Consider the following 115,343-nt stretch of genomic DNA (forward strand, 5'->3'; position numbering starts at 1 on the left):
AGTAGAACTGCTTTGTCTGTATTTTTTAAGAAGTCTTGGAGCCATAGGATTGCATCTATGTCTAAGTGGTTGGTAGGCTCGTCTAAAACTAAAAAATTAGATTCGTCAGTCAAAGCTTGAGCGAGAGAAACCTTTTTGGCCATTCCGCCTGAAAGTTCTCCCATTTTCCGGGAAAGATCCGGTATATTCAATTCTCTTAATATATTTTTTAGTTTGGATTCCAGTTCCCAAGCCTGTTTAGAATCCATTTCTTCCATAGCGAGATGATATTCTTTTTCGGCCTCTTCTCCGCCCTTTTCTAATTCGATACACGCTTTTTCGTATCTTCTAACAGTATCTAAAAGAATTCCCGAACCTGAAAGTATATGTTCTAAAACTGTTTTATTGGGATCGAATTCAGGAAATTGGGATAAAAAAGAAATTTTGAGTTCTCTGTTTCGAACTACTTTACCTGAGTCGGGTTCTTCTATCCCGAGTAAGATCCTAAGTAAGGTGGACTTTCCCGATCCGTTGATCCCGAGTAATCCTGTTTTTTCTCCCTCGTCTATTCCAAAGCTTAAACCTTGGAATAGTAGTTTTTCGCCGATAGATTTACCGACCTTATCTATGGAGATTAGATTCATCGCTTCCAGCCTTTTTGAAACCAGATGGGAAGCAATTCTTTTAAAGATCTATTTAGGGATTGGGAGTTCTATTTTGTATCTGGTTCCTTTATCTACTGTTTCTAATCCCCATTTTGCTTTTAGTTTATCCAATAACATTCCTACCAATTGTAATCCCAATCCTTCAGAATTTCGGACATCCACCGTTTTAGGAAGTCCTACCCCATTGTCTCCGATAGAAATAGAAAGTCCATAGTCTGTCTTGGCGATAGATACAGATATCTCCCCTTTTTGATCTCCGGGAAATGCGTATTTTAAGGAATTTGAAACTAGTTCATTGAATACTAATGCAAGCGGAATGGCAAAATCCAAATTCAAACGTATATCTTGGGATTCGATTGAATATCCTACTCTCTTGTTTGCGCCGAATGATTGAACGAGTGCAACAAGTAAGTTGTTTAAATATTCTGTGAAGTCTGCATCCGCAATTGTATCATTTTGATATAATTCCTTGTGGACGAGAGCCATGGATTGGATCCTTCTTTCACATTCTTTTAAAATAGAAACGAGTTTTGGATCGTCAGTAAAATCAGTCTGCAAACTTAAAAGACTAGAAACCACCTGTAGATTATTTTTAACCCTATGATGAATCTCCTTTAACATCACTTCTTTTTCTTCCAAGGATTTTCTTAAGGTTTCTTCGTATTGGTATCTATCCGTCACATCTCGGATGATCTGAGTCGCACCTATCATATTATGACTTTCATCACGGATTGAGCTGTAATTGATCTCAAGAACGATTGAGTCTTTTATGAGTCCGGAAATTTTCCTTTCCATTTTAAAAACTTCACCGGTGAGAGCCCTACTCCAATTCCTGATAATCCTTTCTCGTTCTTCTGGATTATCAATTGCGATATCCCAGATTGTTTGGCCGACGGTAACTCTTTTCCCATACACTTTCCAAACCATGAGTTCGAAAGCGGTATTACAAGAGATGACCCTTAGGTCCATGTCCACAGCACAAATAGAATCTTTTACACCTTCTATAATTGCTTGTAGTCTATCATTTGTTTGTAAGATTTTTTTCCGGAGTTCACCTAACTCGAGTTCGGCTTTTTTTCTCTCAGTGATGTCTCTTACAATCACCTGCATGAGTTTCTGGCCCCTTTGTTCGAATGCAACTCCGGAAACTTCTACGGTGAATTCAGTTCCATCTTTACGAATGAATTTTTCCTCAATAGGTTCCAAAGGTTCCGACTTAAGCATCGCCTTGAGAACTCTTTCTGCTACAACCTGTCTAGAATCTGGATGGATAAATTCTATAATATCCTTTCCTTCTACTTCTTCTACAGAGTTATAACCCAACATTTTAAGACCAGTTTGGTTAATATAGATTACTTTTCCGTCCGCATGTAATCCGATCGCGTCTGGAGAAACTTCCACCAATTTTCTGTATTTTTCTTCGCTGGCAAGAAGTGCAGTCTCCCAAACCGTCCTAAGGGTCACGTCTTTTAGAAATATTACGACTTCCTTAATTGTTCCTTCTTTGGACAAGGGTGCAAAGGATACTTCCAGTTCTGAATTGGGTTGGACAGGGAAAAGTCTAGAGAAATGCCATTTAACTTTTGCTCCCGAAAAAGCCTTATTTAACTGTGCTTGAAAAATTTCCTTATGTGTCTCCGAGATTAAAGATAAAATTTTAGAATCAGGAAGTAATTCTATTCCGAATTGCCTTCTGACCTCTGATCTTCCGGATGAATTTACGTATTGTATCTTTCCAGCTTGGTTTACGCGGATCACCCATTCTTCCGTACTATCTAAAAGAATATTTGTATAGGAAAGTTGGTCCTGTAGGACTATTTCACTTTTTCTTAATGGAGTCAGGTCCTGGACGGAGCCATAGATCTGAGTTACTCTCTTTTTGACGGGATCCCAAATAGGATGAGCGTGGTCTCTCAACCATCTAATCTGTCCATCAGGGCCATACACTCTATATTCGTCAGCCCTGGGGGAACCCGATAATAAGGATCTTGTCCTTTGTTTAATTAAATCTTGATCATCAGGATGGAAATATTTTGGATCAGCCGCAGGCCATGGGTTATTTAGATCGTCTAAATTGATCCCGCAGAATTTTAAAAATCCCTCATTTGCCCAGCTTAATTGTAAATCACCATTATCTAATACATGTACTCTGTAAAGATAATCGTTAAATACTTCGGGCGCGAGGGCACGAATCTCTTTTTCTATTTTTTTTCGAAGATTCCGATTTTGAAACCATTTTAGAAGTTTGGCAAAAGCCATCGCAACTCCGAACAACTCCTAAAAAACCGAAGTTTTCTTAGAGCTTACTTTACTAAAAATTCTTTGTAAGTATTCGCTACTTCTTCGGGTCTTTCTAACATAGGAACATGACCCATATCTTTCAAGATCACCTTTTTAGATCCCTTGATGCCCTTCTCTAATACGCCAGCTCCAGAGACACTCAATACTCTATCGGTATCTCCCCATAGGATTAGAGTTCTTGCTTGGATCTTATTCATATTCTCCTGCAACGGAAAACCTGTAGATCGTATTTGTTTGAATATATATTTATTAAATTCAGAATTCTTAATCGCTTTTTCCGCAAAATATGAAGCGAGAAAAGAAGGAATCGGAGGAGGAGTTACGAAAATGAATTTCATCAATTCTTGAAATTCTTCTCCGTTAGTCGCAACCAAATTGTTTTTTCCTTTCTCCAAATTTTTGGACAATTCACTTTTTTCAGGACTGTTTACTCCGGAAGGTGCAAATAATCCTAACGATAATATCTTTTGAGGATATGTTGCAGCATATACGCCAGAGATTGCTCCTCCCATGGAGTTTCCAACGATATGGAATTTTTCCCAACCGAGCTTTGTAACAAACTCATCCAGTCGTTTTACTTGCTCTTTAATATTATAATCCTGATCCGCAATTCGCTCATTTTCCCCAAAACCAGGAAGGTCCACTGCTACTACTGTGTATGTAGGAGTAAGCCATTTGGAGAATCTAGTCCAATTGTCTTTGTCACCACCGAATCCATGGACCATCAGGATCTTTTCGCTACCTTGTCCACCTTCTAAATACACCCAATTCCAAGGTTCAAGCTTGGTTTGTTTTTTTTCGAGGCCGGCTTTCCATCTTTCATAGCCGATACCAGTTTTGACAAGTGTCTCGGAGCAATAAGTAAGCCCGAATAAAATTAGAAAAAGGTAGATTGGAAATAATTTACGGTTCATAGTCAGATCAAGAATAACGTTTCTTTAATTCTCTAGCATAAGCCAAGTCATGAGTCAAAAGCCTCATTCTTTTTACCAAATAGTTGGTAATACCTTTATAAAACTTAAGAGCAAGTTCCTTATCCGAATCCAGAATATGCTGAAGATGATCGAAAGGAATTTCTAAAAGTTCGCAACGTTCCATTGCCTCTACTGTTCCAGCTCTTTTTCCCTGATCCAAAAATGGGAATTCTCCGAAATGATCACCAGTGGCTATGGTAGTTACATTTACATCGTCACCCTTTTCGGTAGAGGTCAAAATTTTTAGGGTTCCGTACATTACCACATAGAACGCTTTTGCCTCATTCCCTTCTTGGTAAACCGCGTCCCCTTGTTCAAGCACCTTGTATTTTGTCTTCTCCGCTATTTTAGCCAATTCGTCCATGGAGAAGCTGGAAAATAAATAAATCTGGTGTAGGATTTCTTCTGTAGTGTGTTGCATGTGTTCCTTACCAAAGACCGAGTATTGAGCCTAGAAAAAAACCATCAAGCTACTTTCCTGGATTTCGGTCCGGAATTCTAAGACGAAAAACAACTCCATTTTCCGAAGTAAACTCAGACTGTGCCTTGAGTTGTCTGGACAAGATCTCTATCAGCTGGATGCCTATAGTCCCGGAGCCATTCAGATTTTCTTTTAGAAAGCCTACCCCATCGTCTGAGTACGAAAAGACGATATTTTGGTCTTCTTTAAAGAGACTGACTTGAATTTTGCCAGAGCTGTCCTCAGGAAATGCGTATTTTAAGGAGTTAGTGAGAAGTTCATTTAGGATCAGCCCGAGCGGAATGGCTCTTTCTATACTCACTTCCAAGGAACTTAGGTCCAATTGAAGTTTTATACGAGGGAGTCCTCCATAAACTCGGATCAAATTAGAAGAAACTGTGGTAAAATAATTTTCCAAATCTACTGCGGCAAAATTTTCTGATCTATACAATTCAGCATGAACGAATCCCATGGACTTGACTCTGTTCTCACATTCTTTCAAGATCCGCTTTAGGTTTGGATCTTCTGTATTCTCATACTGTAATCCTAAAAGACTTGAGATCACCTGCAGATTATTTTTGACCCGATGATGTATCTCTTGGAGCATAGATTCTTTTTCTTTTAAAGATTTCTCCAAGGTTCTGGTCATAGAATTTCTTTCAGTCACATCACGGACAATTCCCATATAACGGGACTCGTCTATTCGAACCGCATTTACTTCTGCTTCTATCATTCTTCCAGATTTGGCTTTGAACTTACGATCTAAGATTACAGGCTTCCCTATTTCTAAAGCGGGAATTCTACGCACAGCATCTTCAAAACTATCTTCACTCAGAATATTTTTTAAAGTAAATGTTTGGAGTTCTTCTTTACTATACTCCAAAAGTTCACACATTCTTCTATTCACCTCTAAAATATTGGTTTCAAAATTTATAATGATGATTGAGTCAGATGCGCTCTCAACTAAGGAACGATATCTTTTTTCACTTTCTTCTAACAATGAAGTCGCCTTCACTCTTTCCGTAATATCGTATAGAATAGAAAATAAAACTCTTTTGCCTCCGAACTGCAAGGGTCCGCTATAAACCTCCATTTCACAGATTTCTCCGCTTTTTAATTTATGTCTGAATCTAAAATATTGTCTGGATTCAAGTGCAGCCTGTTTCATCTCCTCGAAAATTTGTTCTTTCGTGAAAATATTAATATCAGTGACCTTCATTTTCAGAAGTTCTTCTTGGCTATATCCGTAGAATTGGATTGCAGACTGATTCGCGTATAAAATATCTCCGGAGTCAGGATCCAAGATCCATTTGATTGCTTGGTTGGTTTCAAAAATTTGTCGGAATGGTCTGTCGCTTGATAGAAATTCTTTCCAAAAAGAATTTTCTAAAAGAGAAGCTGAGTCCTCCTCCATTGGTTCCATCTTAATCCAAAACATCCCATGAGTGAGAGACCAACTTGCAAGAAGTCCAGTGCTCCCAGGAAATGAAAGTGGGCTTTTTCCAGGTAGCCAAGAAAGTATAGCGCTTCCCTTCTCCCCTTGGATCTGCTCTGTCCCAATCAAAAAATGAGAGAGCGGATTTTGCCTCCATAATTCCAGAGGAAGATTGGTCTCAAGGATCAATCCGGAAGGATCCATTAAAATACACCAATATGGAAAGAAGGAGGAATTCATATTTTAAACTGGAGAGGCCTATTTCTGCGATTTATTCGACTCTGAAAAATCTCTTTTCAAAACCCCAGACTCAGATCCGAAAAACGGATCGAAAAATAACTTGCAGTGCACTGGGTCGAAAAGGACTTTGCAATAGAACCGAATAGTATAGCGCACGCTACAGGAATTGAAAATATGGATCTGTCCTTCATCAGTCAAAACAAAGAATTGATCGGGATCATTATGATGCCTTTCACCTACGGATTCGTGGGTTGGTTTACCAATGTGGTAGCCTTAAAAATGACATTTTATCCACTAGAATTTGTAGGAATTCCGCCTTATTTAGGATGGCAAGGGATTGTTCCGAAGAAGGCGCAGAAATTGGCCTTAAAATCGGTAAATATCATGACCGAAAGGCTGATCAAGGTAGAGGACTTTTTCTCCAAAGTGGATCCAGATCAGTTAGAGACTGAATTCCAACCTGTTCTAAACGATCTAATCCCTTCTGCGACTCACGAGATCGTTCATCATATCAATCCAATTCTTAGAAAACATTTAGAGAACGGACACGGTGAAGAGATCGTAAGAGCTGTCCAAGAAAAATGCGCTCACACAGTGAAGAATATCATGACCCAGGTAAAGGAGAATGTATCTTCCGTTTTCAATTTCAGATCCCTGGTATTACGTAAACTCACTGGACCGAATGTAGAAAGAATCGTAAACATATTCGAAGAAGTCGGTTCTAAAGAATTCAAATTTATTGAACATTGTGGCTGGGCTCTTGGTGGAGCACTCGGGATCGCACAAGCATTCCTTTGGAATTATCTTCCGATCTGGTGGACTCTTCCAATCCAAGGGATCATAGTAGGATATATTACAAACTGGGTGGCACTCACAATGATCTTCCGTCCTCTTTATGAAAAAAGACTTGGACCGATCAAATACAGAGGACTATTCATTGCAAGACAGGAAGAAGTTTCTAAAAAATATTCTAACGTATTCGCAACCCAAGTTCTTACAGCAAGAAACGTATTAGAAGAGATCTTATACAAAAGAGCCGCAAGAACTCTTGTAGAAACCATCCAAACTGAAACAGAATCCGCCGCTTCTCGATTGAACTTAGCTGGGCAACTCGATGAGGAGAATAAAGGCGAAGATTCAGATTTCGAGAATACCAAAAAAGAAGTGATCCGCAAGGTAAGTGATTCCTTGGCAGGAAGTTCTACTAAACTCGAAACCTATATGGGAAGAGCGATGAGCATCGAGAACAATATGTTCAAACGTATGAAAGATCTCCCTCCTGAAGAATTCGAACCAATCTTAAGATCCGCTTTCCAAGAAGATGAATATGTTCTTATTCTAATAGGTTCCGTCTTAGGAGCTATTGTAGGTCTTGTGCAAGGGATCTATATGATCGCGGTATAATATGGATCTGATCAAAGTGAATGAATCTGATCCAGAATCATTCCTCCGGAGATTAACAAAAGCAATCTCCGGAGGAGAATTAGGTGCTATTACAAAATTCGATCTAAAAGAAGACGATTTTTGTATCAAATTTTCAGGACTCGGTGAATCCAGGATTTGGTTTAAATTACAAAGAGAAGGAGAAGGATTCTCCGCAGTCAAAAAAAGGGAAAAGATTGCTTTACTACATTTAGCATTCAGATCAGAAATGGAAAAAAATTTGGAGAATATTCTGATCCGACTAGGGGCAGAAGTTTCCTAAATATTACAGAATGTTACAATTCGGTTCGGATTCCAAAATAGCAACTCTACCCTCCGGAATCCGAATCGCCTATCGGATCTTTCCAGGCAAATCCAAAGTCCCACTTTTCTGTGTTCATGGACTTACAGGAAATCTAAAAAACTTCGAGCCAATTGCAAAGGGTCTCTCTAAAAAAGGGATCACGGTAATAGTATATGATTTACGTGGAAGAGGAAATTCAGACAAACCAAAAGAAGAATATTCCGCAAGAGTTCATGCGCAAGATCTAAAAGAACTATCCTCTGCATTAGGATATTCTAAAATATCCGTCCTCTCCCATTCATTAGGCGCCTGGATCACTCTTAGATTTGCGGAGAAGTATCCTAACTTATTAGAAAGAGCGGTCCTTATTGACGGAGGAGGAGAACTTTCCATCAAGCGTAAAATTTCGAATCTACTCATGATCCAAGGTTCTTTAGCTCGTTTGGGCAGAAGAATCCCAAGTAAGGAAATGTATCTGCAAGAGGCCAAAAAATCTCCGCTTCTTTCATCTTGGAATACGAATATTCAAAATTTCTTATTATATGAATTAGAACCTATCGGAACACTTTCCCCTTCCTTAATGCCTGGTGACACTTTTTACGGACCGGTTCTATGTTCTATTCCCCCGTTTGTGATCGATTCAGAACTGAAGAATATGGGTGGAGCAATGAAGCCTGGCGGTATTGTAGCAAGGCTTTTCAAAGATCCTAAAGAATTTATCAAAACTGTCCAAGAAAATAAAGTAATGCCGTATTCCACATTACGTTGTCCTGTGCTTGTAATCCGCGCTTTAAAACCGAATTTCAAACCGGGAGACGAACTTTTACCTTCTTCAGCTATTGAAAAAATGAAAGAGAAGATCTTAAACCTGAAGATTTATGAATTAGCGGATAAGAACCATTATGAATCAGTATTATTGGAAGATACAAAAAGAGATCAGGAAATATTTAAATTTTTGCAATCTTAAAGAGATTCGTCTTTATCTTCTTCTATAAATGAGTCTCTTTTAAAAAAAATATAAAGCAAAACTAAAATACCTATTAAAACTGCTGTAGCTAAACTAAGATCATATTCAGCTCTTTTAAATACTTTTCCCTCTCCAATTTCTGGAAGTTTTTTAGGCTGAATGCTAAATCCGTTTTTTGCAGCAAGTTCTTCTACCCGAACCAAATGAATAATTGGAATTCCTTCATTTGCGAAACGCCTCATGACTGAATCTTTTCCGTTTTTCACAATCGGATGTTTAAGATTCAAACCAGCAATAAATTCCCCAGCATTCTTTTTAGTTCCTACAGAAACTGTTCCACCACCCACATTGATATAGGCTTTGTATTTAGAAATAGGAATCACGGCGGAATACAAATTCATTCTTTCTTCCAAACTTTCCGAATAGTTTTTGGAATTTAGTATTGGTAGTGAGTTTTTAGAGGCGGAATTTTGCAAGATCTTCGACCCTTCTTTGGAGATCCCGAGCGCTTGGTCCTCTATCCCTCCCCAACTATAAGCTTTAGACTTATAAGAAAATATTCCTCTGTCATATAGCAGCCTCTCCATATCAGGCCATAAAAATTCGGGATCATTCGCCCCCCATTGTGAAGAAGTCATACTTGAGATAATTACAAGTTTTAGTTCTAAAACTTGAGCGGCGGAATAGACCGCAATATTTAATGCAGGAAAGGAGCCCGATAAGGAAACTGCAACAGTATCTCCGTTTTGAACTCCAACCTGTATTAAATATTCTAAGACCAAAGCCCCAAAATTTGGATTGATAGAATTCTGTTTTGCTTTAAGAGAACCTAAATTGCTAGTAACGGGTGTAAAAAATTCACCAATCAATCCTGAATTAGCAGGATCAAAATTCAGATTTATCTTTTTGCTTTTGGATTTTTTATATTTTTTAATCTCTTCGAATGCTTTTGCAGAGAGTTTGGCCGCATCCATTTTTTCGGTATAATGATCTTGAATTTTATCAATCCGAAAATATTCCACTGAATACATTCCAAAAATAGAAAATACTGCCAAAACAAGATAATAGGAAGCTGATTTGTTAGAAGATTTCCAATACATTCCCTTCAAGGCAATAACTCCTTTCCAAGAAATAAGATCAGGATCAAGCGAACTATTACTGAAGCAGTGAGTAAAGATGCCAAGGTTTCCAACCAACCTTGTCTATCCATCCAAACTGCAATTAGACCAGGAATAATATGACCTACTGCTTTTACTTCTGCTTCTACATGAATAACCTCGTTGAAAAACTTCGGAAATATCCACTCGTTACCGATAGCATCCAATATAAATCCAAGAAGAAGTAAAATTGCTGTCCTTCTCTTTCCATATAATATTACAAATTTTGAAATGAATTTTCCTAAACCAAAAACGCAAAGACTTACGGATAAGGTAATAAGGATACTGATTGGACTTTGGAGCTGCAAAGCAAAGTAGCCTGGTACCACAAGCCCACCAGCGATTCCGAAAAATTCCGAAAAAAATAAACTAATTCCGAGTCCTAGTCCAATGGAAATACTTAATAAATCCATATTAACCTTTTAGAATTTCCTTCTGTTTTAAATTTTCTAAAAGTTCTAAACCTAAACCGCCTATATTTCCAAGTCCGACCACCATAGAATTGGAAGGTAAGAAATTTTCAAAAAATTCAAAGATACCTTTTGCATCTTTCTTCTTCAGATCTTCTAATATCGAATTCCCTAAACCTAATTTCATACAGGTTTTTTTGAACACTCCGGTTTCCTCTCCGACAATCAAAATTAGATCTGGCTTATCTTTTTCCCAGGAAAGGATTTCCTTTGCCATTTGTTCCGATCTTTCCGGTCTGTCTTTCCTACAATTTACAAGAGCTACTTTATAACCATATTCATAAGGCTGGGAAGTCGCATTTTCCCAAATACTTGCTGCAGACTTTGGATCATTTGCAGCGAATCCATTTGCAAATATGATCTTTTTTTTGCCAAAATTGTATTCAGAAAGGAAACTCGCTCCCAAATCGGGAGAATGAGACCACATACCTTTTATCGCAATCTCTGGCTTTACTCCCAGCGATTCACATACTTCTAATGCCAAGATCACATTTTCTGGATGTTCATAATATGCAAAACCTTGCATATAGTTTAGATCAGAATATTTTTCAAAACGAGCTGGAATAATCTCAGTATTCTTTCTTTTACAAACTTCTCGAAAGAAAGGGAGAAATTCTTTCTCTGAAGTAAATAATACTTTGGATTCCGGAATAGAACCGCTTAAGGCAAATGCTATATCCTTCTTTTCTGGTCCCATAATTTCCAAATGATCTTCTCTTACATTTGTGATGACCGCATGTGTGGCCTTGATCAATTTTTCTTCGGAGACTTTTTGATTGAATGGAACAAGGGCCATACATTCCAAAACAATTGCATTCGCACCTTGTTTGAATGCCTCTTGGATCGCAAACTTCTGCTCTAAAATATTTGGAGTTCCGTATCTGATTATATTTTTTTCAGACCCATCAGGCAAGATAAGCCTTGGAATAGTTCCTGTTGTTTTAGCAAATACCTGAAATCCGCCTTCCCTTAAACCGGATGCGATCAATCTTGTGACGGAACTTTTTCCTCGAGTTCCGTTTACATGGATACGCACTGGGATCTGATTCCTTCTTGAAATATGTAGAATATATTCCGAAAGTCCGAATCCTAATAAAATTAAAAGTAATGGAAACAGTATAAAAAATTCGGACACGTAAAGAATGTCCTTCTAATTAAGCAAATAGGTCAACTTAGATTAGGTCAGGTTCAAAGAAATCAGAGTGATATCATCCTGGGGATCTTTTTCTCCCAGATGAGCTTTCATTTCTTTTATGATTTGAGAATGTAGTTCAAGCCCACTCAGTCCAGATTCTTTGTAAATTTTTTCGATCCTTTCTTCACCGAATGGATTTTGTTCTGAATCGAATTCCTCAAAGATCCCATCCGTCAACATCAGTATGGAATCTCCTTCAGAATATTCATATTCTTCTTCCAGATATTCCATTTTTGAATTCAGACCTAAAAGAGATCCAGTTCTCTCTAAAGGTTTAATCCCGGCTTTGGATTTCCATAATAATGCAGGATGACCTCCAGATGCAAATCGGATCTTTTTTTCTATCGTATCTATATCTAAGATAAAACAGGAAAAATACATCTGAAGATTTTTGAAATTTCTGCAATAGTCCGTGTTAATCCCTTTAATCAGCTCTAAAGGAGAATCGGCTAAATATTTTAGCGGTTCATAAACTCCTTTAATTGTCATTGTAACAAGTGCTGCCTGAACTCCATGACCTGTTGCGTCCGCAAGGATGACTCTAAGAACTCCAGGACGAAATTCGAATATATCAAACCAATCCCCACCCACTTCCATTACTGGGACGTAATTTACGAAAGTTTGAACTCCAGGGATAGAATAGTCGATTGGTGGAAGTAAACTGTTTTGTACTCGTTTAGCAAGATTCAATTCTTCTTTCATCAAACGATAGAATCTGGAAAGCTCTTTGGACCGGGACTCTACTTCCGCTTCCAGATTTTGTAGGAGGTCCAACCTCTCTCTGTCTACATTCTTTAGCTCTTCTACAGTTCCCCTTAACTTCTTTTGGATAGAGATCCTATCCGTGATATCTCTGAGTATAAGAGTATACCCCTTTCCGGAGGAGGTATTAACCTTGGAAACGGATGCTTCTAAAATAGGTTCAGTTCCATTCTTACGCCTGGCCCTAAAAGGACCGAAGATCCCTCTTTCAGGATTTTCTCCTATCTGAAACAATACATTGGAAATATATTTTCTGCGCCTTGAGGGAAGTAAAAACTCCAAGGATTTTCCAGTAACTTCCCAAGAAGAGTACCCAAACAACTTCTCTGCTGCCGGATTTAGCATTACTATTTCCATGGATTCATTCACAGAAAGAATACAATCCAGAGAAGTTCTTACAAGTTCAGAAAGTCTTTCTTCTGATTCTTTAAGTTTCACTTCTCCTTCTTTTCTAACAGTTACATCGCGAAGATACACTGCAATATCTTCAACAGAAGGAAAGATACGAACTTCGTACCAGATATTTTCCTTTGGATCTAAGATTTCCAAGTCTTTCGGAAGTCCGCTATGCATGGACTCTATCATTGCAGGAAATAAGCTAGTATAATTAAATTGGGGGAGTATCTCGGGCAATCTTTTGCCCACTAAGTTTTCCCGGATAATATCCAGAAGTTTTTCGGCCTCGAAGTTGGCGTATAAGATCCGAAGTTCCCTGTCCAGAGATAGAAATGCATCCGTGATTCTTTCTAAGATCCGAATGACATCTTTTCTAGAAGCGGACTGGAATGGTGCACGAGTTCCGGAAGTTTTTTCCTCTGCTTCTGACATAGGAGATCAAAAGTATCTCCTTGCCTAAAGCAAGGTCAAGAAATCTTTTCCGAAGCGGGGATCATGATATGAAATGTGGCAAACTCGTCTTCAGAGCTTTCTACCTCAATCTCCCCACCCAATTCCCTGATAATCTCATAGCTTACTGAAAGTCCAAGCCCTGTTCCGACCGTGGTTGGTTTTGTAGTGAAGAATGGATCAAAAATGCGATTTAAATTCTCCTCTCCTATCCCGAGTCCCCAGTCCTTAACTGTGATCCGGACAAATCGAGTAGATCCTCTATGAATGACTGATTGAGAAACCCGTATCTTCTTTAGATCTGTTTCGAAAGGATATTTTTCGTTCAACGAATCTCTTGCATTAGTGATCAAGTTTAGAAAAACCTGTTTTAGTTTTTGGGGCTCTCCGATCACAAGAGGGATCTCAGAGTCTGCATCCACCAAACCATCCAAACCTTCTATCTTGATCCCGTCTCGGATAAGGAAAGGAAGCAAAAGTTGGAAAGAAGAATATAAAATTTCCCCGGTAGAAACATGGGCTTTAATCCCTTCTTCTTTATGAGCAAAACCTAATAAACTTCTTACAATTCCCGAAATTCTTTCACTTTCTCTGATAATAACTTCCATGTTTTTAGAAAGTGATTCGTTCTCTTCTACTTGAGTACGAACTAGTTCCGCGTAATTTAAAATACCTGTAAGAGGATTATTGATCTCATGAGCCACACCCGCAGCTAAGGTTCCTAAAGCTTCCAATTTTTGGCGATGCCTTTGGGATTCCATCCTTCTCAAACGATCCGAATCAGATTCTTTTTGTTGAGTAGTATCAGAGATCGCAAGTAATATCGCGCTGATCTCTCCTTGTTTTGTCACAGGAGAAATTCTAATATAATAATGGCTTCTCTTTCCAGTAAAACTACTCCATTCTTCGAATGCTTCCGGCTTTCCAGTATTCAAAACTCTAGCGATAACTGACTGTAGTTTTAGTGCATCAGATGTTTTTAATACTTCGAAAAAGTTTTTACCTTGGATCTCATCTGCTGGAACACCAGTGAATGTTTTATTGATGAATAATACGTTTCCGTTCAAGTCCATGATAACTACGAAATCCATTCCTTCCATTAGAAAGGAACGCCAGCGATAATCGGAATCTTCTAACGAATAGTCTTTTAGTAGACCTTCCTCGTCCAACTCTTGTATTTGAACAAGCACTCTAGCTTCTTCCGTTGGAATCCTGTTTGCTCTTACATAAACTTTTTTGTATCCGCTCGTAGAAAGAAGTCTTGTTCTTGCAGAGAATACTTTCGGGACTTCTGGCCCAAATTTCTCTAGGAATGCATCTGTTAGGCTTTCCGTATCATCCGGATGAGCGAACTGAGTCCATTTCATTCTTCCTTCTATCTCCGATTTCTTCCTTCCGGAGATATCTTCGAATTTCTGGTTTACTAAAGCAATGGTCCCGTCTGCTTCTACTAAAAAAGCAGCCAATGGTTGGTGTTCGAATAGAGTACGGTATTGGGAAGAAGATGCAGTAGTTAATGTGTTTTCTTTATTCAAAACTTTCTTCCTCCCGATTTCTCTTTATAGTAAATGGGAAGAGTAGCCTTGTTTAAATATTACAAATTTTGAAAAAAAAGAAGAAGTCTTATGAGAGTGGATGAAGGATTGGCACGAATTGATGTGAAATCGTGATATTTTGCTACTGTTGCTTCCGTTCCATTAGGATAGAAGCAACAGAATTAACACAGAAATGTCAGTAAACTTTGAGCAATTCTACTTCAAAGATCAGGGTGGAATTTGGAGGGATAGTCCCCGCCCCGGAACTTCCGTAACCCATTTCAGGCGGGATAGTCAATTTACGGACCCCACCTTCTTTCATACCTTGGACTCCTTTGTCCCAACCACGAATCACTTGCCCAGCGCCTAAATCAAAACGGAACGGAGTCCCTCTATCTTTGGAGCTATCGAATTTTTTGCCGTTGGTAAGCCAGCCTGTATAATGAACGGTTACGTTAGACCCATTGAAGGCTTCTTTTCCAGTTCCTTTTTTGATGTCCTTAATCACCAGACCATTTTGAGCAAATACACCCAGGCTCAAAACGAATGCTGAGATTAAAATTGCGGTTAATATATAGATTCTTTTTAGATTCATTTTCCTCTACCTCCAGTACGTCTTACGGAACTTCCGAAACCTCCCGTTGTCTGGCTTCCATGCACCTTATTGTGACTTGGCCCGCCTTTCACGGTTTGTTTTTTATCGAATTCTTTTTTCCATTCGTCGGCGTCTACCACCGTTAAAACTTTTCCGGAAACCTCGTACTTGTTTAAAGCTTCCAGGGCTTTTTTTGCCGCCTCATCTTCCAGTTCCAAAGAACCGTACCCCAGAGAACGTCCCGTGAGTTTGTCCTTTTTAATGGAAATATGTTCGGCCTTTCCATATTTGGAGAATAATTTTTCCAAATCTTCTTCCTTCCATTCTTGAGGAAGATTGCCCACTGAAATCTTCATACCGCCTCCTTTTTTATTTCGCGACGATTGATAAGCCGGTCTATTCGCTTTCTAAGAAAACCGGTTAGATCACCCATTCTTTCAGGTCGGGGAGAAATCGAAAGCCCATTTCATAATCTAGTTTTTGAAAAAGAAACCAACGGAAATTTGAGTTGAGGCTCCTACTTTGCCTTAAATACTACCCAAATCACCCTCTCAGGGTGCTCTTCTCGTAATAATTCCAGGAAATAAGAATATGGATATTTTCTTAATCATAGTAGCAGTCATGGCTGTGCTCGGGGTAATGGACTTACTCGTCGGGGTTTCCAATGACGCAGTGAACTTTACGAATTCGGCAGTCGGCTCTAGAGCGGCTTCCAGAAAAGTTATACTGATTGTTTCTGCATTCGGTATCTTACTCGGAGCATTAAGCTCGAGTGGAATGATGGAAGTTGCTAGAAAAGGGATATTTCATCCCGAATTTTTCAGCCTGGCTGAGTTGATGTTCCTATTTTTAGCGGTGATGGTTTCAGATATCATCCTTCTCGACTTATACAATACTTTAGGACTTCCAACTTCTACCACTGTCTCCTTGGTTTTTGAATTACTGGGTGCCTCCTTGGTCATGGCGATCCTCAAAGCTGAAACATTAAATGAAGCATTTAAGATCATAAACTCAGAGTCCGCTTTAAAAATCATTTTTGGGATCGCACTCTCTGTAATACTCGCGTTCTTTGCGGGACTGATCTTAATGTTTTTCTTTAGATTGATCTTCAGTTTCCGTTTGGAAAAAACAATGAAATGGTTCGGAGGCCTTTTTTCAGGACTGGCAGTGACAGTTGTGATCTTCTTCATCCTACTTACTGCGATGAAAGGATCCACGTTCTTGAGTAAAGATACCCTCGCATGGATCCAAACCAATTTTAAGACCATTCTGGTTTTAAGTTTTATAGGATTTTCTATCCTGTTCCAGATTCTGATCTTATCCAAAATTAATGTTTTAAAGATCGTAGTGTTATTTGGAACAGCTGCACTTGCAATGGCATTCGCAAGTAATGACTTAGTGAACTTTATTGGAGTTCCAATCGCAAGTTTACAAACTCATGAACTGATCAAGGCTGCAAACTGGGATGCAAATACTATGGCATCCGGCTTAGGAAAGGAGGTCCTAACAGACAATAGACTTCTGATCGGTGCAGCGCTTATCATGATCGTTGCATTATTCAAATCCAAGAAGGCAGAAACAGTAACCAGAACAGAAGTAAGTTTAGGTTCTCAGGGCGAAACCGTAGAAGCTTATCAATCCAGTTTGGTTGCAAGAGTTTTCGTTCAGATTGCAGTTGGGATCTATTATCCGATCAAAAGATTTTTACCTTCAGTAATTCGCAATTGGGTCTCTTCTAGATTCAAACAAAGCGGAACCTTGGAATTAATTCGTTTGCATGAAAGCGATGCTTTTGACTTATTAAGAGCTTCTGTAAATATTCTCATCGCTTCTGCGTTGATTCTCATTGGAACTATCGAAAAACTTCCACTCTCTACAACATTCGTGACCTTCATGGTGGCAATGGGAACTTCTCTCGCAGATGGAGCTTGGCAGAAAGAAAATGCAGTTAATCGTGTAAGTGGAGTTTTAACAGTTGTAGGCGGATGGTTTATGACTGCGGTCTTTGCTTCCTTTACAGGTGGATTTGTTGCTGCTCTATTTTATTACTTCGGCTTTGCAGCGGTTGTAGTAGTTTTAATATTCACATTCTTCTTGGTACTTGCTTTCAATCGTATCCATAAGAAAAGAAAGGCAGAATATGATGATAATCTGGAAAAACTTCTTATACTTTCAAAACATCCAGAAAAAGCACTTTCTAAATCGCTTTCTTCCCTATTAGGAAATTTATTATTAGCGAAGAAGGCAATGAATACACTTTCTTCCGGTTATATTGGAGGGAAGAAGAAGGACTTTAAACAAGCTTCTAAGATCCTAAAAAACTTAAAGAAAAATTACGAATCTTCCATCTCCGGTTTTTTAAGTCTGGTCGATAGACATTTCGACGAGTCTGATTTCCAATCCATTCATCCATTCACAAATGCACTCGGCTATATAGATCGTATTGCAGAAAATCTTACAAATATCCATAGGAACACTTCTGAAAAGATAGATCGTTTCCAAACTGGACTCACCAAAGACGAAAGAGAAGATCTAAAAGAGCTTCGTAAACTCGCAGAAGATCTTTTCGAACTTTTGGCTCAATCCGACAAGGTCCCAGGCTTGGTAGAAAAGGCAAGATCCGGTAAAAAAGCAAAAGAACTTTCTGATATCAAAGTCCGTATTTACAAAAACCAGATGAAACGTATCCGCAAAGGAGATAGCAAATTAAAATCAAGCGTTGCCTACTTCTTAGTCGTAGAAGAACTTGTGGATATTAACGAAAACTTATTTGCTCTGGCAGAAGAACTGGTCTGGGTTTTACCTTGGACAGAAACTAAGAAGAAACAATTTGCAAAAGGAAACTATGGTCCTTCTAAAATAGAATTCCCAAAAACTAAAGATAAGAAGAAAAAAAAGAAGAAGTAAGGTTGCACAAGCGCTTTATTCCCACGCAGAGGTTTACCTAATCGCTTACGGTATTAGCTTTGGTCAGGGTTATAATATCCACGGCCACGGTCTTGGTGGGATTAACCCGATTGGTGGACAACTCTTCGGGGTCGCCGCTCGTGTGAACTGTGCTTGGATTGCTACGACTGGGTGAGAAACTTTCTTTCGAAACATGTTTGACGTTATGCATTTAGAATAGTTTATTTTGGAAACCGCTTGGGCTTCGATTTATTATGAAATTAAAAAAGTTTTTCGCCACAGAACTTCGTTGGATTTTCTTCCTTTTTATAACCCCCTTAATTATTTGGGGGGTATGTTCATTAGTTATATCTACATTCAATTTAGATGCTCATTCCTGTAAAGAAGGAGAGAGATTGACTTGGGAGCGAACCAATCTTCGATATTACTGTGAAAGAAATTTCCTAACACTTGAGGAAGAAGACGATAAACTTTTATCCAAATATGAAGTTGATCCAGGAAAAATCCGAACGCATAAGGAAGGAGACGCTTGGGATCGGGCTGAATTTAACGGGAAAAATTGGCGCAGAGAAGCTGACTCCCCAATAATACGAGAAGCGACTACCTTTCACGGAATCTTTTTCATTATTACCTTAATTTTGTATCCTATTTCTGCTCTAATCAGGGCCTTTGTTTGGGCTTTCAAGTTCAAAGAGTAGTTTTATAATTGTTCATAATAGTTACGATTTTAACGCTCATTCCAACCATGAGTAACGCTCACAGACAGTGGGACCTCCTACACTCAGTAACCATCTATAAAAAATCCTATGTAGGAGCTCCTACATAGGATTACTAAAAAACTCTGCGACTTCGCGACTCTGCGTGAGAAAAGAAAGCCCCCTGCGAACTCAGTGGTCTCTGTGCGAAACCACTCTATACTTTTCTATCCTGCGTATTTGGAATACAAGATCGGCCCGAAAGCAGTCACAAGCAAGGTGAGAGTCAAAACTATAATCGGAATCACGATATGTTCATGTCTTGCAAAGAAACTTTTTCCTTCTAAACTCTTATCCTCTACTAAAAGATCTCTCACAACGTGTTTGGTTAACAGATGGTTAAGAGCAACTGGAGGAGTCAAATAACCTAACTCGAAGGAAACAAGCGCAGTCATCCAGAAATTCAAAGGATGGATCCCATTTGCCTTAGCGATCGGATATAAGGTTACCGAAACTAAGATCACAGCGCCGTATGGATCCATAAGCATTCCGATGATCACAAGTGCAAATGTCAAAATAAACATCGCAGACATTGGAGATCCTAACTGAGTTGGGAATAGATTAATCACTTCCGATCTTTCGAAAACCCCACCCATACATGCAGATAATCCCATAAGAAGAAGAAGTGCCCCTAAATGTGAGCCAGCATCATAAGAAGTTCTGGAAAGTTCCACTTCTTCGGTATGCGTTTCTCCCTTCTCCAATTTTTCCTTTTTGGAAATTCGATAATCTATGAATAGAAGAGCAAGCATCGCGATTGGCAGAATATACGGTGCAGTTCTTTCATCGAAATGGGTTCCAAGTGCAAGAACAATCGTAAGAACGATAGCGATAGAGATCACCAAATAGACTGAGAAAGATTTGAATGCTAATAAAGATTTTTTGAATGCATCTTGTTCAGGCCTGATCTTCCAGGATTCGGTTCTACTAAACCAGCTAACGATCAAGAATAGAGTGGAAGAAAGTGCAAATACTCTCCAACCCCAGTGGAATAATTCGTCGGTAGTCACTTCTAAGTTTAAGGAAGCAACGATCACCACGAGTAAACATGGCGGCAAAACCACTCCTAAACTTCCAGACATTGCAGTAGCAGCAAGTGCTCTCTCTTGGCTTGCACCTGCTCTTCTCAATTCCTTGAAGATGGTTGCGCCCAATGCAAGAACTACGATCCCGGAGGCGCCACTATACGCGGTAGGAAGTGCTGCCACAACAACGATGATCACTGCCATTAGTTCGGAAGGGAATTTCCATGGGTTCAGAAGATCGAAGAACCTTCTTCCTAATGAAGTATCTCTTAGAAGAATTCCTGTCCAAACGTACAGACCGATCTGGATATAAAGCTGAGCATGTGCGGTCAATTTTTGTAAATAGATCGCAAGTCCGGCTGGGTGTTTCTCCAAAATGAAGAAGTATAATCCGCAGACAAGTGACATCCAAGCATATAAAGGAACGCATAATAATGCGTTGGAAAGTTTTGTATTCTGCTTCCCTTCTCCTTTTTTAAAAAGAGGATTTTTTAAATTATAAAAATTTAAACCGGCTAAAAGTATTAACCCTAAAACCCAAAGAACTTGGATTTGAGCTTCTACACCTTTCTGAAGAGGATACATGAACGCTGCGGAAACCATGATGATCGTATTGGCGATAATCTGGCTCCATTCTGTGATCTTTTCCTCTTTAGAATTTTCAGGGTTCCTAAGAGCGATATGATATCTTCTGGTAGTGGAAACGGTTCCTGCGACAATCAATAAGAATACCATTGTCATCGGAATATAATCGATCGCAGAGATAGTGAGCCAAGAAAGCCTGCGCTCAAATCCACAATACAATTTCTGCCCAGTAGTTAGAGAGCCCGCAAGCCTCTCTAACTCTAATTGAGTTTCAGTAGGTCCTGTAGGAGCCGTTGAACTCTTCCCACCGGAAGTATCTCCAAGACCAATATCATCCAATGCATCCATATCTGCTTGGCTGACTTCAGCTTTTGTATCGGCTTCCGCATTCGGATCAGCGACACAAACATTTCGGATCATTGCATAGTTAGGCCATATGCTGCCACCTAAACCTAGTAACCTAGCTTGTACTAGCTGGCTTCCACTTTGAACAAGGGGTACAAATAAAAAGAATAATACCGCCCAGGAAACGATTTTTCTCCACATAGAATATCCTCTGGAATCTGCGATTGATTGATATAAGAATAGCGGGAAAGATTTTTCCCGCCTTTTTTATGTTAGTTTTGGAAATTATTCCAGGTTATCCGCGCACTCAGTTGCTTCTTTATCAGCACTGCAACGGACCCTTTTCATTAATTTCAGAATGGTAGGATGATATACTTTTTTGTCTCTCAACCTGATCCTTACTTCTCTGAATTTTTCGAAATAATTCTTTTGAAGATCTTTTGGAACTTCGATCCAATACTTAGCCGGAATTTCCTGCTCTGCCTTTTTAGTCAAAGAAAGCATTGCATCAAATTGAGTAGCAGCCCATGCTCTGGAAGTATTCCCAAAACCTTCTGCAAAATCCTTATGACGAGCCACGATTTGGAAGGTCAATTGTCCGATGGGAAAACGAACGATTCCACCATTCGGAGAAATTCCTTTCATTAGTTCCAAAGGTTTTATCCCGATTGCTGGAGAGTAACAAGCATCTGCTCTTCCGTTATTGAAGATACCAGCAAATGTAGCGATCTCTGCAGGAACCATAGAAGCTCCTACGATATCCACCATAGTAGTTGCGGCTTGATCGTAAGTCAAAGTTGCGATTTTTCTACCAGCCAAGTCCTTGATATCTTTCAGGTTCTTGTCTCTTAGTAAAAGATAAACTGCTCCACCAGGGAACATAGCCATGGTCTCGTAGTCGCCGTCTGTATTTAGTTCTCTTACTTTAGGATTTGATAATGCTTCGATTGTTTTACGGAGAAGGTCATAACTTGGCAATGCACCGATCGCTTCGATGGATCCTGATTCATGCACATAACTTCTTACTCTAAGAGAAGTTAAGAATGCCATATTACATTTTCCAGCTTTGAAGTCGGAGTTTGCTACCACTTCGTCTGTGTAAGCTTTTAGGTCCAGACGGATTCCCCATGTTAAAGCTTGTGCTTGGTATCTTTGTGCCGCTTTAAACACGTCTCCGTGTGCGCCGGAAGGATCGAATACACACATGGATCGATCCACCGTCTCCGCTGCTCCCACACCTACGGACATCCAAGTCCCAAGAATGATTACCGATAGAATGAGAAACTTCTTCATATAGTTTTTTCTCCTTAAGGTCCCTTTTTTTTCGTTTTCCACCCAAGAACCCGCTCAAAGATCTTTTAACAGATCGTCTTCTTCTTTATTGTTTTTCTTTTTTCCCGGGAACGAGGAGAAGTTAATTGGTCCCCTATGTCCGGTTTCTTTCATCCAAATTTTATCGGATTCATGACGTGATAAATTTTCTGCAAATGCCTCTAAGAAACGATATTCTTTCTTAGCAGGGATTTGGCTTAGAACTTTAGAATGTTCTAATATAAGTTTTTTGATCTTCTCCACATCGCCTTTACCGGCAGCTGCTTGGATCTGGAATGCGCGAGCTAAACGAACACCTTCTTTGTCGCCAATCTTAACTGCTTCTTCCATTTGTTTAATAGGATCTTTGCCCTCAGGAGTTGCCCCTGGAACAGAAAGCCATACAACGGCCTCCAATGCTAAAGGAGTTCCCCACCATTTTTTAGGGTCCAAACATCTAGAAGCACCAGCTACTACACTCGGTACATCACGAGTGATCCCTGCATATCCTTGGGAAGCGAAATCGTGAAGGATCGCCAATAACCCAGAAGAAAGTCCTACTAAATAATATAACTCTTCGTCTTCGCTGATAGAAGGACATTTTCCATTCCATTCTCCAAAGTATTGAAGGAATCTAGTGTGGGCATCCCCGTATCTTTTTGCAGCAACCCCATGGTAACGGATCTGTCTAGCCTGGTGATCCAGTGCTTCTTCTCCCTTGCCCTTACGAACAGCTGCGATATATAAAAGTTCAGCTTCTTGTGCTTGTTTTTCTGCACACATCCCTGCTCCCATTTGAGCTACCATAGTAGCCAGCTCCACAGAAGCACCGGTTCTTTCAAAAGAAGCCACTAAAGGTCCAAGCGCAGTTCCTCCGGTGCAGATTGCATCCAAATCGTCGGAAGAAAGGTAATATGGGACCAAATGGTCTTGGGCATAAGAGTTTAAAGTTTTACCGGTAACTCTATATACGATGGAACAGTTTGCCAGGGTAATTGTAACAATCGTTACAAAAAAAAGGATTCGTTTATTCATTTTATTTCGGGGGTTATTTTTTACTTTGAATATGGGGGATTCTGGAAGAACGTACAGAAGGGATTTACTTCGTCCAATATTTTTTTTCTAATGAGCGTTTTATTTTATAGTGCAGTGTTCCTAAAACAATTAACTCACTGGAGAAGTAACTCGTATCTTTTCAACGAGTGAAACAGTCTCTTGGTCAGGTTCAACGCCTAATTCTTTTTTCAGGATCTTCTTCATATCTTCGAATTTACGTAGTGCTTCATTCTTACGATCCAAAGATTGTAAAGATTCGAAGTGGAATCTCCAGGCTCTTTCGTCCAAATCATCCAAACGGATCCAGCTTTCTGAATCGGAAAGTAGAGAATTTGCATCCCCTGCTTTCTGAGAATATTCACATAAAATTCTATAAATTTCGATCAGGTTCTTGCGTAGATATTCACGTTTTAGCTCTGATTCAGGGAAATACAGATCAAATTCGAAAAAGTCGCCAGTATATAACTCTTGTGCTTCTCTATACGATTGAAACGCTTCTTCTTCTTTTTTGTTTCTAAGTAACTTACCTGCAGTCTCAAATCTTTTTTCAAATTCCACAAAGTCTGCTTCTACTAAATCAGGATGGAAGAAGAGCCTATCCTCTGCGAATACAACCGCTTCCGGATTTCCTAATATTTTGCGAAGACGGAAAAGTAGTGCATGTAAACTATTTAGAGCATTTTTCTCTGACATTCCAGGCCAAAGATTTTCCAATAATTCTTCTTTGTGAACGCCCTTCCCGAAACGGACTAACAGTAGTTTAATGAGTTTAAGTAGTTTTTTCTTACTGGAATATTCAGCTGCCGGAATTTTCTTCCCATCCAAATCCAATTCCAATGGCCCAAGTGCTCTTACACTCAGTTTCTTAGGATTTCGGCCCTTCTCTTTATTATTTTTGGAATCAGAACCTTCTCCACTTGTGTCCTTTACTTGAGATCCAAAAGAAGTCGCCTCTGACTTGGTAAGCCATTTGGAAACCGACTCCTTGAATTCCATTCTGACTTCCCTTTCAGACTTATTTACCGTTAGGAAGCTATCCACACAGAACATTAGGATCAAAAAACTAAAATGAGAAGTATAAGGAATGCCCAGTATATCGCTTGCGACCAAAATATCTGCAATCAAACTCGCAAAGAATAATACCAATCCATAAAATAGGAAATGGTTCCTGAATCTGTTCTTTCTGAACTGATTCATTACCTTCATCACGGTCCATACAATCATCAAAATCCCGGAAAGGAAGATAAACTGCATGATAGTAGGTTGATCTGTTTCATAGATCACTATGCCTAAAGAAGGGAAATGTTTCGGATGAGCAACGCTCATTGTATAAGCGTTTGGATCCTGCAATAGTATCCCTACAAGGATCAGGTTCATGAATACGTAAAGAAGTATAAAATCCCTGCTAAAAAGTTTTTTATAATTATTTACGAATAATACGATAAACGTAGCGAATATCGCAGCCGTCGCATTCTCCATTCTTTCCCAGATCAAAGCTTTTTCAGGATTATCTACATTGATGGTTTGGATAAAACAGAATAGATAAGCACCGTACGCTACTTGCAATAATGCGAAGTAAAGTAGGTATGCTTGTTTCCGATTTCTAAAATATAAAACTAAATTATGAATCGTACGGTAGACTAATACAGTCACCACCAAGTAACATGAAAGCTGGTAATACGTCATATCCACTTTTCGTTTCCTATCTTATCCGGATTCCTGCAACCCATTTATGAAAACGGAACAAAAATTGTGACTAAATGCTCACTATTTTTAAATGCAAGTATTTGAATGAGTTTCCTTTTCATTTTTATAAAAATATATAGCACGTTCTAACGATCGTTATGAAATAATGAATACTGTTCGATAGAAAATCGAACGAAAACTTTTGCGAAACTGTAGCAAAAGAAAATCAAAATTACACAATCCTAATTGAGTGAAGACTCACTCATAAGTTTTTTCTAATTTAGTAATCCAAGAAACACCTTAAAAAAAAACCGAAAGGGTTTTTCCCTTTCGGTTATTTCGACATCTAGTTTTTCGAAATAGCTAGGAGTGTTTAAGGGCAGACAATCAGAGATGCAGGATCTGTTACAGCTTGTCCTACAAATCTCATTCCTCCTAACAGATACGGATCCGCAACTTGAGGAGAATTCAAGGTGAAGAATTGTACTTTATCACTCTTCGCACTGATCGCACAGGACGCCGTTCCTGCAGGGTTGATCAATTTAGGGAAAGTGATATCCGGAGGCATAGGGATCTCTTTCATAATACTGTTTACCATTGGAATTACCAAAGTAGTTACTAACGGAGAGATTACTGATTTAATACCGTCAGGATCCAAACCGAATGGATTGTAAGTTTGTCCTTCTAAAACTTCTACCGCATAATCCAAGTTATTAATTGGATCCAAGATCACCTGAAGCGCGTTTAGGTTCGTAAGCGCAGGGTTATTGGTCGGGTTAGAGAACATTTTAAAACGGAAGTCTGCATCCGCAGCAAAACTGATCCTAACCGTTCCCAAAGTCTGTTGGTAGCCGTTTGCTCTTGTATCTGCTTGGCAATCTGTAAGTTCTTCATCCACGAGGCCTGTGCAAGAAGTCGGCTTCTTCGCAATGATCTGTAATTGCATTTCTGTGAAATACAATCTCATCTTAGGCACACCTGCAGAAGTCATAGGTTTAAACTTCACGTTAGGCGCATGAATTGGAGACATCACCATATCGATATCATCGTAAGATTTTACAGGAGGTGCAATCGCGTTAGAGCCATTTAAACCTTGTAGTTTGTTTCTTCCTGGCACAAGGATTGTAACCAGAGGAGAAGCTTTTAAGAAAGAAGTGGTCAGCGCGAACAGTGGATCTGCACCAGCAAAAGCGTTCATTCCATCGATGAATGCTTTATTCAGAACAATATCCAATCCCCTTCTCTGCCATAAATGGAATGCAGCCTGAGAGATTGTATCAGTATGCATAGAGATCAAGAATCCGGGATTAGCAGCTGATTGGCTGAACTGATAAGTAGAAGGAGGTGGATTCGCAGCAGTCCAAGTCCTTGTGGTAACCATTCCCGTTTTTCCGGATTGGGTTCTAAGTCCACCCGCAGGATTATAACCGCTTGTGAATGCGAAGTCCAGAGAGGTCACAAGTCCTTTATTGGTTCCATCATGTTTGATCGCAGCATCCGTATTCAATTTAAACTTCACAGTTAATGGGAAGTTTCCAAGCGGAGCAGGAAGATAACTTGGTAAAGTGATAGTCACCCCTGTATCTCTTAAGTCAGCAATTACAGAGTTAAGAACGTTAGGAGCAATCCTTTGCACGATATCTCTAAGCATATACTGTGTGATGATCTGTTTCACTTGATCCACAGTCAAGTTCGCCATATTACTTAGCTCTGCTCTACCTACGAGAGCTTCGATGATGGTGTTGAAACCTTCACTACCATGAATATAAGTCATTGGCTCCGTATACATGAAGTCAGAAGTATCTTCTCCAGGATATAAACCTGATAAAGTCATATGCAATGGGTTTGCCCATGGACGAATGAAGAAGTTATTCGAATTCGAGAGTATCTGCGCAATGCTTGGATTATCAGGGAAGTAATCGTCATTTACTGTGAAAGGAGTCTTAACGGTCATATTGATTAAACCATCAGAAGTCACAGTCATATTATTACGAGTGCGAGCTAAAGCCAAACGAGGTTTGGATAATTGCACGTTATTCCAATCATAACCGGAAGGATTTAAGACACCTTCCACTGCAGGATCCCAGTTCAACTTAGCAGTTGTTCTGAATACGAGTAGTGCTCCTGGTCCGTTAAATGCTCCATACCAGTCTTCGAAACGGGACACTACAAGTAGATCCACTTCCGTATATCTGGACTTTAGATCCAAACCTAATCCCGGAGCAACCGCTCCCGAACCAGGGTTTACTTTTAAGTCTGCAACAACGTTTCCTAATTGGGTTCCGACTCCTGCTGCACAACCATGAGTTGCGTTATTGGATCCGCATTTAACGAACTTAGGAAGTCTCATGTCCGTAACGTATACGTCCAAAGTAATCGCTGCACTTCCATCCGCAATTCCACCGGAAGCTACATTTAAGATCGCGCTATATTTAGAGAATGGTCCCGGAGCGATTTTTTCAATATGATAAGAATCGAAGAAACATGCAGGGAATGCACAATCTAACAAATCTTCTCCCGCTGAACCAATATCCCCTTCTGGTCTACCGAATGGAGAGAATACTGTAGAAGTATAACCACCGTTCTTATAGGATTTTACGTCTGTAGGATAATGACAAAGACTCCAAGCTGCCTCACCCCAATGGAATAAGTTCTTACAAGCCTGAGGATAATTCGCGTTATTCTGGTTTTGACCACAATTATTGTTATTATAAGTAGTCCACCATTGGTCTCTATCTATACCATTTCTTTTCTTAGGATGATATGGAGGTCCGTTATCCGTAACACAATCAGGGTGTCTCACCCAACAATATCCTCTTCCTGCTCCGCCTGATTTTGCTCCGAATACGGGAATATAATCGAAATCTTTAAATGCAGCTTCGTTCGCGTTACCGGACATTTTACCATCTTGTCTCATACAAGCTTCGCCGATGGTCCATGCTCCATTCTCGTAGAATTTTTTCTTAGGAAAATCTGGCATTCCCAATAAGAATTCTTGGAAGGTACGAGGAGTTCCGGTTGCATCCTTTACTTTGAAAGCACCAGTAGTATATTTCTGGATCGCTTTTCCTAAGAATGGAAGCATTTGAGCTTCATCCATTACACCGTTTGCTACGTAAGGAAGAACACCGTTTGCATTCTCCAATCTACCGTAGTTAAAGCTGAAATATTTACGAAAAGTTTTTCCGTTCGTTGTAGCAATCTCGTAATAGTAGGTATTCCCACCAACTGTTGGAGGAACTTGAGAAGTGCTTAAGTTTAGAGAAATAGTAGCACTCATAGAACAAGGAGGAGTGGTACAAATATCTTGAGAAGCGCTAGCTCCTATCTTCTTCAAAAGAACCGATTGGATATAATTCTCTCCCACTACAGGATTCGAGTAGTTAGAAGCCAAGGTCAAAGCTGCGGACTGATCGAATGTCATATCATTCGTTCCGTTTAGAGTGTATTGACTACCTTGGGTAATTTTATTCGTTAGACTATAATCTAACCCGGTTCTGAATGTGATCGTATAATTTTCCAGAGCAACTCCACCTATAGTCGCTGCATCCGGAGTAATAGTAATCGTATATGATTCAGCTGGCTTTAATTCTCTGTAAGGATTGAAACGAAGTTTCTGACCACTCATCCAGTAAAATTCTCCACCTGGAGTCGGGCCTGAAAGATTTCCAGTAGTTCCAGAAATAGTAAAGTTTGCTTCTACAGTGGTCTTATTCATCGGGTGAGAAAAGCGGATTTCCAACTCTTTGTATCTATCCACGTTCTCAGTGGAATTGATGAATAAGGTTGCCTGAGGATTAGTAGAACCGAAATCTACAGGAAGAACTGCCGTATCGTTATCCACGCTGTTATACGGAGGTTGAAGATTCGGATTCGCGCCAAATATTCTTCCTCCTGAAAAGAATCCCAGGTCGAATACATCCGACATTGCAAATCCTTTCATTTTTTCAGGGCTACATCCTAAGATTCCTGCCCATAAAAGTGAAACGATCGCGAGTTTGATTCCCTTATCGACATTAGAAACTTTTATATTTTTCAGATTCATTTCCAGCCCTCGACTTATTTTTCCCAAAAAAATTCTCTTCATTATTCTCACCGGGTGAATACCGTAACAAACCTATCCCAATAGGTGTCTGAGTTTTCATCTTCGTTAAATCTGTCGTAGAATACGAATCCGTCCGGGAATTGTTTTTTTCCTGTAGAAGTAAGATCCGCAAAAATATCCATCAACACTCCCGCCGTATAGATCAGTGAGCTTTGATCTTTTCTTTCTGTTTGTATCATATCCGACACCAAAAGTCTTTTAGCGTCTTTGAATATGGATTTAAGTGAATACGGACTTCTCATATCCGCTTCTAAATAAGAGTAGAATTCTCCGGATTTAACTATACCCATCAACACTCCCACGGTACTTCTTCCGTAAGGAGAGGAGACTTGAGCAAGATCCGCAGTATCTACACTTAATAAATTCGTAATTAAATAATCCTGGGTGCTGGACTGGTCACGAGTAAGTCCTCCCAGAAGATCCACTACCGCAGTCAACTGAGCAGTCGTAGGAATATTATCTATGATCATATCCATGGAAAATTCCAAGGTGGGAAGAAGGCTATAAACAGATTCAGGATCGAAATAATCCCTTAGACGAACTGCCCAAATCCCTAATCTATCCCATTCAGGATCGTAAATATTTGCAACACGAGAGTCGGGAAATGCAGCGAGCATATCTCTAACTTCTCCCAAATATGCCTCCAAGTTAAATTGAACTGCTGTTGGACTTTCGTTATTGAGTTTTATCTCTCCGATCAGATCCGCAATGGATTGGAATGTTAAAAGTGCTCCACTTGCTCTTTCAGGTTTTCCCATCTCAGCAAGCATTTGTACGAATGTGGATAGAAGATCCGTTCTGGACATCAGATTTAATAGTCCGTCTTGGTATCTCCTTTCATTTTCAGCTAAGATAGAAAGTGGAGAACGTACTGGTTTGCTGGAAACTGGATCTAAATACCTGAAAAAATATTCCGATTCAGTTGCAGAGTTACTCCTTACGCTAGAATCAGAGTTTACGATCTTAACTACATCAATAGTTCTTCCACCACTATTAGGTTCAGGATCTGTAATCCTTGCAAGAAGTGGCCTTGTCAAAGCAGCACTGAGTCCAGTTAGTATCTGGAATGGATTTTTATTCAAGCTTGGATTTGCTTGGTCATCCAAGGTCCACGCAAGAGAAAGTATTAAAGGAAGAAGTCTATTTCTTTGTCCCCAAGCTTCTTCAACGGATTTCCCGTAAGACACATTCGCGCCAGAAGGAAGGACTTTATCCGGTGTTAAGAAAGAAAGTCTTTCCATCACGGCAAAGTTAGCTGCAATTACTTGAGGAATTACTCCGTAAGAATTTTCAGGATCAGGGTAGAAGATACTGTATACGGAAGCATCTCCTAAGCTGTTAAATGTTAACGAACTAGCACCGCTTGTTCCGTAATCCCAAGCTTCCAGATAGAACATACTATCGCCGGGAATATCAGAGTAATTTTCCTGTAGGATCGGAACTCCAGGTTGCCTGAAATTCGGTTGGGTGGAACTCGCACATCCCGGTTTTAAGAAAGTATTTTTGATTTTCCAGATCGCATTGATACGATCAGAGCATGTAGATCCATCTTGTAGAACAGGTCTTGCGTTCATTAGACCAGTCATACCGTTAGCAATCAGAGTTACATAAGCCGCCATTTTGTAAGGAACCCCAGCGCCCAAAGAAGCGCGAAGTGGGATAACAGCGACCATACGTTTTTCATGAAGAAGCCATTGGAAGTTCTTATAGAGAGCTTCCTCATCTGTATTTACAGCTCTTTCGGTAGTATTGTCTTTCGGAATTTCCCAAACAGGAATACTCCAACCTTTTGCTCCGGACGCATTTGCTCCGGCTGCAACTGGAGCAAAAGAGTTATTCGCAACAACCGCGTTTGTTTCTCTTCCTCCAGGACCTACCCATTTACAAATAGTACCACCGCTGCATGAGCCGCTTGCAGTGTTCGAAACTTTAATTCTGTATTCTGATGTATTCCAAGACTCTTTGTAGATTAGGTCTACTCCAGTTGAATCTCTATATATTTTCCCGTCGAGAGTGAGGACATTTCCACTGGAATCGACACGATTCTTATTATAATAAGGCCCGCCGCCGGAGACCAGAACTGTGCGGATCAATTTCATGATGAACGGAATTGTTTTAGTATAAACAGGATCGTTTGCTGCAGGGATAATAGCCGGATCTGGAGCTTCCAGCAAAGTTAAAGTTGGAGTGTTGATCCCGATAGAAAGCGCAGTCGGAGTGTTAGCATCTCCATTCTTAAAGACTGCAGCATCAGCGGAACTTTGGTTCATGAAAGCCTTAATACCGATATTACCGGTCATCGCAGATTTCATAGAATAGATACTGTCTCCTACAGTGAGAATACCACCAGTCATAGGACCGCCGTTTCCCGAACCGTTAGGCTCAAGTCTCATCATAGAAGTATCAGCAGGATTTTCCCAACGGAATCCGTAAGTATCGGATAAGGTCAGGATGAACATCAAGGATTCTAACGCAGTAATCGGGCTACTTGTTATATTCGCAGGATCGGCTCTATCCAAACCAGAAGCATCCATACGGATCAACTCTCTAAGAGAATTATCTACTCCGGTTATACCTGAAGAGAAATCGAATTTAGCAAAATTTTTAGCCATTTCCAATGAAAGAATAACGTTCGGATCAGAAGTGTAATTGCCTCCTCTTCCAAGCATTGGTCGCAGATAACGGAAAGATTCACTGAGTACAGTAGCAAACTCGGATGGATAAGTAGCGTCTCTATAATCAGCAAAAGCAGGATCAGAATAAACCGAACCACCTGCAGTATAAAATTTTTCTAAATTAACAACCAGGTTTTTTAGAACAGTCTCAGAAGACTTAGCGTCGCTAAATCCAGCTCTTTGGCGGAAAGATTTTCCTAAGGCACCAATCATTTGGATCAGCTTCTCTTTCATCACTCTGTCAGAGATAAGAGAAGGATCTACCATTCCCTGTAAGAGTCCGGCGATAGCCTGCTTAGCATTCGTATTCCGATTGATCGCCTTGTCTAATACGTCTTCCAATTCCACAAAAAGGATCCGAATTTCAGGATCTTTCAATACTGCGGAGACCTCTTTAAACTTTGTCTCCATAGTTTCTTTGGAATAATTTGTGTACATGTACTTCAAAGCAGTTTGGCTCAATGGTGCCAAATTACGAAGTACAGGTTTACGATAAGTACGTAAAGCTTCCAACCAGGGTTGGAGAACATCGAATGCGTTATTTGGAGCTTTCTCAATACGATCCAAAAGGGAGTGAACTCTGAGAAGTGACTGACGCACATGAGCTTCCGGTTTTAGAAGAAGATCTCCCGAAACTCTTAAGAATCCCACGATATCCTCTCTGTAAGGAATAGTCATGGAAGACTCTAATTTAAGATTAAAATGAATAGGTTCTAAACTTTGGAAACCTGATTTGATGGAAGGATAATCATCAAACAAATTGAAAAGGCGAATTCCTTTATAATCGATATTATCGTAAAAAGTATCCGCGCTTGTTTTCTCACCACCTGCCTGACAGCCCATCCCCAGAGCCAAACAAAGTGAGAAAAGAATGTGTGCTTTCTTTATATTCATATCTATTAGCTTATCCTAACAGTTTCTTTCCAAGTGTGGACAGCATAGCGATCGCTACATAAAGCAGGCTTATATCAGGCTTATATTTCCGGCGCATTTGAAAAAAAATAAGCGAGACTCTATAAAAAGTTTCCGGCTAATTTTGGGTTCTTTTTAAAATAACAATCGTTATTCAATATGGGACTTTTCGATTGGAGGTCTCAATCTATCTTTTGAGACTTCGATTTTGTCCATTCGAATTAAAACTATATTACAAAAAACGAAAGTATCCTTCCATCCCTTGGGAGATAGGCTAAAAATAACAAGTGGTTTATATAATTTATTCTAGATTTCGTTCTAACTTGTAGAGGTAACTGGAAAATTCAACTCGGCTCGAAAGACTCCAAATCACAAAGGGAATCCTTGACAACTTGCTCAGATTTTTTCATTCTCCCTGCCATGCCTCCAGACGGTATAGGAAGTCTTAGTTACTACAATTCAGGAATTTGGTTTCAAACACTTTGGGCAATCACCCAATTTGGGACAGCACTTGGAATCCTGATGTCTCTTGGCCAGCTTGTTATGGAGAATAAGTCTGCTCTAAACAGACTTTTGGCCCTGATTTTCCTGATTTTAGGCCTGATCCAAGGAAGCTTTCTACTCTTAGTTTCCGGTTTATACGTAGAATTTCCCAGGATTTCTCTTATCCAGTTCCCGCTTATCGCATCAGTCGGTCCCATCCTATTCGGAATCCATAACGTAAGCCAAGACAGAGACTCGGAAGAAATCTCCTATTTGGGACTTCCGAAAAAACATCTGATCCTGCCTGGTCTTGTTTGGATTGTATATTTCCTGGCAGTATTCCTTCTCCCTCAAAACTGGATTTTGGAAAAGATCTCCGTTTTTTTGAGAGAAACTGGTTGGAATGAGGGGGAAATCTTACTTTCTTCTCCCATACTCATACTGGTTTTTTACATCGTTCTGATCCTAAAAGGAAGTTCCGACCTCCTACGCTGGGAAGTTTTAAGCGAAGAATGGACAGCGAGAATTCTGGCATTCATGGTAATTTCTACATTCGTGAATCTTGGTTTCGGAGCAGTTTACTTGTCCAGTAAGTCTCCCATCTTTCTTCTCGCCTGCTCCTCAATGATGGGGATAAGTCTTTGTCTTGCCTATCTAATCGGGCACAAACGTCCCGCATTCTTCCAAGTTCTCCAAGAGGTAAGCCAAGCAACCAGACAAAAATATGCGCGCTCCTTACTCTCTGGAGTGAACAGGCATGCGCTCAGAGACAGTCTCACCCAGCTCATGGAAAAAGAAAAATTATATAGAGATGAGAAGTTGGGACTTGCAGATCTTGCAGATGAACTTGCACTTTCAACTCATCAGGTTTCCGAACTGATCAACCAAGAGCTTGGAAAAAATTTCTCCGCATTTGTAAACGATTATAGGATCAAAGAAGCATGTGAACTATTGCAGAAAGAACCGGATAGATCGATTCTGGACATTGCATTCGAAGTTGGGTTCGCGACCAAATCCTCATTTCATAGAGCATTCCAAAAACATACAGGTAAAACACCCTCTGAATTTAGAGGAAGCTAACCCATTTGATACCAAACTATCCTTCTCAAGTTAACCACAAAGGGTAAAAATTTATAGATTGGGACCAAATGTATGGTTGCATTCGATCAATTGAGACGACTGTTTCTCCAAATTACCGTAAGATATGGACAACCGAAAACAATTACGGAGGAAACCGATGATCGCCATTGCTGAAAGAGCGACCGCTCAGGTTCCAGCCAAACTTTATACAAGATTGTCCCAAAAGGAAAAAAGTAAGAAGATCATGAAATGGATCCGATTCAGGGACAGAAAACTTCGTAGTAAATTTGAATTTTTGAAACACCAAGATGGATTAGGCCTCGCGATTACATTAGGTTCCGCTGCGGGTATGATCTTATTTGCAGGGCTTTATATCGCAGGGATGATTCCTGCCTGGGCTTGCATTATTGCAAATGGAGTTCTTGCTTCCATTCTTCATGAAGTCGAACACGACTTAATTCATAATTTATATTTCAAGGATAATCTAAAGATCCAAAACTTCATGTTCTGGACGGTTTGGATCTTCCGAGGAAACACAGTCAGCCCTTGGTATAGAAGAATGATCCATACTCTTCATCATAAAGTATCCGGTCATAAAGAAGATATTGAAGAACGACTGATTGGAAATGGAATGAAATTCGGACTAAAACGTTTTATCACTATGATGGACGGGAATATGTCCTTCTTATTCCAATCTCATATTCTTCGCAGAGAAGCTCCTAAATTTAAAAGAAGTGAGATCACCAGATCCAGTTGGCCTTACCTTGTGATCTATTTTCATCTTTGGTATAATTTCCTATTCATCAATCTTTTCTATATCGGAAATGAACTATTAGGAAAACCTGTAGAAATTCCAGCTTGGTTAGATACCGTTCGTCATTTCTTGAATATTTCAGCAGTGGTTTACACAATTCCGAATTGGATCAGACAGACAAGTATCCAAATTGTATCTTCTAATATGCATTATTACGGGGATGTAAAAGGACTTCATGAGCAAACACAAGTACTGAACCGTTGGTTCTTATTCCCTCTTCATCTATTCTGTTTTAATTTTGGAAGCACTCACGGAATACATCACTTTGTTGTGAACCAACCTTTTTATCTCAGACAAGCGGTGGCTCCTTTCGTCCATCCTGCAATGAAACGTTACGGGATCAGATTTAATGATTTCGGAAGTATTTTCAGAGGAAATCGCCTGGGCAAAGAGGAAGTTTTAGTAGCGGCTTAATGCAGACTCCTTCGGTATGGGATCTGGGTGAAAATCCGGGTCCTTCTTCTTTTTAAAATTATTACAAATCATAGAAATCATCTATAGAGCAAAAGTAATTCCTTTCCGTTCCAAATAGGCATCTGAAATTAGTCCTGCCAGATGCAGGAAGACAGACTTAGAACCTATCTTGAATTCCAAGCTTCCCAGATTTTAATCAGTGGAAACGTACTATTCGCTCAGGTCCTTTCTTATTCCCCTTCTCTAATTACATGGGGAAGAACATTATTCGCAGCAAGTCTATTGGGCTTCGTTCTTTGGTTTCGGAAAAGACCATTCTTATTCCCGAGTAAAAAAGAAAATTGGATCTCATTTTCTTTAGGAGTACTACTCGCATTTCACTGGGTAACTTTCTTTGCATCAGCACAAGAAGCGACTATTGCGGTCGCAGTTCTTACTCTTTTCACTCATCCAGTCTGGACAGTATTATTAGAACCTTTATTTTTTCCTTCTAAGATCAGAAGCCTGGATCTCGGGCTTGCTATACTTGTTCTATTCGGAATGTGGATACTCGTACCAAGTTTTGATTTAGAAAATAAATATCTTTTGGGAGTGGGACTCGGACTCGCATCTTCCTGGGCGATGGCTTTTAGAAATATTCTCACTAAAAAATATCTTTCTGGTCATGGATCCACACAAGTAATGTTCCACCAGACCGCTATTACTTGTCTTGTTTTAAGCCCTGTTTTATTCTTTGAAGATCTATTCACCACCTCTCAAGATTGGGGACTGATCGTTTTATTAGGAGTATTCTTCACTGCAGTAGGACACACATTCTATATCAAATCTGTATTTAAGATGAAGGTCAAAACCGCTGGGTTATTATCTACCGTGCAACCTGTATATTCAGCTATCCTTGCCTGGGCGATCTTACATGAGGTTCCCAGAAAAGAAGAGTTTATAGGAGGAGCAATGATCTTATTTGCTGCCGCCCTCGAATCATTTAGATACAGAAAAAAAACGGAATAGAAGAATGCTTTCTCTCGTAGACGGATCGGCTCCCTTCTTTCTGGAATCCAAAGAAAGGCATCAGAATTGGTCCAAGGCACCTTTGGCTCATTTGGAGAAGTTTTCTCTTCCCTCTAAGAAAAAACATAGAAGAGTCAGAGAATCTTTTTACAGATATACCAAAAGAATTTCTAATCTAGGATTTAATGCAGTCAGTCTGGATGAACTTTGTTATCTTTCCCAAAGAGATTTTTATCCGGAAGAACTAAAACGAAAGATCTCATCTTATCGTAAAAAGTATAAAAAACTTTTTAAGATCGCCTCTTCCCAAGATCTGAAAGTATTTATTACTACGGATTTTTTCTCCGTTAATGAATCTATTTTAGAACATACAAGCGGGAACCTGGACAAGATCAGCCAACTTTTTAAAGAATCATTAGAAGATCTTTTTTCCAGTTTTACAGAAATTTCAGGGATAGTTCTTAGGATCGGTGAATCGGATGGGGTGGATGTTACTGGGGATTTCAGAAGTAAACTCCTACTCAAAACACCTAAGCAGGCAAACTCATTCCTGAGAGAAATTTTACCTATTTTTGAAAAATATAATAAAACATTAATATTCAGGACCTGGACTTTAGGGGCCTATGAGATTGGTGATCTGATCTGGAATCCAAAAACATACTATAAGGTATTCCAAAATATACAAAGTAATTCACTAATCATTTCTTTAAAATACGGAGAAGGTGACTTCTTTAGATATCTCCCGATCAATCCACTATTCTTCGAAGACGATAGACCTAAACTTTTAGAATTGCAGGCAAGAAGAGAATACGAAGGTTTTGGGGAATATCCAAGCTTTGTAGGTTGGCAATATGAAAAATATAGATCTGAACTTTTAGGAAAAGCGAATATTGCAGGGATAAGCGTTTGGACTCAAACCGGAGGCTGGTCTTCCTTCAAAAATATAACTTTTTTAAAACGTTCTTCCTATTGGAATGAACTGAATACATTTGTTTCCGTTCAATTATTTACAAGGCCGGAAAGAAGTTTAGAAGAGATACTTCTCAAATTTTACGGCAGAAAGAATTTAGATTTATTTATAGAATTTCTAAAATTGAGCGAAGAATTGATCCTGAATCTTTTATACGATCCTGAATTTGCCAGACAAAGTTTTTATCTACATCGCGTTCGGATCCCACCAATCCTTCATATTACCTGGGATAAAATCACTGTTTCAGATCCTTTCCGATCCTTATATTCTCTCTTAAATCCTAATCCAAAAGAGTCTTTGAGATCGGGTGAAGAAGCTTTCTCTCATTTATCGAGAATGAAAAAGATCTCAGAAAAACTGGATCTCCCATATGATTTTCAATTCCAAAAAAGAACGTTTCGGCTTATTTTAAACGCAAGAAAACTACTCTATTTTGAAAACCCAGCGCTATTAGCCGAATCCAAAAGGCTCGCAAAAGAATATAATAAGAAATATCCCAAAACTTTCCGCTTCCAATTCCAGGCATCGAAGTCCAAACCTTCCTGGTTTTTAGGATTTATTCTGAAATTATTTCTAAGAAATAGAAGCAGTTATCGTCTAGTCGATAAAATCCTATTCCATCCGATTTTGCGTAAGATCTATTATTTGGTATTTTTAGGGATTAGAAACAGGCTCCCGGATTTTATCAACCGCCAAGGGATGCCGGTTAGAGAATTATTACAATGAAATCGGATTGACGAATCTAAGTTTAGGGTCAAAAATTTTCCCATGGCTCGAATTTTCACAGTTATCTGTTCTGTTTTCGCATTTTTTATAATATTCAACTGCTCTTCTACGGAAACCAAGGATTCTTCTGAATCTTCGAATAATACAAGCACAAGTGCATCCAGATCAGAAAGTACAAACTCTGCTTCCAACAGATCCATCAATCCAGACCAAGAAACCGAAGATGGCCGATGCGAATCTGGCAACTGTGAAAATGGCACAGGCACCTATGTATATTCCACAGGAGATATATATACCGGTGGATTCAGTAGCGGAATGAGAGAAGGTAAAGGTAAGTTTGTTTATAAGAACGGAGACAAGTTCGAAGGAATTTATGTAAACGATCTGAAAGAAGGAGATGGAATGTATTTCTGGTCCAACGGAACTGTGATCCGAGGAAATTTCGCAAAAGGGATCATTAAAGGTTCCGGCAAAGTTACATTCACTGACGGCAGTGTTTTAGTGACTGAGTTCACGGACTCAAGCAATTCAAATCCAGGCCCTTATACAAAGAAAGACGGAACAGAAACTGAATGTTATCTGGAAAATAAAGTTTTAGTTTGTGTAAAACCAGATCCGGCTGCCACACCTCAAACTCAGCAATAGACATTCTCATTCATCTGAATGAGAATGTGTTCCCGAATTGCTCCATTCTTTCGCCTGGCTTGGATCTACTCTCACTAAAGTATGAGTGATCTGAAATGGATCGCTTGCCCAGTTAGGCATTGTACGAATTTCCACAATTCTATACCAAACGGAACCGGGCCCTACTTGGAATAGATGATTTACACAAAGACATTTGAACTTAAAACCAAAACCGAATTCAGGTGGATTGACTGAGTGAGGTGCTGCAAAGAAGTATAAGGTTTCCTTTGTTTCATTCTTATACACTAACGCAAATTTTCTAGTTTCTCCAGAACCCAAAACTAATTTTGAATCTTCTATCAGATTAGACACTGGGGCCTTACTTAGATCGGAAACCGTATTCGTATCCCAAAGTTGAAGCGGCCTTTGAGATGCCAGTTCGTAAATTTGCATCTCTCCCGGAAGACCTTTATATATCCATTCGATTCGAACTGAAACTCCCCCTTTTTTCCCAGATAGATTCAGGGAAAAAGAAGGATCAGAAGTTTTTTCCTTTTCGCAAGAAATCAAAAACGCATTCAAGACCAAAAAGAGAAGGGTAATTTTTCTAAACAAAAAATTATTCCTGAACTAATTCTAAAGTAGAGAATTGGAAAACTTTTCCAGGATTTTCATTCTTTATAAAAAGTTTATTTCCAGATTTACGAAGAAGTATCTGTTCTTGAAAAATTTTCTCTCCATTTTCTGAATCCTGGCTATTATTACAGTCTCTTCCACAACCATTGCAGTCCCCGCCATAATAATCTTCGTTATATTCTCTCTGACTCATTTTTCGAACAAGGCCGAATATACGAAGTTTTAAACCATCCGGTTTCGCTTCCTTTACTTCATAATTTCCTAATGCAAAGAAACTTTTATTAATTTGTCCATCTCCATCCGCTTCAGCCGTATTTCCTTCAAAAAAAAGGCTTCCGTCGGATCTCAAACGTAATGTCCAGTTCGAAGAAATAAGCCCGGCTTCAGGAGCCTGCTCTTCTCCTGTGGATCCCTCTGCAGTTGCCTCACTAACCCCCGCTGGTTGTTCTACGTTTGTGTTTGTAGAAGTAGGAGCATTTCCTGTATATTCTCCTCCTACATAACTCCAGTTCAGAACATTTTCTATATTAGCCGCAGAGAATTGGAAAAAGTTATTTTTTGCGATCTTCTTCACTTGTTCCATTGGATTCGGTAAAATCCAATCATCTCCGTCTGAAAAACGGATTTCACTAATAACCAGTCCTTTATAATCTTTTCCTGTATAAATAGAATCTACTTTAAGTTTTAATTTTTTACCTTCGAAAGTTTTGGAGAATTGGATGGTCTGAGGTCCCATGATGTCCCCCACTTCTATCTTTTCTTCAAAACCATTATCGCCGGTAAGAGTTGCTACTTTTAATCTTCCATTTGTCTGGCAATGTCTGTCAGATCTTTGGTAACCATTCCAGATCTTGATAGATTTTATTTTTTGTGTTTCCTTAAAGTCAAAATCTAAGGTCACTCCAGGACCTTTTTTATCGGAAGCCCAAGCATATTCGTATCTTGAATCGAATAAGTTCATCACATCATAAGAAAGATTCGGCTTAGCAGTTTCAGATGCTGTCACAGAAGCTTCTACAACTTTCGGCCCCTTCCATTTCATTTTGGAACCTTTGTCGTCGTAAAAGTTTACCTTTTGGACACATAAATTCGCGTTTCTATGAAAGTTAAAAGTCACAGAACGGGTACTTTTAGGAGCATCAAAGGTAACAGCAGCAGTAGAGCCTGTGGATAATTCCTGACTATATTCATCAAAGTTAATATATGCAGTGATAGGATCTGAGAAGTCTCCATTGCAAGATTCAACTTCTATCTTTGATAATAAGAAGGTCTCATCGGGATAAAAATGAAGTTTAACAAATTTGGCTCCTTCTTCCGGCCTCCATTTTTTCCCATCCAGGATCTCGAACGGAAGCCCGCTTTCCATAGAAGTAGCAGTGATCATGGAAACTGGCAATTTTTTACCACAGTGAAAAAAGAACAATGCCCCTATTAATAGAGTCGAATACTTAGCGAACATTGGATTGCCTCCGAGAAATTGCAGAAATCAGAAATATATTTCTTAAACCAGGGGAAAACGAAAAAATAGACTCAAATTTGTTTTTTATTCCCTTCCCGGAGAGTTCCTAACTATTTTAGCCGTCTGAAAATATGATTGGCGAATCGGAAAGATTGTCCAATATCAACTAAGGAGGAAAGATGTCGATTCCAAGCAGGTATTCTATAGCTATCCATATTCTTTCCTTGATAGATAAGGATGGGGAAGAAGCCAGTTCTTCTCAAATTATGGCCGATAGCATTGGGACTAACCCAGTAGTAGTCAGAAACCTATTGGGAAAATTAAAGAAGGCAGGTCTAGTGGTTTCAAAACAAGGAGTAGCTGGTGCCAAACTCGCTAAATCTCCCGAAGAGATCCAACTTTTACAGATATATAAGGCAGTGGAAACTGAGGGCCCGTTATTCTCTATCCATGACAAGCCTAACCCTAAATGCCCAGTTGGTAAAAAAATACAAACCACTTTGACTGGCATTTTTCAAGAGGCTCAATCAGCTCTTGAGGCAAAACTAGGTGAATTTCATCTTTCAGATGTGCTTTTCCAACTGGATTCTGAAAAGAAAAAACGGGCTTAAGCTGTTAGCTAAAGAAGAACCCGGTCTAAATCCGCAGATTTCTTCCAACAAAAATCCTTGCCTCAAAATAAAGGGTTCCTAATATCCTTTTCGTTGCTCATTTCAATCCGCAATATAATTGGAGAGAAGGATGAAAAAAATATTCAAACGGGTTTCGATTGGCCTAGGTGCTGCGCTTATCGCCTATTTGGGGATCTATTACGCCACATTTCCCAAATACGAATTCCATCCAAAGGCGGACTTAACTCAAAGTTTTGATTCGTTCTATAAATCTAAATTAGATGAGACAAAATCACTTAACGGTAGAGCTGGCTCAGAAGAAAGGCTGATCCGCTATTCTCCAGGCAAAACAGAATATGCGATTCTTTATATTCATGGCTTCGGCGCGTCCCGCGCAGAAGGAGAAGAAACTGTAGATAAGATCTCTGCCTCACTCAAGGCAAATACATACTATTTACGACTTCCTGGTCATGGAACTAATAACGAAGATCATAGAGACACTCCATTCACTGAATATCTACGGGTCGCCGAAGAAAGTTTATTAATGATGGATAAATTAGGAAATCAAACTATACTTATGGGAACCAGCATGGGCGGTTTGATATCTGTATATCTGGCTGGAAAATATCCAGATAAGATCAAGGATCTAGTATTATTCTCCCCTTTCTTCGATTTTGCAGTTCCCTTGGCTAAAATATTCTTTTATCCAGGCGGAATGACTTTTGGAGAAACAGTCCAAGGAAAGATCAGAAAATCTCCTCCTAAAACATCCGATGATGGAATCGGAGAACATTATTATGAGCATTGGTATAAGGACCAGTATTTATCTGCCATACAACATGTAAGTAACGCAACTAAATTCGTTCTTAGCCAGCAAAGTATAGAGAAGATCAAAGTCCCTACTCTATTAGTATATTATTATAAGGACAAGGATCATCAAGATAAAACCGCAAGCGTAGATGCAATGTTAAAAGCCTTCGATAAAATAGGTGGAGACTCTCCGAATCCTCTCAACACAAAGGCACGAATAGAAGAAGGAAGCCACGTTCTAACTTCTAAACATGTATTCTCTGATAAGGAAAAGGTTCAAAAAGAAGTTATAGACTTCTTGCATAAAACCGGAGTAAAATAAGATTTGTCCCCTTCTTCCTTTCAAAGGGAAGAAGGGATTCTCCGAGCTTCCCATTCTTTCGCGGCTCTTAAAATTTCCTCAGCAAGTAGCGCGAGTCCTGGTCCGGATTTTTTGCGATAACAAAGATAAAACTTCCTTTCAGTATTCCATTCTTCGAATTTTATTTTTTTAAGTTTTGAACTGATAGAATACTCAGATAAAAAACCAATCCCAAGCCCTGCTTCTAAAGATTTGATAACTGATTCTACACTTCTGAGTTCCATTGCGATCTTAGGACCGAATTCTTTAGAAAATGATTTTATCTTCTTCTCCACCGCTTTCCTAAGAGCTGAACCAGGATGGAATAATACAAAGGATTGTTTTTTCAGATCTTCTATTCTAATTTTCTTTTTTAGAAAAATCGGATGATCCTTGGAAGCCACAGGAAAGATCTTGTCTGAAAGAAATTCCAGAACGTTTAAACTTGGTTCGGAGATAGGACCAGTCAGGATACCAAGATCCACTTCTCCTTTTAATACTGCATCTTTGGTTTCCGCGGCATCTCCTTCCCTTACAGACAGGGAAAGTCCTGGTCTTTTTTTCAGTATCTCTTTTAAGATCTGAGGCAGGATCCAAGCAGAAACAGTTCCGCCTGCTGAGATGGAATAATTTCCTTTTAAATCGTTATCCTTCGAGAAACCTTCTTGGATCTCCTCCCATAATTCTTGCATGCGGATAGAATACTGATAAAACCTTTCTCCTTCGTGGGTGAGTCGAACAGCCCTTCCCCCTCTTTCCAGGACACTTACTCCCAATTCTTTTTCCAAAAGATAGATCTGTTTAGATAGAGCCGGTTGTGTTAATCCCAAACGAGAAGCTGCCTTTTGGAATGTGCCTGATTCCGAAATTTCCAGAAAATAAACGATCTGTCTGAATTCCATATTAACATATAACTTTTAGTTATATATTTTATAAAACCAATTTATTTGCATTATATCAGTAAGTTTGATACCTTATTTAACAAGAGGGAAATATGGGACAAACTCTATACGATAAAATTTGGGAAAGCCACCGGATCTCTGAGAATTCTGACTCTGAATCCATTTTATATGTGGACCGTCATATTCTTCATGAAGTGACTTCCGCCCAGGCTTTCGAAGGTTTAAGAACTAAGAATAGAAATGTAAGAAGGACCGATCTCACATTCGGAGTTGTAGATCATAATATTTCTACACGAGATCGCAAGAATAGAGATGCGGCAGGACCTGTTTCCAGATTGCAAATCGATACAATGGAAAAAAACTGCAAGGACTTTGGAATTCGTTTATTTGGTCCGGAAGATCCTGAACAAGGTATTGTGCATGTATTAGGTCCAGGGTTAGGATTTACTATACCAGGTTCAGTGATTGTATGCGGTGATTCTCATACTGCAACTCATGGAGCATTCGGTGCATTAGCTTTCGGTATTGGAACAAGCGAAGTAGAACATGTGCTCGCAACCCAAACTTTAAAACAGGCAAAAACAAAATCCATGTTGGTCCGTTTTATTGGCAAACCTGGTTTCGGGATCACTGCAAAAGATGTAGTCTTGGAATTGATCTCCAAAATAGGAACCTCGGGCGGAAGAGGTTTCACTATGGAATATACAGGAGAATGGATCAAATCCCTTTCCATGGAAGGAAGGATGACCATTTGTAATATGAGCATAGAAGCAGGCGCAAGGGCAAGTTTGATCGCACCCGACCAGATCACATTCGATTATCTGAAAAATAGAAAACTGATCCCAAAAGGAGAAAGTTTCTATCAAGCTGTCGAATATTGGAAAACATTTTTCACGGATAAAGACGCGGTCTATGATGAAATTATAGAATTAGATATTTCTAAAATAGAACCCCAAGTTACCTGGGGAACTAATCCATCTCAATCTTTATCTATTGGAGATGTAGTTCCTGATCCGGAAAAATTCGATGATGCCAGAGCAAAGGAAACTGCTATGAATGCTTTGGAGTATATGGGTTTAAAACCCGGAACTCCGATCTCCGAGATCAAAATCGATAAGGTATTCATAGGCTCCTGCACAAATTCAAGGATAGAAGACTTGAGATCTGCTGCAGAAGTTGCAAAGGGAAAAAAAGTCTTTCCTGGAGTGCAGGCTTTGGTGGTTCCAGGTTCTGGATCAGTAAAACGTCAGGCAGAATCTGAAGGTTTGGATCAAATTTTCAAAGAAGCAGGTTTCGAATGGAGAGAACCTGGTTGTTCTCTTTGTCTTGCGATGAACGATGATGTATTAAAACCGGGAGAAAGATGCGCTTCTACTTCTAACCGAAACTTTGAAGGAAGACAAGGAAGAGGAGGAAGAACTCATTTAGTAAGTCCTTCTATGGCAGCTGCTGCTGCAGTGACCGGAAAATTTTCAGATGTGAGGAAATTGGCATGAGCTCAAAAATTTGGACAATACATACAGGAGTCCCAGTCTCTATTCCAAGAGAGGATATTGATACTGATCAAATTCTTCCTAAACAATTTATGAAATTGATAGATAAGAAAGGTTTCGGAAAACATCTATTTCATGATTGGAGATATTCTGACTTAGAAGGTAATATCCCAAATCCTGAATTCATTTTGAATCAGGAAGGATTTAAGAACGCAAGTGTCCTTATTGCAGGAAAAAATTTTGGCTGTGGTTCGAGTAGAGAACATGCTCCTTGGGCGCTTTCCGATTTCGGATTCAGGGCGATTTTGGCCCCTTCTTTCGCAGATATATTCTCTATTAATTCTGCAAAAAACGGGATCGCATTAGTTCGTTTGAAAGAAGAGGAGATCTCATATTTAAATGAATGGGTTTCTAAAAATCCAAGATCCCAAATCAGGATCAGTCTAGAGAATTTGGAAGTGCAAGCGGGAGATAAAACGTTTTTCTTTCATTTGGATTCTGCTTCCGTAAATCGGATCCGAGAAGGCTTAGACGATATTGATATCACTCTCAAAAATGCAAAAGAGATCCTGGATTTCGAACAGAAACGTAAAGTAGAAAAACCGTTTTTGGAAGTGAATTGGTGACCTTCTCCCCAAAATTTTTGCAACGGTGCTCTGCACAATAGATCTTAAAAAAACCTTTTATTAGCTGGAAAAGAATTCGGGGAAAATTAATATGTTCGTCATTCTTTCGCTTCTAAAAGGAACCTAGAGTGAGTTTAACAGAATCCATTCATGATAAGATCATAACGCCTGTAGTTAAGATCCCTGATTCAGCCTTGAAAACAGGGATATACGACTTAACCAAGGAAGAACTAGGACGCAGGATTGAACTACGAGAAGGAGTAAGCCTGAGATACATCACACCTCCAAATCGCAGAAGATGGCTTTTAGATCGGCTCTTACTAGGTTCTGATCTTACATTCTTGTATGGATACTTCCGCCAGATCATAGTCGCAAGACAGAATGTTCTAAAAGGAAAGTTTTACGATCCTCGTTGGATAGAATTATCAGGTGGGATCTTAGACTTAATCGAAGGCTGCCAAGGAAAATTTCAAATTGAAAATTTAGAGAATGTTGTATCTCCGAAGGGACCTGTTGTTTTTGCAGGAAACCACATGAGCGTTTTGGAAACATTCGTATTTTCTTATTTTTTAGTGCCTCATAGAAGGCTTACCTATGTAGTTAAGGAAAGTTTAATAAAGGGTTATTTCGGCCCTATCATGAGAAGTAGAGACCCGATCGCAGTGGGACGCGACAATCCAAGAGAGGATTTAGTCAAGGTATTGGAAGAAGGTGCAAATCTTTTGAAAAAAGGAGTCTCTATCGTAGTGTTTCCTCAAAGCACAAGAACTAGAACCTTTAATCCTGCAGAATTCAATTCGATTGCTGTTAAGCTTGCTTCCAGAGCAGGGGTTCCGGTAGTTCCATTTGCAATCAAAACGGATTTTTGGGAAAACGGTAAAATCTGGAAAGATCTAGGTAGCCTTTATAGGGACAGAAAGATCCATATGAAATTCGGCCCGGAGATTGATACTAAGGATTCCAAAAAGGCTCAGGCAGCACTTTTAGATTATGTTTTAACTAATTTAAAAGAATGGAATGTAGAAATTCTTTCTGAACGAAAATAAACGAAAAAGCGGATCTATCAAAAATAGATCCGCCTTTTGAATATGGGGAGAAGGTTCAGTAACCTCCCCCGCCGCCTCCACTTCCCCCACCGTAACCACAAGCTGCTGCAGCCAATAGATATTGAGAGGAACATGCAGTATTTGCATATCCAGGGTTTTCGTTAGAACAGGTTAAGTATAATGCAGCTGCTGCACTACAATTCTTTTTATCATTCTTATCATCCCCACCGGTTCCGTATAAATCGTTATACGTATTACAATTTACAAAACCAAGCGAAGATAGAACCAATAGTAAGATCAAAATCTTGTTTTTAGTTCGCATATACATTCTCCATATTATGGCAGATAGATTTTTCCAAACAATATCTGATTGATAAGGAACCGCAATGGTTTTAGGATTAGATCACTATTCTTCGGAATCAACAATACAATTTCAGAAATAGAGAATGTTTGAAGTTTGATTTAATCTAACGAAACCAAAAACGATCCCCATCCAAGAAACGTTTTACACCTTCTTTGGTGCTTTTACTCTCCATTACAGGAAAAGTATTTCTGGCCTCTAGAGTTAATGCTTCTTTTAAAGAAAGATTCCAACCTTCTAAAGCAGAACTTAGATCGGCAAACATTGCATCTCTAGGCTGCCTGCAAAGTTGGGTGGCATAGGAAAATGCTCTATCCAAACCTTTTCCTTTTTTCACAAGTTCCCATACCAGGCCAAGCTGGTAAGCTCTATCAGCCCGGATCCTTTGTCCTGTTAGTATTAGTGGCAATGCCGATCCAAAACCAAGTAATCTTGGAAGATATACAGTACCTCCATCTACAAGAGGAACTCCCCATCTTCTACAAGCAACGGAGAAAATTGCCTGAGGTTCTGCGATACGAATATGACCATGACAAAATAATTCCAAACCGCCTGCGTAAGTATAACCATGAGATACAGTAATCACAGGTTTTTTCTGAATGATCCTTGATCCACCTAAAGGACCAGGATCATTCTTAGCATATTCTTCTCTTTCTTCTTTATTTAGATACAGATTTGCCATTTTATCTAAACCGGAAAGATCCGCGCCGGAACAAAATGCCTTATCACCTGCTCCGTGCAAAATAGCAACAGTAAGTTCCGGATCTTTTTGAAAAGTTTTCCATGCTTCCACAAACAGATCCGCCATCTCCCTATTCACTGCGTTATGAACTTCCGGGCGATTCATAGTGATCTGAAAAATTTTACCACCTACGACGTCGTAAATATTTGTAATCAATGGGAGATCAGACATGCCTAAATAAGAAACTAGATCCATATTACAGAAAGAACTTTTTTGTTTGGTGTTGACTTCCTAAATCTTACGTCTATGATTCCATCTACCCGAGTTTTAACCGGTATGCCTCAAAAAGAAGAACTCGGAACAAACCAAACCTTAGGTTTTTTATCTGAACTTCTGGACACATATGTCTGGGAAACAGAAGATATAAGTAACTGCAAGATTCCTTCCCAACTCTCTAAACGTTTAGGCTTAAACGAATCTGAAATCTCTCTTTCTTTCTTCCTTACAAAGCTCCACCCCGCAGACAGAGCAAAATTAGAAGGTGAAATTGGATCTGCCAAAAACGGAGAAAATCCAGATGTATTCGAAATAAAAATAGCTGGCTCAAATGGAGAATTTTTTTACTTCAAGGCAGGAGTCCGTTACGTAGAAACTTCTGCACAAACGCCTGGTAAATTTATATTCTTTCTCCAAGAAATCACAAAACCTAAAGCTGATCGTGAATCTCTAAGACAGAGTAATAGAAGATTAAAACTTGCAACCAAAGCGGCAAATGTAGGGATCTGGGATTTAGATCTGATCAAAAATGTTTTAGTCTGGGACGAAGGAATGTACTATTTGTATGGAGTTCCTAAAACCGAATTTTCGGGAGCATATGAGGCTTGGGAGAGGTCGCTTCATCCGGAAGATAAGACTAGAGCTATAGAAGATTTTTATAATGCAGTTGCCGGAAGAAAAGAATTCGATACTGAATTCAGGATCATCTGGCCCGACAAATCTGTTCATTATATCAAAGCAATCGCTGCAGTGTTTAGAGACTCAGAAGGAAATCCGATCCAAATGATCGGAACAAATTGGGATATTACTCAAATCAAAGTTGCAGACCAAGAATTTAGAAAAAACCAAGAAAGCCTCGCTTTAAGCGAACTTATGTTCAGAGGGGCGTTCGAAAGCAATGGGATCGGAATGGCGTTGGTCTCATCGGAAGGAAAATGGTTAAAAGTAAATAGAAAGTTATGCGAAATGTTAGGATATTCAGAAACTGAATTTTATTCCCTCACCTTTCAAGATATCACCCATCCTGAAGATCTAGAAAAAGATCTAAACTATGTGAAACAGATCCTAGATAAAGAGATCGAATCCTATAAAATGGAAAAACGATATTTTAAAAAGGACGGGTCCATTATCTGGATCAATCTAAGTGTTTCTTCTGTAAGAGACAAATTTGATAATTTTTTGTATTTTGTTTCTCAAATAGAAGATATCACGGAAAAGAAAATTGCAGAACAATCATTAATAGCAATCAACTATGAGATGAAACAGATCTTGGATTCGGCAACCCAGGTCGCGATTATAAAAACGGATCTAAAAGGAGTGATCACAGTTTTTAGCAAGGGGGCAGAAAATTTATTTGGATATACTGAAGAAGAACTGATCGGAAAATTTACGCCAGAAATCCTCCATGATAAAGAAGATACAATTAAAAGAGGCAAAGAGTTAAGCGAACTTTATAGTAAAGAAGTTAAAGGTTTCGATATATTCAGTGAGGTTGCAAAAAGAGAATCATACGATTCCAGGATCTGGAAATACAGAAGAAAAGACGGGACCGTTTTCCCTGCGCAAATGATCATCACTGCCGTTAAGGGGTATGATTCTAAACTATTGGGCTTTTTAGGAATAGGTACAGACGTATCAGGTGCTCAAGAATATTTAGAAAGACTGGAAGATACAAAATTACAGTTAGAAATTTTAGCAGACCAATTGGGCAGAAAGAATGCACAACTTCTAAATTATGCTCATATCACTTCTCATAACTTAAGAGCACCCACAAGCAATTTGATTTCACTAGTAGAATTGATAGAAGAAGCCCAATCGGAAGATGAAATCCACTCCTTAGTTGGAAAATTCAAGATCTCAGTGGATTATTTACAAGAAACCTTGGACAGTCTGGTAGAAGTTTTAAAAATTCAAGAAGGAACCAAACGTAAAATCGAAACAGTCAGATTTGATTCCGTTCTAAAAAAGATAGTTAGGATTTTAGAAGGCCAGCTACTAGAGACTTCTGCGGAGATCCGCTCCGACTTCTCTTCGTTAGAAGAATTCGAATACGATAAAGCATATTTAGAAAGTATTTTATTAAACCTAATTTCAAATTCTATTAAGTATAGATCAGCTCACCGAATCCCTAAGATAGAGATCCGGACAGAAATTTCGGAAGGTAAATATTTGCTGATTGTCGAAGACAACGGATTAGGAATAGATCTGAAAAAATACCAAAACAAACTGTTTGGTTTACATAAAACTTTCCATAGACATCCAGAAGCAAGAGGAGTTGGACTCTTTCTCACCAAGTCCCAAGTAGAAGCTTTAAATGGCAGGATTTACGCAGAAAGTGAGTTAGATCGTGGAACTAAAATGATCATAGAATTGCAGTCCTGATCTCCTCTCATTTGATAAATCACGAAAACTTACGTTTTTGTAGGAATTCCAACCTTATCGAAGGCTCTTAATTCTATTTGATTCTTAAATATCTTTTTTTAACTGATTTCGCTCAATTCGATCAAATTTCAATTTTTGGAATATTCTATTTATTTTTAGAATATTCTGAATCGGGTTGATCCTTTATCCAAAAAGATCTACACTTAAGGAATGGATAATAGAAGCCAGAAGTCGGATCAAAAATACCGAATGAGAACCCAACCGGGCGGCGTCGTGATTCATTCAAGAGCCCAGCCCCAGAAACCAATCAAATATAGAACAGGAAGACCGGAAGAGGAAGAAATGGCCTCCTTTTGGGTATTTTATCTTTTCCTATTTATAGGATCGTTAATCCCAATTGTAGGAGTATTCCCTGCGTTTGTCCTATTCTCTTTTGCGAAAAATAAGTTTTTTAAATTTCTACCACTTGTTTTGAGTATATTAACTACCAGTTATGCTCTTTATATAAGAGCTCACTCAGGTTCCGTATTCCAACAACTGAGAAATTTAGTTTATTAAGACCGAAAAACGGACAAGGACTTAAATTCTTCTTTAGAAAGAATAGATAAGTCCTAACTAGCTTACCTTTCTTTAGAAAGCCGGCAAAACCGGCTCCTATTGCCTTATAGTCCGTCCAAAAACATAGGTTATCAATCAATACCAAGCCACGGGCTTCAAGAGCCTGACCTTATGGGACAGGCTCTTATCATCTCAATCAAAAGATTTTACAGCCCCAATGCTGAAAGATGGAATTCCGGCTCTTGCATTATAGGAATATCCGGTTAAGTTCGCATTACCTACATTTCCTACTGCGTGAGAAAGATCCCAGTCGGTTCCCTTTCCACCTTCTATCGTCTTCCTAGGAATATTATAACTTGCCGCCACGTCCAAACTCCAGCTGTCGAACAAATAGCTGAAACCAGCAGAAACAATATCAGTAAGTGAGAAAAATCCACCAGTAGTGCCACCTAAAGCATTACTTTTTACTAATGGAGAATTATAAGAATATCCTCCTCTAAGTATCCAGGAAGAAGATGCCTTATATTCCACCCCCAAAATGGCCGCCCACTGGTCTCTGAAATTTAAATGTGCGTCTGCAGAACCTGTTTTTCCCAAAGGAGTAGGAAGCCAGGGATCTTCTAAAGTTTGGTTGGCTTTTCTCAAATACGAACCGTAATTTGTATATACGAAATCCAATGCAAATTTTAGATTTTCAGGTCCAAATGCGAATCCAAATACATGTTTTTCTGGAAGATCGAAAGTATAAGAAACGCCTGTCTTGCGATAATAATTCGGATCGTTTGTACCAATGCTATATCCGCCGTTTAGTGGAATTCCTACATGAGATTGATATGCGTACGCAACACGGAAAGAATCGGAAAAAGAATAATTCGCCCCTAAGATCCCACCTACTGCGAATGCATTTTTAGAACTTTCATAATAATATCCTTGGCCAGGGATCTCAATATTGCCTGTGATATCATAATATTTCTGATTTAATTTTTGGGTTCCATAAGCAAGTTCCACACTTCCGCCTAAAGATAAATTTCCGAATTTAACAGAGAGACCATTTACTAATTTAAACACTGCGAATGTATTCGAATTAGATTCTTTGATCTGTTTTGAATTTCCAAGCGGTCCGGGTAAATTTACATCTGCCCATTGGTTCACAGATTCTCCAGTAGGAGTATTTCTTGTGATCTTATCAACTCCGCCGGAAGCTCCACCCGGAACATAAAATGTGACTCCATAATTTATATTTTCATTAACTGGAAGTTTAAAAGCAATATAAGGACCAGGACCAACTACATTAGTCGTTTTATCATTTTCATATACAAGTTCTGGATTCGGATCCTGGAAACGGTCTCTGTATCTGTTCTGGATAAGAGAAGCACCCAAACCAAATTCTAATTTTTTACCTTTGACCAAAGATAAATTCGCCGGATTCAAAGCAACATCCACGGGAGAACCACCAAGTGCGTAGCCTGCTCCAGCAAGACCTAAATATCTTGAATTAATCGCGTTGAAGTATAATCCATCAATCGCCAAAACCTCCCCACTCCCAAAAACAAATAGTAAGAATATTATAAAAATAGAATACTTACTTCGGACAAAACCTTTCTGCATTTCTTTGCCTCCCTGGACCTTGAATAGTAAAAGTCTCCAAAAGAGTTTCGCCATAGCATCAAAAAAATCCAATAAAACGAACCCAAGTAATCAAAAGAGAAGAGTATATTAACCAACTAACCTATATAATTAAACATTAAGATCAAATTAATACGATTAAAGCAGAATTATATTTAATATATTAAAATAATAATAGATTTAATAGAAATATAGATAGAATATATCTATTATAACAGATTTCATTCCTTCAGCAATCTGTTAGGAGAATCAAATGGGAATCCAAGAAACGAATGGAACACCTCAAATCGAGCCAAGTTTGGAAGATACCTATCGAACCTTTTTAGATTCTATATTCAAAAAACAGAATGAAGATCCTCATCGATATGGAGGGAGACAGGTCGCTGGACAATTCGTCCAAGAATTATTCGATATTCTTTTTGCTGGATTTTTCTCTGATCTAAACTTTAGAGATCGAACTCAGGTAGAAGATAGTATCTCTCGTTTTCTTTTAGACGCAAAGAAGAAGTTGCAGCCGTACATAATAGGATCCAATGGTCCTGAGATCAATTGGGTACTTTCAGAATTTAAAAAAGAATTACCCTTACTATATGATCTTATCTGGAAAGATGCAATCGCTGCTTATGAGGGAGATCCCGCAGCAGAAAGTGTCAAAGAAGTTATACTCGCCTACTCAGGTTTTTATGCAATTGCAGTTCATAGAGTTGCACATGTGTTACATCGTCTAAGAATCCCGATCTTTCCGAGAATGCTAAGTGAATTTGCTCACGAAAAGACTGGGATTGATATTCATCCAGGAGCTAAAATAGGGAAATCATTCTTTATGGATCATGGAACCGGAATCGTAATCGGGGGAACTTCAGAGATAGCAGATAATGTTAAAATTTACCAAGGTGTGACCTTAGGAGCACTCTCTGTCAGTAAGGACCTCGCAAGTATTAAAAGACATCCTACAATCGAGGAAAATACGATTATCTATGCAGGAGCAACCATACTGGGCGGGGATACAGTCATCGGAAGAAATAGTATCATAGGAGGAAATACTTGGCTCACCCAAAGTGTCCCTCCTTATTCTGTAGTGTATCAGAAAAACGAGATCCGGGTAAGAAATTCAAAAGAACTAGACAATGTGATCGATTTTTCTATCTAAAGAAGATTGATTCGAACTTATTTCCGGATCCGACCCTCATAGAGGGCCGGAAGTCCTTCCGCCCTTTAGATCATAAAGAGCTCTGATAAGAGCATCTATATCTTCGCAAGTATTATAAAATGCTAAAGAAGGTCTGACAGTACTTTCTAATCCGAATCTTCTCAAAATGGGCTGCGCACAATGATGTCCTGATCTGACCGCAATTCCTTCTTGAGCTAAATATCTACCTACATCTTCTGTTTTAAAACCTTCCAACACGAAAGATAATACTCCAGCCTTTTCGGGTGCAGTTCCAATCATCTTTAGGCCAGGAATCCTGTTCAGCTCCTTGGTTCCATATTCCAAAAGAGAATGTTCATATTCCGCAATACGGACCATTCCGAATTTATTTAGATAATCGATCGCCGCACCTAAACCTACTGCATCTGCGATATTACCTGTCCCTGCTTCGAAACGAAATGGAGCCGGTTGATAAACGGTTCTTTCAAAAGTTACATCTTGGATCATATTTCCTCCGCCTTGCCATGGAGTCATTTGATCCAAAATTTCTTTCTTACCGAATAAGACTCCTATTCCAGTTGGAGCAAACACCTTGTGACCGGAGAACACATAAAAATCGCAGTCCAATGCTTGCACGTCGACTGGCATATGTGATATTGCTTGGGCACCATCCAATAATACTTTGGCACCTTGTTTATGTGCCAGTTCTATCATTGTCCCAGCCGGAGTGACTGTTCCCAATGCATTAGATACTTGAGTGAATGCAACGATACGAGTTTTAGGAGTGAGCAATCTCTGGTATTCACTTAAGATGATCTGTCCAGTTTCATCTACTGGAATTACCTTTAGTTTAGCTCCCTTCTCAGAACATAACATCTGCCAAGGAACAATATTTGCATGATGCTCCAGCCAAGAGATTAGTATCTCATCGTCTTTACCGATATTCTGTCTTCCCCAAGTCTGGGCTACTAGATTGATCGCTTCAGTAGCACCTCTAACGAATACAATCTCCTCGGTAGAAGAAGAGTTCAAGAAACCCTTTACCTTCTCCCTTGCAGCCTCGTACGCATCAGTCGCTCTCGCGGCTAAAGTATGAGCTCCCCTATGAATATTTGAATTCTCATGTTTGTAAAAATGAGAAAGCCTATCTATTACTTCCTGAGGTTTATGAGTGGTAGCTGCATTATCCAGCCAAACTAAATTTCTACCGTTCACCTTTTCTTCTAAGATTGGAAAATCTTTTCTGGCATAACTCAGATCAAAATTCCCTGAAGAAATATCTACAGAAGGAATAAGGCTTGGGTTGAAACTAAAAGGATCCGAAATTTGAATATTCTGGGCCTTTGAATCGAAGGATCTAAATTCATCTAAAAAAGAGAATGGAGAATTCTGTCCAGGCAAACCTAGTCCGGAACCCGGAATATTCAATCCTCCGGGAAATATAGGAACTCCAACGCCTGACAATCCTAGATCCGGAACTCTGGTATACCCAGTCCCAGAATTCGAAGTCCAAGAATTTTCTCCGGAAGTGGCTTCTGCCCGAGAAATAATCCCTTGGGTATTCGATGGAATCTCATTTGGGATTTTAGAAGAAGAAAGAACCAATTCATCCACGTTAGACCTGCTTGGTAGAGGTCCGAAAATATTCTTGGACCATTCTGCGATCAAATTGGGATCTATAGGTGGCGAATCCTTCCAATTCGAAAATTCTCCTGGAAGTTCCGGAGAAAAATCACTTGTACTCATAATAATTGCCTACATCCACGTTTTCTAAAACCGCAATAGCATCTTCGGTTAAAACAGCGGCAGAACAATAGAGAGAAATTAAATAAGAACCGATTGCAGAACGATTGATCCCCATAAACCGAACAGATAGGCCTGGAGTTTGTTCTCCTGGTAATCCAGGCTGATATAATCCAATCACACCTTGTTTCTTCTCACCGACTCTCAAAAGAAGAATATTAGTTGTCCCACCTGGAGTCTTAGGAGCAGTTTCTCCTCCTACTAAAAGTTTATCCGTAGGAATAATAGGAAGTCCTCTCCAAGTTAAGAATTGCGCTCCGAAAAGAGATACAGTAGCCGGCGGAACTCCCCTACGGGTACATTCTCTACCGAAAGCTGCAACTGCCAATGGATGTGCTAAGAAGAAAGAAGGTTCTTTCCAAACTTTAGAAATAAGTTCGTCCAGGTCATCCGGTGTAGGAGCTCCCTTTCTAGTTTGGATCCTTTGCTTTTTATGAACATTCTTCAATAGTCCGTAATCTTCATTATTGATTAACTCATTTTCCTGGCGCTCTTTAACACTTTCGATAGTAAGTCTAAGTTGCTCCTGAATCTGATCGTGAGGGTTGCTGAATAAATCTGAAACTCTGGTATGAACATCCAGCACAGTGGATATTGCACTTAATGTATATTCTCTTGGTTTTTCTTCGTAGTCTACGAAAGTTTCAGGAAGAGGTTGTTCGTCTTTTTGTCCGCAAACAACTTCGACAGAGGTATTGTCCTTTACTCTGTTCACTCTTAAGGTTCCGGACTCTAAAGGTTTCCAATCCAATAAACGAACCAACCAGCGGGGAGTGATTAAATCATACTGTGCATTTGTTTTAGTTGTATTTGCAAGCTTACGAGCTGCGCTATCTCCCAAAGAATGTTGCGGAATGCTGTTTTCAGCCATATAAAAAACTCCTGATTAGCTGAATGTTTCGCTCCCTTATATTTATTTATCGTTTAGAAACAAAAAAGGGATATAGATATCGAAATAGATCCGTTTAATATATTTTAATGAGTTATAAGCATATTAAACAAATTAAATGTACCAAAATAGCCTGAAACATTCGTTCCTGTTGGTATTCGATAAGTAACAAAATTGGGAAATACTTTTTTATTCTTTTGGGAAATTAATAAGAACGAAGGATCTCAAAGAAATCATATAGAGTGAAGTACAATAAAACGAAAATAAATTTCCAGAAGATAAAATGAATCCATTTAGATAGAAATTTCAGACAGTTTATTCTATAAAATGTATCTTATTTAAACGAAAGAAAATGCAAAAATATATCTTTTTCTTCTTCCCATCTAATGTCCCCACCCTATTACTTCTAACTACCGTATGGCGAAAAATTTCCGGAAATTAGGTAGCATTCTTCTTCTACTTTTATCTTTCTGCGTTTCCTGTTCTTCTCTTTTGAAAAGAGAAGATTATGCACCTGCCAAAAAAGAATGGGCCAAAGGAAATCCCAAATCAGCCTTAGAAAGTTTCCCCTCAAGAGAGAAAGGGACTTTTATTACAGCTCTTGAAAAAGCTATCCTAGGTTTTTATACCCAAGAGAACGATATCTCAAAACTGCAAGATATCGCAGAAGAGAACAAATCCAGACTCAGATTTAGTGCGAGCAGAGAATTACGTTCCTTCTTCTATTCGGAAACTCCTGAAGGTTATTATGCATCCGAGGCAGAAGTTATCTTCCTTCATATTCTATTAGGTCTTTATTATGCAAAGAAGGAACAATACGAAGAAGCTTTAGTAGAAGCAAGATACGCTTCTAACTTATTAAATGGAGAATGGAGTGCAGAAGGTCAATTTGATGATCCTAACTTAAGGATATTACTCGCTTCTCTTTGGACTGCATGCGGGGATTGGCAGGAGGCAAAAGTAGATTTAAGAGCCGCGTTAAGGCTTTCTCCAAAATCAGGTTGGCTTAGACAATATGCTTATTCAGAGCAGGCTCCCCAAAATATCTTTTTAGTATTCGGAGGTCCTGGGCCAGAACCTTTTATGGATCCTGAAACAAACTTAAATTTGGTAAGAGGGCTCAGAAAATTAGGATTTCAATTTAAGGGAGAAAGAAGTGAACTTTCTTGGGTTGATCTGGAAGGAAATCAGGACAAACTACACTTAAGCCCTTCTACCCAAAATTGGTATCAAAGACATCTAGACAGAGATAATTCTATTCATGAGATTATTGATGATTCTAAATATTTTCAATTAGTTACTCTTAGCACAACTAAACAAGCATCCATCTTAGCAGCAAAAATCGCAGGGAGTATCGCAGTGGGAAGCGTTATAGTTGCGTTAGGAGGAGGAATCATGTATTTAGGATTGGAAATTCATTCAAATGAGATAGGAGCTATCGGTTTAGTTATCGCAATATCCGGAGTTAAGCTGGCTGCAAAATGGATAGATAGATCGATCCAGACTTCTAAGAAAGAATTTGCGGAAGATATAGATATTTCAGCAAATTACAGATATGTCCGTTTTTTACCCGAATATCTTTGGTTTGGATCTTCTAAATCTAATTTAAGATTTCCTAAAATAAAGGAGAAACAATCCGGAACGGAAATTTTACAAATTTCTACCTTTGGAAAAATTCCGGTTACTTTTGGTTTTTATCCGGATGTAAAAACAGGAAACTAAAGTCCATAACCTTCCATATTACTGACTTTCAAAAACTTTTTATCAGATTGCCAAACAATCTCACTCGATTCCACACTAGTTAAACGAAGAGTGATCAGTATATATTGGATCTTCTTCCCATTTTCATAATTCACTAAATCATTTAATTCACCGCTTAAACGGTAACTTGGGGATTTCAATTTTCCAAAATCCAATTTGGTTTCGGACGACGTAATTCCTGATTTATTCAAACTGATCTCATCCAAAGAAGCTTTTCTTTGAGAGGTATCCACAAATGGGATTTTATTAGAGGTTAAGTTTGTAACTATCTCATTTGCTAAAATTTTAGTCTCTATATGTTCGGAAGTATTATTTTTGAATTTTTGGAGTTCGATATAACCCTTAATTGAGTCCTTTTTATAAAAATCGGAAAGTGAGACGCTCATATTCTGCACAGTTTCTCTAACTTCCAGGACCCCCCATTGTTTTGTGCCTGCGGCCTCACCTGGATCCCGATATTCTACGCTCGCGCAATAATAAAAATTTAATATGATGAATGTAGGAAGAAGATAGAATTTCATATACGAGTTGAACAGTATCTTCACCTAAAAATACGAAAAGCAAAAAACAAAAATCTTGCCATTCCTTTAAAAATAGTCAGTCTAAGACAAAACCCAAGAAAACCTATGAAACGTTCCATCATATCAAAAGAAGGGGTCGGAATCTCGGCCACAGTGATCCAAAGAAGAGAATTATATCTTTCCAGAGTTATTACAGATCTACCCACCCTTGTATTTGTCAAAAAAGGGATCAAAAGTCTAAAACAGAACGATCTTGAATTGGATATCAAATCTGGAGAGGCTGTAGCGATTGCGGGAGGCCAAGCATTCGATGTGATCAATCGGCCTGATAATGGGGAATTCGAGGCGGCATGGATTGCATTCCATCCAAATGTGATCCGAAATTATAAACCAAACGATCAAAACCTGAAAGATATAGAATCTGCATTTATTTTTTCTAATATACTTTCTGGATTTTCAGACGCATTTCAACTCGCAAGAGAATCTATTACCACAGATAGATTAATTTCTGAACAGGTTGCGATCCATAGAGCAACTGAGATATTGATTTGGCTAGGAGAATATGGTAGAAAATTTAAGTTACCTTCTGCTGAAGGTACCTCGCAAAAGGTTCGATCCTTCGTGAGTGCAAGTCCTGCAAAAGACTGGTCCGCCATTGAAATTGCTGATCGTTTAGAAATGAGCGAGGCTACTTTAAGAAGAAGACTTTCTTCGGAACTTTCTTCCTTTTCTGAAATATTAATCGATGTCAGAATGTCATTTGCTCTTTCCCTATTGCAGTCAACGGATAGAAGTATAGGAGAGATCGCAAGGGAAGTAGGATACGATTCCGCATCCAGATTTGCGGTCCGATTTCGGGACAGATTCGGATATTCTCCCACAATGTTAAGGAGGGAAGCGAGTCGTGATCGGAACGGCACAATCCTTGATCGGGTCCGGACATAAGGTCCTTTTTTTCATAAATTTGGAATGCATAGTTAGATTTCCGATGTTATTCTGCAACGCGTAGAACTCGGAGGTTTTATGAAGAAATTCCTATCGTTTCAAAACGGTATATTACTTTGTGTTTTATTCTTTGCTGGATCCGCGTTTGCCGGCGACTTAAAGGTCACTAGCTCCGCCCTCAAAGAAGGAGGAACAATCACTAACACTCATGTATTTTCAGGATTCGGATGTTCCGGAGAAAATAACTCTCCTGACTTACAGTGGTCAGGCGCTCCAAAAGAAACTAAGTTTTTTGCTGTGACTGCATACGATCCAGATGCTCCTACTGGAAGTGGATGGTGGCATTGGACTGTGATCAATATTCCTGCCTCTGTCACAAGCCTTCCCGCAAAAGCAGGCAACGATAAAGGACCTCTTCCTGCTGGTGCTGTCCAAGGAAGAACTGATTTTGGTAAACCTGGATACGGTGGACCTTGTCCTCCGAAAGGTGATAAGCCTCATCGCTATATCTTCAAGGTATTTGCACTAAAGGATAAGATTGATCTGGATGACGAAGCTTCCGGCGCTTTAGTTGGATTTTACATCAATTCCTTAAAACTTGCAGAAGGAAAATTGACTGCTAAATACGGAAGATAATTTTCTTTTTCCGAAGTCGGGAGAACCCGGCTTCGGATATTTACGGGAATAGATAATATTAGAAAAACAAAATCGATCTAAAAATTATTCTGCGTTCAATAGAGTAAGCGCAATCTCTTTAGAACAATCATACGCTTCTATATCCAGCACGAAATCATCGCCTGAGGTTATATTTGTCAAGATCTCGGTACCACTACTTCTCAACTCACCGGTGATTAGGTGATCTAACTGCATGTATTCTACATTACCAATTCCGAATGTATATCCATGCTCAGTAAGTATGATCATTTTGTTCGACTTCTCATTGATGCCGGCGATCCTTCCTTTCATTATTCCTCCCTAATGAAACTAGATAAAAATGGTTATAAGTATAGACGGATCATATAAAAAATCCCTACACTATGTCTTACGATTTCAAAAAAATTCGCAAAAAATATTAAGTTAAATGTTAATTAGCCGACCTATGGCCATGAGTCTCTTGAGTAATAGATCGACTTTTTAAACGAGTCCAAACTAGTATACATTGTAAGTATGTCAGCCTCAGATATAATCCAAAAGACCTGGCCTTCATCCGAGATCGTATCGGATCTAGCGGAAGTGCGTAAACATGCACCTCTTACCCACGTTATCACGAATATTGTTGTAACAAATTGGACTGCGAATGTCCTTCTGGCAGCTGGAGCTTCTCCTGCTATGGTCATCGCTGAAGAAGAAGTTTCCGATTTTGCGGCAATAGCGGGAGGAATGCTGATTAACGTTGGGACCATCAATAGCTTTGATGCCAAATCAATGAAGTTAGCTGCAATCGCTGCCCAAAAAGCTAAAACTCCTTGGGTTTTAGATCCTGTTGCAGTAGGCGCTCTTAGATATAGAACTGAAATCGCCAAAGATCTTTTACAATATAAACCGACTGTCATCCGAGGAAATGCGTCAGAGATACTTGCTCTTGCAGGTGCTGCAGGCGGAGGAAAAGGTGTGGATTCTACTGCTTCATCTTCTGATGCAATTCATTTGGCGAAAGAACTGGCAATCAACACTGGAGCGGTCATTGCAGTCAGCGGAGAAATAGATTATATCACAAATGGAAAAGCGACCATTGCTGTACCTGGAGGTCATATTCTAATGACCAAGGTAACAGGAGTTGGATGTTCTTTAGGAGCATTGATGGCATCCTTCTTAAGTGTTCAAAAAGATCCATTACTTGCAGCAGTTTCCGCATCGGCTGTTTTTGCAATCGCAGGTTCCAGAGCCGCAGAAAGATCTTCTGGCACGGGTAGTTTTGCCGTAGCATTCTTAGACGAACTAAGTAATCTATAGGCGAAAAACCAATTAGTTTACGGTAATAAACCTATATCGCTCGCCTTTCGCACCAATTCTGCTCTATTATGTACATTCAGCTTTTTGTATATATTCTTCACATGATGCTGGACGGTATATTTACTGACTTTTAAGAATTCGGCAACTCTTCCGATCGTTTTCCCTTTTACCATTTCATCCAAGATCTGCTTTTCTTTAGGAGTCAATTTAAATTCTCCAGAATAATCCTTTTGTTTAAAACTATTCAATACTCGAAATGCAATAGTAGGTGTAATAATTGCTCCTCCTTTCAGGACAGTATCGACTACATCGGCAATATCTTTCAGTTCTGATTTTAGAATATAACCTATCGCACCGTTCTTTAAGGATTCGTAAATCAGTTCATCTGAATTCATATTAGAGAGCATAATTTTAGAAATCTCAGGATCTCTTGCAGATATTTTTCCAGCAAGTTCCACTCCATTCATTTCAGCTAACATGATATCCAGAAAAATAATATCTAAGGACCTACCCTTTTCATCTTCCCAGAAAGATTCTGCGGATTCCCAATGAAACACTCCACCTATCTCAGGAATAGATTCCAAGGTTTTTAAGATCTGGTCTTTAAAACTTTCGTCGTTTTCTACAATTCCTACTTTGATATCTGAATTTTTCATGATCGTATTCACACCTTATTTATTTTACGGAAAAATTTCCGGCTGGGATATTTATTTTTATTTTATACATATTTTCGACTAAGGACATTTCAACTTTTCCGCCGAGGCCAGATATCCGATATATCAGATTTTCTGTTCCTCTTCCTGTTTTATGTTTTTTCAAATGATAAGAAGACTCTACATTCATTTCCGTGATCAGATGTCCGTTTTCCAAATAGAAATTCCATTTAGCTACACCTTGGCCATATTTTAGATCGTTATTGGTGATCTCATTTACAATACTATAAAGTTCTATAATAGAAGTTTCCTTCCGCTCTTCTTCAAAAAACTGAAGCAACTCTTCTTGGCATTCAAATTCTAAGTCCCTTTCCACATCAGAATATCTTCTGAGTAAAACTAAGTTGATCCCTGTGATAAAATTCTCAGATAATAAACCTAAATCTTCTATCTTCAACATTTGTTCTCTTAAGATGTAGATAGATTGATTTACAGCTTCGTTGATCTTTCTAAAGATTGGTCTATCTTCTTGGTTTTGAGAAAGTAATTCTTCTGATAAAAATTTTAAATCAGTAAGTTTTCCACCCAGGTGATCGTGTAAGTCGATATTGATCCTTTGCCTTACGTTATTAACTGCTTCTCTTTTTTCGTTTTCTTGGTTTAGACGACTTTTGTGCCCATCTGCCAAAGCGAGTAAATTATTGATCCTTAAAATTAATTCTTCAAAATCGAAAGGTTTAAGTAGATAATCATTTGCACCATTATTCAATGCTGCCATCAGATCCTTGTCCTGATTTTTTGCTGTCAACATAAGAATAGGAAGTTCCAATGTGCTAAGTGTTTTACGGATCTCTCTAGCCGTGTCTAAACCGGACATTTTAGGCATCATCACATCTAAGATAACAACATCGAATGCCTTATCTTTTTGTAAAATTTCTAGGGCTTCTATTCCGCTTTTCGCAGTGACAGAGGAAATATTTCTTAAAGAAAGATAGTTTTGTATTACCTGCAAGTTTACAGGTTCGTCGTCTACTACCAAGATCCTAGAATTCTTTTCTGAATCAGCGGATTCATTTTGTAGGGCTACAGTTGAGTTTGGATGATTCCCTTCTTTATAATTTTTTAATTCTTTTCCATCGGATTTTTGGATCTTTCCAGAAACCAAAGGGATTGTAAAATAAAAGCGGGAACCTTGTCCAGGACTGGATTCTACTCCAATTTCTCCCCCATGCAACGCGACCAAGGCTCTACTGATTGAAAGTCCTAGTCCTGCGCCAGAGCTATTTTTAGCGTCTCCTCTTTCGACCTGTTCAAAAAATTCGAATACCTTTTGGTGTTCCGAAGGATCTATTCCAATCCCCGTATCCGAAACGCTGATCTCTGCGATCCCAAGTGCCTTGATCCGAGCACTGACTACGATTTCTCCCTTTTCAGTAAATTTAATCGCATTACTCACTAAATTTTGTAAAATTTGTTGTAGCCTATTCTCATCCGCAAGTAAGTCAGGAAACTCAGGTAAGATCGCATTTACTAATTTAATCTTAGTTTGATCTGTAGAAATCCGATTCAACTCCAAGGTAAAATTAACAGCTTGGTACAAATCCACTGCTCTTAAATTTAGATTTAAGTCCTTATGTTTTAATTTAGAAAAATCTATTATATCATTTACTAAACTAGAAAGCCTTTGCCCGCTTGTGACAATCATTCCCAATTGTCTTTCTACCGATTGAGACAATGGACCACCTACTCCTCTTTTTAAAGAATCGGCAATCCCTATAATACCTTGTAAAGGAGTTCTTAATTCGTGAGAAGTATTTGCTAAAAATTCATCCTTTAGTTTATCCAAAGAGATCAATCTTTGGTTGGATTCTTTTAGATCATAAGCTAGTTTTTCTGAAAGTTTATAGGCGCTTGTAAATCTTTGAGAGACCATAAAGGCCTGTGCCACAAAAAATGAAGCTATTCCGTAAGAAGAGAAGTATGCAGTATTTATGATCATATTCGCATACAATATGTCGTTTGCAACAACTACGAAAAATAGAAGAAAGAAGAATAAGCCTACATCTGCACCTAACTTCTTATTTCTCATCGCTTTCCAAAAAACGTATACTAGATAAAAACAAGCTATCGTGACTAAAATCCCAAAAATAGAAATAGTCTTGGAATATACGACTAAAGGAGTGAACAATACAATAAAAGATAACCCGATAACAATACTAATTAAAAATCGAATTACTTTTTTGTTTATCTCATCCGGATATAATGTTCGAATGAATAACGGAAAGAATATGGCAATCAAAAAGCTAGATATTAATTCCAGTCTATATCCCCATTCAAAATCAAAATTAGGAAAGATAGAATATAATATTCTTTCTCCAGTGATCAAGATACGAATGGTCGAACAGATCGTCAGAATTCCATAATATAGAGTAGAAGTTTCTCTTCTTAAGAATGCAAATAAGCTAAGGTGATAAAGACCTAAAACAAAAAGTCCTCCCCCCACAAACAGATCTAATCTGACGTTACTTTGACGTATTGTAACCAGATCTTTTCTTTTCCCTATAAAGATCTTTGCCCACGGACCGCCTTTAAAATGTGCAAAATTGGAAATCTCTATCGCAATTTCGTTTTCTGTTCCTAAATCAAATATTTCACTGACTCCTGGTCTGTATAAAGGTTTGCTTGTTTCGGGAGTTTTTCCAACCACTCCGCTTGAGATTACTTTCTTTCCATTTATATAAAGTGTGTAAGATGTGGAAGCCTCCAACATCTTGATTGCCATATCCGTCTCCGGTTTTTCTAAACGAAGGAGAACTTTATAAGTTGCATATCCAAACCCAGGATACTTTTGATCTTTATTTTCATTCCAAACATTCGGAACATCTCCGAATTTGATTTGATCTTTTGATTTTAGAGAAAGATCTAGATCGGTCTTTAAAGGATTTTTGATCTCGGAAAACAATTGAGACCAATAAAACACCCAATCACCTTCTATACTTAGAGGTTCCTCTTTTCCAAAATCCCAATCTTTGCTTAGATCCAATATTCCATTTTCTACTCTTGGTTTTTTCTTTGAGGAAGATCCTGATCCACAACCCGAACTAAAAATTAGTATTAAGATCAGCAAAACTCCCTGGAATTTTTGAGAGAAAACGGAAACCATCTACACTGATTCTTCAGACCATTCCAGATTTATAAACCTTTTTAATGTTTCAGCTGAACATTCAGGAAAGAAATAGAAGTAGCAAGGTTCTCCCTTATTCTAGGGATTTTTTGGATCCAGCGGACCTTCTTCTTATATTCCTCTAAATGTCAAAACTTAAGAAATATCAACACATTCTCCAAAATTTTGTCCCTTGACTTCTAGTTAGCAAAAATTACAAAATTCTTCCGATATGGATTTACATTTTGTTTCCCCGAAAGAAGCGGTTTCAGAGATCAAAAACGGCCAAAGAGTTTTTATTCACAGTGTATATGCTGCTCCAAAACTCCTGATAGAAGCATTAAGCGCCAGAGCTTCCGAATTACAAAATATCGAGATGGTCCACATCCATACGGAAGGAGAAGTTCCATATGCACAAAATGGAATGGAGTCTTCATTTCATACAAACGCTCTATTCGTAGGCGCAAACATGAGAGAAGCTGTGAAAGAAGGAAGAGCGGATTATCTACCCATCTTTTTAAGCGAGTGCCCTTCACTTTTTAGAAAACAGATACTTCCGTTGGATGTGGCTCTTATCTCAGTTTCCCCTCCTGATAAACATGGGTTTTGTTCTTTAGGAGTTTCAGTCGATATAAGCAAAGCAGCCGTAGATTCAGCGAGCATTGTAATCGCTCAAGTGAATCGTTTTATGCCAAGAACTCACGGAGATGGAATTATTCATATAAATAAGATCCATAAATTAGTAGAAGGTAATATACCTTTATTAGAATCAAAACATACTGCACCGGATCAAGTAGAAAGTAAAATAGGAGAATATATTGCTGGTCTTGTAGAAGATGGAGCCACTCTTCAAATGGGAATAGGCGCCATTCCGGACGCAGTTCTTACTTGTTTACTAAATCATAAAGATCTTGGAATTCATACAGAGATGTTCTCAGACGGTGTTATTCCATTGGTAGAAAAAGGAATTATCACTGGAAAAAATAAAAAAATCCATCCAGGAAAGATAGTAACTGGTTTTGTAATGGGAACTAGAAAACTATACGATTTTGTGGATGATAATCCCGAAGTTGTATTTTTAGATATAGGTTATATCAACGACACTGCTAATATTCGCAAAAATCCTAAAGTAACCGCAATCAATTCTGCTATCGAAGTTGATCTTACGGGACAAGTTTGCGCGGATTCTATCGGAACCAGACAGTATTCTGGAGTGGGAGGACAGATGGATTTTATCCGAGGTGCTTCTCTTTCAGAAGGTGGTAAGCCGATTATAGCACTTCCTTCAGTAACTTCTCATGGAAAATCAAGAATTGCTCCAATTCTACAACCTGGCGCAAGCGTAACCACCACAAGAGCAAATGTTCATTATGTAATCACTGAATACGGAATTGCCGATCTTTACGGCAAAAATCTAAAACAAAGAGCAAAACTACTTACACAAATTGCCCATCCAAACCATCGAGAATCTTTGGAAAGAGAAGCATTCGAACGGTTCAAAGGATTTTAATTCTCAAAATCGAAAAAACCAATACACATTCTAGTATACATTAGAATTTCATTAAACACTAATTTATTGACATTCTAATTTAGATCTCCATCATCCTCTTGACAATTATCAAGACCGTTTCGAAGGAAGAAAAAGTCGGATTACTTGCGTTTCGACATTCCAATCTGAATATGGAATTTATCCTTCACGGAAAAAACCGGAGAGATCAAGAATGAGTTCTTCAGAACAAAAATATAACGATACGATCGTCAAAGGATTTTTGATATCGGGATTGGTTTGGGGTGTGGCTTCCATGCTTGTGGGAGTATGGGTCGCTTTCCAAATGGTATATCCTGAATTAAATTTCGGACCCTACTTCACTTTCGGCAGGCTGAGACCTTTGCATACGAATGCGGCTATTTTCGGGTTTGCATTGAGTATCATATTCGCAACAGGTTATCACACGGTACAAAGACTTTGTAGAGTCAGGATATGGAGTGATAAACTCGCATATCTTCACTTATCACTTTACAACCTTACGATAATCGCAGCAGCGATCACTTTACCTTTAGGTTTAAACCAATCCAAAGAATACGCCGAATTGGAATGGCCCTTGGATCTTATGATCGTGATCTGGTTTGTGATATTCCTAATCAATTATTTCGCAACGATCTTTACGCGTGAAGAAAAGCAACTATACGCTGCGATTTGGTTCTATATCGCATCTTGGGTCACCATCCCTATCCTATTTATAGTGAATAACCTTTCTATTCCGGTTAGTTGGATTAAATCCTATTCGGTTTACTCCGGTGTGTATGACGCGAACATCCAATGGTGGTATGGACACAACGCCGTTGCATTCGTTCTTACAACTCCATTTTTGGGACTAATGTACTATTATCTTCCTAAACATATCAAACAACCTATCTATAGCCACAGACTCTCCATTATTCACTTCTGGAGTTTGATCTTTCTATATATTTGGGCTGGTCCTCACCATCTACTTTACTCACCTCTTCCTGATTGGTTACAAACCACAGGTATGGTATTCAGTATCATGTTATGGATGCCTTCTTGGGGAGGAATGTTGAACGGATTTTTGACTCTGACTCAGGCCAAAGAGAAAATCAAAACTGATGCCACTTTAAAAATGCTCTTAGTTGGGCTTACATTCTACGGTATGTCTACATTCGAAGGTCCACTTCTTTCCATTAGAGCGGTCAGTGGTTTAGGTCATAATACTGACTGGATTATTGGACACGTTCACGGAGGAACCTTAGGCTGGGTGGGAATGATGTCATTCGCAGTTATTTATTACCTAGTGCCAAGATTATGGAATACGAATCTATTCTCAGAAAAACTTGCAAACACTCACTTCTGGGTCGCAACACTCGGGATTTTACTGTATATCGTATCCATGTGGGTATCTGGTATTACTGAAGGATCTATGTGGAGAGCGATAGACGAAACAGGTGCATTAAAATTCCCGAACTGGGTACAGATTACTGAAACTTTGAAACCTTATAGATTATTCCGAGGTATCGGAGGTGGTCTTTATCTGATCGGACTACTCATCATGATCTATAATGTTATCCGCACTATCCTGACCGCCGGCTCCGGATTTAAGGAAATCGATTTAAGGATCGGATCAAAAGAGGAGAAAACTGTATGAATTGGTTCGACAAATTACTGGATTGGTTCTCCGGTTTTACAGATCAGTGGGAAAAACACGGAGTTAAGTTCACACTTTATACCACGATCGCTATTTTGATCGGCGGACTATTTGAATTGGTTCCTCCATTCTTTCTCACGAAGACGGCAGAGCCCATTCAAAACGTAAAGCCGTATAACGCGCTGGAATTGGCAGGAAGAGATGTCTATCAAAAGGAAGGATGTAATAATTGCCATACTCAAATGATACGTCCTTTCAAATGGGAAGTAGATCGTTTCGATCCAGGACATTCCTATGGCAAAGATGGATATTCCAAAGCTGGGGAATATGTTTACGACCACCCTTTCTTATGGGGATCCAAAAGAACAGGCCCAGATCTTGCTCACGAATCACAGATCCAACCGTCTGCGGAATGGCATAAGACACATTTGATCAACCCTAGAGATACTGCAAAAGGTTCTATCATGCCTGCTTATCCTTGGTTGTTCGAAGAATCTTCTATCGTTGACGCTTCTAAGATCGCGGACCATATGAGAGGTCTTCAAAAGATAGGAGTTCCTTATACAGAAGAAGATATTTCTTCCGCTCCTTCTCTATTAGCAGGTAAAACGGCTGGGGATGCTCTTATCGCTTATCTTCTGAAATTAGGAAGAGATACCGCCGAATTATCTAAAAGTTTACAGTGAGGCGCAATGTGGATTTAGATACATTACAAATTTATAAATCGTTAAGGCTTCCAATCCTGGTGCTTTCCATCTTTACGATTATCTTATACGTATATAGAAGTTCCAGAAAGGAAAGAATGGAAAAACCTAAATTCAGAATGCTGGAGGAGGATTAATATGAGCGATCCTAACAAGGAATTCGACGGGATCAGACAGGCAGACAATCCTCTTCCTGAATGGTGGAAATGGGTGTTCTTAGGATGTATAATCTTCGCGGGATTTTATGCTGTATACTTCCACGTTTTTTCAGATTGGGGAACGAACGAATATTACGCTGCTCAAATACAGGAATATGAAAAAGAATTTCCAAACCGTAATGTTGCCGTAGAGTCCAAAGATGGATCTAATCCGTTCAGAGGAAATCAAGATGCGATCAGTGCGGGACAAAAAACGTTCCAAACCTACTGTGTTGCTTGTCATGGTCCAACTGGAGAAGGCTTAGTCGGCCCAAATCTAATGGATAAAGAATGGCTGCATGGAAATACGGATCTTGAACTTTATGAAACCGTTATGAAAGGAATTTCAGTAGAAAGGGCTAAATTGAACAGAGGGCCTATGCCTGCACACGAGAACTCATTGGGTTCCGAAAAAGTATACCAAGTGCTTGCATGGTTAGCCTCCAAAAACCCGGAGCTTAAATCTTCCAAATAAATTCAACCGTCTCAGAGGATCATAAGGAGGGGCAAAATGATCATTTCAAGACCAATGCAGGGAAAGATAAGGACCGCAAGAAATTACGTCCAGGTATTCTTGGTTCTTCTCTTTTTTATAACGCCTTGGATTCGCTGGGACGGATTTCAAGTTATCCGATTGGATATACCGGATAGAAAATTTTTTCTATTCGGTAATATTTTTATTCCTCAAGAAGGATACTTTCTTCATCTATTCTTGATCTCAGCAGGACTTTCCCTTTTCTTTTTCACTACTCTAATTGGTAGAGTTTGGTGCGGATGGGCTTGCCCACAAACGATCTATTCGGATATTTTCGATTGGATTGGACGAAAGATCCAAAATTCCAAATACGGAAAACAAGACGCAAACCGAGCTCTGATAGTTTTAACTCATGTAGCTTGGATCTTAGTCAGTTTTGCAGCGTCTTTTGCGTGGATCTCATATTTTGCGGATCCATACCAAATGATCTCTTATTTCAAAAATCCTAATGCGAACTTTCCGACCTGGTCCTTATTTCTTGGATTTTTCACATTTGCTATGTATGCAGATATAGCATTCATTCGAGAACAATTTTGTAAATATGGATGTCCTTATGCACGTTTCCAAACTGTGATGATGGATAATCATTCAGTCAATATCACTTATGATTATGTAAGAGGTGAACCAAGAAGAAAAGGAACTACAAAGATTGGGGATTGTACCGCTTGCAATATGTGTCTAGTAGTATGTCCTACAGGGATAGACATCAGAGAAGGAGCGAATCCTTGGTGTATCGCCTGTGGAAAATGTTCAGACGCATGCACAAAACAAATGGCCAAGGAAGACAAAAAATCACTGATTGGATATTGGTCTGAAAATCAAATTTCCCAAAAAGGATCTCCTATCAAGTGGATCCGCCCAAGAACAGTAGTATATGCTCTTTTCTTAATTCTTACAATTTCTGCCATCGGGATCTTATTATCCAGCAGAGTCCCACTATATTTATCTGTAATTCCGGATAGAAACATACAGCCGATGATAGTCCAAAACGGTGTTGTTCGGAATTTCTACGAAGTACAAATGCAAAATTTAACTCCTAAGGACAGAACCTTAAAATTCGAAATAGAAAGTTCCGATCTTCAGGGAGAGAGAAAGATACTCGTAGGCGGAACAGAAGAAGCCATTGTTGAACTAAAAGGTGATTCAGATGCCAGATACAGACTCCTTATAGAACTCAAAATTGCAGAACAAGATGCTCAAAAAAGAAGTCATGATATTAAGCTAAAAGTGATGGACATTCAGGATTTTGAATATTCGAAATCGGAGACAGTTCCATTCTTACTTCCGGTTTCTATATCCGGATGGAAATTACCAAATGATGAGAGGATAGTTCATGGACGTTAGTTTAAAAAGAGCATTTTGGGCCATCAAGATCGCATTCCTGGCAATGTTCGTAGCTACGTTTTTTACGGTAAAACTTGCATTGGCAGGACATACCCCTACTATCGATTCTAACTATTACGAAAAAGGACTTAAATACGAACAGTCCATTCTGTCTCAAAGAAAAATGATAGAGAACGGCTACGGATTCCAAGCCGATTGGATCCAAAATCCGGGCTCCCTCCAATCAGGAAAACAAGAACTCCAGCTGGAATTTAAACATGGACAACAAAAAATCCAGGGCGCTCAAATCCAAGTCCAGTTGGACAAGACAGCAACTGAAAAGTTCAATGAGAGCGTTACATTTAAGGAAACTTCCCCTGGAAATTACAAAGGAATACTCTCTATTCCTTTCCCGGGAGAATGGAGAATTTCTATCTCTGCTAAAACTCCCGAAGGAGTCTTGGAAAAGACTGTTTCGGTTAAGGTAATCCATTGAAAGTATTAGAAAACAAAACATTATGTTTTCATTGTAATACTGAAATTGACGGAGTATCCATACGCAGAACAGAACAAGGAGCTGAAAGAGAATATTGCTGCAACGGATGTGCAGAAATCTCTCATTTATTACTCGAAAACGGATTGGACCAATTCTACCAAATCAGAGGGACCCAATCCTTAGAACCAATCGATCCAGAACGCCAAAAATTCTCTTCAGAAGAACTGGATAATGAATCCGTATATTCTGAATATTTGGAAAAGAAGAATGGCCCGGAATCGAATGTTTATATCACAATCACAAACCTACATTGTTCCGCATGTGTTTGGCTAATTGAAACTGTTCTTACAAAAACAGAGGGAGTCAAAGATGCAAGGATCAATTTCGGAACCGGAAGGCTTAAAGTAGGATTCGACCTTTCTAAGATCACACTTGGAAAAATGATCAAAACGATCGAAGGTTTGGGATACAAGGCCAAACTTTATTCGCCTCTAAAAGCAGAATCGAAAGTAGAGAAACCGTTCAGAGAACTAAGCATGCGAATGATAGTAGCAGGCTTTTGCTGGGGAAATATAATGTTATTCTCCGCAAGTCTTTATGCTGGCTATTTCGAAGGAATGGAATTCAATATTAAAAATTTATTCCATTATATTTCCTGGATATTCGCTACTCCTGTTTATTTTTACTCTGGCTACCCTTTCTGGAAGGGAGCATACGAATCCTGGAAAAGAAAACTACTTGGGATGGATACATTATTATTCGCAGGAGTTAGTCTCGCCTACTTCTACAGTATCTATGTAACCATTTCAGGAAAAGGAGAAGTTTATTTTGACTCCGTTTGCACCATTTACTTCTTCATCTTGCTTGGAAAATACTTTGAAGCAATGATCCGATATAAAGCGGGTGCTAAAATAGGAGAATTACTCTCTCTCCTTCCTGAAGAATATGAAGTTTCTAAAAAAGGAATCTGGTCTAAACATTCCGCCTCTTCGATCGAAAAGGGAGACTTGGTCAGATTAGCTTTAGGAAGTAAAGTACCGGTAGATGGTATTTTAGAATCCGAGACTGCATTTTTTGATGAATCCGTTTTGACTGGAGAAAGTAAACCCATCCGAAAGTCAAAAGGTGCAGAGATAAAAGCTGGTTCAGTTTCACTTACTACGGATGTAAAATTCCAAGCAAAAGGAAACGCAAACGAAAGTTCATTGGCACAAATCGGCCGAATATTAGAAGATTCTTTATTAACAAAACCAAAAATCCAAAGAAGCACGGATAAACTAGCAGCGATATTTATAAAAGTTGTTTTGTTTGTTGCAATCGGTACATTTATTTATTGGTTAAATTTTTATTTCACGGAAGAGGCAATCTTAAATACTATCAGTGTATTGATCGTTGCCTGCCCTTGCGCCTTAGGCTTAAGTGTTCCAGCAGCATTAGTCATTAGCCATCTACTCCAATCAAAAGAAGGAGTGCTTGTCAAAAATCCTGAATCTGTAGAAATTTTAGCAAAGGCAAATCGCATCTTCTTTGATAAAACCGGAACTTTGACCACAGGAAAATTAGAATTAAATGATGAGAAGTATTTTGCTTTATACGAAAATCCATCTAAACTCAGAGAGATAGCAATTAAATTAGAATCCAAGTCCTCTCACCCAATAGCAAAATCCATTATAGAAGCGTTCACAAACCAAGTATCTCAATCCTTGGAGAAAATCCCCGTAAATAATATATCCAGTAGTTATGCGTTTGAATCCGCAGGATGGAACTCCTACAAAGAAATTCCTGGGGAAGGAATGGAGGCAAAATTCCAGGACAAGATCTACAGGATCGGAAAGAAAAGTTTTGCTTGGGAAACTAAACCTGAAAACGACGGATGGGTCCACCTTTCCGAAAATGGAATCCCTTTAGCAGCCTGGGAATTTAGGGATAAAGCAAGAGCAGAAGCAAAAGGATCTCTTCAAGAATTAAGATCACTTTTTTCTAATATGGAAATATTATCTGGAGATATCCCTTCCAAAGTGGAAACACTTTCCAAAGAATTGGGAATACAGAATTATAAGGCGAACCTAACTCCAATCCAAAAGAAGGAAAGGATTATTGAGGCCCAGTCATCTGGAGAAGTGGTTCTTATGGTCGGTGACGGGATCAATGATTCCGCATGTATCGCTCAGGCGGACCTCGGAATTTCCATGGGAATGGGCTCGGACCTCTCGTTAGATAAATCGGATATTATTCTAGTAAAAGATAAATTAGACTCACTTCCAAAATCAGTGTTGATCGCAAGAAAAACAAGAAAGGTTATTCTTCAAAACATATGCCTTTCTTTAGTTTATAACTCTATAATGATCCCTTTAGCAGCAAGCGGATTAATGCTTCCAGTGATCTGCGCTGGCTTTATGACATTAAGCTCTCTAACCGTAGTTCTAAATTCAATTTCTTTAAAGCATAGGGTATTTACATGAACGCTTTATATCTGACAATTCCGATAGCACTTGTGATCTCTTTCGGAGCATTTTACGTATTCCTTCTCAATATTAAGTCAGGCCAATATGAAGACATAGAAGGACCTAAATACAGAATGTTATTTGAAGAAGACAAACAGGAAAAATCGAATTAGGAGTATATTATGGAACTTACTTCTGCGATATTATTTGGATCTTTTTTAAACGGACTAACAGGCTCTTTCCATTGTTTGGGGATGTGCGGTCCCTTGGCAGGAAGTTTAAACCTCACACTTTCCCCTTCAGACAAAAAGATGAGTCCTATTCTATTACAAACTTTGTATAATATAGGAAGGCTTGTCTCGTACACCTCTATCGGTTTAGGCTTTGGATTTCTGGGAAAGGTTACGAACCAAAGTCTATCTCTTTTACTACCGGCTCAAGAATTTGCCGCTTGGTTCGGAGCAGCATTCATCCTACTCTTTGGACTTTCAATTCTATTCCAAAAAGATTGGACTCAAAATAAATTTTTCTCTAAGATATTTTCTAAAGTTGGATCCAAACTTTTAAAATCCAGAGAGAATAAAAGTCCAGGCTCCCGTTTAGTTATCGGTTTTATGTTTGGGATGCTGACTGGATTTCTACCTTGTGGGATCTTATATCCTGCATTCGTGATGGCATTTGCAACAGGTTCTCCTGCATTTGGTGCATTAAGTATGTTCTTCTTCTTTTTAGGAACCTTCCCATTACTTTTTGGTTTCGGTTTAGGATTTAGAATGATCTTAGCAAAATTTGGAAAAGACAAACTTAAACTCGCAGGTTTTGCGATTATACTTCTTTCTATTTCGTTAATGTTATTCCGAATGAATCATACTCATAACCATTCTATGCCAGAAGGGAAAATGGAAGAAGGTGGTCATCACCACCACCATCATTAAATCTTAAAATTCAGAAAATTCCCTGGATCTTTTTTCAGGGAATAGATACCATCTTTGGATTGCTTCTGATACCATAAACCACTTAGTATTATCTTCAAAATGGCTGGGAGACCCAGGCACAAAATAAACTTTTTTAACAGAGCTCTGTATCTTCGAAAGAACGGAACGATTGACTATTCTTCCCGTAAAATCCAGTTCTCCTAAAATATTTAACACCGAAGCATTCAAAAACTTGCCACTATATTCCTGAAGACCGTTCCCAATCAGTATCAAACTTTCCACAGGAGAATCCGAACTTCCCGCTGCACGGAACATCCTTCCCGCAATTGCCGAAGAACCTATATAAGATATTTTTAAAGAATTTGCGCCTTCAATATTTTTGATCTGCCTAGTGATCTCGGAAAGGCGGTCCGACAAAAGATTCGTATCGGAACGATTTGCATGTATCTCCCTTTCTTCTTGAGTTAATAAACCTTTTAGAAAAAGAGTAGCCACTCCCCTTTCATTCAGATAATTTCTCATCTTAGAAAATCGATCTGCAAATTTATCGTCTTTTTCATCCGAGACTATAATCGCTAAAAATGCGGCCTGGCTCGGAATAAAAAGTTCACCTTTTAGTTGGACCCGATTTATTTGAAAGTCGAGAGTGGTTTGAAGATCATATCGGACCATTTTAAAAAACTTTAATTTTTAATTTAGAAAAGGTTCGAATACTTAATCCAATAAACGAAGAAGAGCCTCTTCATTTCTAATCACTATTTTTCTTTTGTCTATCTCCACCCAACCTCTGCTTTTAAAATCAGCCAAGGCACGTACCAAGGTCTCTGTAGTCACACCGATCATGGAAGCCATGATCTCACGAGTGAATGGAAGATCTTCTTCCGAGTCTTGGGATTCTGATAATTGTAGTAAAAATTCTGAAAGTTTAGCGTGCACCTGGCGAGTTCCCAAAGAATAGATTTTATTCTCTGCTTCCACAGCTTCAATAGTGACTTGTCTAAATACTGAGTTTTGGAATTCAGAATCGCAGTTTAGTAATCTGCGTAGCTCTTCTTCTTCGACGAACAGAACAGTGGATTCAACAAGCGCAACTGCATGATGTAAATAATTTCCGCCAATGGCAGCATCTCTGATGCCCACCCAATTTCCCGGATGATAAATTTTGAATGTATGCTGTTTTTCGCCGGAACCGGAGGATCTATAAGATCGGATGGAACCGGTCTCGACTATATAAAATCCGTTGGCCTGCTCTCCTTGAGAGAATAAGATTTCATTTTTAGAAATCTTCCTACGGGTAAAATTAAGTTCATGGTGGTGGAGAATATTTTCTTTTGGGAAAATTTCTCTTGGTAAAACTCGGTTTGTTTCAGTTTCGATTTTTACTGCGCTGGTCATGTTTTAAGTCCCTTTTATATCTCGATGTTTTTACCATACGTGAGAAAAGAATAAAGGTCAAGGGCCGGTGGGAGATCCTACCGATTGAGGCGGTTTTCTGCAGATTTCCAGGGTGAAAATCCAAGGCCCCAAATCCGCTATTCTACTTCGAATTCGAAAATTTCGCCTCTTTCCGGGATCCTTGTTTCCCAGTTATATTCCTTATGGATACGGTTACTTAAAACTCTGCTCGCATCCTCTTCTCCATGCACAATAAAAACTTGTTTAGGTGGTTTTTTGATCTTGGATAACCAATTGATGAGTTCTGTTTGATCAGCGTGAGCGGATAGTCCGTCAATATTCTGCACATCGCATCGAACCTCATGGTATTTACCTCGGATCTTTATCTCAGTATCACCTCTCAATAGTTTGTTACCTCTAGTTTCCTTTGCTTGGTAACCAACGAACAGAACCAAAGAATTGGGATCTCCTAATGAATGTTCCATATAAGAAAGCACTCTGCCTCCAGTGGCCATTCCACTTCCTGCGATCACAATTTTAGGGCCTCTTTTGTTTACGACCTTTTTGGTCTCAGAAGACTCGGTAATGCAGAGTATATCTTCTTTGAGTTCGGCTAATTCATCTTCTTTTAATTTATGCCATTCACTTCCATATATATTAAATAAATCTAAAACTTTAGAACCCATAGGAGAGTCCATATAGACCGGAATATTAGGGATTTCACCTTCTTTCATCAATTTCCAGATCAGGTACATGACTGCCTGTATTCTTTCTACGGCAAAACACGGAATTACGATAGTTCCCTTAGAAGTGGAAAATTCGTGGATCAACTGGGCTAAACGTTTGATTGGATTTCCTCTGTGGATTCGATTTCCGTAAGTTGATTCAATTAGAATAATATCTCCGTCTTCTGGTTTTTCCGGAGGAAAAAGAAGAGGATCTTCATCTCTTCCGATATCACCCGAAAAAATAAGAGTTCTGTTTCCAATCTTCAACTCAATGAAACTTGCTCCCAGGATATGTCCGTTATACCTGAAACGAAATTTTATATTTGGTTCCAGATCGAACCATTCTCCAATTTCCACTGCCTCAAATAGTTTGATCGTTTTTTCGGCATCGTCACTATCATACAAAGGAAGAGCAGGCCTATGTTTCGAATATCCACCTGAATTTGCAAATTCTGCGTCTTCTTCCTGGAGTTTTGCACTATCTTTTAGAACTATATTAGCTACATCTAATGTTGGTTTAGTGCCGAAAATTTTGCCCCTAAATCCCTTTTTGACTGCTCTTGGTAAATATCCACAATGATCCAAATGTCCATGGGTTAGAAGAATATGATCTATTTCTGTAGGAAAAAACTGGTCTGAGTCCCAGTTAAGAAGTCTTAATTTTTTCTCCCCCTGGAAAAGTCCGCAGTCTATTAAGATCGATTTTCCAAATGCTTTTATGAGATATTTAGAGCCAGTAACTGTCCCCACTCCTCCTAAAAATTGTAAACTTGCGAGACGATCTTCTATCTGCTTCTCCACTTGATATTCCCCTTTTGGTGTGATTCTTACTTAATTTGCTGTAAAGGGAAAAGAATAAATAAATTTCTTTATGAGGTCAATGGCTGAGATGGGATACGGGGAAATCCGTTATTAAACGGCAAAATTACAGGGGGAAACTAGAGAAGTTCTTTTATCTTGGAGATATATTTTCTTCCGACTGGAAGTTGTGTTTCGTCCTCATCCTTTAAATGAACTGAGTAATTTCCCATATTATCACTTTGTAAATGAGACAACTTTTCCAGATTAATTATGTATTGTTTATATATTCTCAAAAACTTTCCTGGCGGAAGTTTTTGCTCTAAACTTTTTAAGGATTTATAGGTAACATATTGCCTTTTTTCAGTATGAACTACGCTGAAATTATCTCTGGAAGATATATAAATGATCTCTCCGTACGGAATGAGAAAATGATTTTCCTTCTCTAAAATAAATAGTCCATGCTCATTAAAAACATTTTTAGAAGGTTTATCTACTTCGTTTCCCAGAATTTCCAAGGCACGATCTACTGCTTTAAAAAATCTTTCCTTTGAAAACGGCTTGAGTAGGTAATCTATCACACCGAATTCGAATGCCTCGATCGCCTTATCTCTTAAAGCGGTAATAAAAATAATGTAAGGAGGATTTTCCAGTTTTTCCAAAATATCCAAACCGGAAAGAATAGGAAGATTGATGTCTAAAAACGCAAGATGGAATTCTTCATTTTGGAGATATTCAAGAGCCTCTTCTCCATCTTTCGCGACTTTTACTAATTTTAATTCCGGTCTAGCTAAACAATAATTAACGAGTAGTTCCCTGGTAGGCGCCTCGTCCTCAACGATTAGTGTTTTCCATTCTGCCATCGTATTAATTTTTCGCGGATTTAAAACCGATTGTGACGATCGCGCCACCCTCTGGATGATTTTCAATTTTTACTTCGGAATCGTAAAGATAAAATTTGAGACGTTCGGAGATGTTTGCAATACTTCTAGAATGAATATTTGCGTCACTCAATCCTTTTCCGTTATCTCGTATGGTCACCAAAGCTTTTCCATCTTCGATAGAGGCTTTGACGCTGATTTTCCCTTTTCCTTTTCTATCTCTTAAACCGTGAATATAAGAATTTTCCACAAGAGGTTGCAATGTCAAAGGAGGGATCTGGCATTGTTTAAAATTTCCCAATTTTTCCGATTCCACTTCTAAGAAGTCGGAAAACCTTAGTTTTAAAAGTTGGAGATAATTTTCCATAAATTCCCATTCTATATCAAATGGAACAAGCTGCAGATTCGCTTGATCCATTAAGAATCTATAATTATCAGCTAACATTAAGATAGCAGAATCCGCAAGTCCAGGATTTGTCTGTAAATAAGAATGGATAATGCTTAAAGTATTAAAAAGAAAATGAGGGCTCATCCTATCTTGTAAGATTTTCAGATTATTTTCAGCGTGCCTTGCTTTTTCCTCCGTTTCCTTTCTTTCGGTGATCTCATTACGAATTGCGAGATATTGGTAAGGTTTTCCATTAATGTCCAAGATAGGAGAAATAGTCGTATCCACCCAATAATATCTTCCGTCTTTGGCTTTATTTTTAATCTCTCCCTGCCAAATTTTTCCTTTGGCAATCGTCTTCCATAGATCTACAAAAAATTCCTTAGGATGATAACCTGAATTGATGATACGATGATTATGACCTAAAAGTTCGTCTCTAGAAAATCCGCTGATATCACAAAAGTTCTGGTTTACATAAATAATCGTTCCAGCCCTATCCGTGATCGCTACAATCGACACTGCATTTAGTGCAGTTTGGAAATCAGAAAGTTCCTTTAAGGAACTTGTTAATTCTCTTTCTATCTCTTTTGTTCTTGTGATATCAACTCCAACAAACCAATTCGTAGAACCAAAAAGAGGAAATTCTGAAGAAATATTAGAAAGAGAGACTAACTTGGATTTGCCTTCTTTGGAAATTAGATCTAATTCCCAGTTTTTAAAATCAGAGTTCAAAAGTTCAGGATTGAATGCTGATGACTCCCCTTCTTCTTTTACCTGGATAAGATTTTTAAAGGAGAAGTTTTTATCGTTCAGAATTTCTTCGGAAGAAAATCCTAAAACTCTTTCACATTCATAGTTCCAGGAAACAGGCCTAAAGTTCTCATCCAAGGAAAAGAAGAGGATAGGCATATTATCCAAAACTTTTTTTAGTCTTCTTTCATTTTCCATGGATCGTTATATAATAGAACAAATCGTCGTTAGATTACTTAGTCCCAGTTCATCTGCAATCAAAATAATACTGAATACCCTGCAGGATTGCATTTTCCAATTATAAGGGGTAGTTTCCCCTGTCGATGGTTGACTCGTCCCCGAAATTGATCTAAAACTTCTGTAAAAGGAGAATCCCGATGAACGATATTATGAAATCGACGGATCATTTTTTGAACCTTTCCAATTTGGATCATTTCTTTCAATCCTGGAACGACGTATTGAATAGAAATTCTTTCCATCACATGCCTGCCGTAAACGTGATTAAGAGTAAGGAAGGATATGAAATGGATTTTGCAGCTCCCGGGTTGGAAAAGGGAGATTTTAAGATCGATTTGGATGGAGACCAACTCACTGTAAGTGCGGAAAAAAAATCCGAATCTAAGGTTGAGGAAAAATCCTATAGTAAGAGGGAATACAATTATTCCTCCTTTAGCAGAACATTCACTCTACCAGAAAACGTTATTAAGGAAAAAATTTCCGCTAAATACGAGAATGGAGTATTAAAACTTAGCATTCCAAAAAAGGAAATTGAATCCAGCAAAAAGACCGTAAAGATTGGGGTTAACTAACGGAAGCCTCAGAGAAGAAATTTATAACAGACGGCGAATCGCTTTCAAGTTCGCCGGTTTTTCTTATCGAATACAACAAGTAGACATTTTATGACAAGCATAACAATACAAGAATCCAAACACTGGTGGCTCCAAATGCTGGTCGGAAGTATTTGGATTGCGACCGGTATCGTAACCATACTATTTCCTGGACAAAGTTTTTTGGTATTAGCCCTCTTCTTTTCCTTCATATTAGCCGCAACAGGGGTAAGCCATATCTTATTTTCACTGTATAATAGAAAATACACCGAGATATTCATATGGAATCTAGTGGTAGGAATTCTAGATTTTGTGATCGGTTCCCTATTATTCATTCATCCGGAGATCACGGCGGTTACACTTCCCTTCGTATTCGGATTTTTATTAATCTTTAGATCGGTTTCCTTAATATCTTTTTCTATCGAAATAAGAAGACTGAAGAACTCTCATTGGGGATATGTTATTGTCTTAGGAATTTCAACCTTACTTTTTGCGATATTCGTATTATTCTTCCCCTTGATCGGAATATTTACGATCGTATTTTGGACCGGTATCGGATTCTTAATATCTGGCTGGGGAAACTTATATTTAGGATGGAAAGAATTCAAGATAGAAAGATCTAAATCATAAATATTTAATATGTTCGGTTTCCAAATGAATTTTTGAAAACCGAACCATCTTCCTTAATTTATTTCAATTTTTCAGACAAAAGACCATCCAAGGAATAGGCACCTCCTCCTGAGAAAGCTAAGATAAACGCGAGCCCCATCGCCAAAACATGGTATTCATACCCTTCTCCTCCTTGGTTACCAAACCAATTCATAAAAAATCCGTTTTGTCTCTGAAAGATCGCTGCTCCTAACATTGTTATACCAATCCCAAAAGCGGATAATTTAGTGCAGAATCCTAAAATTAAACCCAAGGCTCCGAAAGATTCAGCCAAAATCACAAGAACGCCAATTACAGTCGGAATTCCTTGGGAAGAAAAAAATCCCAAAGTGGAACTCCAACCGTAACCACCAAACCAGCCGAATAATTTCTGAGCACCATGAGGTATCATCACGATTCCTAAGACCAATCTTCCTACCGTAAAAAGTAAATTCGGTTCTGTTGAGAAAAACTTTTCTAACATTAAAATCTCCTAATATGAATCCGAGGATTCATAAAGAAGAATAAGAAATCTGTTAAAGAAAGTAAATGGACGAAAGATGTATTTTATTGTGTTTTTCGTCCAGACTCCCTGAATTGTTCGGGAGTGACGTCTGTTAGCTTTTTGAAATATCTGCTAAAATAAGCATTATCAATAAATCCCAACTCGAAGCAGATCTGAGTGATATTTAGATCGGAATGGATCAATAATCTTTTACATTCCAAAAGAACTCTGTCATGGATCACAGATTTTGCTGATTTTCCTAAAATATTTTGGCATAACCGATTTAAAGTATTCGGTGCCAGACCTAATCGTCTGGAATAAAAAGAAGTCCCTCTCTCCTTTAGAAAATGTCTCTCTAATAAACTTTGGAATTCTGAAACAGGTCGATTTTTCTTAATAAATATTTCGGAAGAAGTATCGTATTCTTTTCTGATCTGTAATAAGATCAGTTGGGTTAGTAGGAATAGAATTTTGGGTTCGGAACCTTCTTCAAATTCTGCAATTAATCTTGAAAAATCTGACTTTAACTTAGTAATATTTTTTAAAATGATTTTAGAAAGCCCAGGTTCGTATCCAAAAAATGGATAATTTCTAAGTTCAGAATTCTTTTCATTCTGTTCCAAATAAAAATCAGGACTAATCTTCAAAGCGAATCCTTTTGGCTTTTTATCAAAATTCCAAGAATGGACCTGTCCAGGCTTCAAGAAGAAGATTGAATTCTTTTCTATTTTAAAATTTTGGAAATCGATCTTATGAGTTCCTTTTCCTTCTGAAAAATAGAAAACTGCAAAATAAGAATGCCTATGGGAACTATTATACTCGGAAAAACTAGGTGGTAGGTCTTCCAGCCTACCCGCATAAAATATTTTTTCCCTTACATTCTCCGAAATTTCGGACAAATGGATTAACGGTACTTTTCCGGCCGACTTAGACATCCATTTGAAGTCCGAATATTTTCAGAAAAATTGCAAGCAAAAACTAAAAGATTATACTAAGCCTTAGATAACTCCAGAATATCTTCCACTTCTACAGTATTCTTACTATAACCGTTTTCACTCGCCCGGATCATCGCAACTGCAAGTTGTTTCAAAGTAGAAACACGTTTAGGAAAAATCACTCTTAGGATAGGAAAACTCCAACCAATATACTTATATGCAGACAAAGTATTTTTTGCTCCTGGAGTGGGATGCATATATCCTGGGCGGAAATTATACACCTTCGCAAAGGGAAGTTTTAACAGATCATTTTCAGTTTTACCTTTTACTCTTGCCCACATTGTTTTGCCTATTTCAGTGCTATCCGTGCCTGCCCCTGAAATATAAGAAAAGCTCATACTAGGATTCAAAGAAGCCAAGGTACTTGCTACATTCAATGTCAATGTATGAGTCAGCTTAAAAAACTCTTCTTCACTTAATCCGATAGAAGAAACTCCAGAACAGAAAAAGCAGGCATTATATCCTTTCAACTTGTCTTTAATCGATGAAATATCTGAAAAGTCAGAATGTAGGACTTCCTCAACTTTCGGATGATTGATACCGTAGGGTTTTCTATTTAAAAGAAGTATTTTTTCAACGTTGGGATCTTCTAGGCATTCTAATAGGACACCTTCACCCACCATTCCTGTGGAACCTGTGATGATTACTCTTAATTTCATTTAATTACTTCTCCACTCGCTGTGCTTTCTTCCAGTTGGCTGGATAAGATCGGGTCTTCTTTGGCGGAATTATACGGAAGTTTGGGCCACCAAGCAATATAATCTTTTTGTAAACCAGGTTCCGAACTTTCTCCAGGTTTAGGAGTGATCACCGTAACACCCAATTCTTTAGATTTTTCTAAAACTCTTTCGATAGGCTCTGTCCATCCATGAGAAGCAAGCGCAAACAGTCCCCAATGTATCGGAAGTAACACTTTTCCTTTGAGCTGAGTGTGAGCGATTACTGCTTGCTCCGGTCCAATATGCCAGTCAGGCCAAGCTTGGTTATATTGTCCTGTTTCTATCATAGTCAGATCGAAAGGACCGTATTTTTCTCCAATCTCTTTCATCTTAGGAAATAAACCTGTGTCTCCCGAGAAATAAACTCTATGTTTAGGTCCAAGAAGTGCATAACTAGACCAAAGCTTTTCATCATTATCGAGAAGGTATCTACCGGATGCATGTCTTGCTGGAGTGCTTATTATTTCGAGACCGTTGATCTTTTTTGTTTCCCACCAATCCAACTCCACAATTTTTTCAGTAGGAACTCCCCAATACGAAAGATTCGCTCCTAAACCAAGCGGAACTACAAATAATATTTTTCTATCTTTCAGTTTGGTAATAGTCCCAAAATCCATATGATCATAATGATCGTGAGAAATTAATACAGCGTCTATCTCCGGAAGATCATCTAAAGAGATCAAAGCAGGATACCATCTTTTTGGACCTATCCATGAAGAAGGTGAAGTTCTGTCCGACCAAATAGGATCAGTTAAGATCCTAACTCCATCCAATTCGATCAAAGAAGAAGAATGTCCAAACCAAGTTACCCTCAAACCAGACTCTGGTAATTCAGAAAATCTTGATTTTTCTACATAAACAACTGGAACAGGATCCTTGGGATTTACGTCCACACTTTGTCGGAACATAGAACCTAATGCCATCCAGAAATCGTTGATCAAGGGTTGAGGATTTACGAATTGCCCATCCTTCCACTGAGGAGAACTTTGCATTCTGATCAGCCTTTCTCCATCTGCTTTTTTACCCATTGCTTGGCAGGTATAAAAAAATGATGCTCCCATCACTAAAACCAGAACCGTGAAGAGCCACTTTCTATAGCTATGTTCCTTCTTCATTATTTATTACTTCCTATTTTAGAATGAGTCTTTCCCGAAATCGAAAGATACCCTTTCTTACATTTTGACAATTTCAATCTAACTTGTCGATTTTTCAGACCTGGCAATCGAGATAAAGTTGACATTTTTTTATAAATTTGTCAAATAATCTTATGACTCGAAAGGTATCACTTTTAGACGAGGAAAGAAAAAAGGAAATTTTGGACGCTGCCTTATATTGTTTTCTTCAATTCGGGTATTCTAAAACTTCTATGGACGATATTGCCAAACAGGCGAATTTGTCCCGTCCCCTTCTATATTTAAAATTCAAAAGTAAAGAAGATCTGTACGAAGGGATTTTCGATTACACCTTACAAGGCAGTTACGAAGCAGCGGAGAAGGTTTTAAGCCAAAATATTTCTTCCAAACAAAAACTCATCCGCATCTGTGAATTGGTATTGATCGAACCCTGGGCTAAAATAGAAGGAAAGCCAAAGACATCAGAATTTTATGAAACCTGTTCTAAACTATCTCCCAAAAGCACTCAAAAATATGAGCGCCAAATTATCAAATTCGCGGAACAAATATTAGGGGATAAAGAAACTGCAAAAGTGTTTTTCCTGGCCTTAGAAGGACTTTCTGCGGACCTCCCCAAAACGAAAGTATTACATAAAAGAGTCGAATTACTCTGCGAAAGATTTACACGTTAAGAGATATTTTGAGTTTTCAATAATTTTCCGACCTTTCTGGGTCGAAAATTACAATCATGCTACGTCTTAGGATTTAGCTCTTGCCAATAAATCGGGGTATTATACCCTGCAGCAGACTTTTTACAAGAATCGTAATGACCAAACTGAATTTTCGCATTCCATCTATTTTACACAGATTTGTCTCACAAAAACTTCTTATATTCTGCCTAGTTTTTTCTATTGGCAATTGCGAAAGAGCCTCTTGGATCGCAGAAGATTCTATTCTTTCTTTGGATGGAGAATGGGAATTCATCTCTGATAATAATACAAATCCAGATTTTAAAAAAGGAACTAAGATCACTGTTCCATTTGATTTCAGGTCAGACAACGTTTATAAGGTTAGTAAAGTTTACCAAAACTTTGATGGATGTATTTCTATACGTCATGCGCTACCTGAGAAGGTCCGTGCTTGGATGAACGGGCAAACCTCAGTTGCTATCGACTCAGGCCATAGTTCAGACTTTGCAGAATTTTATTTAAACGAAACATCTAAATTGGGTCTGATTGGAAAAACAGGAAGAAGAGATCCATATCTCTCGGGGCAAGATGGTAGGATCGTTTCCGTACTCCCTGCTGCTGCATTTCGTCCAGGCGGAGAAAATTATATCTATGCAAAGATATGCACAATTCCAGGAAAACCATTCCATTGGAGTGGCCCTAAAGTTTCCTTAGGGCTTTCCGAATCTATTTTTAAAAAATTTGGATTAGAGTTGAGTGTAGCATTCTTACTTGCTGCAATTTACATCAGCGTCGGACTTTATCATCTTCTTTTAGCCATCCGGAGACCAAGCGATATATTTAATCTGTATTTCGGATTATACGCAATCTTCTTCTCCATATTCCATCTTACAAATAATTCTACTGCAGAGATTCTTTTTGGATCTCATAGACAATTACAATCCAAAGTAGACCAATTCTCTTTGATGATGTTTATAGGAAGCCTTCTGTTATTCATCGCAAGGTTCTTTCAAGGGAAACATCCTAAATTTGCAGTGTATTCTGCTGCTCTTTATGGAATCGTTGGAATCTTAGATATATTCGTAAATCAGTATATTCGAGATTTATTACTTACAATTGTAGCTGGACTCACAGTAATCTTGGTTGTCCCCTATATTTCTTTCATCACAGGAAGATCTGCCTGGAAAGGTAATTCTGACGCACGACTACTTTTAGGTGGAGTGGCACTCATCGTACTCGGCGGTATCCACGACTACGCGGTAACAAATAGATTTATCAATTCAGCTTTAATTATGCCTTTTACGTTCCTAGCATTTATTCTAGGAATCGCATTCATATTGGCAAACCGTTTCGTTCGCGTCCATAATGAGGTAGAAGAGCTAAATGCAAGTCTTGAAGAGAAGGTACGCCAAAGGACCAATGACCTTCAAAAAAGCCTCAGCGAGATCAAGGAACTCAAGCACCAACAAGATGGAGATTACTTTTTAACTTCTCAGTTGATGCAGCCACTCGCAGGAAACTACGGACATAGCGATATAGTTAGAGCAGAAATACTATGCCGACAAAAGAAAAGATTCCAATTCAGAAATTGGCAGGGCGAATTGGGCGGGGACTTATGCGCAGTATATTCCCTAAAATTAAAAGGTAGATCCGTATTAGTTTTCTTTAATGGAGATGCAATGGGAAAATCCATGCAAGGAGCCGGCGGAGCTCTCATCATGGGAACCATTTTCAAAACCATAGTTACAAGAACACAAAACACCTTAGAGATGCAGGATCTATTTCCAGAACACTGGCTCAGAAGATGTTACCATGAATTAAAAAGTGTTTTCGTTTCCTTTGATGGAAGAATGTTAATCTCCATGGTAGTAGGGATCGTAGATGAAGAATCGGGTTTAATGTATTTCGTAAACGCGGAACATCCTCAAGTGGTAATGTACAGAGATGGAAGAGCAGACTTCTTATCCGAAAATGGAATGTTAAGAAAAGTAGGAGTAGAAGATCCGGAAGAAGTTTTCGTAGTACAAACACTACAGCTTAAACAGAATGACGTCATACTGATCGGCTCCGATGGGAGAGATGATGTACAACTTGGGATCAACGAAGACGGAAATCACATCATCAATGAAGATGAAAGAGCATTTTTAAGAGATGTAGAGGAAGCAAAGGGAGAGCTACTACAAATTGAATCCCTGATCCAATCTAGAGGAGATATCATAGACGATTTGAGCCTTGTAAGAATCTCTTATAAGGAAGAGATGACTTCAGTCGCAGATATTTTAGATGATCCTTTTCAAAATCAGCAGGCACCAGATGCAATTTCTGAAAAATCAAATCGCAGAAGAGCACTCAGAAACGCGATAGAAGAGAAGGATTATATTTACGTTGGTTCCGAAGGACAAAAGTATCTGGAAAAATATCCAGATGATAGCGCTGTTTATCTTTGGGTTTCTTACGCACTTGCAAGACTTGGTAATTACGAGAAGGCAATCGATTTTGGAGAAGTTCTCCTAATGAGAGATCCGACTCATTCCAAAAATTTAGAACATTTAAGTAAATTACATTACAAAAATGGAAACAAAATAAGAGCAGAAGCATTACTAGCAGCATCTAAGTCTAAATTAGATTAAAACTTTTAAGCCTCTTTTAACATATTCTTCAGGATCGTGGTTACTTCCAAACGGCAGCTACCACATCCTGTTCCTGCTCCAGTTCTTCTTCCAATTGCCTCGAGGGTCCTTTCTCCGCCTTGGATGGCCTCTCTAATATTCCCCTCTCCAACTCCATTGCAAGAACAGACAACTTTTCCTTGGAGAGGTTTCATGATCTCTCCATCATTCAGTAAATGTTTTCTCCGATCCCCCAACTCAATCCCGGAAGAAACCCAGTCCTTCATTCTACTAAAAGAAGATTTGTCTCCGATTAAGATGGCGGCTACCAATCTGTCGTTCCGTATAATACATTTTTTATAAAAACGTTTTTTGCGATCTAAGAATATGATCTCTTCAAATTCCCCTCTTTTATCCTGAGGAATTTCCATTGGAACATCCGGAAGCCTAATACTTGCCAATTCTAATCCAGGGATTTTTAAAATATGTGCGTGGAGAGAACCGGTGTATTCATTAAACGCATAACCGAATAGATGTTGAGCTGCGATCTTTGCCTGATCATCCACTGCAGAAATATTCCCATAAGTTCCGGTCTTATGTTCAGCGATTTCTCCTATACAATACACATCAGGATCACTGGATCGTAAGAAAGAATCAACTACAACTCCATTATTACAATCTAATCCACCCTTTACTGCGATCTCAAAATTTGGCTTTGTCCCAATTGCAAAAATGATTCCATCCGGCTCTACAAAATTTCCATTCGTGAGTTGGACTTTAGAGACTCTTTCCGTTCCCTCTATTTTAGAAATTTCGCATTCGAATATAAGATCTATTCCTCTGGCGAGTATTTCTTCTTTTAAGATATCCGCACCGACTGCATCCAGCTTTTGGGACATCAAACGATCGGATCGAACAAGAACTGTCACCTGCACGCCTACTCCTTTTAAAGCGGCAGCAAGTTCTAAACCTAAAAGTCCTCCACCAACAATCAATGCATGAGATTTCGGAACAAAAAATCCTTTGATCCGATCTGCATCCGATTTACTTCTTAAACTGAATACACCCAACATTTCAGGAGGAACCTTTGTGGGCCAAACAGGAGAACTCCCCATAGCAAGCACAAGTTTATTATAAGAATATAATGTTCCCTCGGTATCACGGACCTTCTTCCCTTCCGTATAGATCATCTGAACCGATTTATTTGGGAAGAGATCCAAATTCCAGGATTTGACTTCCTCCGGATCAGTAGGCATTAGATCGTCAAATTCCTTCTCTCCTCCAATATAATCAGGAAGAAGCACACGATTATAAAACGGATTTTCCTCCCTACACATAACAGTGATATCGTCTCCGGGAGCGAGATCCCTATACTGTTTTAAGAATGCGTAAGCTGCGGTTCCGCCGCCTACAATGAGAATTTTCTCTTTAGGTTTTTTATAAGGAGTAATGCGAACTGCAGAAATTTTAAAACCAGGCTGTTTAGAAAAAGGATCAGAGGCTGAACTCGTAAGATTATTAGATCTGAATATATCTGTTCCATTCTTTCTCCCCCAATGCATCGGCAAAAACACAACGCCACGTTTGATTGATTCAGTCAGAAGTGCCTTTGCCCGAACAGATCCCCTTTTACTCGAAATGGTTACAACCATTCCATCTTTGATATCATATTTATAAGCATCATCCGGATGGATCTCTAAAAAAGGTTCAGGCCTATGCTCTCGTAATTTTCTCACCTTACCAGTCCGAGTCATAGTATGCCACTGGTCTCTGATCCTACCTGTGGTAAGAACCAAAGGAAAATCCTCATCTGGCTTTTCTGAATCATCTTCAGATTTGACGGAATGGATCCTCGCCTTCTCATTCTTTCTATAAAATCTTCCGTCTCCGAATAACCTTACATTATCTGAATGTCCTTTCCGAGGATAAGGCCATCTTACAACTCTATGTTTACGAATTTCTTCATAATCTAAACCTAATATATCAATCTTAGTTCCTTCAGTTAATCTGCAGTGCTCCAGAAAAATTTCTTCCTCATCAGAGTAATTAAAAGAAGGACCAAATCCCATTCTTTTCGCAAAATCTTGGATGATCCAAGAATCCGCCTTTGCCTCCCCGGGAGGTTCCAAAATTTTAGAAAGAACCGAAATACTCCGATCAGAGCTTGTCATGGTCCCCTTCTTCTCCGCCCAACCTGCAGCAGGCAAAACAAGGTCCGCAAAAGGTATCACACTTGAATCTGCAGAAATATCCTGAACGACTACAAACTCAGCGAGACGAAGGCCTGACTCAGCAGCTCTTACATCCGGAAGACTTACTGCAGGATTTGTGCAGATGATCCAAACTGCTTTCATTCTTCCAGAAGCAAGTTTTTCAAAAATTTCCGTCGCGCTATAACCTGGGGTCTCTGAGATAGAATCCACTCCCCAAAATTTTGCGACTTCCTTTCTATGTTCCGGATTTTCCAGATCTCTATGTGCAGGAAGAAGATTACAAAGCCCGCCTACTTCTCTTCCACCCATAGCGTTGGATTGTCCCGTTAAGGAGAAAGGACCGGAGCCAGGTTTTCCTATGTGACCGGTAAGAAGAGAAAGATTGATGAGAGCTAAATTTTTATTTACTCCAACTACACTTTGATTCAGCCCCATAGCCCAGAGACTAATAAAACCATTCGCTTTAGAAATATACTCTGCAGTTTTATAAATGAGTTCTGAAGAAACACCACAGATCTCCGCCGCTTTAGAAACGGAAATTTCAAAAACCTTTGTCTTTAATTCTTCGAACCCTTCCGTATGATCCTGGATAAACTTAGGGTCTATCCAGTCCTTCTCTATAAGAATTCTTGCAATTGCATGAAATAAATAAATGTCCGTTCCCGGGGCAATTTGCAAATGAATGTCTGCATGTTCGCAGGATTCGGTCCTACGAGGATCGATCACGATCAATTTGATATTTGGATTTTCTCTTTTTCTAGCTTCAATTCTTCTAAATACGATAGGATGACACCAGGCCGGATTTGCTCCTGCGACTAAAAAACAATCCGCAAGATCTAAATCCTCGTAACCGACAGGAACAGCATCTTCTCCAAATGCCATCTTATATCCCATGACTGCCGAACTCATACAAAGTCTAGAATTCGTATCTATATTATTTGTTCCGAGAAAACCCTTAGTTAACTTATTTATAATATAATATTCTTCTGTTAGAAGTTGCCCCGAAACATAAAATCCAACCGAGTCAGGACCGAATTCCCGAATATAACTTCTAAATTTTTCTGCAGCTAAGTCGAGCGCCTTGTCCCAACTAGTTCTTTTTAATGGAGAGAAACGATCCTCCCGCATCATGGGGAACAAAAGCCGATCCGTCCTATCCATGACGGAATAATGCAAATTCATCCCCTTGGAACAAAGTAGTCCTCTATTTGTAGGATGATCCGGATCCCCGCTCACAGAAATATCGAGTTGCCCAGATTTTTCCACCTTCAGGCCACAACCCACCCCGCAGTACGGACAGGTGGTCTGATAGGTTTCTAGATTTTGCATATCCATCTTCATGCAATTATCACGCCATATCCTGGATTATTTGAAAAACGGGTAAAATAGAGCCTTCTGGATTCTGCTTTCGCTGGAAATAGGTTCCTTTACCCTCAGTTCTAAGGCAGTTTGTATAGAATCTTTGCAATGTAGTATCTTCGACAAAACTCCTACAGCCAAGATTCCTTGGTTCTATCAGGTCAATAAGTGTAGAATATACATTGGAATCAGCATTCAAAGTGATTGGAAACGAATTGCCTTTCTTTTTTAGATCTGGCATTTATCCTGCATATAAAGAAAAAGTATCCCTTGGATGCTGACGGGTCCCCAGGCTCGAACCCAAAGAATGAAAGAGAAGAACGAGCATGAAATTTTGTTTTTTTTCTATTCCCAAGCGGATTTTTTAGAAGAAGTCTGGGCGGAATATAAAAGATCTCCTGCAAAACTTTCCTGCTTAAATCTTGTGAATTGGATATTCGCTGCCTTTCCAATCTATGAAGACATTTCCAAACTTCTCCCTTCAGTGATCTCGAAAACGAAATCAGCTCCCGAGAACGGCAACGATCCGGAATTCTCCTACGAATTAAAAAAAGTCGATATAAATGTAAAAACCCCAAACGAACTCGTTTCAGTATATAAAAGAGTTTCCGAAAGCAAACAGACTGATAAGAAGAAGTCTCTCCAAAATAGTAAATATTTCTGGAATCTGCAAAAGGAAATCCAAGAAGCCAGAAAAGGCCCATTACTAGTTTCATTAGAAGAAACCGCTAAAAGTATAATTCGTTTCAATAACGAACTTGAATTGGAATTGATAGAACATTATGGATTCAATTTCCGCAAGAAACTAAGCATAGACATCATCTCTTAATTAGCAAATTTTATGCCAAATAGAATATTTTATATTAAATAGTGATTTTTCGCTTCGCTCAAATATCGTTCTACAATTGTCGAAGTTACTACACGAAGAATATTCCCCTTAAATGCATAGAAATTATACAATAAGTATCCTTCTCCATCGTACTTAAAAATCCTGACACGAATTTAATTTCAGCAAACCCGTTTAATCTGCCAATTTATTCAACAATCCCATATTTTTAAAACATTGGCACAGTAATTGCTGAGGTTTTAGAAAGATACTTTTACTGTGGGTTGTTTCCTGGATGAATACTATCTCGAAATCCAAATTTAACTTTGTACTTCTCTTAATAACTATTATTATTAGTAGTTCTGCTTATTCAGAAGAGGATCCGAATAAGAATACAAAGGAAATAATTCAAAATCCTCTGCCCTCTTCCGATCCGAATAAGACGGAATCTGCTGATCCAAAAACTAAAAAGCAAGAGCCTAAATATAATTCTCCCTGGAAAGGAAATATTCCTGTGGATCATCTCAGAACTCTTTTAGTTACTCCTGAACAAATGAAGGATACTCAAAAGTCGGATCTGTTTTGGTTAGATAATTTGAAATTGGGAGCATCTCTCCGTCCTAGATTTGAAGCTAGGGAGAATCCAGACTTCAATAAGAAGACAGATGATTATAGCTCTTTCGTAGGACAGAACACCCAACTTTGGTTTTTATTCGATCCTTCCCCCTATTATGCGATCAAAGTGACTGTACAAGATAGTAGGCTTTGGGGTGGTAGTCAAACTCCTCAGAATGCAGGTAACTGGACTTACGGTCTCAGTACAGGTGCCGGAACCACTTTGACTCCGGCTACTTCTACAAACACAAATATTAGGAATAATACTGATATTAGAGAAGCTTACATAGTATTCAAAAAAACTGATAAACTACCTGTTTCAGTTTTTGTAGGAAGACAAGTATTTGCTTTCGGAGATTTAAAAATTGTGGGTCCACTAAACTGGCTTCATACCGGTTTTGCTTTTGATGGTGTTAGATTCGTTCATGATTCTCAATGGTTTAGATCACATGTATTCGGAACGATCTTGTCCAATCAATATGATGCTCCATACGGCTTAACCACGAGTAACGGAAGATCTAAAGGTTCGATCGACCAAGCATACTTTTTTTGTGCTTATAATACCATCAAGTTCGGAGAGGAAGCTCATCTGGATCTATATATGTTTGAAGTTTCTAAAAAATGGATACCAAACCCGAATCCGACAGACTTCGACAATCGTTTAAAACAGAGAGATGATCTACTGACTACCGGCCTTAGATTCACCAATAGAACGAATAATAATCTTTTGCCTGCTGGAAAGATTTGGGACTGGACTATTGAATCTGCATGGCAGTCTGGAATGACTGGAGACAGAGTAAAGGCAGACTGGGATATTTTAGACCAAAAGGCGGCTAACGGTAAAAATATTTATACGGAGAAGGTTCAGTATGATACGAGACTTCTCTCTCTGGATACTGGCATTAAGATCAACGATTGGATCCGCTTAGGATTAGGTTATACGTATGCTTCTGGAGATCCGAATAGATCAGATTCTAAGGTAGGAACTTGGCAGAGTTTATTTCCTCAGATCGCCGGTTCATTCCCCAATTGGAACACTATGAACGGGCAATCCCTAATGGCTGGATTTGAAAATATAAAATCTTATTCCATTCGTGCAAATCTCAAAACCGAATATGGAATGTTCATATTTACGATTTACGATACCCAGAAGGCAAATCTGCAAGATGCTTGGTATAAGGTTTCCGGTGTTCCGAATACTGGTTTAAGCACAGAGAATTATTCTAATGATAAGTTCTCCTACGAAAATTCCAGATTGGGAAGAAGGTTATTCTACCAATATGACTTTACCTGGATCCACAATTATACTGAATCAGTTTCTATCTGGATGGGAATTTCTCTCGTAAAAGCTAAAGAAGCAATCGGCAACGAAAGAACAAATCCATTTGCTTCCAATCCAGATAATCGATACACATTCGACGATACTTCTAAATTCTTTTATCTCATGGTCTCCGCCTCCCTATAAGGCAATCCTTTCCTAAGGAGGGGGTCGAAGTTTCGCCCCTCCTTTCTTTTTTTGGAGAAGTTAAACTTCTTAATATTTTCTAGAGTTAGTTAGACTATACTTTGTTGCCAAACAGAGGTTAAAATAGTTACATAATTTATTAACAATAGATAAGACGAAACGCTTTCCTCTCTCTGTCTTAAATAGCATGGAAGAGAAGGTTATGCAAGACTGCGATGAAATTCCTCCAAGAATAAACCAACCCTCTGGTTATTTAGAGAAGGACTTTCTGCCTAAAGAACTAGGCTGGGATGAATGGTTCTGCCAAGCGGCACAATTCAAGAATATACTTTATCATTCTCCGAATGGATTTGCGATAATCTCCTTGGAAGGAAAATTTATTAGCGCTAACCCTGCGCTCTCCCAAATTTTAGGTTATTCTGAAAATGAATTAGCCGGAATGAGCTTTGAATACATTACTCATCCGGATGATCTGGAAGAAGATTACAGATCAAGGGACCAATTTTTAAAAGGATTAATATCCATATTTAAAAGGAAAAAAAGATACATTCATAAAGACGGTCATCAACTTTGGGTTCAAGTAGATGCAACTTTGATACGGAACAGAAAGGGAGATCCGAATTATTTTGCAGTACAATTCCAAGACATTACGAAACATCATGAATTAGAAAAGCAGCTCATTCATTCTCAAAGAATGGAATCAATCGGTTCCCTTGCTGGAGGAGTTGCTCATGACTTTAATAATATCCTAACTGTAGTTTTAGGATACACTACCCTTTTAGAAAAGAACTCGGAACATCCGCAAAAGATCTTACAATATTCTGAAATCATTAGGAAAACTGCTGAAAGAGGATCATCTTTAATCAAACAACTTTTGACACTAGCAAGGAAGGTCGAATCAGATCTTAAACCGTCAATTTTGAACGATTTGCTTTCGGAAGCAGTCCATATAGCATCATCTACCTTTCCTAAATCCATTCGAGTAATTGCTGATCTCCCTCAAGATCCGATCTTAGTACAGTCAGACCATACTCAGATACATCAAGTTTTTCTGAACTTATTTTTAAACGCAAAGGATGCAATGCTTAACGGTGGATTACTTTCTATAAGACTTAAAACAGAGGAAGGAGAATTTATTTCTCCTGAAAAGACTCAAAAAACCGCTGTAATAGAAATTTTAGACAGTGGCACAGGGATAGACAGAAAGACGATCCGTAAAATATTCGATCCATTCTTTACGACAAAAGAGCCTGGTAAAGGAACCGGACTCGGACTTTCTATTGTTTATGGTATTTTAGAAAATCATAAAGGAAAGATTAAAGTAGAAAGTGAACTCGGTTCTGGTACAAAATTTTCCGTATACTTTCCGATTTTGGAATAAAAGATGATTCTGATCCTTCTACTATTTAGGAATTTTCTACAAGAGTTATTTCTGTTCCTTCCAGATCCTGTTTCTGATCCTACTTAATGAAACAGGTGTGATCCCTAAAAAGGAAGCAATATAATGTTGCGGGATACGATTTGCAATGTCCTGTTGTTCTTTGATCAAATTCAAATATCGTTGCTCCGGACTATCCCTAATTCTAGACAAAAACAAATTCATATAAGTATCAAATCTTTCAGCAACGTATTGTAGTAAAAAGTCCCGAACTTCCTCATTCTCTTTATAAATAATTTCTGCATCTTCTCCGCTTAGTATAAGCAGTTCCGTAGGTTCAATACTTTCCACACTAAGTTGGCTGTCCTTGTAAGTACCTCTATAACTATGGATAGAAGTGATCGCTCTATTTTCCGGAAAAAATGCGATCGTAATATCTCGTCCCTTATCTTCAAATTTTAATCTGAGGCATCCTTTTTTAACAATAAATATGTTTTTGGTAAAAACTCCTCTTTCTATGAGTACAGTTTTTGCCGGTACCTTCTTTTCTTTTAACATAGAAGTATAACGGTCCCAATTTTTTTCCAAACTTGGGATCTTCTTCCTTAGGTTTTCCAATAAAGGTATTTCATACATCTTAGTGCCTTGATTTCTCCCGTATTCAGTATCATGGGAATGAAAAGGCAAGATTTGTTTTGGGATCAAACCAGGAATTTAAGGTTTTGGAACAAGTTCTCCAATTCTTTATGTAAAAAGTTTCGAATTAGATTGAATAGTTTCCTAAAAAGGGAAATCTTGCCCGCATCGAAGAGAATTTTTCAATATGTCATTCAGCAGATACAAAGGCAAAAAAGTATTTATTACAGGCGGTTCCGCGGGTATAGGCAAAGGAATTGCGATCCAATTAGCGAAGGCAGGAGCAAGTGTAATTGTTTCTGCAAGGGGAAAATCTAACTTAGAAAAAACTGTCCAAGAGATGAAGGCTGTAGGAGCTCCCACAGCTGTATTCGGGTTCGCAATTTTGGACGTTTCCGATAAAAAGGCCATCGAAAAAGAAGCTAAAAAAGCAATCCAAACCTTGGGAGGATTGGATCTTCTAATCTGCAGCAGCGGTTTTGCTAAAGCAGGAGAAGCTTCCGACCTGGACGACGAAGTTTATAGAAATCTAATGGATGTAAACTTTTTCGGTCATGTAAATAGTGCACTCGCATTCAGTGATCATTTTTCCAAACAAAAAAGTGGAGAGATCGTATTCTTGGCCTCTACCCTTGCGTTCTTTTCTATCTACGGATATGGAGCTTATTCTGCTAGCAAGTTTGCGATCGTAGGCTTTGCCCAAGGTTTTCGCCAAGAAATGATGCTTCATGGAGTGAAGGTAAAATTATTTCTTCCTCCTACAACTGATACTCCTGGTTTGGAAAAGGAGAATACCGACAAACCTGAATTGAGTAAAGAAATTGAAATGGGTTCTGCATTAAACAGAATTCATGCGATTGATTCAGTTGCAAAAGCGATCTTAAAATGGATACCGAACAAAAAGTTTATCGGATATACAGGGTGGGATTCTTGGCTTCAATATTTTCTATTCAGACATTTTCCTGAATTCAGTATTAAACTTACAGATTCTGAATTAAAAGCAGCCCAGTCTAGACTAGATAAGAAAAAACAGAAAGGCCGGGGAGAGGTATAGAGAATTTTGCTCGGCCGAAAATAAAATACTATACAAAATTACTCACCTAAATAGATCCTGAAATCTCAGTCTATTTTTGTAGGAACATAGATGTCTCCATCTATGGGAAGACGGTGCAATTCCGTCACGGTACCCGCCGCTGTAAGAGGGACAAAAGGCACAAGATGTCACTGGGTGTAAAACCTGGGAAGACGTGCTGAGTAGGACGATCTCGAGTCAGAAAACGCCTTATAAAAATCCTGAAGCTACGTTATCCAGTCTCGGATGTAAGACGGTTACGTAACTAAACTCAAATTAATTTTTGCGAATACAATGCTTCGGCGAGATCCGTTTTGCATTAGTATCGTTTATATCTTGTTAGGCGAAGATCTCTTAGGAGGGATTTTTATGCGCTCGATTTCAGTTTCGAAAGATTTTTCGGGAGCCAGATTATGGCTTAGCGGATCTGTCCTGGTTTTGGCTGGGTTTCTCGCTTTTTCTACGATCTACGTAGTTGGCCTGGAACCAATGGTGTATTTGCACGATACTTTTCATGATATAAGACATTCTACGGGCTTTCCATGCCATTAAGATCAGGACTTTCTGATCTATTAAGGGCTGGGATATTTTCCGGTTTGGTTTCTGGTCTTGTTCTAGGAGTCTTGGTTTGTGTTTGGAATCTTCCTCTCATTTTAGAAGCGGAGAAGTTTGAATCCAAATCCGCATCAGAAAATTCGAATCTCGGCCATACACATATTCATTCACATGGAGAAGTTCATTCTCACACGAATGAACAATCTTCTTCCACCGAATTAGTCCTGAACAATAGTCTTTGGCAAAAAAGAAATTTAGGAACTTTTATAGGCTCCATTCTTTTAGGTATTTCTTTTGGAATTTTAGTTTCATTGTGGATGATCTTTTTTCCCCCACTTGGATTTTCAGAGGCACCCTCCCTATCTAAAGCAATATTACCAAGTATTCTGATTGCCATAGGTGGATTCCTAATATTCTTCGGGCTCCCATTTATAGGACTCCCTCCAGAATTACCAGGAAGAGCATCAGGAGCTTATGATTATCCAGAAAGGCAGGCTTGGTGGTATCTTAGTGTGGGATCAAGTTTAGTTGGTATATTTGGATCAAGAGTCCTTCTATCTTATTTACATATTCATAATTTATTAAAATGGATTGTCGCTTTAGTGGCGGCTCTATTTTTTGTAGGACTTCCATTCTATCTTGGTACGCCTAAAATTCCTGGGGACTTTGCCGCTCCTAAGGAATTAAGGATACAATTTGAATACATAACCTTACTCATAAACCTGATCTTCTGGTATCTATTATCTTCTTTATTCTTCCTATTCTGGAAACCAAGGCAGGTATTGGGATTTAAATGAAACCGAAGATTGCAGTTCTGGTACTAGGCCATGGAAGTAGGGAAGAAAATTCCAATCTAGAATTTGTCTCCCTAGTGGAATCCTATTCACTAACTAGACCAGATCTAAAAATTACACATGCATATGTGGAACTTGCAAAACCAGATCTGGAAACCTCTCTTCGGGATCTTTGCAAAGATTATTCTAATATTATAATATTTCCTTTATTCTTATATACTTCTGGTCATATCAAAAACGATGTTCCAATCGTTCTAGATCGAATCAAATCAGAGTTTCCTGCCCACTCTTTCAAAATTTCAAATAGTTTAGGCATCCACTCTAAGATGGTTTCTTTGCTTAGAAAACGTGCAGAAGAATTTATACCTCTAAACAAAGAACAATCTTTTAAAACTGGAGTTATTATCGTAAATAGAGGATCTTCTGATCCGAATGCGAACGGTGACTTTTATAAAACTGTTCGTTTGTTCCAAGAAGGAAATCATTTCTCCTTTGTTCTTCCTTCCTTCATAGGGATAACCAGCCCTCTTCTTCCGGATACCTTAGAGATGGCCTCTAAATTAAGACCGGAAAAACTTCTGGTGGTCCCCTACTTTTTATTCGGTGGATTATTGATCAAAAAAATATCTTCCTTGGTTCAAAACTTTTCAGAAAAATTCCCTTGGATCAAAACGGAACTCTCTTCTTATATAGGACCTGATTCGGAATTATTTTCCGTAATGGATGAAAGGATCCAAGATAGTATCTCAGGAAAATTTTCTCTTCCATGTGATACTTGCGAATACAGAGCACAACTTCCCGGCCTTTCCAAAAAAGTTGGAGGATTAAAGGCGCTTCTCTGGAGTATTCGTCACCTGGAAACTCATAATCAAGCAGCTCCTCATTTGTTCCCTCACCGTAATTTACAAAAGCATATATTTGTTTGCGATAATATAGATTGCGCAAGCAAAGGAAGTTCAGCCTTAGTCGCTCGGATGAGGTCCATTTTAAAATTACAAGGTAGGCATTTAGATTTTAAAATCTCTCGCTCTTCTTGTATGGGAAGATGCGGAGAAGGTCCAGTAGTGGCAGTTTATCCCGATGGAGTTTGGTACCAAAAAGTAAATGTAGAAGATGCGGAAGATCTCGTTTCCGAACATCTTTTACAAGATAGATTAGTTTCTCGTTTAGTAGATAATATTATGCAATAGGAATATAGTATGGCATGTCATGAAATCGCAGCTTTAAGATTAGGAATGATGAATGTTCTTGGGATCAAGGACGAATCCGTCATCCAACATGAAAAAAATGAAATAGGACCGGAAGCCCTCTCCTCTCCTGGTCCAATCCAATCTTTGACGAACGCGAATAATTTTGATGATCTAATCCGATTTTTCGAAGCAAGTTTGGTAGAATTAGAACAAACAATTTCTAAACTTCCTTCCGGAGATCCTAAATCCGGATATTATACATCTCTTTTGATACTTACTAAAAAAGTGGAATTAGATCTGAAAAATTCTGCGAAGTCATTCCAAACATTATATCTGGATCTGGAAGAAATGCATGATTTCGTGCATGAGATCTATCCTTCTTAGGAGGAACATTGAACCAAAAACTTCTCAAACTGATCCATAAGGAAAATTTAAGCTCTTCTTCTGATATATACCATTTTGAACGAGCCGATGGTCTACCTTTTGATTTTATAGGTGGACAATATGTAATCCTAAATACCGGGAATGATACCGATGGAAAGGCGATCAAGAGAGCTTATTCTATCCTGTCATCCGATTCAAAAACAGACTCCTTTCAGATCTGCGTAAAACGTTTAGGAACGGGAAAAGCATCCAGTATTCTATCTGAATTAAAGTTAGGATCAGAATTGGAATATTCTGGTCCTTGGGGAAAATTTGTAGGAGATCCAACATGGCCTTCTCCAGGTTTTTCTCTAATTTTGGCAACAGACACCGGGATCACTTCTCTTACAGGACTTCTTCTTTCGAAAAAATTTTCAAGCCGCTTAGACAGCACTATTACGGTTTGGCTGAAAACAAAAGAGGAAGATTTTATCCCTGAAAATGAACTAGAAAAAATCCTCTCAGGAGTTTCTAACTTTCCTAATATATTCCAAATTCCTTTTATTTCAGATCCACATCGGATCTCAAAAGCATTAGAAATTTTGAAATCGATTTTGGGAGACTGTACCGTTCCCGATAACGCATTCTTAAGCGGAGACGGAAATATCCTAAGAGAAATTAGATCCGAACTAGTCCGTTTAGGAACCTTGGAATCAAGGATCGGAATGGAAACATTCTTTAATACGCAAAGAAGTTCGTCACCTGCAGTAAGCATCGGTTAAGTTTTAATGGCAACAAAGGAACTAAGAGAAGGATTTACTACAGGAGCTTGCTCCGCTGCTGCTGCCAAGGCAGCAGCGAGAGTCCTGATCTTAGGTCAGACCATTAAAGAAATTGAAACTACTCTTCCTAATAAAAGAAAAGTTACTTTTGAATTAAAACGTTGTGAGATCTCCGATGATAGCGCTGTTTGCAGCATTATCAAAGATGCGGGAGATGATCCAGATTGCACCCATGGAGCAGAGTTAACTGCGGAAGTGAAACTCAATCAAGAAAGCAAAATCGTTTTAAAAGGTGGAGAAGGAGTAGCAGTAGTCACTAAAGCAGGACTCGGCTTAGAGATAGGAGAACCTGCAATCAATCCAGTTCCCAGAAAGAATATTACCGAAATGATATTAGAGGAATTGATCGGTTCCGCATTCTCAGGTGCAGAAGTTACGATCAGTGTTCCGGGGGGCCAAGAGATGGCCAAAAAAACAATGAACGAGCGTCTCGGATTGATAGGAGGGATCTCAATCTTAGGCACAACCGGGATCGTAAAACCATATTCGACTGCTGCATATAAGGCAAGTGTAATACAGGCAATACAGGTCGCGAGAGAATACGGAGAACAAAGTATCGTTTTAACTACGGGCGGAAAGTCCGAAAAGTTTGCAATGGACCTTCTTCCCAATATGAATGAGATCGCATTCATACAAGTCGGTGATTTTATAGGAACGGGAATTAAGACCGCAATCAAAGAAGACATTCATCACGTAATCATAGTAGGTATGATCGGAAAACTCTCCAAGATGGCCGACGGAGTTATGATGACTCATAGAGGGGGCTCTTCTGTAAACACGAAGATGCTTGCCAATATTGCAAGATCCCTGGAGATCCCAGAAACAGTTTGCTCAAATATAGAAGCGGCAAATACAGCAAGGCATGTATTAGATATTTGTAAAGAATCAGGACACTTCTATATAACCACTAGGATCTGCGAGATCGTTTCAGAAAATTGTTCTAAACATGGATTAGGCCTAAGAGTTTCCACTTATATGGTGGATTTCGACGGAACATTATTAGGAAAGTTTGAAGCTCCAGAAGGCTGGGGAATCAAAGGAGAAAGCGGAATAAATGAATGACATGCGACAAATGACTTCCTTAGGAAGGGAGATCGAAAATAGTTCTTTTGCCATCATAGACGAAGAAGCGGGAAACCATTCGCATCCGCCTGGTGATTGGGAAGTTGTCAGAAGGATCATACATGCGACTGCAGATTTTGAATACAGAGATTTAACAAAGATCCATACAAATGCAATCAGTGACGGGATACAAGCCTTGAAGAACGGGTGTCCTATTATTTGCGATGTTCAGATGATTATTGCCGGTCTGAATAGCGAACGTTTAGAAGCATACGGTTGCAAAACATATAGCTTCATCAGTGATCCCGAAGTAATCCAAAGGGCAAAAGATAATAATTCAACCAGAGCTATAGAATCCATGCGCAAGGCTTCTAATTTAGGACTTTTGAATGGAAGTGTAATAGCAATAGGAAACGCACCCACTGCACTTTTAGAGATAGTAAGACTTGTGCAAGAAGAAGGTATCCGTCCTTCTCTGGTGATTGGAGTTCCGGTGGGGTTTGTATCCGCTGCTGAATCCAAAGAAGCATTACTGGATATCAAATTTCAATCTGGATATTCCATCCCCTATATCCTTACTCGAGGAAGAAAAGGAGGAAGCACAATAGCAGTTTCAATCATTCATGCACTTCTACTTCTTTCAACGGAGAAGAAATTTTGAAAGCAGTTACTGTAATTGGGATCGGAGACGACGGCTGCGTCGGGCTATCCAGTAAAGCAATGGGTGCAGTCGCGAGGGCAAGAATTCTTGCTGGTGGAGAAAGGCATCTAGACTTCTTTCCTCAATTTGATGGAGAAAGGATCATTATAAAAAATGATATTGTTCGAACTGCGGAGAAGATCGCAGAACTTTCTGCAGAGCATACAATATGCGTCCTTGCCTCGGGAGACCCTCTATTTTTCGGGATTGGAAATCTCATCTTAAAAAAAGTTGGAAGAGATCATGTAGAATTCATTCCGGCCCCAAGTTCCGTTCAAACCGCTTTTTCTAAAATCGGAGTCAAATGGGACGATGCTTCTTTTCTCTCCTTACATGGGAGACCTATCGAAGGCTTTATTACAAAATTACAAAATGTATCCAAGGTTGCGTGTCTTACAGACGAGATAAACTCCCCTTCTAAAATCGCAAAGTATCTATTAAATTTTTATGAAACAGATTGGAACGCATTCGTTTGTGAAAATTTGGGTGGAAAAGAAGAAAAAGTCCGCGAATTCGAGTTAGATACTTTGGCGGAGACTCCTAGCATTTCCGACTTAAATGTACTTATTCTAATCAGAAAAGATCCGAATTGGAAACCTTCTCCGCTTCTTCCTTTTTTAGGAGAAGATGAATATGCTAAACGCCTCCCTAAGAAAGGACTAATTACTAAGAAAGAAGTTCGAATACTTTCTCTCTCTGCGCTGGAAATCAGACCAGATTCCTTAGTCTGGGATATCGGAGCTGGTTCAGGAGCTGTTTCCATAGAAGCTGCGAGGATCGCGAGAGAAGGAAAAGTATACGCTATCGAAGTGGATCTAGAGGGAATAGAGATCTGCCAACAGAATATACTCTCCCACAAAGCAGATAATGTTTTTTTAATACACGGAAAAGCTCCTCAGGCATTGGAAGATCTTCCCTCTCCAGACTGCGTATTTATAGGAGGCTCCAAAGGGAATCTGAAAGAAATCATCGAACTTTCTTTCAATCGTTTAAGCTCAGGCGGTTGTTTAGTAGCAAATGCTATCACCTTGGATAATGTTTCAGAAGCATATAAAACATTTAGAGACATGGACCTAATCCCTGAAGTGAGCCTGATCAACATCTCCAGAAGCCAAAAATTAGCGGATTATCTCAGATATGAAGCTCTAAATCCAATTCATATCTTTAAAATTAGGAAATCTTAATACATTTCATGAACGTAAAAACAAAATACGGAAAATTATTCGGAGTTGGAGTAGGCCCGGGGGCAACGGATCTAATCACCCTCAGAGCAGTAAACGTTTTAAATACAGTTCCTGTGCTCGCAATTCCTAAAAGTAGCGAATCACTTCCCTCTTTTTCATGGAGAGTATGTTCTCCAGTGGTTCAGGAAAAAGAAACACAAGAGAAATTATTCTTACATTTTCCAATGACCAAAGATCCGAATATACTTATTCCAGCATGGGATAAGGCATTCAAAGAAATCGGTCTTAGATTAGAAAAAGGTTTAGATGTTGCATTTATCACGCAAGGAGATCCATCCGTTTATAGCTCCTGGAGTTATTTATTAGAAGAAGCTCCAGAGAGATGGCCAGGTATAGAAATCGAGATTGTTCCGGCAGTTTCTTCCATTACTGCCATCCCCGCCAGCTTACTTACCCCTCTTGCAGACGGAAGAGAGAGATTTTGTGTCCTTCCAGCAACCTATGGATTAGAAGATCTAGAAAAACTTATCCAAGATTTTGACACTATTGTTCTGACAAAAGTTGGACAAGTGGTTCCAGAATTGATCAGAATATTAAAAGAGCAGAATATTCTAGAAAATGCAACCTATGTATCTTACGGAACAACAGACCGTCAAAGGATCGTAAAAGACATAGAATCTATCAAAAACGAAACATGTGATTATTTTTCAATGGTAGTCATTTCTATCCGAAAACGGAAAGGAGTGTTGAGAGGGATTTCAGATGATTCAGAATAGAAAACCTTACGCAATCTATGTAATTACTAAACATGGATTAAAGACCGGAAAAGAACTATTCAATTCTTTAAAAGGAGCAGATATATTTGTTTCTCCTAAATTTATTTCGGAAGCTCCAAAAGAATCCAAACTGTTAAGTCTTCCAATGGAACCCACGCTAAGGGAAACTTTTATGGTATACGATTGCCATATTTTTGTGATCAGCGTAGGAGCAGTTGTTAGAATGATCTCTCCTCTTTTAGTCAGCAAGAAGACGGATCCAGCGGTTCTCTGCATAGATGACCAGGCAAAATTCACCATTTGTGTTCTATCGGGCCATGTAGGAAGAGGAAATTTTTTTACTCAGAAGATTTCCGATCTTTTAGAAAATATTCCAGTGATCACGACAGCTTCAGATGTTTCCGGAACGCTGACTGTGGATATTCTAGGAAGGGATCTGGGTTGGAGCTTAGAAGATCAGGATAGGAACGTAACAAGAGCCTGTGCCGCAGTAGTAAATGAAACTAAAGTCTTGTTTGTGCAAGAAACTGGTGAGTCGAATTTCTGGCCTCTGGAGAAAAATCTTCCTAAGGGTGTAGAATATTCTATTAATCTAGAGAATATCAATCCGAAAGATTATGAAATCCTACTGATCGCAAGCGATAGAACAGACATCAAAACAAAAACTCCGGAAATATATTCTAATTCTGTCATTTATAGACCTAAATCACTGGTTTTAGGCTTGGGTTGCGATAAAGGAATCTCAACCGAAATAGTAGAGAATGGAATAATAAAAGTATTAAAAGAATATAATCTATCTTTAGATAGCATAAGAGCAATTGCAAGTGTAGATGCCAAAAAAGAAGAGCCTGCATTTTTAGAAATTTCAAAAAAATACGGCTGGGAATTTATAACATTCTCCTCGGAAAAACTAGATTGTGTAGAAGGAATTTCAGAAATTTCCCAAGCAGCATCCGAATATGTGGGAACTCGTTCTGTCAGTGAAGCATCTGCACTTCTACTTTCTGGCTCAGATAAATTACTCGTAACTAAACAGAAATATAAAGAAACGGAAGGTGGAAAAAATCTAACTATAGCAATTTCAAGAATACCATTTGCGACCAGATCAGAATCCCGCTCGCCTATTCTGGAGAAGGTATGAACGAAACCACAAAAGGAAAATTGAATATTGTGGGAATCGGTCCAGGAAACGATTCCCATATTACTCCTGCTGCGTTATCTGCGATTAAAGAAGCGGATTCCATAATAGGATACACAACTTATATCAATTTAGTAAAACATCATCTGAACGGAAAACAAGTCACTCGCACCGGTATGACAGAAGAGATCACTCGTGCTCAAACTGCTGTGGAATCGGCGAAGTCCGGACAAACTGTTACATTAATCTCTTCCGGCGACGCAGGTGTTTATGGAATGGCTGGTCTTGTATTCGAAGTTTTAAGAAAAACAGGTTGGAAAAAAGGGGATTCTCCTGAGATCAAAATGATCCCAGGCATTAGTGCTGACAGCTCCTGCGGATCTCTTGTGGGAGCTCCTATGGTTCATGATTCCGCCAGAATCTCTCTCTCCGATCTTTTGACTCCTTGGACAGTGATCGAAAAGCGTATCGACTCAGCAGCCAAAGGAGACTTTGTGATAAATCTATACAACCCTGCTTCCGGCAGAAGACAGAGACAGATTGTAGAAGCTGCTCGTATCATAAAACAATACAGACCCGGAACAACACCAGTTGCGCTCGTAAAAAGTGCATATCGTAGACAGGAGAATATTCAGTTTTCAGATCTGGATCATTTTTTGGAATTTGAGATTGGGATGAATACAACTGTCATCATCGGTTCTTCTCAATCTTTTGTTTATGAAGGATTTTTTGTAACACCAAGAGGTTACGGAAATAAATACTCTTTAGAAGATGGCTCCTTGAAACCGGGACAAAACAGAGCAGTTTCATTGAGAACAGAGGACGACTTGGCAATCAGAATTCCGAAAGAGTCACCTTCTCCTAATTTAAATATCACTAAAATACAAGGTGCCTTCGTAAAAACTAGTACCACCGTTTTTGAACAAGAAAAAGAAGAAATTATTGAGTCCCTAGATTCTTCCGTGGCCACTGCTCTAAAGGTTTTACAATTTTTGGAGATTTCTCCCCAAAAGAATGAAGAACAAATTACAGAATTAAAATCCGAAGAAAAAATCCAATATTTAGGGCGTATGGGTGGAGCTATTCTTTATAAAAATGGTGAAGATTATTACCTAATTGGAAAATTGAAACAACCAATCGACCTGGAAACATTCGGTTTTTATAATCCTGTCGAACAGGATCAAAAATGGATAAAACTAAATATTAAAGACGATTCTATCCTTTCTAAATTTAATTTCGATATTCTGATTTCCTTCAATTCGGAAGGTTCTCCGGAAGAAGTTTACGATCTATTCTCCATTTATAGGAATTCATCTATTAGTGAAAGGCTCTGGAATTATGTTTTAGACAATAGTAAAAAGACTCTCTGGGAAAATAACAAATATGCAGATGCAAGATGGCTTGGGAATTCTCCTAAGCAAGTATGGGCTTCCTTCAGAGATAATATTTTAAAATGTGACTGAGTGTATTATTATGAAAGTATATATTATTGGCGCGGGTCCTGGAGATCCGGATCTGATCACTATCAAAGGTGCAAGACTTGTAGAGACCTGCCCTATTGTTCTTTATACCGGCTCACTTGTACCGCAAAGAGTGATCGAAAGAGCAAATCCGAAGGCAACCGTATTAGATTCTTCTAAAATGACTTTAGAGGATATTATTTCCATTTTAGAAGAAGCTAAAAAGAACGACCAAGATGTCGCGAGAGTTCACACTGGAGATCCGTCCATATTCGGTTCCACAGCTGAACAGATGAGAAAAATGGATGAACTAGAAATTCCATACGAAATCGTCCCTGGAGTTTCTTCTTTTACAGCCGCAGCTGCTATGCTTGGCAAAGAGCTTACTCTTCCGGAAGTTTCTCAGTCCGTAGTGATTACTCGGGCAGAAGGAAGAACTCCCATGCCAGAAAAAGAGAAGTTGCAAACTTTTGCCTCTACCGGAGCTACTTTAGTATTCTTTTTAAGTGTTTTACATATTCGTAAAATTGTAGAAGACCTTATTCCTCACTATGGTAAGGATTGCCCGGTTTCCGTTGTACAAAAAGCAACTTGGCCAGAGCAAAAAATAGTAACTGGCACACTGGAAACGATAGTATCTAAGGTGAAAGAGGAAAAGATCACTGCGACTGCTATAATATTTGTCGGTAAAGTATTAGACTGCCATGATTTTGCAGATTCCAGACTTTATGCTTCCGACTTCTCTCATAAATTCAGGAAAGCGAATAAGAAACAAATCGTCTCGGAAACAAAATGAACACTTCCTCTGACAAAAAAGGACTTATCTTAGTATTCACTGGACCCGGAAAAGGAAAAACCACTGCTGCATTAGGGATTCTATTCAGAGCATTAGGAAGAGGAATGAAATGTGGAGTTGTCCAATTCCTAAAAGGAAAATGGGAAACTGGGGAGAGAAAATTTGCAAAGACCATTACTGATCTTGACTTTCACGTAATGGGGCTCGGTTTCACCTGGGAAAGTGATGATCTTGACAGAGACAAAAAAGCTGCAAGATCAGCTTGGGAAAAATCATGCGAGATGATATTTTCAGAAATTTATAAAATAATCATATTAGATGAGATCACTTACGCTTTTCACTATGGCTGGCTTACTCCGGAAGAAGTATCAAACGTTATAGCTAAAAAACCAGAAGACCTACATATTATTCTAACAGGCAGAAATTGCCCTAACCTTTTAACTGATATGGCAGATTTAGTCACTCAGATAGAATCCCCCAAACACCCTTATAAAAATGGGATCCCTGCTCAGCTTGGAATCGATTATTAAGAAAATATGATACAAGATATCAATATACCTAGGATACTGATCTCCGGCACAGGGAGCGGGACCGGAAAAACTACATTTACGATAGCACTCACTAAGGCATTACAAGCTAAGGGCCTAAAAGTTTCCGTATTCAAATGCGGACCCGATTATTTAGATCCAGGTTATCATTCGTTCGTTACAGGCAAAACCTGTCAAAATTTGGATGGATGGCTGATGGGTAAAGAATCAGTACTTTCCAGTTTTATAAGTGCAAGCCAAGGTTCAGACATTTCGATTATTGAAGGAGTGATGGGTCTATTTGACGGTCATTCTCCCAATTCGGAAGCGGGATCTACTGCAGAAATTGCAAAATGGCTACAGGCCCCAACTATAATATTAATAGATGCATCCGGAATGGCAGCAACTTTTTCAGCAGTCGCATCCGGTATTAAAAATCATGATCCGAAAGTTCCCATCCAAGGTTTTATAGCAAATTTTATAGGAAGTAAGAACCACTTATCGATTATAGAAACTGCAAGTATTCCTTTGCCTATCTTAGGAGGATTTCCTAAGTCTTATGAATACTCTTTTCCGGAAAGACATTTGGGACTTAGGACTGCTGGCCCAGATATTTTAACCGAAGAAAAACTTACTTTTTGGCAAAATTTATCAGAGGAATGGCTAAATTTAGATAAGATCTTGGAAATTGCAAATTCAGCTCCTCCCATTCTTTCAGAAGTAGCAGCAGAATCTCAGGGGAAACCTAAAGAATGTAAGATTGGTGTAGCCTACGACGAAGCATTCCATTTTTATTATGAAGAGAATTTCAAAAAATTAAGGGAAGAAGGAGCCGAATTGGTTTTCTTTTCCCCACTGAAAGATATCAAACTTCCAGAAGTGGATGGCTTATACTTTGGTGGAGGATATCCAGAACTATTCGCAGAAAATCTATCAAAAAATAAAAGCCTAATCGAAGAGATAAAAAGTTTTGCAAATTTAGAAAGGCCAATCTATGCGGAATGCGGCGGATTGATGTATCTTTCTTCGGAGATCCAAAATATAGAAGGACAAAGTTTTCCTATGGTGGGACTTATCCCTGGCAAAGCGATCATGGGTCCTAAACTTAAAAGTTTAGGTTATGTTGAAGTTCATACGGAGAAAAGAACTATCTTAGGTGAAGCAGGCATCAGATTCAGAGGACACCAATTCAGGTATTCAGACCTCATTTTAGAAAATGAAGATGAGTCATTATTCTCTTACCATATCAGAAAACGTAAATCCGAACAAACCTTTAGAGAAGGTTATACGGTTTCGAACGTATTAGCAAGTTATGTGCATGCACATTGGGCCTCTAATCCTGAAATTCCGAAAAACTTTATATCTTCATGTAGGAGATTCGAAGTTTGAACTTTTTTCAGAAAGATCAAATCGAAGTTTCTTCCACCTGGTTGGAACTCCAACTATCCAAGCCCCATTCTTCTTTAAGTTGGGCGGTCGTTGGAGGAGGATATTTCACCACCAATAAAGTGTATTGGTTAAAAGTTTCCAATGCGGAATTAAGTCCTGAAACTATTCCGGAAGAATTTTATAGAAATCGATTAGCAGTCAAAGGAGAAAAAGAAGAAGTTTTAGGCTTTATGACAAGCGCTTCTCTTTTAGATTACTCCGTGTCCGAAAAAAGTTTGGACGGCTTACATGTTAGATCAATTGCAACAGTGGGATTAGGAAATGCAGTAAGAGTAGGAGATATTCTAAAACAAATTAAAAAAATAGGAACAATCAATTTACTCATTCAGACTTCCGAGGCACTTACCTTCTCCGCAAGCATAGAAGCGATCTCAATAGCGTCCGAGGCAAGGACCCTAGCGGTTTTAGAATCAGAGATCCAGATACAAAGCGAAAAAAATTATGCTACTGGCACTGGCACAGATTGTATCGGGATTATTTCTCCGATTGGAACGACTGAAATAGATTATGTGGGAAAACATACAACCTTTGGGCATTTAATTGGAGCCACATCATACGAAGCAGTTACAAATGGGATCCTTAAATGGAAAATATCCAGAAACTCTATGAACAAAAGATATCAGAGTTTATCAAACATATGAAAAAATCAGTATGTTTGATCAGACATCCTCACGTTTCTTCTGAATATGGGGGAAGATATTTGGGAAGAAAGGAAGTTCCTCTCTCCAAAGAAAAAGTTCAGGAGATCGATAAAATAAATGAAAAAATCCAAGAAAAATTCTTAAAAGGTAAAATATATTTAAGCCCCGCAAAACAATGTAGAGATTTTTTCGAATCATTAGAATTTCAGAATGAATCTCAACCAGAGATTAAAGAAGAGTTACGAGAGTTGGACTTTGGAGATTGGGAAGGCAAATCATTCTCGGAAATTGCAGAAATAAATTTAGAAGGTTTGAAAAAATTCGCAGACTTCTCCCCGTCATTTCGATTTCCCAAAGGAGAAAGTTTACATGAATTCCAATCAAGGGCAGAGGTTTTCAAAGAGTATATTCTCTCTTCTTCGGATCCAAATATCTTAATTCTAGCGCAAGGAGGAATTCTCTCCATTTTACTTTGTTCATTTTTAAATATCCCAGCGTCATTCTATACAAAATTCAAACTGTCTCCATCTACCCTTGTTTACGTAGATATATTCAAAAATGGTCAGGCTGTTTTAACAGATCTAATTAGAACTTCTTCCACAAGGAGATGTGAATGGCCGAGTTAATTTTAATTACAGGCGGATGCAGGAGTGGGAAAAGTAGATTCGCGTTAGAAAAGGCAAACCTTTCAAAAGAGAAAAAGTTTTTTTTGGCAACTTGCCCACGCATAGATTCAGAAATGGATGAAAGAATACAAAGACACCAGCAAGAAAGATCAGGCTGGATCACAATCGAAGAAGAAATAGAACTTTCTACTGCATTAGATTCTATTCCTCCCAAATCAATTGTGTTAATCGATTGTTTAAGTCTTTGGATTAATAATCTAATGTTTAAAGCAAATAAAGAAAACAGAAACCTTACTCAAGATCAAATCGAAGATGTTTGTTCAAAATTAGGAAAACATATACTGGGTTCGAAATTGAAAGTTGTGTTTTTGGTCACGAACGAAGTCGGAATGGGACTTGTTCCGGAAAATAAAGAAGGGCGATTGTACAGGGATCTATTAGGGATCTGTAATCAAACATTTGCCTCTTTCGCGAATAGAGTATATTTCTTAGTTAGTGGAATTTCAATCCCGATCAAACCAGCTTCGGAGATCTGCTTATGAAATCGGACCAAATTAGTCCACATGGGGGCAATCTATATAAGATGGCAAATATTGCGGGAGTCAATCCTTCGGAAATTTTAGATTTCTCCTCTAATCTAAATCCACTCGGTTTTCCAGATTGGATTCGCCCATTGATTAATTCCAAAATAAGTGATCTAATACATTATCCGGATCCAAATTATACGGATGCAAGAATCTCTTTAGAGAAAAATTGGAACATTCCAAAGGAAGAAATCGTCTTGGGAAATGGTGCGTCTGAACTTATTCGCATAATTCCAAAGATCAAAAAGTTTGATCTCGCTGTAATCGCCCAGCCTTCTTATATCGACTATAAAAAAAGTATAGAATTAGCTGAACTTCAAATCCAAGAAATTGTTCTGCAAAAAGATTCTAACTTTGAATTGAACTATGAGGAACTAATCCGGATTTTACAGATAAACTCAGCAAAACAAATATTAATTATACTAGGACATCCAAATAACCCGACAGGAAGATTATTAAATAGAGAAAAGATCCTAAACATAGCTTCTGAATTTAAAAATTCTTTTTTCGTAATAGATGAATCCTTTGTAGATTTTTGCTCTGATGATGTTTCCTTTAGAAATTATAGATCCGAAAATCTCGCCGTTCTCTGGTCCTTAACTAAAATTTTAGCGCTTCCCGGACTTAGAATAGGATTACTATTAATAGAATCCGAGATTGCATCCAGAATTTTAGAACTTCTTCCCAGTTGGTCAGTAAATAGTTTAAGTGCTTCTATTATCGAAAAATTTGGAGAAGACCATGGGTTTTTATTAAAAACAAATGAAAAACTGTTAGAGTGGAAGAGCATATTCATAAAAGAATTAGAAGAACTAAAAATTTTTCGGGTTTATAATACTAATGCGAATTTCATTCTTTTGGAATGTTTAGAACTTAAATATAATATTTCAGAATTAGAATATCTTCTTCTTAAAGATTTCAAAATTGGGATCAGAAACTGCAACAATTTCAAAGGATTCGATAATTATTATATACGAATCGCGATCAAAACTCCCGAAGAAAACGATAGGCTTATACAAGCATTTCGAACTATATTTAAAAATACTCTCAAATCTCCTAAAACAAAAAAAGCAAAGCCCGCACTTATGCTCCAAGGCACAGCCTCCAATGTCGGAAAAAGTATTTTAGCGACCGCATTCTGTAGGATCTTTACCCAAGACGGTTTCAGAGTTGCACCATTTAAGTCCCAAAATATGGCGCTAAACTCCTTTGTGACTCATGAAGGTGCAGAGATAGGCAGAGCACAAGCATTACAAGCTCAAGCTTGCAAGATCAGAGCGGATTACAGAATGAATCCTATCCTTCTAAAACCTTCTAGCGAAAAAGATTCACAAGTTATCCTGAATGGAAAACCAATAGAGGCAATGGATTTCAGAGATTACATGAAATTCAAGTTAAGTGCTTTTAACGAGGTGAAAAAATCGTATGATTCTCTTTCGGATGAATTCGATATGCTAGTTTTAGAAGGAGCCGGAGGAGTCTCTGAAGTCAATTTAAAGGATAAAGACATTGTAAATATGAGAATGGCAGAATATGCCAAGGCAAAAGTACTATTGGCAGGCAATATAGATCATGGAGGAGTATTCGGCTCTTTCGTCGGCGCAATGGAAACAATGTCCGAATGGGAAAGGAAACTAGTTTCTGGTTTTCTAATAAACCGATTCAGAGGGATAAAAAGTCTACTCGATCCTGGTATCAAATACTTAGAAGAAACCACTCGCAAAAATGTATTCGGCGTTATTCCATTCCTAAACGATCTCAGGCTGCCCGAAGAAGATTCACTAGAATTCAAATCGGGAAGTTTGAGTGATACTTCTCCATTAGGAAACAGGATAGATATTGTCTTAATCGATACACCCAGGATCTCCAATCATACGGATCTCGATTCTCTTAGAATTGAACCAGATGTTAGAGTCAGGATTGCACAAAGAAAGGAAGAGATTGGAAACCCAGACGTTTTAATTCTTCCGGGAAGTAAAAACGTAATCACAGATCTAAACTATCTGAAACAATCAGGGATTTCAGAAATCATTTTAAATTTCCATAAAGAAAGAAAAACAGAAATTATAGGCATTTGTGGAGGTTACCAAATGTTGGGAGAATCCGTACACGATCCATTCCAAATCGAAAGTAATTTAGGTTCCGCAGAAGGCTTAAACTTGATTGGAGTTAAAACAATATTAGAAAAAGAGAAATTACTGAAACAAACAGAAGGTATCCATCTTCTTTCTGGGAAAAAAGTATCCGGATATGAAATACACCATGGAAATACGAAAGAGATATCCGCAAAATCTATCTTCCAAAATAACTTAGGCGAAAGTTTAGGTCATCAAGGAATTTCGGAAAGAGTCTGGGGAACATACTTACACGGAGTATTCGACGAAGACGAGTTTAGAAGATCCTTTTTAGATAAAATCCGAATTAGAAAAGGAATGAGTCCGTTAAACGAAATTCAGGCGAGGTATGAATTAGAAACGAATTTAGATCGTTTAGCGGATGAAGTAAGAAATTCAGTAAATATGCCTGAAATTTATCGGATTTTAGGATTGAAATGAATTCAATTTGGATCCTTCCCGCTTCATTACTTTTAGATCTTGGCTTCGGAGATCCCCAGGGATTCCCTCATCCGGTTCGTTTAATTGGAAAATTTGCAAGATATATGGAGAAGGTCACAAGAAGATATATCTCATCTGAAAAATTTGCAGGAATCATTACTTCTTTTTCAGTATATTCTATTTCCTTTATATTTCCTTGGGTCATCATAGGATTCTCTCGCTTTATTCATCCTTTTTTAGCAGAATTAGCGTCTACATTCATCA

At 38.7% G+C, this 115,343-nt stretch carries 100 protein-coding genes and 1 riboswitch (2 of these 101 cut by a window edge); of the genes, 59 read left to right on the forward strand and 41 right to left on the reverse strand.

All coding sequences use genetic code 11. The features are described 5' to 3' along the window. The 5 genes in view from B1C82_RS18110 to B1C82_RS18130 are tightly spaced (at most 49 nt apart) and all read right to left on the reverse strand, a layout consistent with a single transcriptional unit that may run on beyond the window. Nucleotides 1-623, reverse strand: the start of a protein-coding gene (locus B1C82_RS18110; protein WP_086448988.1) for an ABC-F family ATP-binding cassette domain-containing protein. The gene continues 1,240 nt to the left of window position 1, outside the view; 623 of the gene's 1,863 nt are visible here — the first part of the coding sequence; its start codon is at nt 621-623; the stop codon falls past the left edge of the window. Between the two features lie 48 nt (nt 624-671). Further along, nucleotides 672-2,903 (reverse strand): PAS domain-containing sensor histidine kinase, encoded by a 2,232-nt coding sequence (locus B1C82_RS18115; protein WP_086448989.1) that lies wholly within the window; start codon nt 2,901-2,903, stop codon nt 672-674. A 44-nt stretch (nt 2,904-2,947) separates the two neighbouring features. Next, nucleotides 2,948-3,859, reverse strand: coding sequence for an alpha/beta fold hydrolase (locus B1C82_RS18120; protein WP_086448990.1), 912 nt, complete (start codon nt 3,857-3,859; stop codon nt 2,948-2,950). Nucleotides 3,860-3,866: 7 nt separating this feature from the next. Continuing rightward, nucleotides 3,867-4,340: a cyclic nucleotide-binding domain-containing protein gene (locus B1C82_RS18125; protein ID WP_086448991.1), complete on the reverse strand. Its 474-nt coding sequence runs from the start codon at nt 4,338-4,340 to the stop codon at nt 3,867-3,869. Nucleotides 4,341-4,389: 49 nt separating this feature from the next. Next, nucleotides 4,390-6,054 carry a PAS domain S-box protein gene (locus B1C82_RS18130; protein ID WP_086448992.1) on the reverse strand — a complete coding sequence of 555 codons (1,665 nt, stop codon included), beginning with the start codon at nt 6,052-6,054 and terminating at the stop codon, nt 4,390-4,392. Between the two features lie 174 nt (nt 6,055-6,228). Here B1C82_RS18130 and B1C82_RS18135 point away from each other — a divergent pair, with 174 nt between their 5' ends. Genes B1C82_RS18135 through B1C82_RS18145 form a run of 3 tightly spaced genes read left to right on the forward strand, consistent with a single transcriptional unit; the run spans nt 6,229 to nt 8,747 of the window. Beyond that, on the forward strand, nt 6,229-7,458 hold the full coding sequence (locus tag B1C82_RS18135) for a DUF445 domain-containing protein (RefSeq protein WP_086448993.1): 1,230 nt from the start codon (nt 6,229-6,231) through the stop codon (nt 7,456-7,458). 1 nt (nt 7,459) lies between these two features. Next, complete coding sequence (locus B1C82_RS18140; RefSeq protein ID WP_086448994.1) at nt 7,460-7,759, forward strand: hypothetical protein; 300 nt, start codon at nt 7,460-7,462, stop codon at nt 7,757-7,759. 10 nt (nt 7,760-7,769) lie between these two features. Then, on the forward strand, nt 7,770-8,747 hold the full coding sequence (locus tag B1C82_RS18145) for an alpha/beta fold hydrolase (RefSeq protein WP_086448995.1): 978 nt from the start codon (nt 7,770-7,772) through the stop codon (nt 8,745-8,747). Here B1C82_RS18145 and pgsW read toward each other — a convergent pair. The 7 genes from pgsW to B1C82_RS18180 form a co-directional block, all read right to left on the reverse strand. Next, nucleotides 8,744-9,847 (reverse strand): poly-gamma-glutamate system protein, encoded by a 1,104-nt coding sequence (gene pgsW / locus B1C82_RS18150; RefSeq protein WP_234008388.1) that lies wholly within the window; start codon nt 9,845-9,847, stop codon nt 8,744-8,746. The two genes, B1C82_RS18145 and pgsW, sit on opposite strands and share 4 nt — an antisense overlap. 5 nt (nt 9,848-9,852) lie before the next feature. After that, nucleotides 9,853-10,317 carry a poly-gamma-glutamate biosynthesis protein PgsC gene (gene pgsC / locus B1C82_RS18155; RefSeq protein WP_086448997.1) on the reverse strand — a complete coding sequence of 155 codons (465 nt, stop codon included), beginning with the start codon at nt 10,315-10,317 and terminating at the stop codon, nt 9,853-9,855. 1 nt (nt 10,318) lies between these two features. Continuing rightward, on the reverse strand, nt 10,319-11,509 hold the full coding sequence (pgsB, locus tag B1C82_RS18160) for a poly-gamma-glutamate synthase PgsB (RefSeq protein ID WP_086448998.1): 1,191 nt from the start codon (nt 11,507-11,509) through the stop codon (nt 10,319-10,321). Between the two features lie 42 nt (nt 11,510-11,551). After that, the gene (locus B1C82_RS18165) at nt 11,552-13,159 is read right to left on the reverse strand and encodes a SpoIIE family protein phosphatase (protein ID WP_086448999.1); all 1,608 of its coding nucleotides are present in this window, start codon (nt 13,157-13,159) and stop codon (nt 11,552-11,554) included. 35 nt (nt 13,160-13,194) lie between these two features. Next, nucleotides 13,195-14,712 carry a PAS domain-containing sensor histidine kinase gene (locus B1C82_RS18170; protein WP_086449000.1) on the reverse strand — a complete coding sequence of 506 codons (1,518 nt, stop codon included), beginning with the start codon at nt 14,710-14,712 and terminating at the stop codon, nt 13,195-13,197. 196 nt (nt 14,713-14,908) lie between these two features. Continuing rightward, nucleotides 14,909-15,307 carry an FKBP-type peptidyl-prolyl cis-trans isomerase gene (locus tag B1C82_RS18175; protein ID WP_162494898.1) on the reverse strand — a complete coding sequence of 133 codons (399 nt, stop codon included), beginning with the start codon at nt 15,305-15,307 and terminating at the stop codon, nt 14,909-14,911. Then, the gene (locus B1C82_RS18180; RefSeq protein WP_086449001.1) at nt 15,304-15,663 is read right to left on the reverse strand and encodes an RNA recognition motif domain-containing protein; all 360 of its coding nucleotides are present in this window, start codon (nt 15,661-15,663) and stop codon (nt 15,304-15,306) included. The genes B1C82_RS18175 and B1C82_RS18180 overlap by 4 nt, the downstream gene beginning before the upstream one ends. 235 nt (nt 15,664-15,898) lie before the next feature. Here B1C82_RS18180 and B1C82_RS18185 point away from each other — a divergent pair, with 235 nt between their 5' ends. Both B1C82_RS18185 and B1C82_RS18195 read left to right on the forward strand, forming a co-directional pair. Further along, the gene (locus tag B1C82_RS18185) at nt 15,899-18,214 is read left to right on the forward strand and encodes an inorganic phosphate transporter (RefSeq protein WP_086449002.1); all 2,316 of its coding nucleotides are present in this window, start codon (nt 15,899-15,901) and stop codon (nt 18,212-18,214) included. A 254-nt stretch (nt 18,215-18,468) separates the two neighbouring features. Continuing rightward, complete coding sequence (locus B1C82_RS18195) at nt 18,469-18,912, forward strand: hypothetical protein (RefSeq protein WP_086449003.1); 444 nt, start codon at nt 18,469-18,471, stop codon at nt 18,910-18,912. Nucleotides 18,913-19,136: 224 nt separating this feature from the next. Here the strand turns inward: B1C82_RS18195 and B1C82_RS18200 are convergent, their stop codons facing one another. From B1C82_RS18200 to B1C82_RS18225, 6 genes are all read right to left on the reverse strand, one after another. Then, nucleotides 19,137-21,125, reverse strand: coding sequence for a TRAP transporter large permease subunit (locus tag B1C82_RS18200; RefSeq protein ID WP_086449004.1), 1,989 nt, complete (start codon nt 21,123-21,125; stop codon nt 19,137-19,139). 84 nt (nt 21,126-21,209) lie between these two features. After that, nucleotides 21,210-22,217 (reverse strand): putative solute-binding protein, encoded by a 1,008-nt coding sequence (locus B1C82_RS18205; protein ID WP_086449005.1) that lies wholly within the window; start codon nt 22,215-22,217, stop codon nt 21,210-21,212. Between the two features lie 54 nt (nt 22,218-22,271). After that, nucleotides 22,272-23,270, reverse strand: coding sequence for a hypothetical protein (locus B1C82_RS18210; protein ID WP_086449006.1), 999 nt, complete (start codon nt 23,268-23,270; stop codon nt 22,272-22,274). A 129-nt stretch (nt 23,271-23,399) separates the two neighbouring features. Then, nucleotides 23,400-24,977, reverse strand: a complete 1,578-nt coding sequence (locus B1C82_RS18215; protein ID WP_086449007.1) for a BTAD domain-containing putative transcriptional regulator — start codon at nt 24,975-24,977, stop codon at nt 23,400-23,402. A 373-nt stretch (nt 24,978-25,350) separates the two neighbouring features. Continuing rightward, a complete protein-coding gene (locus tag B1C82_RS18220; RefSeq protein ID WP_086449008.1) occupies nt 25,351-29,064 on the reverse strand; it encodes an Ig-like domain-containing domain in 3,714 nt (1,237 codons plus the stop codon). A 5-nt stretch (nt 29,065-29,069) separates the two neighbouring features. Further along, nucleotides 29,070-32,651, reverse strand: coding sequence for a tryptophan 2,3-dioxygenase (locus B1C82_RS18225; RefSeq protein ID WP_086449009.1), 3,582 nt, complete (start codon nt 32,649-32,651; stop codon nt 29,070-29,072). Nucleotides 32,652-33,089: 438 nt separating this feature from the next. On the opposite strand from B1C82_RS18225, the gene B1C82_RS18230 reads away from it, so the two are divergent. From B1C82_RS18230 to B1C82_RS18250, 5 genes are all read left to right on the forward strand, one after another. After that, entirely contained in the window at nt 33,090-34,232 is a 1,143-nt protein-coding gene (locus B1C82_RS18230; protein ID WP_086449352.1) for an AraC family transcriptional regulator, read from the forward strand. 157 nt (nt 34,233-34,389) lie between these two features. Further along, the gene (locus tag B1C82_RS18235) at nt 34,390-35,460 is read left to right on the forward strand and encodes a fatty acid desaturase (protein WP_086449010.1); all 1,071 of its coding nucleotides are present in this window, start codon (nt 34,390-34,392) and stop codon (nt 35,458-35,460) included. 141 nt (nt 35,461-35,601) lie between these two features. Continuing rightward, nucleotides 35,602-36,468, forward strand: a complete 867-nt coding sequence (locus B1C82_RS18240; RefSeq protein ID WP_086449011.1) for a DMT family transporter — start codon at nt 35,602-35,604, stop codon at nt 36,466-36,468. 4 nt (nt 36,469-36,472) lie between these two features. Then, the gene (locus B1C82_RS18245) at nt 36,473-38,164 is read left to right on the forward strand and encodes a glycosyl hydrolase family 67 (RefSeq protein WP_086449012.1); all 1,692 of its coding nucleotides are present in this window, start codon (nt 36,473-36,475) and stop codon (nt 38,162-38,164) included. A gap of 42 nt (nt 38,165-38,206) precedes the next feature. Beyond that, nucleotides 38,207-38,809, forward strand: coding sequence for an MORN repeat-containing protein (locus B1C82_RS18250; protein WP_086449013.1), 603 nt, complete (start codon nt 38,207-38,209; stop codon nt 38,807-38,809). A 6-nt stretch (nt 38,810-38,815) separates the two neighbouring features. Here B1C82_RS18250 and lsa20 read toward each other — a convergent pair whose 3' ends face one another. Further along, nucleotides 38,816-39,403, reverse strand: coding sequence for an LIC11469 family lipoprotein adhesin Lsa20 (gene lsa20, locus B1C82_RS18255; RefSeq protein ID WP_086449014.1), 588 nt, complete (start codon nt 39,401-39,403; stop codon nt 38,816-38,818). A 4-nt stretch (nt 39,404-39,407) separates the two neighbouring features. Next, nucleotides 39,408-40,883 (reverse strand): discoidin domain-containing protein, encoded by a 1,476-nt coding sequence (locus tag B1C82_RS18260; protein WP_086449015.1) that lies wholly within the window; start codon nt 40,881-40,883, stop codon nt 39,408-39,410. 179 nt (nt 40,884-41,062) lie between these two features. Here B1C82_RS18260 and B1C82_RS18265 point away from each other — a divergent pair, with 179 nt between their 5' ends. Next, nucleotides 41,063-41,494, forward strand: a complete 432-nt coding sequence (locus B1C82_RS18265) for an Rrf2 family transcriptional regulator (RefSeq protein WP_086449016.1) — start codon at nt 41,063-41,065, stop codon at nt 41,492-41,494. A gap of 130 nt (nt 41,495-41,624) precedes the next feature. Beyond that, entirely contained in the window at nt 41,625-42,626 is a 1,002-nt protein-coding gene (locus B1C82_RS18270; protein WP_086449017.1) for an alpha/beta hydrolase, read from the forward strand. Between the two features lie 20 nt (nt 42,627-42,646). On the opposite strand, the gene B1C82_RS18275 is transcribed toward B1C82_RS18270, so the two are convergent. Further along, nucleotides 42,647-43,546 carry a LysR family transcriptional regulator gene (locus B1C82_RS18275; protein WP_086449018.1) on the reverse strand — a complete coding sequence of 300 codons (900 nt, stop codon included), beginning with the start codon at nt 43,544-43,546 and terminating at the stop codon, nt 42,647-42,649. 92 nt (nt 43,547-43,638) lie between these two features. Between B1C82_RS18275 and leuC the strand changes: the two genes are divergently transcribed. The 3 genes from leuC to B1C82_RS18290 all read left to right on the forward strand — a co-directional run bounded on the left by leuC (nt 43,639) and on the right by B1C82_RS18290 (nt 46,711). Then, nucleotides 43,639-45,042 carry a 3-isopropylmalate dehydratase large subunit gene (gene leuC, locus B1C82_RS18280; RefSeq protein WP_086449019.1) on the forward strand — a complete coding sequence of 468 codons (1,404 nt, stop codon included), beginning with the start codon at nt 43,639-43,641 and terminating at the stop codon, nt 45,040-45,042. Then, complete coding sequence (leuD, locus tag B1C82_RS18285; protein ID WP_086449020.1) at nt 45,039-45,665, forward strand: 3-isopropylmalate dehydratase small subunit; 627 nt, start codon at nt 45,039-45,041, stop codon at nt 45,663-45,665. The genes leuC and leuD overlap by 4 nt, the downstream gene beginning before the upstream one ends. A gap of 128 nt (nt 45,666-45,793) precedes the next feature. Next, nucleotides 45,794-46,711 (forward strand): lysophospholipid acyltransferase family protein, encoded by a 918-nt coding sequence (locus B1C82_RS18290; RefSeq protein WP_086449021.1) that lies wholly within the window; start codon nt 45,794-45,796, stop codon nt 46,709-46,711. A gap of 55 nt (nt 46,712-46,766) precedes the next feature. Here the strand turns inward: B1C82_RS18290 and B1C82_RS18295 are convergent, their stop codons facing one another. Both B1C82_RS18295 and B1C82_RS18300 read right to left on the reverse strand, forming a co-directional pair. Further along, complete coding sequence (locus tag B1C82_RS18295) at nt 46,767-47,033, reverse strand: hypothetical protein (protein ID WP_086449022.1); 267 nt, start codon at nt 47,031-47,033, stop codon at nt 46,767-46,769. A 145-nt stretch (nt 47,034-47,178) separates the two neighbouring features. Continuing rightward, nucleotides 47,179-48,009, reverse strand: a complete 831-nt coding sequence (locus B1C82_RS18300; protein ID WP_086449023.1) for an enoyl-CoA hydratase-related protein — start codon at nt 48,007-48,009, stop codon at nt 47,179-47,181. An 81-nt stretch (nt 48,010-48,090) separates the two neighbouring features. On the opposite strand from B1C82_RS18300, the gene B1C82_RS18305 reads away from it, so the two are divergent. Together B1C82_RS18305 and B1C82_RS18310 are read left to right on the forward strand one after the other, a co-directional pair. After that, nucleotides 48,091-50,412 (forward strand): sensor histidine kinase, encoded by a 2,322-nt coding sequence (locus tag B1C82_RS18305; protein ID WP_086449024.1) that lies wholly within the window; start codon nt 48,091-48,093, stop codon nt 50,410-50,412. A gap of 249 nt (nt 50,413-50,661) precedes the next feature. Beyond that, on the forward strand, nt 50,662-50,970 hold the full coding sequence (locus B1C82_RS18310; RefSeq protein ID WP_086449025.1) for a hypothetical protein: 309 nt from the start codon (nt 50,662-50,664) through the stop codon (nt 50,968-50,970). A 192-nt stretch (nt 50,971-51,162) separates the two neighbouring features. On the opposite strand, the gene B1C82_RS18315 is transcribed toward B1C82_RS18310, so the two are convergent. Next, nucleotides 51,163-52,578, reverse strand: a complete 1,416-nt coding sequence (locus B1C82_RS18315; RefSeq protein ID WP_086449353.1) for an OmpP1/FadL family transporter — start codon at nt 52,576-52,578, stop codon at nt 51,163-51,165. A 271-nt stretch (nt 52,579-52,849) separates the two neighbouring features. Here B1C82_RS18315 and epsC point away from each other — a divergent pair, with 271 nt between their 5' ends. Beyond that, nucleotides 52,850-53,746, forward strand: a complete 897-nt coding sequence (gene epsC / locus B1C82_RS18320; RefSeq protein ID WP_086449026.1) for a serine O-acetyltransferase EpsC — start codon at nt 52,850-52,852, stop codon at nt 53,744-53,746. A 36-nt stretch (nt 53,747-53,782) separates the two neighbouring features. Here epsC and B1C82_RS18325 read toward each other — a convergent pair whose 3' ends face one another. Both B1C82_RS18325 and B1C82_RS18330 read right to left on the reverse strand, forming a co-directional pair. Next, complete coding sequence (locus tag B1C82_RS18325; protein ID WP_086449027.1) at nt 53,783-55,492, reverse strand: family 2A encapsulin nanocompartment cargo protein cysteine desulfurase; 1,710 nt, start codon at nt 55,490-55,492, stop codon at nt 53,783-53,785. Beyond that, complete coding sequence (locus B1C82_RS18330; protein WP_086449028.1) at nt 55,479-56,420, reverse strand: family 2A encapsulin nanocompartment shell protein; 942 nt, start codon at nt 56,418-56,420, stop codon at nt 55,479-55,481. The genes B1C82_RS18325 and B1C82_RS18330 overlap by 14 nt, the downstream gene beginning before the upstream one ends. A 435-nt stretch (nt 56,421-56,855) precedes the next feature. On the opposite strand from B1C82_RS18330, the gene B1C82_RS18335 reads away from it, so the two are divergent. Then, complete coding sequence (locus B1C82_RS18335) at nt 56,856-58,160, forward strand: COG3014 family protein (RefSeq protein ID WP_086449029.1); 1,305 nt, start codon at nt 56,856-56,858, stop codon at nt 58,158-58,160. Here the strand turns inward: B1C82_RS18335 and B1C82_RS18340 are convergent. Next, nucleotides 58,157-58,720 carry a penicillin-binding protein activator LpoB gene (locus tag B1C82_RS18340; protein ID WP_086449030.1) on the reverse strand — a complete coding sequence of 188 codons (564 nt, stop codon included), beginning with the start codon at nt 58,718-58,720 and terminating at the stop codon, nt 58,157-58,159. The genes B1C82_RS18335 and B1C82_RS18340 overlap by 4 nt on opposite strands. Nucleotides 58,721-58,825: 105 nt before the next feature. Between B1C82_RS18340 and B1C82_RS18345 the strand changes: the two genes are divergently transcribed. Continuing rightward, the gene (locus B1C82_RS18345; protein WP_086449031.1) at nt 58,826-59,665 is read left to right on the forward strand and encodes an AraC family transcriptional regulator; all 840 of its coding nucleotides are present in this window, start codon (nt 58,826-58,828) and stop codon (nt 59,663-59,665) included. A gap of 78 nt (nt 59,666-59,743) precedes the next feature. Continuing rightward, nucleotides 59,744-60,301: a YbhB/YbcL family Raf kinase inhibitor-like protein gene (locus tag B1C82_RS18350; RefSeq protein WP_086449032.1), complete on the forward strand. Its 558-nt coding sequence runs from the start codon at nt 59,744-59,746 to the stop codon at nt 60,299-60,301. A gap of 84 nt (nt 60,302-60,385) precedes the next feature. Here B1C82_RS18350 and B1C82_RS18355 read toward each other — a convergent pair whose 3' ends face one another. Then, nucleotides 60,386-60,631 carry a hypothetical protein gene (locus B1C82_RS18355; protein ID WP_086449033.1) on the reverse strand — a complete coding sequence of 82 codons (246 nt, stop codon included), beginning with the start codon at nt 60,629-60,631 and terminating at the stop codon, nt 60,386-60,388. Nucleotides 60,632-60,832: 201 nt separating this feature from the next. Between B1C82_RS18355 and thiM the strand changes: the two genes are divergently transcribed. Next, entirely contained in the window at nt 60,833-61,618 is a 786-nt protein-coding gene (gene thiM, locus B1C82_RS18360) for a hydroxyethylthiazole kinase (protein WP_086449034.1), read from the forward strand. Between the two features lie 17 nt (nt 61,619-61,635). On the opposite strand, the gene B1C82_RS18365 is transcribed toward thiM, so the two are convergent. Both B1C82_RS18365 and B1C82_RS18370 read right to left on the reverse strand, forming a co-directional pair. After that, on the reverse strand, nt 61,636-62,274 hold the full coding sequence (locus B1C82_RS18365) for a LuxR C-terminal-related transcriptional regulator (protein WP_086449354.1): 639 nt from the start codon (nt 62,272-62,274) through the stop codon (nt 61,636-61,638). Between the two features lie 19 nt (nt 62,275-62,293). Then, nucleotides 62,294-65,434 (reverse strand): ATP-binding protein, encoded by a 3,141-nt coding sequence (locus tag B1C82_RS18370; RefSeq protein ID WP_086449035.1) that lies wholly within the window; start codon nt 65,432-65,434, stop codon nt 62,294-62,296. 232 nt (nt 65,435-65,666) lie between these two features. Here B1C82_RS18370 and B1C82_RS18375 point away from each other — a divergent pair, with 232 nt between their 5' ends. The 10 genes from B1C82_RS18375 (at nt 65,667) to B1C82_RS18420 (ending at nt 75,229) form a co-directional block, all read left to right on the forward strand. Beyond that, a complete protein-coding gene (locus B1C82_RS18375) occupies nt 65,667-66,944 on the forward strand; it encodes an acetyl-CoA hydrolase/transferase family protein (protein WP_086449036.1) in 1,278 nt (425 codons plus the stop codon). 211 nt (nt 66,945-67,155) lie between these two features. Further along, nucleotides 67,156-68,595: a cytochrome-c oxidase, cbb3-type subunit I gene (ccoN, locus tag B1C82_RS18380; protein WP_086449037.1), complete on the forward strand. Its 1,440-nt coding sequence runs from the start codon at nt 67,156-67,158 to the stop codon at nt 68,593-68,595. Continuing rightward, on the forward strand, nt 68,592-69,281 hold the full coding sequence (gene ccoO / locus B1C82_RS18385) for a cytochrome-c oxidase, cbb3-type subunit II (RefSeq protein WP_086449038.1): 690 nt from the start codon (nt 68,592-68,594) through the stop codon (nt 69,279-69,281). Before ccoN ends, ccoO begins: the two co-directional genes overlap by 4 nt. 8 nt (nt 69,282-69,289) lie before the next feature. Continuing rightward, on the forward strand, nt 69,290-69,436 hold the full coding sequence (locus B1C82_RS18390; protein ID WP_020768294.1) for a cbb3-type cytochrome c oxidase subunit 3: 147 nt from the start codon (nt 69,290-69,292) through the stop codon (nt 69,434-69,436). A 1-nt stretch (nt 69,437) separates the two neighbouring features. Next, nucleotides 69,438-69,971, forward strand: coding sequence for a cbb3-type cytochrome c oxidase N-terminal domain-containing protein (locus B1C82_RS18395; RefSeq protein ID WP_086449039.1), 534 nt, complete (start codon nt 69,438-69,440; stop codon nt 69,969-69,971). Nucleotides 69,972-70,007: 36 nt separating this feature from the next. Further along, nucleotides 70,008-71,375 carry a cytochrome c oxidase accessory protein CcoG gene (gene ccoG / locus B1C82_RS18400; protein ID WP_086449040.1) on the forward strand — a complete coding sequence of 456 codons (1,368 nt, stop codon included), beginning with the start codon at nt 70,008-70,010 and terminating at the stop codon, nt 71,373-71,375. Then, nucleotides 71,365-71,850 carry a FixH family protein gene (locus B1C82_RS18405; RefSeq protein WP_086449041.1) on the forward strand — a complete coding sequence of 162 codons (486 nt, stop codon included), beginning with the start codon at nt 71,365-71,367 and terminating at the stop codon, nt 71,848-71,850. The genes ccoG and B1C82_RS18405 overlap by 11 nt, the downstream gene beginning before the upstream one ends. Then, a complete protein-coding gene (locus B1C82_RS18410; protein ID WP_086449042.1) occupies nt 71,847-74,312 on the forward strand; it encodes a heavy metal translocating P-type ATPase in 2,466 nt (821 codons plus the stop codon). Before B1C82_RS18405 ends, B1C82_RS18410 begins: the two co-directional genes overlap by 4 nt. Continuing rightward, nucleotides 74,309-74,467, forward strand: a complete 159-nt coding sequence (gene ccoS / locus B1C82_RS18415; RefSeq protein ID WP_086449043.1) for a cbb3-type cytochrome oxidase assembly protein CcoS — start codon at nt 74,309-74,311, stop codon at nt 74,465-74,467. The genes B1C82_RS18410 and ccoS overlap by 4 nt, the downstream gene beginning before the upstream one ends. Nucleotides 74,468-74,476: 9 nt before the next feature. Then, the gene (locus B1C82_RS18420) at nt 74,477-75,229 is read left to right on the forward strand and encodes a sulfite exporter TauE/SafE family protein (RefSeq protein WP_086449044.1); all 753 of its coding nucleotides are present in this window, start codon (nt 74,477-74,479) and stop codon (nt 75,227-75,229) included. Between the two features lie 3 nt (nt 75,230-75,232). Here B1C82_RS18420 and B1C82_RS18425 read toward each other — a convergent pair whose 3' ends face one another. The 5 genes from B1C82_RS18425 to B1C82_RS18445 form a co-directional block, all read right to left on the reverse strand. Beyond that, nucleotides 75,233-75,901 carry a dienelactone hydrolase gene (locus tag B1C82_RS18425; protein WP_086449045.1) on the reverse strand — a complete coding sequence of 223 codons (669 nt, stop codon included), beginning with the start codon at nt 75,899-75,901 and terminating at the stop codon, nt 75,233-75,235. Between the two features lie 42 nt (nt 75,902-75,943). Continuing rightward, nucleotides 75,944-76,624, reverse strand: coding sequence for a Crp/Fnr family transcriptional regulator (locus tag B1C82_RS18430; RefSeq protein WP_086449046.1), 681 nt, complete (start codon nt 76,622-76,624; stop codon nt 75,944-75,946). Nucleotides 76,625-76,761: 137 nt separating this feature from the next. Then, on the reverse strand, nt 76,762-78,153 hold the full coding sequence (locus tag B1C82_RS18435) for an MBL fold metallo-hydrolase RNA specificity domain-containing protein (RefSeq protein WP_086449047.1): 1,392 nt from the start codon (nt 78,151-78,153) through the stop codon (nt 76,762-76,764). Nucleotides 78,154-78,290: 137 nt separating this feature from the next. Next, a complete protein-coding gene (locus B1C82_RS18440; protein ID WP_086449048.1) occupies nt 78,291-79,013 on the reverse strand; it encodes a LytR/AlgR family response regulator transcription factor in 723 nt (240 codons plus the stop codon). A gap of 4 nt (nt 79,014-79,017) precedes the next feature. Next, the gene (locus B1C82_RS18445; RefSeq protein ID WP_086449049.1) at nt 79,018-80,367 is read right to left on the reverse strand and encodes a PAS domain S-box protein; all 1,350 of its coding nucleotides are present in this window, start codon (nt 80,365-80,367) and stop codon (nt 79,018-79,020) included. 179 nt (nt 80,368-80,546) lie between these two features. On the opposite strand from B1C82_RS18445, the gene B1C82_RS18450 reads away from it, so the two are divergent. Both B1C82_RS18450 and B1C82_RS18455 read left to right on the forward strand, forming a co-directional pair. Then, complete coding sequence (locus B1C82_RS18450) at nt 80,547-80,978, forward strand: Hsp20/alpha crystallin family protein (RefSeq protein ID WP_086449050.1); 432 nt, start codon at nt 80,547-80,549, stop codon at nt 80,976-80,978. Between the two features lie 90 nt (nt 80,979-81,068). Further along, nucleotides 81,069-81,626 (forward strand): HdeD family acid-resistance protein, encoded by a 558-nt coding sequence (locus B1C82_RS18455; RefSeq protein ID WP_086449051.1) that lies wholly within the window; start codon nt 81,069-81,071, stop codon nt 81,624-81,626. A gap of 58 nt (nt 81,627-81,684) precedes the next feature. Here B1C82_RS18455 and B1C82_RS18460 read toward each other — a convergent pair whose 3' ends face one another. From B1C82_RS18460 to B1C82_RS18475, 4 genes are all read right to left on the reverse strand, one after another. Beyond that, nucleotides 81,685-82,128 (reverse strand): DoxX family protein, encoded by a 444-nt coding sequence (locus B1C82_RS18460; RefSeq protein ID WP_086449052.1) that lies wholly within the window; start codon nt 82,126-82,128, stop codon nt 81,685-81,687. An 83-nt stretch (nt 82,129-82,211) separates the two neighbouring features. Continuing rightward, on the reverse strand, nt 82,212-83,084 hold the full coding sequence (locus tag B1C82_RS18465) for an AraC family transcriptional regulator (protein ID WP_086449053.1): 873 nt from the start codon (nt 83,082-83,084) through the stop codon (nt 82,212-82,214). A gap of 56 nt (nt 83,085-83,140) precedes the next feature. Next, nucleotides 83,141-83,803 (reverse strand): NAD-dependent epimerase/dehydratase family protein, encoded by a 663-nt coding sequence (locus tag B1C82_RS18470; protein WP_086449054.1) that lies wholly within the window; start codon nt 83,801-83,803, stop codon nt 83,141-83,143. After that, nucleotides 83,800-84,978, reverse strand: coding sequence for an MBL fold metallo-hydrolase (locus tag B1C82_RS18475; RefSeq protein ID WP_086449055.1), 1,179 nt, complete (start codon nt 84,976-84,978; stop codon nt 83,800-83,802). Before B1C82_RS18475 ends, B1C82_RS18470 begins: the two co-directional genes overlap by 4 nt. Before the next feature lie 152 nt (nt 84,979-85,130). Between B1C82_RS18475 and B1C82_RS18480 the strand changes: the two genes are divergently transcribed. Together B1C82_RS18480 and B1C82_RS18485 are read left to right on the forward strand one after the other, a co-directional pair. Further along, a complete protein-coding gene (locus B1C82_RS18480) occupies nt 85,131-85,667 on the forward strand; it encodes a TetR/AcrR family transcriptional regulator (protein WP_086449056.1) in 537 nt (178 codons plus the stop codon). Between the two features lie 134 nt (nt 85,668-85,801). Then, nucleotides 85,802-88,294: a SpoIIE family protein phosphatase gene (locus tag B1C82_RS18485; protein ID WP_086449057.1), complete on the forward strand. Its 2,493-nt coding sequence runs from the start codon at nt 85,802-85,804 to the stop codon at nt 88,292-88,294. 5 nt (nt 88,295-88,299) lie between these two features. Here B1C82_RS18485 and B1C82_RS18490 read toward each other — a convergent pair whose 3' ends face one another. After that, nucleotides 88,300-91,815 carry a nitrate reductase gene (locus B1C82_RS18490; protein ID WP_199775786.1) on the reverse strand — a complete coding sequence of 1,172 codons (3,516 nt, stop codon included), beginning with the start codon at nt 91,813-91,815 and terminating at the stop codon, nt 88,300-88,302. 304 nt (nt 91,816-92,119) lie between these two features. Between B1C82_RS18490 and B1C82_RS18500 the strand changes: the two genes are divergently transcribed. The 3 genes from B1C82_RS18500 to B1C82_RS18510 all read left to right on the forward strand — a co-directional run bounded on the left by B1C82_RS18500 (nt 92,120) and on the right by B1C82_RS18510 (nt 96,132). Further along, complete coding sequence (locus B1C82_RS18500; RefSeq protein WP_234008370.1) at nt 92,120-92,674, forward strand: hypothetical protein; 555 nt, start codon at nt 92,120-92,122, stop codon at nt 92,672-92,674. A 292-nt stretch (nt 92,675-92,966) separates the two neighbouring features. Beyond that, entirely contained in the window at nt 92,967-94,751 is a 1,785-nt protein-coding gene (locus B1C82_RS18505) for an alginate export family protein (protein WP_086449060.1), read from the forward strand. Nucleotides 94,752-94,953: 202 nt separating this feature from the next. After that, nucleotides 94,954-96,132 carry a two-component system sensor histidine kinase NtrB gene (locus B1C82_RS18510; protein ID WP_234008369.1) on the forward strand — a complete coding sequence of 393 codons (1,179 nt, stop codon included), beginning with the start codon at nt 94,954-94,956 and terminating at the stop codon, nt 96,130-96,132. A 45-nt stretch (nt 96,133-96,177) separates the two neighbouring features. On the opposite strand, the gene B1C82_RS18515 is transcribed toward B1C82_RS18510, so the two are convergent. Continuing rightward, nucleotides 96,178-96,816, reverse strand: a complete 639-nt coding sequence (locus B1C82_RS18515; protein ID WP_240509602.1) for a Crp/Fnr family transcriptional regulator — start codon at nt 96,814-96,816, stop codon at nt 96,178-96,180. Between the two features lie 136 nt (nt 96,817-96,952). Between B1C82_RS18515 and B1C82_RS18520 the strand changes: the two genes are divergently transcribed. The 20 genes from B1C82_RS18520 to cbiB form a co-directional block, all read left to right on the forward strand. Further along, nucleotides 96,953-97,819: an SDR family NAD(P)-dependent oxidoreductase gene (locus B1C82_RS18520; protein WP_086449062.1), complete on the forward strand. Its 867-nt coding sequence runs from the start codon at nt 96,953-96,955 to the stop codon at nt 97,817-97,819. A 63-nt stretch (nt 97,820-97,882) separates the two neighbouring features. Further along, nucleotides 97,883-98,065, forward strand: a riboswitch (cobalamin riboswitch). A gap of 141 nt (nt 98,066-98,206) precedes the next feature. Beyond that, nucleotides 98,207-98,389, forward strand: coding sequence for a CbtB domain-containing protein (locus tag B1C82_RS18525; protein ID WP_086449063.1), 183 nt, complete (start codon nt 98,207-98,209; stop codon nt 98,387-98,389). Beyond that, nucleotides 98,380-99,189: a CbtA family protein gene (locus tag B1C82_RS18530; RefSeq protein ID WP_086449064.1), complete on the forward strand. Its 810-nt coding sequence runs from the start codon at nt 98,380-98,382 to the stop codon at nt 99,187-99,189. Before B1C82_RS18525 ends, B1C82_RS18530 begins: the two co-directional genes overlap by 10 nt. Beyond that, a complete protein-coding gene (locus B1C82_RS18535; RefSeq protein ID WP_086449065.1) occupies nt 99,186-100,376 on the forward strand; it encodes a CbiX/SirB N-terminal domain-containing protein in 1,191 nt (396 codons plus the stop codon). The genes B1C82_RS18530 and B1C82_RS18535 overlap by 4 nt, the downstream gene beginning before the upstream one ends. Before the next feature lie 9 nt (nt 100,377-100,385). Beyond that, nucleotides 100,386-100,760 (forward strand): DUF3209 family protein, encoded by a 375-nt coding sequence (locus B1C82_RS18540; protein ID WP_086449066.1) that lies wholly within the window; start codon nt 100,386-100,388, stop codon nt 100,758-100,760. Nucleotides 100,761-100,768: 8 nt separating this feature from the next. Further along, complete coding sequence (locus B1C82_RS18545; RefSeq protein WP_086449067.1) at nt 100,769-101,521, forward strand: FAD-dependent oxidoreductase; 753 nt, start codon at nt 100,769-100,771, stop codon at nt 101,519-101,521. Nucleotides 101,522-101,527: 6 nt separating this feature from the next. Next, the gene (locus B1C82_RS18550; protein ID WP_086449068.1) at nt 101,528-102,643 is read left to right on the forward strand and encodes a cobalt-precorrin-5B (C(1))-methyltransferase; all 1,116 of its coding nucleotides are present in this window, start codon (nt 101,528-101,530) and stop codon (nt 102,641-102,643) included. Next, nucleotides 102,636-103,304: a precorrin-8X methylmutase gene (locus B1C82_RS18555; protein WP_086449069.1), complete on the forward strand. Its 669-nt coding sequence runs from the start codon at nt 102,636-102,638 to the stop codon at nt 103,302-103,304. Before B1C82_RS18550 ends, B1C82_RS18555 begins: the two co-directional genes overlap by 8 nt. Further along, a complete protein-coding gene (gene cbiE, locus B1C82_RS18560; RefSeq protein WP_086449070.1) occupies nt 103,301-104,527 on the forward strand; it encodes a precorrin-6y C5,15-methyltransferase (decarboxylating) subunit CbiE in 1,227 nt (408 codons plus the stop codon). The genes B1C82_RS18555 and cbiE overlap by 4 nt, the downstream gene beginning before the upstream one ends. 8 nt (nt 104,528-104,535) lie before the next feature. Further along, entirely contained in the window at nt 104,536-105,303 is a 768-nt protein-coding gene (gene cobI, locus B1C82_RS18565; protein WP_086449071.1) for a precorrin-2 C(20)-methyltransferase, read from the forward strand. After that, nucleotides 105,290-106,444, forward strand: coding sequence for a cobalt-precorrin 5A hydrolase (locus B1C82_RS18570; RefSeq protein ID WP_086449072.1), 1,155 nt, complete (start codon nt 105,290-105,292; stop codon nt 106,442-106,444). Before cobI ends, B1C82_RS18570 begins: the two co-directional genes overlap by 14 nt. Then, entirely contained in the window at nt 106,441-107,904 is a 1,464-nt protein-coding gene (gene cobJ, locus B1C82_RS18575) for a precorrin-3B C(17)-methyltransferase (RefSeq protein ID WP_086449073.1), read from the forward strand. Before B1C82_RS18570 ends, cobJ begins: the two co-directional genes overlap by 4 nt. A 10-nt stretch (nt 107,905-107,914) precedes the next feature. After that, nucleotides 107,915-108,697 (forward strand): precorrin-4 C(11)-methyltransferase, encoded by a 783-nt coding sequence (cobM, locus tag B1C82_RS18580; RefSeq protein ID WP_086449074.1) that lies wholly within the window; start codon nt 107,915-107,917, stop codon nt 108,695-108,697. Further along, on the forward strand, nt 108,694-109,227 hold the full coding sequence (gene cobO, locus B1C82_RS18585) for a cob(I)yrinic acid a,c-diamide adenosyltransferase (RefSeq protein ID WP_086449075.1): 534 nt from the start codon (nt 108,694-108,696) through the stop codon (nt 109,225-109,227). The genes cobM and cobO overlap by 4 nt, the downstream gene beginning before the upstream one ends. Before the next feature lie 6 nt (nt 109,228-109,233). Next, nucleotides 109,234-110,613 carry a cobyrinic acid a,c-diamide synthase CobB gene (locus B1C82_RS18590; RefSeq protein WP_086449076.1) on the forward strand — a complete coding sequence of 460 codons (1,380 nt, stop codon included), beginning with the start codon at nt 109,234-109,236 and terminating at the stop codon, nt 110,611-110,613. Then, nucleotides 110,610-111,314: an adenosylcobinamide amidohydrolase gene (locus B1C82_RS18595; protein WP_086449077.1), complete on the forward strand. Its 705-nt coding sequence runs from the start codon at nt 110,610-110,612 to the stop codon at nt 111,312-111,314. The genes B1C82_RS18590 and B1C82_RS18595 overlap by 4 nt, the downstream gene beginning before the upstream one ends. Next, the gene (locus B1C82_RS18600; RefSeq protein WP_234008368.1) at nt 111,311-111,940 is read left to right on the forward strand and encodes a histidine phosphatase family protein; all 630 of its coding nucleotides are present in this window, start codon (nt 111,311-111,313) and stop codon (nt 111,938-111,940) included. Before B1C82_RS18595 ends, B1C82_RS18600 begins: the two co-directional genes overlap by 4 nt. Then, nucleotides 111,928-112,482, forward strand: a complete 555-nt coding sequence (gene cobU / locus B1C82_RS18605; RefSeq protein WP_086449078.1) for a bifunctional adenosylcobinamide kinase/adenosylcobinamide-phosphate guanylyltransferase — start codon at nt 111,928-111,930, stop codon at nt 112,480-112,482. The genes B1C82_RS18600 and cobU overlap by 13 nt, the downstream gene beginning before the upstream one ends. Next, nucleotides 112,479-115,079 (forward strand): cobyric acid synthase, encoded by a 2,601-nt coding sequence (locus B1C82_RS18610; RefSeq protein WP_086449079.1) that lies wholly within the window; start codon nt 112,479-112,481, stop codon nt 115,077-115,079. The genes cobU and B1C82_RS18610 overlap by 4 nt, the downstream gene beginning before the upstream one ends. Further along, nucleotides 115,076-115,343 carry the 5' portion of an adenosylcobinamide-phosphate synthase CbiB gene (gene cbiB / locus B1C82_RS18615; protein ID WP_086449080.1) on the forward strand. The gene runs 704 nt beyond the window's last position, so only the first 268 of its 972 coding nucleotides appear in the window; the start codon lies at nt 115,076-115,078; its stop codon lies beyond the right edge, outside the window. The genes B1C82_RS18610 and cbiB overlap by 4 nt, the downstream gene beginning before the upstream one ends.

The organism is Leptospira venezuelensis, assembly GCF_002150035.1.
GTDB classification, from domain to species: domain Bacteria; phylum Spirochaetota; class Leptospiria; order Leptospirales; family Leptospiraceae; genus Leptospira_B; species Leptospira_B venezuelensis.

Bases quoted from the DNA above. Each gene is read 5' to 3' on its own strand.
- B1C82_RS18475 (WP_086449055.1), bottom strand. From the start codon at position 84,978: ATGAAGAAGGAACATAGCTATAGAAAGTGGCTCTTCACGGTTCTGGTT.
- B1C82_RS18200 (WP_086449004.1), bottom strand. From the start codon at position 21,125: ATGTGGAGAAAAATCGTTTCCTGGGCGGTATTATTCTTTTTATTTGTA.
- B1C82_RS18460 (WP_086449052.1), bottom strand. From the start codon at position 82,128: ATGTTAGAAAAGTTTTTCTCAACAGAACCGAATTTACTTTTTACGGTA.
- B1C82_RS18205 (WP_086449005.1), bottom strand. From the start codon at position 22,217: ATGAAGAAGTTTCTCATTCTATCGGTAATCATTCTTGGGACTTGGATG.
- B1C82_RS18310 (WP_086449025.1), top strand. From the start codon at position 50,662: ATGAGAACCCAACCGGGCGGCGTCGTGATTCATTCAAGAGCCCAGCCC.
- B1C82_RS18265 (WP_086449016.1), top strand. From the start codon at position 41,063: ATGTCGATTCCAAGCAGGTATTCTATAGCTATCCATATTCTTTCCTTG.
- B1C82_RS18345 (WP_086449031.1), top strand. From the start codon at position 58,826: ATGAAACGTTCCATCATATCAAAAGAAGGGGTCGGAATCTCGGCCACA.
- B1C82_RS18530 (WP_086449064.1), top strand. From the start codon at position 98,380: ATGCCATTAAGATCAGGACTTTCTGATCTATTAAGGGCTGGGATATTT.
- B1C82_RS18245 (WP_086449012.1), top strand. From the start codon at position 36,473: ATGCTTTCTCTCGTAGACGGATCGGCTCCCTTCTTTCTGGAATCCAAA.
- B1C82_RS18240 (WP_086449011.1), top strand. From the start codon at position 35,602: ATGCAGGAAGACAGACTTAGAACCTATCTTGAATTCCAAGCTTCCCAG.
- B1C82_RS18465 (WP_086449053.1), bottom strand. From the start codon at position 83,084: ATGTCTAAGTCGGCCGGAAAAGTACCGTTAATCCATTTGTCCGAAATT.
- B1C82_RS18135 (WP_086448993.1), top strand. From the start codon at position 6,229: ATGGATCTGTCCTTCATCAGTCAAAACAAAGAATTGATCGGGATCATT.
- B1C82_RS18485 (WP_086449057.1), top strand. From the start codon at position 85,802: ATGACCAAACTGAATTTTCGCATTCCATCTATTTTACACAGATTTGTC.
- B1C82_RS18480 (WP_086449056.1), top strand. From the start codon at position 85,131: ATGACTCGAAAGGTATCACTTTTAGACGAGGAAAGAAAAAAGGAAATT.
- B1C82_RS18250 (WP_086449013.1), top strand. From the start codon at position 38,207: ATGGCTCGAATTTTCACAGTTATCTGTTCTGTTTTCGCATTTTTTATA.
- B1C82_RS18365 (WP_086449354.1), bottom strand. From the start codon at position 62,274: ATGAAAAATTCAGATATCAAAGTAGGAATTGTAGAAAACGACGAAAGT.
- B1C82_RS18220 (WP_086449008.1), bottom strand. From the start codon at position 29,064: ATGAAGAGAATTTTTTTGGGAAAAATAAGTCGAGGGCTGGAAATGAAT.
- B1C82_RS18375 (WP_086449036.1), top strand. From the start codon at position 65,667: ATGGATTTACATTTTGTTTCCCCGAAAGAAGCGGTTTCAGAGATCAAA.
- B1C82_RS18520 (WP_086449062.1), top strand. From the start codon at position 96,953: ATGTCATTCAGCAGATACAAAGGCAAAAAAGTATTTATTACAGGCGGT.
- B1C82_RS18395 (WP_086449039.1), top strand. From the start codon at position 69,438: ATGAGCGATCCTAACAAGGAATTCGACGGGATCAGACAGGCAGACAAT.
- epsC (WP_086449026.1), top strand. From the start codon at position 52,850: ATGGGAATCCAAGAAACGAATGGAACACCTCAAATCGAGCCAAGTTTG.
- B1C82_RS18115 (WP_086448989.1), bottom strand. From the start codon at position 2,903: ATGGCTTTTGCCAAACTTCTAAAATGGTTTCAAAATCGGAATCTTCGA.
- pgsC (WP_086448997.1), bottom strand. From the start codon at position 10,317: ATGGATTTATTAAGTATTTCCATTGGACTAGGACTCGGAATTAGTTTA.
- B1C82_RS18315 (WP_086449353.1), bottom strand. From the start codon at position 52,578: ATGCAGAAAGGTTTTGTCCGAAGTAAGTATTCTATTTTTATAATATTC.
- B1C82_RS18130 (WP_086448992.1), bottom strand. From the start codon at position 6,054: ATGAATTCCTCCTTCTTTCCATATTGGTGTATTTTAATGGATCCTTCC.
- cobO (WP_086449075.1), top strand. From the start codon at position 108,694: ATGAACACTTCCTCTGACAAAAAAGGACTTATCTTAGTATTCACTGGA.
- B1C82_RS18420 (WP_086449044.1), top strand. From the start codon at position 74,477: ATGGAACTTACTTCTGCGATATTATTTGGATCTTTTTTAAACGGACTA.
- B1C82_RS18175 (WP_162494898.1), bottom strand. From the start codon at position 15,307: ATGAATCTAAAAAGAATCTATATATTAACCGCAATTTTAATCTCAGCA.
- B1C82_RS18610 (WP_086449079.1), top strand. From the start codon at position 112,479: ATGAAATCGGACCAAATTAGTCCACATGGGGGCAATCTATATAAGATG.
- B1C82_RS18270 (WP_086449017.1), top strand. From the start codon at position 41,625: ATGAAAAAAATATTCAAACGGGTTTCGATTGGCCTAGGTGCTGCGCTT.
- B1C82_RS18600 (WP_234008368.1), top strand. From the start codon at position 111,311: ATGAAAAAATCAGTATGTTTGATCAGACATCCTCACGTTTCTTCTGAA.
- B1C82_RS18405 (WP_086449041.1), top strand. From the start codon at position 71,365: ATGGACGTTAGTTTAAAAAGAGCATTTTGGGCCATCAAGATCGCATTC.
- leuC (WP_086449019.1), top strand. From the start codon at position 43,639: ATGGGACAAACTCTATACGATAAAATTTGGGAAAGCCACCGGATCTCT.
- B1C82_RS18490 (WP_199775786.1), bottom strand. From the start codon at position 91,815: ATGCAAAATCTAGAAACCTATCAGACCACCTGTCCGTACTGCGGGGTG.
- B1C82_RS18235 (WP_086449010.1), top strand. From the start codon at position 34,390: ATGATCGCCATTGCTGAAAGAGCGACCGCTCAGGTTCCAGCCAAACTT.
- B1C82_RS18555 (WP_086449069.1), top strand. From the start codon at position 102,636: ATGAATGACATGCGACAAATGACTTCCTTAGGAAGGGAGATCGAAAAT.
- B1C82_RS18500 (WP_234008370.1), top strand. From the start codon at position 92,120: ATGCTGACGGGTCCCCAGGCTCGAACCCAAAGAATGAAAGAGAAGAAC.
- cobI (WP_086449071.1), top strand. From the start codon at position 104,536: ATGAACGTAAAAACAAAATACGGAAAATTATTCGGAGTTGGAGTAGGC.
- B1C82_RS18340 (WP_086449030.1), bottom strand. From the start codon at position 58,720: ATGAAATTCTATCTTCTTCCTACATTCATCATATTAAATTTTTATTAT.
- B1C82_RS18210 (WP_086449006.1), bottom strand. From the start codon at position 23,270: ATGAATAAACGAATCCTTTTTTTTGTAACGATTGTTACAATTACCCTG.
- B1C82_RS18540 (WP_086449066.1), top strand. From the start codon at position 100,386: ATGGCATGTCATGAAATCGCAGCTTTAAGATTAGGAATGATGAATGTT.
- thiM (WP_086449034.1), top strand. From the start codon at position 60,833: ATGTCAGCCTCAGATATAATCCAAAAGACCTGGCCTTCATCCGAGATC.
- ccoN (WP_086449037.1), top strand. From the start codon at position 67,156: ATGAGTTCTTCAGAACAAAAATATAACGATACGATCGTCAAAGGATTT.
- B1C82_RS18165 (WP_086448999.1), bottom strand. From the start codon at position 13,159: ATGTCAGAAGCAGAGGAAAAAACTTCCGGAACTCGTGCACCATTCCAG.
- cobU (WP_086449078.1), top strand. From the start codon at position 111,928: ATGGCCGAGTTAATTTTAATTACAGGCGGATGCAGGAGTGGGAAAAGT.
- B1C82_RS18145 (WP_086448995.1), top strand. From the start codon at position 7,770: ATGTTACAATTCGGTTCGGATTCCAAAATAGCAACTCTACCCTCCGGA.
- B1C82_RS18295 (WP_086449022.1), bottom strand. From the start codon at position 47,033: ATGCGAACTAAAAACAAGATTTTGATCTTACTATTGGTTCTATCTTCG.
- B1C82_RS18570 (WP_086449072.1), top strand. From the start codon at position 105,290: ATGATTCAGAATAGAAAACCTTACGCAATCTATGTAATTACTAAACAT.
- B1C82_RS18125 (WP_086448991.1), bottom strand. From the start codon at position 4,340: ATGCAACACACTACAGAAGAAATCCTACACCAGATTTATTTATTTTCC.
- B1C82_RS18185 (WP_086449002.1), top strand. From the start codon at position 15,899: ATGGATATTTTCTTAATCATAGTAGCAGTCATGGCTGTGCTCGGGGTA.
- B1C82_RS18300 (WP_086449023.1), bottom strand. From the start codon at position 48,009: ATGGATCTAGTTTCTTATTTAGGCATGTCTGATCTCCCATTGATTACA.
- B1C82_RS18430 (WP_086449046.1), bottom strand. From the start codon at position 76,624: ATGACCAGCGCAGTAAAAATCGAAACTGAAACAAACCGAGTTTTACCA.
- B1C82_RS18535 (WP_086449065.1), top strand. From the start codon at position 99,186: ATGAAACCGAAGATTGCAGTTCTGGTACTAGGCCATGGAAGTAGGGAA.
- B1C82_RS18440 (WP_086449048.1), bottom strand. From the start codon at position 79,013: ATGGCAGAATGGAAAACACTAATCGTTGAGGACGAGGCGCCTACCAGG.
- B1C82_RS18335 (WP_086449029.1), top strand. From the start codon at position 56,856: ATGGCGAAAAATTTCCGGAAATTAGGTAGCATTCTTCTTCTACTTTTA.
- cobJ (WP_086449073.1), top strand. From the start codon at position 106,441: ATGAACGAAACCACAAAAGGAAAATTGAATATTGTGGGAATCGGTCCA.
- B1C82_RS18230 (WP_086449352.1), top strand. From the start codon at position 33,090: ATGCCTCCAGACGGTATAGGAAGTCTTAGTTACTACAATTCAGGAATT.
- B1C82_RS18455 (WP_086449051.1), top strand. From the start codon at position 81,069: ATGACAAGCATAACAATACAAGAATCCAAACACTGGTGGCTCCAAATG.
- B1C82_RS18425 (WP_086449045.1), bottom strand. From the start codon at position 75,901: ATGGTCCGATATGATCTTCAAACCACTCTCGACTTTCAAATAAATCGG.
- B1C82_RS18525 (WP_086449063.1), top strand. From the start codon at position 98,207: ATGCGCTCGATTTCAGTTTCGAAAGATTTTTCGGGAGCCAGATTATGG.
- cobM (WP_086449074.1), top strand. From the start codon at position 107,915: ATGAAAGTATATATTATTGGCGCGGGTCCTGGAGATCCGGATCTGATC.
- B1C82_RS18180 (WP_086449001.1), bottom strand. From the start codon at position 15,663: ATGAAGATTTCAGTGGGCAATCTTCCTCAAGAATGGAAGGAAGAAGAT.
- B1C82_RS18550 (WP_086449068.1), top strand. From the start codon at position 101,528: ATGGCAACAAAGGAACTAAGAGAAGGATTTACTACAGGAGCTTGCTCC.
- B1C82_RS18470 (WP_086449054.1), bottom strand. From the start codon at position 83,803: ATGAAATTAAGAGTAATCATCACAGGTTCCACAGGAATGGTGGGTGAA.
- B1C82_RS18445 (WP_086449049.1), bottom strand. From the start codon at position 80,367: ATGGAAAATGAAAGAAGACTAAAAAAAGTTTTGGATAATATGCCTATC.
- B1C82_RS18590 (WP_086449076.1), top strand. From the start codon at position 109,234: ATGATACAAGATATCAATATACCTAGGATACTGATCTCCGGCACAGGG.
- B1C82_RS18195 (WP_086449003.1), top strand. From the start codon at position 18,469: ATGAAATTAAAAAAGTTTTTCGCCACAGAACTTCGTTGGATTTTCTTC.
- B1C82_RS18370 (WP_086449035.1), bottom strand. From the start codon at position 65,434: ATGGTTTCCGTTTTCTCTCAAAAATTCCAGGGAGTTTTGCTGATCTTA.
- B1C82_RS18260 (WP_086449015.1), bottom strand. From the start codon at position 40,883: ATGTTCGCTAAGTATTCGACTCTATTAATAGGGGCATTGTTCTTTTTT.
- B1C82_RS18140 (WP_086448994.1), top strand. From the start codon at position 7,460: ATGGATCTGATCAAAGTGAATGAATCTGATCCAGAATCATTCCTCCGG.
- ccoS (WP_086449043.1), top strand. From the start codon at position 74,309: ATGAACGCTTTATATCTGACAATTCCGATAGCACTTGTGATCTCTTTC.
- B1C82_RS18450 (WP_086449050.1), top strand. From the start codon at position 80,547: ATGAACGATATTATGAAATCGACGGATCATTTTTTGAACCTTTCCAAT.
- B1C82_RS18275 (WP_086449018.1), bottom strand. From the start codon at position 43,546: ATGGAATTCAGACAGATCGTTTATTTTCTGGAAATTTCGGAATCAGGC.
- B1C82_RS18330 (WP_086449028.1), bottom strand. From the start codon at position 56,420: ATGGCTGAAAACAGCATTCCGCAACATTCTTTGGGAGATAGCGCAGCT.
- B1C82_RS18305 (WP_086449024.1), top strand. From the start codon at position 48,091: ATGCCTCAAAAAGAAGAACTCGGAACAAACCAAACCTTAGGTTTTTTA.
- B1C82_RS18350 (WP_086449032.1), top strand. From the start codon at position 59,744: ATGAAGAAATTCCTATCGTTTCAAAACGGTATATTACTTTGTGTTTTA.
- leuD (WP_086449020.1), top strand. From the start codon at position 45,039: ATGAGCTCAAAAATTTGGACAATACATACAGGAGTCCCAGTCTCTATT.
- ccoO (WP_086449038.1), top strand. From the start codon at position 68,592: ATGAATTGGTTCGACAAATTACTGGATTGGTTCTCCGGTTTTACAGAT.
- B1C82_RS18355 (WP_086449033.1), bottom strand. From the start codon at position 60,631: ATGAAAGGAAGGATCGCCGGCATCAATGAGAAGTCGAACAAAATGATC.
- ccoG (WP_086449040.1), top strand. From the start codon at position 70,008: ATGATCATTTCAAGACCAATGCAGGGAAAGATAAGGACCGCAAGAAAT.
- B1C82_RS18505 (WP_086449060.1), top strand. From the start codon at position 92,967: ATGAATACTATCTCGAAATCCAAATTTAACTTTGTACTTCTCTTAATA.
- B1C82_RS18510 (WP_234008369.1), top strand. From the start codon at position 94,954: ATGCAAGACTGCGATGAAATTCCTCCAAGAATAAACCAACCCTCTGGT.
- B1C82_RS18225 (WP_086449009.1), bottom strand. From the start codon at position 32,651: ATGAATATAAAGAAAGCACACATTCTTTTCTCACTTTGTTTGGCTCTG.
- pgsW (WP_234008388.1), bottom strand. From the start codon at position 9,847: ATGTATTGGAAATCTTCTAACAAATCAGCTTCCTATTATCTTGTTTTG.
- B1C82_RS18120 (WP_086448990.1), bottom strand. From the start codon at position 3,859: ATGAACCGTAAATTATTTCCAATCTACCTTTTTCTAATTTTATTCGGG.
- B1C82_RS18325 (WP_086449027.1), bottom strand. From the start codon at position 55,492: ATGAGTACAAGTGATTTTTCTCCGGAACTTCCAGGAGAATTTTCGAAT.
- B1C82_RS18215 (WP_086449007.1), bottom strand. From the start codon at position 24,977: ATGACGTATTACCAGCTTTCATGTTACTTGGTGGTGACTGTATTAGTC.